We start from the raw sequence: 109120 nt of genomic DNA on the forward strand, positions 1-109120 counted from the left end.
GGCGGCCGCCTCGGCCGCGTCGCGGACCGCCACCCGAAGCGCGGCGGTCGTCTCGGCGTCGGCGCGGTCCATCGCGACGTCGACCGAGTCGTCCACGACGCCGGCGCCCGGCGAGGCGAGCGACGCCGCGAACGTCGAACTCCCGACGAGGAGGAGTACGCCGACGAGGGCGAACGGGACTCGCGCTCGCTCGTCGTCCGCGAGGCGCATCAGCGACCGCCCTCCGCTCGCGAGTCGGCGGGTTCTCTCGCGCCTCCGCGCCCCCCTCCGTCGGCGTCCCACGCGCGGACGACGATTCGCACCTCGGAGGCCGAGACGGCGGCCGCGGCCGCCTCGGGGGAGTCGTAGCGCGCCCGCAGGTCTGACTCGACGCGGGGAGCGAGCGCGGACGCGAGGCGGCGGTTCGCCGTCCCCGTGTCCGCGTCGTCGACGTCGTCGGTCACCGGAGCGTCCAGTTCCGCGGCGAGGCGGGCGTAGCGGTACCGCGCGAACGTCGAGACGGGAGCGTCGTCGCGGAGTGCGAGTCGCATCCGGGTCGCGGGAACCAGCACCTCGACGGTGCGGTCGGCGACGGCGCCCGACAGCGACGCGAAATCGCGCGTCTCGTCGGGGGAGAGCGGCTTCGCGCCGGTGGGGACGGTGAGCGTCGCCGCGTCGACCGCCGCGCCGTCGGGCGGGGCGCCGCCGACGGCGACCCGGCCCTCGACCGGCGCGCCGGGATACGGCCGCCAGAGGGCGTCGACTCGGAGGCCGACGGTCGAAATCCTCTCCTGGACGGCGCCGTCGACGGCCCTCCGCAGGTCGTCCCGCGCGTGCGTTACGGGAGCACCGTCGAAGCCGGCCGTCCCGACGGCGGCCCGAGCGAGGAGGCCGCCGAGCGACCCGCGCGTCGTCCGTCGGAACTCCGGGCCGGCCGTGCGCTCGAAGCGGACGCTCCCGTGTTCGTCCGCGTCCGCTCGCACGTTCGCCCGGCGCGCCCCCGGCGCGAGCGAGTAGTTCACCGTGGCGGTGCTCGTCGCGAGGACGGCGGCGACGGCGTCCGGTCGGTCGTCCTCGACGACCGCCGAGTCCGCGCGAGCCCCGGCGTCGGCGGCGGTGACGCCGAGGACGGCGGCGCCGAGGAGGAGGAAGAACACCGCGGCGTCGACGGCGGCGTTCACGACCACACCGCCACCGAGAGCCGTCCGGGTTCGACGCAACCGGGGCCGAGTCGAACGCTGACGAGGCGACCGGCGCGGTCGATGCGGTCCGCGTGGCCCGTCGGCTTCGTGCGGTCCGCGCGACCCGTCGCGGCCGACGCCGCCGGGGGAACGGCGGGGCCGGCGTGCCATACCCGGTCGTCGGCGACGAGCGTGACGTTGACTCGGCGCCCGGCGGGGCGGTAGTCAGGAGTCCCGGAGAGACGGTCCGGCGCGACCACGCCGCCGTCGCTCGCCGCGTCCGCGACGCGGTCCAGCGTCGGGTCAGCCGCATCCCGTTCGTCGACGACCGGCACCGCGCCGGCGAGGACGGTCGCGTAGAGGCTCACACCGGCGCAGACGGCGAAGAGGGCGGCGAGAGCGGCGACGGACGACGCCTGCGCGCGGGCCCCCCGACCGCTCGCGTCGCCTCCCAGCGCTCGCTCCGCCGACGGCTCACGCGTCGACGAGGACGACATCGACCCCCTCCCAGGTCGTCGTGCGGACGAGAAGCGTGCGGTCCACCGCGCGCCACGGCGCGTCGCCGGCGCGGGCGCGGGCGTCGACGACCGCCTGTCGGAACGCCTCCGGGTCGTCGTAGACGTCGGCGGGGTGCGCGCCGTGCACCACGTCGCGGAGCCGCGAGTCGCCCGGCGGTACGGGCGTGACCGGGCCGAACGCGAGCGTGGCGTGCGCGGTCCCCGCGTCGTTCCGGAGGGCGAGTCGTCGCGGGCGGAGTCTGACCGCCGTCGCGTCCAATGGGTGTTCGGCCGTCGAGGCGTACTCGGCGGCCGCGGCGCGGTCCACCGTCGCGGCCGCCGACTCGGCGTTCGGCGGCGGCGCCGTGGGCAGTCCCGAGGCGGCGCCGACGAGGGCGACGCCCGCGAGCGAGAGTCCGAGCCACGCGTACCACGCGTCGAGCGGTAGGTCGAGCATGGACCGTCTGGCCGCGGGTTCGTATATAAACGCTCGGCGCGGTGGGTCTCGCCCACGAATCAGAACAGGAGCGACGCGCCGCGGAACGCGGCGAGATAGGCCGCCGTCGCCGAGAGGAGGGCGATGCCGACGCGGTAGCCGACGAGGCTCCGGTCGAGACCGCGGTCCAGTCCGGTCGAGAGGACCGTCAGCGCGGCGGCGAGAAAGAGGACGTAGCCGCCGACCGCCGCGCCGAGCAGTTCGGGTCCGAGCGTTGCCGCCCCTGCCTCCGCCCCGCGGTCCGCGAGGCCGGCGTCCACCGACCCCATCCGGGCCGACATGGCGACGGTGGCGCCGCCGACGAGCGGTGCGAACAGGGCCGCGGTGTTCGACAGCGTCCCCGTCACCGCGGCGAGTTCGCGCCGCGCTTCCGACTCGACCCGGCGGAGGTCCCGCAGGTGGTCGGCGCCGGCGACGAGGGCGTCCCCGGCGGGTCGTCCCTCGTCCGCCGCGACGGACAGGAGGGCCGCGGCCCCGCGCGCCCGCGGACTCGGGACGTCGGTGAGGGCGCCGTGCCTCCCCAAGAAGGCCTCGCGGACGCCGACGCGGAGGCGGCGCCGGACGCCGGCCGCCTCGGCGAACACCTCGCCCGCGGGCGTCGAGAACGCCTCCGCCGCGGCCTCGACGGCGGCCTCCACGGAATCGCCGGCGTCGACGCGGCGGCCGACGAGCGAGAGCGCGTCGTCGAGACCGGCCTCGACCGCTCGAGTGCGCGCTCGGACCTCCGCCATGGGACGGTAGCGCACGAGCAGTCCGGTTCCGAGACCCGCGCCGGCGGCCGTCAGCCAGTCGGCCCACGGGGCGACGGCGCCCCCGACGGCCCAGCCCCCGGCGCCGCAGGCGACGGCGGCGCCGACCGCCCGCGCGGGCGAGGAGGGGACGGCCGGGTGGCTCGAATCGACGCGCGGCGGCGCCAGCGCCACGGGTCGACGGAGCAGTATCCACGCGCTCGCGGCGACGAGCGACAGCGGAAGCAGCAGGTCGTAGACGGCGACGAACAGCGCCGTCGGCACCGAGACGCCGCCGGCGCGGGCCGCCGGGAGGACGCCGACCAGCGCCAACGGCAGGAGGACGCCGAAGGCGTAGACGCCCGTCGCCGGGCCGCGGATGTCGCCCGCGAACGAGGCGAGTTCGTCTCGGGTGCCGTCCAAGACGGCGTCGAGCGCGCGGTCCAGCGTCCGCTCCCGGTCCGCGGGCCGGGCGTCCGCGGCCGTCCGGAGCAGGGAGACGGACCGGGCGAGCGCCGGGAACGTCTCCCCCCACTCGGCGGCGAACGACTCGAAGCCCGCGTCGGGCGTGCCGCGGGCGCGTCGGACGTGTTCTCCGAGGCTGTCGGCCAGCGGTCCGTCGGCGGCGTGAGCGGCGAACGAACCGGCCCGCTCGGGGACGGGAGCCAGCCGCATCCGGAGCGTCGCGCGGCCGACCAGCGCCGTCGTCTCACCCAGCGCGCGCGTCCGTCTGAGCCGAGCGGCGGCGGCCGGCAGCCGGTGGACCGCGTGCGTCCCCGCGAGGCCGACGGCGAGGCCGGCGCAGAGGCGGGCGACGAGCGGCGCGTCGGCGAGCGCCAGCGTCGCCAGGAGAAACGCCGCCAGCGAGAGCGGGAGGCAGAGCCCGTACCCCGCGCGGACGACCGTCTCGGCGTCCGCGTCGCTCCCGAGGTACGCGAGCGCCTCTCGAAGGTCGTCGCTCGGTTCGACCGGCCACGGGTACAGTCGGGCCAGCGCGTCCGCGATTCGCGGGAGGTCGGTCATCGGGTCGCCTCGGAGTCGCGCTCGTCGCTCGGCAGGTCCTCGGGCCGCGTCCGGTCGGTCGCGGCGAGACGCGCGAGTCGCTCCTCGCGCCGCCGGAGGACGGCCAGCACGTCGGCGTAGGACTCGTCGTGGCGGGCGAGCGACGCCACGAGGGCGCTGTCGCCGCGGGCGACGACGCCGGTTCCGGCGGTGCCCCTATCGTCGTCTCCGTCGCCCGCGCTCCGGTCGTACAGCGTCTCGAACCCGAGCGCGCCTCCGCCGCGAGCGCCGCCCTCCCCGTCCCGGCGGACCTCCGCGACGGCGTCGACCCGCCGCTCCGGGCCGTCGCGGGCGCAGACGACGACGAGGTCCGTCGCCGCGAACGACGACTCGGGGACCGAGAGGTCGGAGACGACTCGCTCGCGGACCGCGGCGGGCGAATCGCCGTGAATGGTTCCGAAGACGGCGTGCCCGTGCGCGCCGACGCGCATCGCCTCGTACAGCGCGGCGGCCTCCTCCCCCCGAACCTCGCCGACGACGAGGGCGCCGTCGCCGAGTCGGAGCGCGGTCCGGACGGCGTCCGTCGGGGAGAACGCCGCGTCGTCCCCGAGTTCGGTCCGGAGCGCCTGCACGTCGCGGCCGCCCTCCCGGAGCGCGTCGACCGGGAGCTCGGGGGTGTCCTCGACGGCGACGAGGCGCGTCGACGCCGGCAGTTCCCAGAGGAGCGCCGAGAGCAGCGTCGTCTTGCCCGCGCCGCGCGTCCCGGCGACGAGTCCGGTCGCGCCGCGTTCGGTCGCCAGGGAGAGCAGCGCCGCCGTCTCGGCGGACAGCGTTCCGGCGGCGACGAGGCCGGGCAGCGTCCACGCGCGGTCGCCGTGCGCGCGGAAGGCGAAGCCGACGCCGTCGCTGGCGGGCGCGGTGACGCCCGCGACGCGGACGCGGCCGTTCGGCCCGCGGACGGTGGCGTCGAGGGCGGGCGACGCGCGGGAGAACCCGCGTCCGCTGGCGCGTCTGAACCGCGAGGCGAGGGCCGCCGCGCCGTCGGCCGTGAGGCGGACGTTCGTCGGGAGGCGCTCGCCGTCGAGGGTGACGCGCACGGGGTTCGACTCGACGGGCGCGGAGGCGACGACGTCGGTCACGCGCGGGTCGGCGAACAGGTCGTCGAGGACGCCGTTGCCCCGCGTGTGGCGGTCCAGCACGTCCGAGAGCGTCTCCACCGGGTCGCCGTCGCCCGCGACGTGTCGGACGGCCCGGCCGGGGGCGCGTTCGCCCCCGCCGACGACCCCGCGGGCGAGGCAGTCGCGCGCCGCCGCGAGCGTCGCCGTCGCCGCCGCGCCGAGACCGTGCGAGACGGGCGTGAGGTGGTACAGCCGGTCGGTATCGGTTCCCCGCCCGTCGGTCCGGTAGAGGCGGACGGTCGCGCCGGTGTCGAGTTCCCGGCGGTCGAGCAGCGTCGCCCCCGGCGGCGGACGGCGGACGACGCGAGAGCGAGCGACGGACGGGCCGACGGAGCAGCGGAGCAGGTCGGCGTAGTCGTCTTCTCCCTCTGTTCTGTCCTCTCCATCTCCCCGTCTCCGGTCGACGCGTTCGGCGCCCGCGGCGAGGCCCGTCTCGGCGGCGATTCGCGCCACCGGACCCGCCCGGCCGGTCGCCCGGTGGGCGGCCCCGACCGGGTCGCGCAGGGCGCGGTCGGCCAGCGACTCGTCGTGGAACCGCGCGCGTTCGACGAACCGGCCGGCCGCGAGGAGAAGTCCCGCGGCGCCGTCGTCGTAGGCGCGTTGGAGTCCGCCGGCGCGGACGCGGATCGCGTCGGCGTCCCGGTCTGCGAGCGCTGCGACGGCGGCGGCGCGGCACGCCGGGGCGCGCGCGAGGTCCCCCTCGCCGGGGCAGTCGTCGGCGTCGACGACGAGTTCGGTCCGGTCCGTACCTCGGCCGACGGGCGTCTCGAAGGAGTGGCGACACCGGCAGGCGTCGGCGTCCCCGTTCCCGGCGTCGGGTCCGCCGGAGACGACCGCGCTCGCGGCGGCGGCGAGAGCGGCGAAGTCGAGTGACATGGGTCCGCTGGCCGCGTCCCGGTATAAGAAGCTCAGGAGGGGCCCCGTCCGACGACGAGCGCCGGTCCGTCAGCCGTCGTCCGGAGCGACAGCGAGACCGTCCGCTCCCCGCGCCCGCGGAAGACGACCGGACCGCCCGGTGTCCGCACCGGTACCGGGACAGAGAGCAGTCGCCGCGTCTCGCCGGCGCTCTCGACCGCGTAGGTCACGACGCTCCGGTTGCCCGGCCCGCCGGGCGACCCGCCGACGGCGACGTAGTCGACGGCCGCGGCGGTCCACGTCGGTCGGGGGAGCGAGAGCGCGACCGTTCGCGCCGGCGCGACGGCGGGGTCGCTCGGCGCGTCGCTGCCGACGGCGAGCGCCGACCCGGCCGCCGAGAGCCGGGCTATCGAAGAATCGAGCGCCGTCGCGGTCCGGTCGGTTCGCGCGCCGTCGACCGCCGGCAGCGACGCCCCGAGCACCGCCGTCGCCAGCGCCGCCGCGAGGACGACCCGGAGCACGTCACAACGCCCCGCGGAGGCGGGCGGCGAGGGAGTCCGAGTCCGCGTTCTCGTCCCCCGTCTCCGCCGCTGCTTCGGCCGCGTCGACCGCCGAGAAGGAATCGTCGACGCCGTCGTCCCCGTCCGGCAGACGTTCCGCGACGAGGCCGTCCGACTCCCCTTCGACCGCTCGCTCGTCCGTCAACCGTTCGACCGCCGCGAGGGCGAGGTCCGCGCGTCGCTCGACGGAGTCGTTCACCGCCTCGACGCCGCCGAGCAGTCCGCGGACGGCGTCGAGTTCGGCGGTCAGTTCCTCCACTCGTCGTTCGAGTCGGCGGAGGGTCTCGTCCGTGCCGTCGTCCGCGGCGTCCCCGTTGGGGGTCTCGGGAGCGGTCGGAGGCGACTTCTCGCGCGCGGCGCCCCTCGAACCGGCGCGCTCCCCGTCGGTCAGCGCGCGTTCGACGGCGTCGAGACGGGCGGCGAGCGTGGCTATGTCGGTCCTGTCGTTCGGCATGGGGCGGCTGGCTCCGTCATGTCATATAAAGAATTGGTGGGGAAAGTTGAAGGTCCGTACACTCCACTCGATGGTATGAAGACCGTCCTGATAGGGGTCGGGCAGGCCGGGGGGAAACTCACCCGCGCGCTGGTCGACTTCGACGAGCGAATGGAGTTCGGCGCGGTGCTCGGCGCCGTCGGCGTGAACTCCGCGAAGGCAGACCTCCGAGAGCTGCCCTTCGAGACCGTCCTGATCGGACAGGACCGCGTGAAGGGCCACGGCGTCGGCGGCGACAACGAACTCGGCGCGGCCGTGATGGACGCCGACAGGCGGGAGGTGCTGTCCGCCCTCGACGGCAGCGTCACCGCCGAGGCGGACGCCGTCTTCGTCGTCGCCGGCCTCGGCGGCGGGACCGGAAGCGGCGGCGCGCCGGTCCTCGTGCGGGAACTCAAGCGGATATACGACGTCCCCGTCTACGCGCTCGGCGTCCTCCCCGGGCGGGACGAGGGGGCGATGTACCAGGTGAACGCGGGCCGCTCTCTGAAGACCGTTGCCCGCGAGGCCGACTCGCTGTTGCTCGTCGACAACGACGCCTTTCGAAGCTCGGGCGAGAGCCTCGAACAGGGGTTCGACGCCATCAACGACGCCATCGCGCGGCGCGTGGGCCTGCTGTTCGCCTCCGGCGAGGCCGTCGAGGGGGTGGCCGAGAGCGTCGTCGACTCCTCCGAAGTGATAAACACGCTCCGCTCGGGCGGCATCGCGGCGCTCGGGTACGCCGCCGCCGAATCCGCGGAGACGGCCGAGGGCAACATCAACACCGTGATGAGCACCACGCGGCGCGCCCTCCTCACGGGGACGAGTCTCCCCGAGGCGTCGAAGTCGGACTCGGCGCTCCTCGTCATCGCCGGCGAACCCGACAAAATCCCCCGCAAGGGCGTCGAACGTGCCCGCCGGTGGGTCGAAGAGGAGACGGGGAGCCTCCAGGTCCGCGGCGGCGACTTCCCGCTGGACTCGGGTCGCATCGCCTCGCTCGTCCTCCTCGGCGGCGTCGAGCGCTCCGACCGCCTCGAAGCGTTCATGCAACGGGCGCGCGACGCCGCGACGGAGGCCGACGAGGCCGAGGCCCGCGAGGACCCCGCGGACGCCTGGAGCAACGACGAACTCGACGACCTCATCTGAGCCGCGTCCGCGAAACGGTCCGAACGGGAAACAGTCTCGAATATATTCACTCGAACGTGCGTCTCCAGCCCGGAAGCGAAAACGTACGTCGACTGTCTCGGCGCATATAGTTCTGTTCACGAAGCGTTCTTGTGGGTCGGCTTCGTACCTGTGTGATGTGTTACCGACCACCTATGTAGATGGACGATGTCGCCGACGGCCGCTCACCGTTCTGAACACCACGGGACGGCCGTGTCCGTAGACGGGTCCGGTCCGCTTCGGCGGAGCCTCGAAGTCGAGTACTGGGTCGTCGACGGGGAGGGACGCCTCGTCGAACCCGACGGACTCGTCGGGGCGGCCGAGGGGACCGAACGCGAGTTCGTCGAGCCCATCTTGGAGGTGAAGACGTCCCCCTGCGAGACGACGGCGGAACTGCGCGAGGAACTGTACGAACGCCTCGGGGCGGTCCTCCGACGCGCCGACGAACTCGACAGGGGTCTCGTCCCCCTCGCGACGCCGATGTGCGAAGAGACCGTCGGAGAACTGGACAGCGAGCGGACGCGGATTCAGAACCGCATCGTCGGGGACGACTTCCGGTACGTGCGACACTGCGCGGGGACGCACATCCACGTCGAACAGCGTCCCGGGCGCGAAATCGACCAGTTGAACGCCTTGGTCGCCATCGACCCTGCGCTGGCGCTTGCGAACACCTCGCCGTACTTCGACGGCCGGCGGTTGGCCGCCGGCGCGCGCTCGAAGCTCTACCGCCGGATGGCGTACGACGACGTGCCGCACCAGGGGTGGCTGTGGCGCTACGCGGGCGACACGCGCGAGTGGTCGCGGCGACTCGAACGCCGCTTCGAGGAGTTCCTGACGGCCGCCGTCGACGCCGGCGTCGACCGGACGGACGTCGAGTCGAACTTCTCCCCGGAGAGCGCCGTCTGGACGCCGGTCCAACTGCGAGAGCGCTTCTCGACGGTCGAGTGGCGCTCGCCCGACAACGCGCTTCCGAGCGAGGTGCTCAGGCTGGCGGACGACGTGGCCGGGTTCGTCGAACGCCTCGACGGCGCCGAACTCCGCATCGACGGCGAGACGGGCTCCGTGAGCGACGAGATGGTCGTCGCCCCCGAGTTCGACGCCGTCTTGAAGTACGTCGACGCCGCCATCGAGGAGGGACTGGAGTCGGAGGCGGTCCGCTCGTACCTCGACCGGATGGGGTTCGACGTCGACGCCTACTCGCCGGTGACCCACGAGATAGACGGCCGGGAGACGGTCAGCCCCGAGGAGGCCCGCGAGATTCGGCTCGAACACGCCGAGCGACTCGAACGCGACGTCCGGAGCGGAGGGCGACGGAGCGGCCGCAGCGGTCAGAGCGCGCGGGAGCGGACCGACTGACGGAAGTCGGGAGAGAAGAGCGGGGACGCGGGCGCGTCGGCCGACGCGCCGCTTACTGCGTGAGCAGGCTCGCGCCGTCGAAGTCGGTTCGACTGTAGTCGACCTCCATCAGGTCGAGAATGGTCGGGGCGATGTCGAAGAGGTCCGCGTCCTCGATGGCGGCGTCGGAGTCGTCGATGAACAGCGAGGCGTTGTCGAAACTGTGCATCCCGTTGCGGGGACCCTGTCCGAACACGTCGGCGTCGCCCTTGAACCCGGACTTCAGGTCGAAGCCGTGGTTCGGGACGACGACGAGGTCCGGCGCGATGTCGTCGTGGTCGCCGCGGAACGCCTCCTCCTTCTCGACGACGCGGTCCGCGACTTTCCGCCCGTCGGGGCCTTCGAGGTTCTCGAGCATCTCCTTCAGTTCGTCGCGGCGTTCGTCGTACTCCTCCTCGGGGACGGCGCCGCGCGGTTCGCGGCCCTCGAGGTTGAGGTAGAAGCGGCCGGGGATGAGCGAGTACGCCAGCGTGTCGTCGGAGATGTCGTCCAGTTGCTCGTGGTCGTCGTCCTCGTAGGAGAGCCACCCCTCCTCTTCGAGCAGGGCGTTGCAGTGGACCTCGTAGTCCAGCGAGGTGAACCCGTGGTCGGAGGCGACGACGAGCGTCACGTCGTCGGCGAGCGTCTCTCGAATCTCGCCGAGGTAGTCGTCCACCTTGCGGTAGAACTCCATGAACTTCTCCTTGTCAGGGGTCTCGTCCTCGTAGTCCTTGAACAGGAAGTGGTTGACCCGGTCGGTGGTCATGAACACGCCGAAGAAGAGGTCCCAGTCGTCCTGTTCGAGGTAGTGCGTGAACGCCTCGAAGCGCTTGTCGATGGTCTTGTGCGCGTTCTCGGCGAACTCGGTCTTGTCGTCTTTGTGCCCGAGTTTCGCGTTCGTGTCGATGATGTATCCCATCGAGTCGAGGTAGTCCCGGAAGTCGTCGGGGTAGGCCGCCTTGTCGACGCTGGGGGAGAGGAAGCCCGAGACCATCCGCTGGACGTTCCGCTGCGGCGGGAACGTCACGGGGACGTTCATCACGGTTGCCTTGCGCCCGGCGTCGGTCACGCGGTCCCAGAGTCGGGTGGCCTGCACGTCCCGCCCCATGGGGACGTACGTGTCGTAGGAGCCGTTCTCACGGTCCTGAAAGCCGTACACGCCCGTCTCGCCGGGGTTGACTCCCGTGGTGAGCGAGGGCCAACACGCCGAGGACTCCGGCGGCACGATGCTCTCGATGGCGCCGGCGCTACCGGCGTCCGCGAGGGCCGCCATGTTGGGGAACTCGTCGGGATTGTCGGCGAGGAGACTAAAGGGAACGCCGTCGATTCCGATGAAGGCGACACGCGGGTCGTCTTGCCCGCGTAGTCGGTCGAACAAACCCATACCACTCCTTCCCGGAGACGCCATATGAAGGTTCTTCTACGTCCGAACGTCTGCCGGTGACTGCGACGCGACGAGAACGGGCGCTCGGCGGCCGCCGAGCGCCGGCGTCGGGGGCGAAGGAGCGAAGTGTCGCCCGTTCCTATCGACGGGCGACAACCGTGAAGGAGTTCGAGCGAAAGCAGTTGCTGGAACGGGTCAACCGCGAGGGCGCCACGGTGGGCGTGGACATCCCCGACGCCATCGACGTGCAGGGCGAGGAGGTGGAACTGCGCGACTTCGTCTTCGAGATAAAGCGACGCGACACGATTCCGGAGGGCGAACGCGAACGGGTCGACCGGGCCAAGAAGAACCTCCGGCGCGAACGCCTCGAACGCCTCCAGCGCATCGAAGAGAACGAGGTGAGCTACGAGGAGGGCGAGCGACTGGTCGAGAGCATCGTCGGCATCGACCGGGCGCTGAACGCCCTCGAACAACTGCGTCCCGCGAACCTCGAACAGGAGGCGCAGTTGCAGGAGGCACAGGACCAGAAGCGCTGGATGAACTTCCTGAAGCAGGCGCTCGGCCGCGACGGCGGGTCCGGCCGCGGGGGGCGGTGAGCCCGTGAGCCGAAACGACGAGGTTGCGTCGCTGTTCGAGGAGTTCGCCGACCTCTTGGAGGCGAAGGACGTCGAGTACAAGCCGAACACGTACCGCCGCGCCGCCGAAAACATCCGGGCGCACGCCCGCCCCGTCGAGGAACTCGCAGCCGAGGGCGAGGACGCCGTCGGGGAGATACAGGGCGTCGGAGAGGCCATCTCCGCGAAGGTGGTCGAGTACTTCGAGACCGGCGAGATAGGAGAGCTAGAGGAACTCCGCGAGGAACTCCCCGTCGACATGGCGGGACTGACGAGCGTCGAGGGCGTCGGCCCGAAGACCGTCGCCTCGCTGTACGAGGCGCTCGGGGTCACCACGCTCGACGAACTCGAAGCCGCCGCCGAGGAGGGGCGGATACGCGAGGTGTCCGGGTTCGGGCCGAAGACGGAGGAGAACATCCGCGAGAACGTGCCGTTCGCCCGGCGCGCGCAGGAGCGCGAACGCCTCGGCGACGCCCGACCGCTGGCCGACGACGCGCTTTCGTACCTCCGTGAGGAGGACGCCGTCGAGCGAGCGGACGTCGCGGGGTCCATCCGGCGCTGGCGCGATACCATCGGGGACGTGGACGTCCTCGTCGCCAGCGCCGAGGCGGGGGCGGTCGTCGACGCGTTCGTCGACTGGCCGGCCGCGAGCGGCGTCATCGAGGCCGGCGAGTCGAAGGCGAGCGTCCGCTCGAACGGCGTCCGCGTCGACCTGCGCGTCGTCGACCCCGCGGAGTTCGGCGCCGCCCTCCAGTACTTCACCGGGAACAGAGAGCACAACCGGCGGGTCCGGAACGTCGCCATCGAACGGGGGCTGAAGATGAACGAGTACGGCGTGTTCGACGTCTCCGAGGTCGAGGACCCCGACGCCGACCAACGGGCGGGCGAGCGAGTCGCCGGCGAGACGGAGGAGTCGATGTACGACGCCGTCGGCCTGCCCCTCATTCCGCCGGAGATCCGCGAGGACGCCGGCGAAATCGAGGCCGCGCGGGAGGGAACGCTCCCGACGCTGGTCGAGCGTTCGGACGTGCGCGGCGACCTGCACACCCACACGGACTGGTCCGACGGGCGCTACTCCCTCGGGGAGATGGTCGCCGCCGCCGAGGAGCGAGGTTACGACTACTACGCCGTCACCGACCACGCCACCGGGCCGGGGATGGTCGGCGGCGTCGGCCTCTCGGACGACGAACTCCGCGAGCAGGCGGACGCCGTTGAAACGGCGACGGCCGACGCGGACCTCGAACTCCTCCCCGGCGTCGAGGCGAACGTCGACGCCGAGGGCGGCGTCTCCGTCGGCGACGACCTCCTGGCCGAACTCGATATCGTGGTTGCCTCGCCGCACGCCGCCCTCGGGCAGGACCGCGAGACCGCGACCGAACGGCTCGTGACCGCCGTCGAGCATCCCTCCGTCGACGTCCTCGGCCACCCGACGGGCCGCCTCATCAACGAGCGACCGGGCCTCGACGTCGACGTCGAACGGGTCGCGGCGGCCGCCGCCGAGGCGGGGACGGCCCTCGAAATCAACGCCGACCCGGCCCGCCTCGACCTGCGCGGCGAACTCGCGCGGGTCGCAATCGAGGCGGGAGCGACTGTCGTCACGAACACCGACGCGCACGCCCCCGGCGGCCTCGACTACGTCCGCTACGGCGTCCACACCGCCCGCCGCGGGTGGTGCGAGGCCGACGACCTGCTGAACGCGCGGTCGGTCGAGGACCTGCGCTCGTTCCTGCATTGACGTCCGAATCGGACGCCGGGTCGACTCCCTCGGACGCCGACCCCCTCCTCCTCGATTCGATGCTCGGGAAACTGGCCACCTATCTGCGGATGTGCGGCTACGACGCCGCCTACGTGCTCGACGACGGCCCGGACCCCGGCGACGACGCGGTTCTCGGACGGGCGCGCGAGGAGGGCCGAACGCTGGTCACCCGCGACGAACGCCTCGCCGCCCGGGCGGACGGGGGCATCCTACTCGCCTCCAAATCGGTGACCGACCAACTCGCCGAGTTCGCGGCGGCGGGCTACTCTCCGAGCCTCGACGACCGCCCGACGCGGTGCGGGTCGTGCAACGGGTCGGTCGCTCGCGTCGACGCCGGGGAGTCGGTGCCGGAGTACGCGCCCGACCCCGACGAACGCCCGCTCTGGCGGTGTCGGGACTGCGGGCAGGTGTTCTGGAAGGGGAGTCACTGGACGGACGTGGCGGCGCGGTTGGACTCGGTCCGGTGAGAAGAGAGAGGGGGCGAGGGCCGACTACTGCTCGCCGCGGGGCGTCCAGCGGTCGCAGGCCTCCATGTCGTCCATGAGTTCCTCGTGGTAGCCGCAGTACGGCACGATGCCGTCGTCGGTGCGGACGTAGTCGAAGTGCGCGCAGTTACCGCAGTAGGCGTCGGCCGGGTGCGATGGCTGGGACTGTCGGGACCCGTCGCCGGAGGGTGACTGCGGCCCCTGCGGCCCGTTCGGACCGCGCGTCTCGTTCGCCCCCCGCGGCGAGGTGATTGGTTCGGGGTCGGTGCCGCCGTCGGAGACGGTTCCGGAGGTGCCCGTCTGCGTCTCCGCCTCCGAATCGGGCGTGCCGCCGAGGAAGCCGATGCCGCCGAATCCGCGCGAGCGGTCGACCTCCACGTAGCGCGTCTCGCCCTTCTTCGTCACCTGTACCGTGGCGGTGCCGCCCGGCGCGTTCCGCGTCTTGAAGTTGGCGACGCCGACGAACAGACACCAGAACGTCGTCAGCGCACCGAGGAAGTAGATACCCACCGTCAGAAGCGTCAAGTCGCCGTAACCGGGGGGACAGCCGGTCGCCCCGGACCACCGGCAGGGGTAGGCGTACCGGAACAGCGCGACGCCCACCAGAGCGATGCCCGCGCCGACGACGGCCGCCGCCTTCGTGAGTCCGCTCGACGGGGTGACGGTGAAGATGCCGAGGAACACCATCGGCACGCCGACGCCCGCGAGGATACCCCCGAGTTCGCGGACGCCTCCGAGCGTCATATCGCCGAGGAGCAGGTCCGTCGTGGCGACGACGATACCCGCGACGACGAGGGCGACGCCGAAGAGAAAGACCCCCAGTCCGAGCGACAGTCGCCGGAGGCTCGGCCCCGCGCGTTCCCCTGTGTGATAGGCCTCCGAGAGACTGGTCATGCGCGTGTGTATAGTCCCCGCACACAAAACGATGCGTCAGACGCTCGTACGACACATATACTCACGGTGTAAAATCACAGTATCCGACTAATTCGACGGCGAACGGGGTCCGCGTCAGCGCGGGACGAGGCGGAGGCGCCGCCGGCGTGCGACCGTGTCGAAGGGATTATTGCCGGCGGTGGCAAAGCGCACGACATGGCAGACGAGGACGAGAACGAGGACGAGGGACCCGTCGTCGAACTCGGCGAGGAGACGCCCGTCGAGGGCCAACCGCTCGCCCGGGTCGCCTCGCGGTTGACGTGGCCGCGCGAGAGATCACGCCTCCTCGAGAAGGAGGGAGACGCCGTCGTCCGGACGCCGTCGGGGCCGCGGACGCTCTCGGACGTGTTCGAGGACGTCGACGTCTCCTACTTCGAGACCCGAAAGGAGTTCGTCGACGAGGTGCAGTCCGTCGTCGGGAACGGTCCCGTCGAGACGAAGCAAACGCGATAGGCGGTCGAAGGACGGTTCTCGGTGTTCGGCGTCTCGCTCTCGCGGCTCCGCGATTCGGTGACCGGGCTCTCGTGGCTGCAGAAGTCGCTACTGACGGGGCTGTTCCTCGCGCTCCTGTGGGGGACGTGGACCGTCCCGCCGTCGGACCTCACCTACCGGGCGTTCCGGGACGCCGTCGTCTTCATCGTCTTCCCCGCCGCTCTCGCCGTCACGCACGGCCGCAATCTCGGCTGGCGGGTGAACCGACGCGCCCTCCGAAACACGGTTCTCATCTCGGCGTTCGTCCTCCCGTTCTACGTCGTCGGGTCGTCGCTGCCGAGCGTCAGGGCGTACTACCCGATGTGGGAGACGAGCACCGCACTCGCGGCGTTCGTCCCGCACGCCCTCCAGCAACTGCTCGTCGTCGTCGCCGCGGAGACGTACTACCGCGGCCTGCTCTGCGTCGGCGTGAGCGAGGAGTTCGGTTTCAAGAGCGTCTTCATCAGCCCCGTCGTCTACGCGCTTCACCACGTCGGCAAGCCGCCCATCGAACTCGTGCTCTCGGCGCCGACGGACGTGCTGTTCGGCGCCGTCGACTACGACAGCGACTCCATCCTCCCCTCCATCGTCGCACACGGACTCGGCCTCGTCCTCCTCGATTGGTTGGTCCTGCACGACCCGCTCATCCCCACGGAGACGGTGCTGGGATGGCTCCGCTGGCTTCCGATTCCGCTCTGAGCCGTCGGGCCGAGGCGACGTTCCCGTAGCTTTTCCCCGACGGCGCCGTAACCCGAGAGGATGACGCTCCCAATCGACCCCGAGGCGCTCTCGGACGGCGACGTCGGCGAGAAGCGCGCGACGCTCCGGATGGACCACGAGGAGGCGATAGAACACGTTCGCGAGACGTTCGTCGACGCCGGGTTCGGCGTGCCCGTCGAGTTCTCCCCCTCCGAGTTGCTGAACGAGAAAGTCGACGCGGACCGGGACCCCTACTACGTCCTCGGCGCGTGCAACCCGGCCATCGCCGACCGGGTGCTCGACGCCTCCGAGAAGCGGATGGGCGGGCTGTTCCCCTGCAACGTCGTCGTCTGGGAGGAGGAGCCGGGCGTCCAGACGGTGTATCACGTGAGCATCATGCGCATCGGCCGCCTCGTCGGCCTCGCGCCCGACGACGAGGAGATGGAGGACATCATCGCCGAGACGGGACGACTCGCGGACGAGGCGTTCTCGAACCTCGACGCGGCGTAAGCGGAGGCAGAGGCGGAGGCGAAAGCGGACCCCGACCCGACGGCGCGGGCCTCACTCGTCGGCGGCGCCCGCCCGTTCGTCGAACTCGACGACGACGACGTCCCAATCGGGAACCTCCGAGGAGGTCCGACACTCCCATCCGCCCTCCACGTCGACGCCGTTGTCGTGTGCGGATTCGATGAGCGCTCGCAGCGCCGCGTTGAACTCCGACGCGGTGCGGACCGTCGGGTCCGGGGAACTGGGTGGTGACATGGTCTCGTTCGTGTGCTCGTCGTCGCTGTGGCGGCGTTTCGACCGTCGAACCGTGCTATACGTTGATACGCAGGACGCCGATATATTAACACCTGCGCAACCAGTAGTCCGACTGTGATGTCGCGACCGGCCCGCGGGACGGCGGTCACCCCCCGCCTGCATGGTGTACCAAGCCATCGTATCTTGTCGGCATAGGGTGAACTCGCAATCGACAAGCCGATCATGAGTGTCATCGTAGAACTCTGTATTCAGCCCTCCGAGTTCGAGTTGGGGCGGGTTCTCGACCTCGAATGGGGGACGAAGGTCGAACTCGAAACGCTCGTACCGCTGGGTGAAGACGCGGTTCCGTTCTTTCTCGTCTATGACTGCGACCGCGACCCGGAAGCGCTCGCCGCCTCGATGGAGGCGTCCCCGTCGGTCGAACGCGTGAGCGTCGTCGACGTCTTCCGGGACCGAGTCCGGTTCGCACTGCGGTGGGACCCCGGAGAGGACGCGCTCTTCTCCGGACTCGCGGCGGCGGGCGCCCACCTGTTCAGCGCGCGCGGCGCCCTCGACGAGTGGCGACTGGAGATACACTTTCCGACCCACCGCGCGCTCTCGGCGTTTCGCGCCACCTGCGAGGAGAGGGACGTCTCGCTCGACATCGAACGCGTCTACAGCCCCGACGAGGCGGACGCCGAACCGTGGGACGGGCTGACCGAGGTCCAGCGCGAGACGCTCCTCATCGCCGTCGACAGCGGGTACTACGACATCCCGCGGCGGTGCACGACGGTCGAGTTGGCGGACGAACTCGGCGTCTCGGACCAGGCGGTCACCGAACGGCTCAGACGCGCCATCGTCTCGCTGGTGACGACGACGCTCGTCGCCGCCGAGGGCTGACTCGGCGTCTAAGCCTCGGTCGCCGACTCGTCCTCGGCGTCGGACGCGAAGACGGCGTCGAGAACCCGGCGGGCGTCGGCGTCGACGGCGTCCGCGGCGAGTCCGACGCGTTCCTCCGCGTCCGGGTCGGAGACGCCGTCGCGCGTCAGGAGGCCGGCGTCCGACAGCGCGGGGAGGTGTGAGCGGCGCAGCGATAGCAGCACTCGTTCGACGTGGCCGTTCTCCACCGTCGACGGGGAGCGCCCGCTCTCGCGCCGCGCGACGGCCGCCGCGAGTTCCGCCGGCGTCATCGCGGCGCCGTGCTCTCTGAGGACGACCAGCGCGGTGAGACGGCGACTCCGCGACAGCGGCCCCGACGCCGTTGCCCGTTGATCCATACGCGAAACCACGTCGGCTCCCCCGATAGGACCGGTGCATGGTGTGCCAACCCGTTTATTCGGCCGGAGCCGTCGTCCGCCGGAATCAAACGCGCTCTTCGAGCCGTTCGAGCGAGTCCGCGATGCGGTTCGTGTCCGCGCGGATCTGATAGAGGAAGTAGGCGGCCGCGAGGAGAGCGCCGACGGGAACGAGTGCGAACAGGCCGTAGAGGATGAGAGCGAGCAGTGCGCCGGCGCCGCCGGGCACGCCGACCTGAAGTTGAACTGCGAGCGTGAGCATACCGCCGAGAGCGGCGGGTGGGGGAAAAAGCGTTCGTCTACGAGTAGTCGCCGAGGCTCGTCTGAAGTCCCGACGCCATCGTCGACTTCCGCCGCAGGTCGCCCGCGGAGACGGGGAGATACTCCGTCACCTGCCGGACCGCCGCGGCGAACGTCTCCGCGGTGGCCGACTCGCCCTCGAAGGCGTCTCTGACCGACTCGCGGACCTGCCAGACGCCCGCCGGCCCCCAGTAGTCGTCGGAGACGTGTCTGAGGACGAGCACCTTCGCCTGCCTGCCCCGCCGGTCGAGATACTCCAACGCGCCGAGGCGGGAGGCGTGGTACGCGCCCGCCGTCTCCTCGACGTAGCCCGTCCGGCCCTCGAACCCCTCGCCGTCGGCCGCGAGCCACATCCCCGCCTCGGGGTCGGGGTTCCAGACGCTGCCCGGCGCCTTCATCTCGACCAACTCGAACTCCCAGTCGCCGGGGGCGAGAATCACCCAGAAGGCGTTGCCGAGGAACTCGTTGCGGTGAATCTCCACCGTGTCGACGCTCGGGTTCGTCCGGATTCCGCCTCGTAGAAACTGCCCGACGGTGTCGTCGACGGCCGTGATGGACCACCGCGTGGGGACGAGACGGCGGTTCTCCCCCTGTCCCAGCGCCCCCGCCGAGAGGATGGTGTTGATGTCGTACACGTCGAACCCCCGCCGATAGAGGTAGTTCATCGCCCCCTGGGCGTTCCAGTCGTCGTCCTCCAGCGTCTTCTTCACTGGACGGGGAACGTGCGGGTTCTCGGCCAGGTCGGCCGACCGGGCGCGGGCGCGGGGGCCGGTGGGCGTGGCGATGTCGTCGCGCCCCACGTCGAAGTCGACGTCCGGGCGGCCGTCGAGGCCGATTTCGACGCTCACCGGCCGGTCGGCGATGGCCACCTCCCGCTGAACGCCGAGGAAGCCGTCCCACGCGTCGTTCACGTTCTGCACCTCCGTGGGACGATTCGAGTTCAGGAGGCTCGTGCGCCGACGGAACACGTCCTCGATGGAGACGCCCTCCTCGTACCACCCGGCGGACGTCTCGTACTTCGCGGCGTCGTCCTCGCGGCCGACGGGCGAGAGGATGCCCGTCGAGACGTTCGGGTAGTTCGACGCGCCGACGAAGATGGACGGCGAGACGCTCCCGAACAGCGAGTCGCCCTGCACCGTCTCCTCGAAGCGGTGCTGGAAGTCCTCCAGGTGGTCGAGGATGTCGTAGGACTTCTCCTGGGCGAGGCGGCGCCGCTTCGCGCGTTCGGACTCCGCCGCGAGGTCCATGTACTCGTCGAGGCGCATCTGGTCGATTTCTCTAGCCGCGCGACCCGCTTGAACCTGTCGCGGGCGGGCGAAACGCGGAGAATCCGGGAGAATCGGGACTTCGAAGAGCGGTTCGTTCGCGGGCGTTCGCCGCCGTCGAGAACGGCCGGGCGGCGACGCGTGGTCGGGGCGGGACGGGACCGGTCCTCAGCCGTGGATGCCCATCGCTTCGATCTGCTCTTGGTACCGGTTTCGGATGGTGACCTCGGTCACCTGCGCCACGTCGGCGACCTCTCGCTGGGTCTTCTTCTCGTTGCAGAGCAGCGAGGCGGCGTAGATAGCCGCGGCGGCGTATCCCGTGGGCGATTTACCCGACAGGAGACCCTTCTCGGCCGTCGTCTCGATTATCTCGTTGGCCTTCGACTGCACCTCCTTCGAGAGTTCGAGTTCCGAGGAGAACCGCGGGACGTACTTCTTCGGGTCGACGGGCTTCATCTCCAGTCCGAGTTCCTGGGAGATGTAGCGGTACGTCCGTCCGATTTCCTTTCGCTCGACCCGGGAGACGTCGGATATCTCTTCGAGCGAGCGCGGGATGCCCTCCTTTCGACAGGCGGCGTAGAGCGCGGACGTGGCGACGCCCTCGATGGAGCGTCCCCGAATCAGGTCCTCGTTGAGCGCGCGGCGGTAGATGACCGACGCGACCTCACGGACCGACCGGGGCACGCCAAGCGCGGAGGCCATCCGGTCGATTTCCGAGAGCGCGAACTGGAGGTTCCGCTCGCCGGCGTCCTTCGTCCGGATGCGCTCCTGCCACTTGCGGAGCCGGTGCATCTGCGAGCGCTTCCGCGAGGAGATGGAGCGCCCGTAGGCGTCTTTGTCCTTCCAGTCTATCGTCGTCGTCAGCCCCTTGTCGTGCATCGTCTGCGTCGTCGGCGCGCCGACGCGGGACTTCGACTGCCGTTCGGAGTGGTTGAACGCCCGCCACTCCGGACCGGGGTCTATCTGTTCCTCCTCGACGACGATACCGGTCGGTTCGTGGATGAGTTCGCCGTCGCCGGTCCGGACGAGGTCCTCCTCGTCCATGTCCTCGAAGTCGATGTCGTCCTCGTTCTCCTCTTCGGTCTGCTCCTCGGCGGCGTCCTCGTCCCGACGCTCGCGGTTCCATCGTACTCGATCACCGTCTCGCTCCCGCTGGCGAGTAGGCCGTGTCATCGCATTTTTATAGTCGGTGTCGCGTCAGACTTAAACCCTTGGACGAATCGGGAGGCGGAGAGAACGCGCTCGTGAGGGCCTCAACGACGGATTCGGACCGCAAAAATCGCATCACGGGCCGACCACGAGGGCGCCGTCCTCGTACCGGTAGCCCAGCGCTCGGAACGCCTCCCTCGCCCGTCCGGCATCCACGTCGCCGTCGCTCCCGAGGAAGGGGGTCACCGGGTTGCCGTCGGTCCACTCGAACGACTCGGGATACCAGCGAGTGTCCCAGAGCGGACCGACCGCCGGCCGCCCGTAGCCGTCGAACACCGCCTCCACGACGTGTTCGGCGTCGAGGAGTCGCGCGAGCGTTCGGCGGAACGGGGCGTCCGAGAGGTGGGGCCGGCGGGCGTTGTAGCCGACGACGTAGGGGGCGGGCGAGCGCTCGACGAGAAGTTCCAGGGCGTCCGAGCGGCCGATGCGCGGGACGGCGTCGGCGCCGACGGGCGTCCCCGTGGCGTCCGCCTCGCCGCCGGCGACTGTTTCGACGGCCGTCACCCCGGTGCCGACGACCCGGACCGAGAAGCGCTCGAAGGGGACGTCGCCGACCCGCCGCGCCAGCGTCCCGGGGGCGGCCTCGCCGGTCAGGAAGTGGTCGTCGAAGCGTTCGAGCACCACCTCCTGCCCCGACGTGCTCCCCTCGAACCGGAGGGGACCGCTCCCGACGGGCGGGACGTTGTCGGCCGTCAGCGCCTCGGTGGTCGGGTCCGCGTCGCCCTCGCGGGAGACCGAGGCGGTCCGCTCTCGCCAGACGTGTTCGGGCAGCACCGGGACGGTGAACGCGTGGGCGGCGACGCTCGGCGCGCACTCGACGAACCGAAACTCGACCGTCGTCTCGTCCGCGGCGACCACCTCGTCGACGAGCGTGGTCAGTCCGCGGTACCGGGGGGCGGGGACCGGGCCGCCGCCGTCGTCCTCGCCCTCACTCCCATCCTCGCCCTCAGTCGCCCCCTCCCCCTCACCGAGCGTCGTGTCCGAGAGCAGTGCGAAGGTGAACGCGACGTCCCCGGCGGTGAACGGTTCCCCGTCGTGCCACGTCGTCCCCTCGCGGAGTCGCACGCGGCCGACCGGGGCGTCGTCGTCGGAGAGCGTCCACGAGTCGGCGCGCCACGGTTCGACGCCCTCGTCGGTGGCGTACCCGAGGGGGTCGTACAGCAGACCCGTGAGAACGCCGTCGCTCCGGTGTGCGACCGACAGGGGGTTGAGGTTCGCCGTCCGGCGCTCGTCGGTGGCCGCCAGTCGGAGCGTGTCGTCGCGGCGCTGTCCGCCGGCGCGCGACTCGGCCGCCCCCTCTGTTCGATTCAGAGAGAGATAGCCGAGCGGCGACCGGAGGTCGACCCCCCGCCACCCCGTGTACGCCGTCCGCCGGGCCGCCCTGACGTCGTCGGGGACGGCGAGCAGCGTGAACGGCTGGGTCCGGGCGATAGTCGACTGCAACTCCCGAACCAGTCGCATGCGGCGCCGCCCCGACGCCCGTCGCTGCGCGTCGAGTCGGTCGTCGACGCGGTCGTTCTCGTAGCCGAACGGGTTCTGCCAGCCGGGTCCGTCGACGAACCGCGAGTGCAACAGCGGGTAGAGCGCGTCCGGCCGCCGGAACTGCGCGGGGAGGCGCGCCACGAACAGGTCGAACTCCCCGCGGAGCAGCGCGCGACGGTACAGTTCCTCCTCGGCCATCGGGACGACGGTGGCGCCGAGACCGGCCGTCCGGAGCCACTCCGCCACCTGACGGGCGATGCGGCGGGCGTACGGGTCGGTGTCGCTCGGCAGGGTCGCGACGCGCACCCGTACCCGCCGGGGGGAGTCCGAGTCGACGAACCGCCGCACTCGTCCCAGACAGCCGCCGGCGAACGCGGCCGTTCCGCCGGCCGCGGCCAAGAGCGCCCGGCGTCGCACCGTCGGCGTCGAGGAGTCCGCCATCGACCCGGAGCGTTCAGCTCCCGCGTCCATAGGCGTTGTGACCCCCCGAGCGCCTCGTCGGAATCGCCGTCGGAGTCGTCACCGGAACCACCACCGCGAGAACCGGTCGAACGGGTCGCGGTCGTCGACGGTCAGAGCGCCCGTGCCGGTACTGGCGCCGGCACCGTCGTCGTCGCCCGCGTCGAGTCGGAGCATGGCGGCCAGACCGACGAGCGTGACGACCACCGCGAACGACCCGGCGACGACGTTGCCGAGCATCCAGTCGTAGTAGAGTCCGTAGAGCCGAACGGTGAACGGGGCGAACAGGCGGATGCCGCCGGTGAGGTAGTCGGCGACGAGGTGGGAGCCGTAGCCGAGTGCCGCCGCCCGCCAGTGGCCGACGCCGCGGGCGGCGCCGACGAACAGCAGGAGGGCGAGGAGAGAGTGGGTGATGCCGCGGTGGGTCCAGAGCGGACCCGAGAGGTAGCCGGCGTAGACGAACGGCGTGAACAGGTACTTGTCCAGGTCGGGCACGCTGGCGGCCAGGATGGCGACGAGGTAGGGCTCCGCCCGCCGAGTGCGCAGCACCGAGACGACGAGCGAAACCGCGAGCAGCACGTGGACGCCGTCGGCCACCACGGTCACCACCCCCCGGACGTCGTCCGCGGAGGGGTCGCCGGCCGGCGGGACCCGCGCGCGAGAGCGACGACGGCCGTCTCGTCGGTCATAGTGGGAAACTGTCACGTGTTCACATAATAATTCTGACCGAGTCGACCGCCGACCCCCTCCCGGCGACAGCGACATCCGAGCGCCGCGGAACGAACCCGCTTTAGGGGCGCCGCCGAAGGGACGGATATGCCGACAGCAGACTGCGACCCCGAGGAGGCCCGGCGGCGACTGGAGGAGGCCGGGGTCGACGTCGAGGAGGGGAACACGGAGTACGAACGCTGGCGCGCCGCCCGCGGCGACGCCAACGCCGTCGCCTACGACGACAAGGTCGTCGTGCAGGGGGCGCGTCCGACAGACCTGCTCGCCCTCCTCAGGGAGTCCGGCGGCCGGGCGCACGTCTACTTCGACGGCGCGAGTCGGGGCAACCCCGGTCCCGCGGCGGTCGGGTGGGCAATCGTGAACTCGGAGGGCATCGTCGGCGAGGGCTCCGAGACCATCGGCGAGACGACGAACAACCGCGCGGAGTACGAGGCGCTCATCCGGGCGCTGGAGGCCGCCGCGGAGTTCGGCTTCGACGAGGTGGACGTGCGCGGCGACTCCGAGTTGATAGTCAAGCAGGTCCGCGGGGAGTACGGGACGAACAACCCCGAACTGAAGGAGCGTCGCGTCCGGGTCCGCGAACTGCTCGAACGGTTCGACCGCTGGACGCTCGAACACGTCCCGCGGGAGATAAACGACCGCGCCGACTCCCTAGCGAACGAGGCCCTCGACCATGCCTGAAGAGACAGACCGCGGAGAGGAGAGCAGAGTGGCGGAGGCGGCCGACCGCGGCGCGCCGGTCGCGGAAGAGGACGAGACGGGCGAACTGCCCGAGGCGGCGGTGGACGCCGCGGAGCGACTGACGCGACTCGCGCGCGACGCCGTCGACGAGAACGAGGCGGCCGCCTACCGGGAGCGACGCGACGAGGTGCTCGCGGAGCACGGGTTCACGGCGCGCGTCCGCGACGCCGACGAGACGCTGGTGTTGCATCCGGCCGAGTGGATGGAGGGCGACACCGTTCGGACCGACCGCATCGACGACACCGACCGGGCCTACGAGATACCGCTGACCGGCGCGGACGTCGACGGCGACTGGGACGCCGTCGAGGCGCACAACGCCGAGTTGGTCGACGCCGTCGAGGCCGAGGGCGGCGCCGTCCACGCGGCGAACGCCCGCGTCTTCGCGGACTTCATGGGCAACCACTACGTGCGCCGGATGGACACCGCCTCGCGCGACGAGGTGGCGGAGTTCCTGAGCGAGTACTATCCGCGCAACGCGTGGCCGTCGCAAAAACAGGAGTCCGTCGTCCGCGACAGCGTCGAACTCGTGTTCGAGGCCGCCGGAGCGGACGTGCCCGAGTTCTGAGGAACTCTTTCCCTTCGTCGTCGCCGCTACAGGTTCGCGTCGATGAGTTCGCGCACCTCGTCGGCGCGCGTCTCGTCGGTGACGAACTTGTCGAGCATCCACGCGAAGCGGTCGAGGACCGCGTCATGGCCCTTCTCGGTCAGTTCGTACTGGTTCGTCCGCTTGTCCAGTTCGCTCTTTTCGACGAGTCCCATCTCGACTAAGTCGTCGAGGTTCGGGTACAGGCGCCCGTGGTTGACCTCGGTACCGTAGTAGTCTTCGAGGTTGCGCTTGATCGCGAGTCCGTACATCGGTTCCTCGGCCAGAATGACGAGGATGTTCTGCTGGAACGCGGTCAGATCGCGAGCCAGCCCGGAGCCGTTGACTGTTTGTGCCTCTGACATAGTTGCAAAAATGTCACCTAACTATTTAACCCTTCTCAACTGACGCTTTGTTTAGTCGATTACATCTGGATGCTTCGAAGGTGAACTCGGGAGTACCGTGCATAGAACTGTACTAAGACGCCCACATACGGAGGCTTACGTTCCGCCGGTCCGAATAATCGATGCTCTCGGCAGACTCCCAGGAGAATACCGTTCTTGAGTGGGGCGCCGTAGTCGGGCGAAACGGGTCCCGTCGCTCCGCGTTCGTTCGCTCCTCCGGGGCTTCGAAATGCGAAAGGACTTTTTCGGCCTTGTGCGACGGGAGAGACGCATGACTAACCTCTGGGAAGACATCGAGACCGGTCCCGACGCGCCCGACGTGATCTACGCCGTCGTGGAGTGCCTGAAGAACGAACGCAACAAGTACGAGTACGACAAGGACATCCCCGGCGTGGTCCTCGACCGCGTCCTCCACTCGAACGTCCACTACCCCTCGGACTACGGCTTCATGCCCCGGACGTACTACGACGACGAGGACCCGTTCGACGTCCTCGTCCTCGTCGAGGACCAGACGTTCCCCGGGTGCATCATCGAGGCCCGCCCCGTCGCCCTGATGGGGATGGACGACGACGGCGAGAAGGACGACAAGGTCATCGCCGTCCCCACGGAGGACCCCCGCTACGACGACGTGCAGGACCTCGACGACCTCAGCGAACAGCAGAAGCGCGAGATAGCCGAGTTCTTCGAGACGTACAAGAACTTAGAGAAGGGCAAGGAAGTCGAGACGCTGGGCTGGGAGGACGCCGACGCCGCGAAGGACGCCATCGAACACGCGATGGACCTCTACGAGGAGAACTTCGCGTAACGCCCGACGGAGCCGTCTTTTCTCCTCGCCCGCATGTCCGCGAGTTATCACGGCGCACGCCGGCGATGAATTATGCGCATGGGTAATTTTTAGACCCTCACGGTCGTAGGTGCACGTAGAGATGGCAGCGAAACAACCCACTTTCGGCATCGCGCACGCGACGGTCGTCCCGCGCAACTTCGACCCCGAGACCGCGGACGCGGACGACGCGGGCGGCGAGGGGGCCGTCGAGACGCCCGGGGACGAGGACGGGACGCCGTAGCGCTCCCCCGAGTGTTCGGGAACGAATCTCGGGTGGACCCGACGCGCTTCTCCGCACCCTATCGGGGGCCCATTTCCGCCGCCCGAACGGGGTTAGTGACCTCCGAACGAGGGGAACCCCTTTTAGCCGCCGCCGACTAGCCCCGTGCAATGGCTACGTGCGACGAGTGCGGGAAGCACGAGAACCTCCCGTATCAGTGTCGGCGCTGCGGGCGGACGTTCTGTGCGGAACATCGGTTGCCGGAGAACCACGACTGCCCGGGCCTCTCGGAGTGGAACGACCCCTCGGGTGTGTTCGACAGCGGCTTCGACGACTCGGTGAACCAGCAGGGCCGCACGAAAGGGGCGCTCGACCGCCTCACCGGGACGGGCGGGCCGATGAGCTACTTCCGGGGGAACATGTCCTACGTGTTCCTCGGACTGATGTGGATCACCTTCGCCTTCCAGTTCTTCGTCTTCCCGCTACTCGGGTTCGGCCCGCGGACCGAACTCTGGCAGACCGTGTTCGTCCTCCGGCCGGGACACATCGGGTACGTCTGGACGTGGGTCACGTCGATGTTCGCCCACGGCGGCTTCACCCACATCGCGTTCAACAGCATCGCGCTGTACTTCTTCGGCCCGGTGGTCGAACGCTACATCAACACCAGGCGGTTCGTCCTCCTGTTCTTCGCCGCGGGCATCCTCGCGGGCCTCGCGCAGGTGGCGAGCACGCTCCTGACCGTCGGGGCCGTCGGCGCGGGCGTCGTCGGCGCCTCGGGCGCCATCATGGGCGTCCTCGGCGTCCTCACCGTGTTGAACCCCGGACTTAGGGTGTATCTCTACTTCGTCATCCCGATGCCCCTGTGGGTCCTGACGTTCGGCTTCGCCGCGTTCAGCATCGTCGCCGGGTTCGGCGTCACCGGCGGCGCCGGCGCCCTCGGCGGCAACGTCGCCCACCTCGCCCACCTCGCGGGACTGGTGGTCGGTCTGCTCTACGGCGCGCACGTCAAGAACAGCGTCAGAACGCCCGAGTCGCTCCAGTTCGGCCGCGGCGGCGGTGGCGGCGGCGGCATGGGTGGACCGGGGCGGTTCTGACCGTGCGCCCGGCCAACCCCGAGTTCCTCCCCGACCCGGCGCTCTCCCGCGAGGAGATGGAGGACCTCCAGTTCGAGGTGGCCGACGCCGCCGAGTGGACCGACGCGTTCGAGTTCGACCCCGCCGAGGTCTCCTTGGGCACCGGCGCGTCGCTGACGGGCGAGCGACCCCTCGTCGCCGGCGTCGACCAGGCGTTCCTCGACGAGGAGGCGGTCAGCGCCATCGTCGTCATGCGCGGCGGCGAGGTAGTCGAACGGGTCCACGCGGTGACCGACCTCGACATCCCCTACGTTCCGGGCCTGCTGTCGTTCCGCGAGGGTGGCCCCATCGTCGCCGCCTTCGAGGAACTCGACTCCGACCCCGACCTCGTCGTCTTCGACGGCAGCGGTCGCATCCACTTCCGGCAGGCGGGCCTCGCCACGCACCTCGGCGTCGTCTTCGACGTGCCGAGCGTCGGCGTGGCGAAGAACCTGCTGTGCGGGCGCACGACGGAGGAGACGGACGGCCGACCCGAGGGCTGGCGGACCGAGGTGCTGGCGGACGACTCCGTCGAGAACGCCGCGGCCGGCGACCCCATCGGGCACGCCTACCAGTCCAGACAGTACGACTCCGAACCCATCATCAACCCGCTGTACGTCAGCCCGGGTCACCGCGTGTCGGTGGCAACGGCGACGGACCTCGTCTCGCGGCTCTGCGGCGGCTACAAGCTCCCCGAACCGACCCGCGAGGCCGACGCCTACGCCGAGGAGGCGAAGGGCGAGTACGTGTAGGGCGGCGACGCGACTGAAGAACTATTAACTCGACGCGGGGAGAGTGCGTGAACGTGCATCCGAAGACGGTTCTCATCACGGGCTGTTCGTCCGGCATCGGTCGCGCCGCAGCGCTGTCGTTCCTGGAGGAGGACTGGCGCGTCTACGCGACGGCCCGCAACCCAGCCGACATCGAGACGCTGGGGGAGAAGGGCTGCGAGTTGGCGACGCTCGACGTGACCGAACAGGACGACGTCGACCGCGTGGTCGACCGCATCGTCGAGGAGGAGGGCCACATCACCTGCCTCGTCAACAACGCGGGCTACGGCCAGTTCGGGCCGCTCGAAGACGTGCCGACCGAGCAGGTCCACCGCCAGTTCGACGTGAACGTCTACGGCCCCCACCGCCTCACCCGCGCCGTCTTACCTCACATGCGCCGGCAGGACGAGGGCACCGTCGTCAACGTCTCCAGCGTCGCCGGGCGCATCTCCTTCCCCGGCGGCGGCGTCTACTCGGGGTCGAAGTTCGCCCTCGGCGCGATGACCGACGCCCTGCGCAACGAAGTCGCCGAGTACGGCGTCGACGCCGTCCTCGTCGAACCCGGCCCGGTGGCGACGAACTTCTCCGACCGGGCGGCCGAACAGGTCGAGGGAACCAACGAGATTCCCGGCATCGAACGCTCCGGGGCGTACGAGTCGTGGTACGACATCTTCGAGGACTCGCAGGTGCTCGGCGGCGCCGGCCCGGCGGCCATCCCGCCCGAACGCGTCGCCGAGGACATCGTCGACGCCGCCTCTTCGACGAAGCCCCGGTCGCGCTACTTCCCCGGCACGCCGGCCCGCGTCGCCGCCCTCGCGCGGTACTTACCGAACTCGTGGGTCGACACGGCGTACAGCTACCTCAGAAAACTCGCCTGAAGCGCCGAGACGCGACCGGCCGGACCTTCAGCTCAGACACGCCGCGACGACGCGGAGCGCCTCCTCGCCGCTCACCTCGTCGGCCAAGAGAGGAACGCGCTTGACGTTGCGGCCGCGGAAGAGGTCCGTCGCGCGCTGGAGGGCGCGCTGTTGGACGGCCCACCGGCGCTGGCAGAACTCGCACTCCTCGAGGTTCGGCGAGACGACCCACTCGGAGTCGACGGGCGTCGTCGTCACGTCCGCGAGGTTCTCCATGACGCGGTTGACGACGAGCGTCTGCACCGGAATGCCGTAACCGTCGAGGCGGTCGATGAGGCGCTTCGACTCGACGACGCTCATCTCCTCGGGGATCATCACGACCCGAAAGTCCGTCCGTTCGGGGTCGCGCAGCACCGCGCGCAGTCGCTCGATGCGCTCTCTCAGTTCGTCCAGGTCGGCCATCCCCTCCTCCGGGTTCCCGCCCCCGAACATCCCCTTCATCTGGTCCATCATCCCGGAGAACTTCTGGCGCATGCGGGCGATGCGTCCGAGCATCGAGTCCATCAGTTCGGGCAGTTCCAGCAGCCGAAGGGTGTGCCCCGTCGGCGCGGTGTCGACGACGACGCGGTCGAACCGCGGGTCGTCGAGGTACGCGAGCAACTGCTGCATCGCCGCCGCCTCGTCCGCGCCGGGCATCGACCCCGGGCCCATCATATCTCCCAACACGTCCTCCATGCCGCCCATGTCCATCCCGAAGGGATTCTGACCGCCCGCGCCGCCCTGTCCGGGACCGCCCGTCCCGTCGTCCTCGAACGGATTGTCGTCGGCGTCGAGGTCCGCGGCGTCGAACCCGCCCGCGTCCTCCTCGGACGCGAACGGCCCGTCGATGACCTCGTCGGGGTCTATCTCGGAGGCGTACAGGGGCATGTCGTCGCGCACCTGCGCCGGTTCGGCGGGGACGGGAGCGCCGAGCGTGTCGGACAGCGAGTGGGCGGGGTCCGTGGAGACGACGAGCGTCGACGTGCCGGCGGCGGCCGAGGCGAGGGCCGTCGCGGCCGCCATCGTCGTCTTCCCGACGCCGCCCTTCCCGCCGTAGAGGACGTACTCCGGCGCGTCGACCCTGTCGGGGAGGTCGGCGCCGTCGGTCGTCCGCGTCTCCACGTCGACCGAGAGCTCCGTCGACTCCTCCGCGTCGCCCTCCGCAGCGTGACCGTCGTGCGCGTCGTCGTCGTCGACGCGGTCGACGGGTTCGACGTCGATGTTCGTCATGGCGGGAGCCACGCGGTCGGGGCTTGTGTACTCGTCGGTCCCGTCGTCCCGCGAGCGACGGGAGGCCGGCGTCGCCGTCGTCACTGCTGTCGCCGCCGTCGGCGTGTCCCCCGCGCTCAGGCGAAGTAGTCGTCGAGGCGTTCGGCCGCCTCGTCGGCCCGCGGCGTGACGAGGGCGAAGCGGATCCAGTCGTCGTACGCCTCGCCGAACGCCTCGCCGGGCATCCCCGCGACACCCGCCTCGTCTATCAGTTTCTCCACGTTGGCCATCGTTCCCGGGAAGTCGTCGAAGCGCGCCATCACGTAGAACGCCCCCTTCGGCGTCGTGTACGTCGCGCCCGCGGCGTCGAGAGCGTCGGTGAACGACGCGATGCGCTCGCGGAGCATCTCGCGCGTCTCCTCGTAGTACTCGGTCGGCGTCTCCTCGAGGGCGCGGTGGACGGCCATCTGTCCGGGGCGCGTGGTGGCGACGTTCACGAGCATGTGGCGCGTCTTCGCGGCCTCCACAAGGTCCTCGGGGAAGACGGCGTACCCGACCCGAAAGCCCGTTATCGCCATCGACTTCGAGAAGCCCGTCGTGACGACGACGCGGTCGGAGTCGAGCGTCAGGGCGCTCTCGAACTCCCCGGAGAAGTCGAAGTGGTCGTACACCTCGTCGACGAGGAGGAGGGCGTCGTTTTCCTCGGCGATGTCGTGCAGGGCTTCGACCGTCTCGCGGTCGTACACCGCCCCCGTCGGGTTGTTCGGCGTGTTGACGAGGACGGCGGCCGTCTCCGCGGAGGCCGCCTCGCGCATCGCCGCCACGTCGGGGTCGCCGCTCTCCAGCACCGGCACCTTCGTCGCCGTCCCGCCGAGCATCGTCGCCTTCCCCGGGTAGTAGGGGTACACCGGGTCGGTGAGGAGGAACTCGCGTCCTGCGTCCCGTTCCATCGCCCCGGCCATCGCGAGATAGTTCGCCTCTCCCGTCCCGTTCGTCACGACGATTCGGGAGGCGTCGACGTTCCGGCGGGCGGCTATCTCCTCGCGCAGGCGGCGGAGCCCCTCGCTCGCGGGGTACTGAAACTCCGGGGGGTCGGCGTCGGCGTACTCCCGGAGGCCGTCCCGCAGGGCCGCCGGCGGTTCCCAGTCGGGGTTGCCCGACACCATCCCCACCACGTCCCCGTCCGACCGGGCCGCGTACTGCATCACCTGGAAGAACAGGGGCTCGTCGTACTCGTCGTTCGCCGTCTCGTCCGCGCTCATCGTCCGTCGTCTCGGACGCGGGGGAGGTGGCTCTTTCGCCGTCGGCAGGACGACTTTTCACTCCCCCCCTCGTCTCAGCGTCCATGCGCGAGTTCGCGGACGACCCGCCCGTGGAAGAACGCCTCGGCGACATCCTCCGGGACGCCGACGAGACGCTGGCCGTCGCGGAGTCCTGCACCGGCGGCCTCGTCGGCTCTTTGATAACGGACGTGCCGGGGTCGTCGGACTACTTCGACCGCTCGGTCGTCACCTACTCCTACGGGGCGAAGCTGACCGAACTGGCCGTCTCGCGGGAGTCGCTGGACGAACACGGCGCCGTCTCCGACCCCGTCGCCCGCGAGATGGCCGCCGGCGTCCGCGACACCGCCGGCACCGACTGGGGCGTGGCGACGACGGGCGTCGCCGGCCCGTCCGGCGGCACCGACGAGAAACCCGTCGGGACGGTGTACGTCGGCGTCGCCTACCGCGGCGAGTGGGGCAGCGGCGACTCCTACACCACGGCGGCGAGACACGAGTTCGACGGGAATAGATTGCAAGTGAAAGAGCGGTTCGCCCGCGCCGCCCTGAAAACGGTGGAGACGGCCGTCCGGTCGCGGCGCGTCTGAGAAGAAGAGAGAAGAGAAGCGAGAGCAGAACAGCGACGCCGACGGCCGGCCGCCCGCGTCGGACGCCCGTCTGACGATTCGCGGCGTGGCACAACGCTTGTATTATTCGGTGCCGGACAGTCACTCGATGAACAAAGACGGCCACGTCCTGAACGGCGCGCTGTTGGCGGTGGGGTTGGGCGTCATCCTCGCCGTGGACCCGACGGCCGGCCCACTCGTCGAGGAGACGCCGTCGGCGCTGGCGCTCACGGCGGCGACGCGAGTCGCCGAGTTGTCGCTGCCGATAATCCTCGGCGCCCTGTTCCCGGACGTGGACACGGCGTTCGGCAGGCACCGCAAGACGCTGCACAACCTCCCCGTACTCGCCCTCTTCGTCGCCTTCCCGTACGTCTTCGGCAACCTCCAGTTCGTCTGGGTGGGCGTGGCGACGCACTACGTCCTCGACGTCGTCGGCTCCAAGCGCGGTATCGCGCTGTTCTACCCCCTCTCCCCGCGGGAGTACGACCTGCCGACGGGCGTCGCCACGTCGAGCAAGTGGGCGACGACGGTGACCGTCGTCGTGACGGCAGTCGAACTCGTCGCCCTCGCCGTCGTCCACTACTACGTGTTCGCCTTGGACACGCCGCTCTCGGAGGCGGCGGTGCTGTTGGGGCTGTGAGCTGTTGGTAACGAATCGGTACTGACAAATAACGAGAATCCGAACGCGGGGTCGTGTTGACCCTCCTACATTCGTCGGCCGTTCGCGCGCTCGGACCGACGCCGCTGTTCCCGGGGATTCCCGGCGGTCCCGAACTGCTCGTCATCTTCCTCCTCGGCTTCGTCCTCGGGGTCGCGCCCGCGATATTCGTCCACTACGACGCGGGGAAGAACGACAATCCGCACCGACTGCTCTGGACGGTGGCGACGCTCATCGGCGGACTGGCCGGGTCGCTCATCGGCGCCGGTATCGTCATCGTTCTCTATCTGGTCGTCGGCCGCGAGCAGGGGCGGACCGCGTGAGTCGGCAGTCGACGGGTCGGTACGCGCGCACGTCGTCGAATTTCCCGCCGTAGGCGACGTGGTCGGGGTGGGTCGGTTCCATCCCGGAGAGGAGCAGTCGGTCCAGTTTCCCCCACGAGTTCTCGACGCCGAGGTGGGCGAACTCCGCCGCCGAGCGCAGGCGGTGGCCGACGCCCGAACGGTGCAGGACGCGCCGCGGGGCGCCCTCTCGGAGGGCGGCGACGAGTTCCGCCTCGGAGTCGATATCGCGGTCGAACGCCGTCCACACCTCGCCGACGCTCCCGCGGAGGTGCGCGTACGACGACCCGAATCCGGGGACGTCGAACTCGGCGGCGAGTTCGCGGCCGAGGCGGTTCTGCGAGGGGAACAGTTTCCCGTTGTACGTCTCCACGGCGTGAATCTCGTCCGCGTGCGCGCGCACGTCCTCGCGGCCGAAGCTGACGTTGAGGAAACCGGGGTGGGGAACGAGGACGGCGGCGTCCTGTCGGGCGGCGGCGGCGAAGGCGGCTTCGAGGGTGATGAAGTCCGGCACCGGGTCGGAGAGACCGACGGCGAGGAGGTGGCGGCGACGCCGCCACGTGCCGGCGAACACCTCCCGGCCGGGGACGACCAGGAGTTCGTCGTCGGAGAACGCCTCGGCTCTCGCTCGGATGTCGGGGAGGCGTTTGAAGTGAGGTGCGTACACCAGCACGTCGATTCCGCGGGCTTTCGCTCGGGACGCGACGCGCTCGTCCAACACCTTCACGTGCATGTCGACGCGGGACGCGCCCGCGGCGGCGGACGGAGCGGTCACGTCTGTCGGTCCGGCGTCACCCCGGTTAGGGATTACTATCTCCCGACCGACCGCACCGCGCAGTCACCGGACCGCGAACGGGTCGAGGCGGGGGGTCGGGGCTGCGGAACGGTTTAGTCCCCGGTATCCGTCCGGGTCTGTATGTCCCTGTGGAAGTGCGGCGTCGCCGGGTGCGACGGGCGGTTCGAGACGGCGGCGGACGCGGTCATCCACCAGACGGTCGAACACGAGCGTCACGAGTGTCGAATCTGCGGAACCGTCGTCCCCGAGGGCTACTTCGCCATCCGCCACGCCTTCGAGGAGCACTCCCGTGCCGAGTTCGTCCGCGCCTACGACGCGAACTCCTCGCACGTCCGCGAACGGGAGCGGGTCAAAGACGAAATCGAGTCGGAGATGGACCTCCGGTCGGTCGTCGAGACGCTCGAAAGTCGGGGCGCGCTGTAAGCGGGTGGCGAGCGTCCGCCGGCGACGGCGCTGCGGGCGGACGGTGAGACGGGAGAAGAGTCGAGCGGTTATCTACTATCCAAGCGAGCGCTCAGCGCTCCTCGCTATCCAGCACGCGAATCTGGTCTCCGCGGACCGTGACCGGAATCGGGACCGTCGCCTCGTACAGTTCGACCGTCACCTGGTCTTTCGTCTCGTCGATGCGCTGGACGCGCGCCTTCTCGCCTTTGAACGGGCCGGCGACGAGTTCGACGATGTCGCCCTCCGCGATGCCCTCGACGTCGGGCGTCGGCGAGAGGAAGTGCTCGACTTCGGCCATGCTGGAGGTGGCCTGACCGTCGCCGACGAGGCCGCGGGCGTGCGGAATCTCCTCTAAGACGCGGTTGATGACCGCGTTGTTGTCCGCCTCGACCATCACGTAACTCGTGAGCGAGTCGGGCGCGAGGACGGCGTGAATTTCCGGTTCCTCGCGGTTGGCGATCATGTCGGCGACGGTTCGCTCCTGTCGCGCGGTCGTCTTTACGGCGAAGATGGGCACGCCTACGCACCCCCGGGGAGGAAGGTCATCAGCGCGAAGATAACGAAGCCCATGAAGCCGACGAGGAAGATGCCGGCACCGGCGATGAGACCGATCTGGGAGAACTCCTGCCACGAGGGGGTGCTCGCCAGTTTCAGCACCCGCACGTAACTGTTCAGGTCGTACTTGACGTCCATGTTGCTCGTGGCTTAGACGGCGGGCTTTTTCTATCTATTGATACAACCGGGGTCTCGAGAGGAGGGGAAGCCGTCGAGTCCGGGCGTTCGGAGCGGGAGAGCGGGCGGCCGACGGGGTTGGGGGAGAGAAGAGAAGCGAAGCGGTGACTCGACTACTCGACGAAGTCGATATCCTGTCCCTGCTGGGGCGCCTGCGCCTGCGGTTCTGAGTCCGAACGGGTCTCGGACTCGCCGCCGTCGCTGCGCCCGTAAATCTGCGGCGACTCGACGCCGGTGACGACGATCATCGTCCGCATCGTCCCGTCGAGTTCCTCGTCGACGGAGGTGCCCCAGATGATGCGCGCGTCGGGGTCGATGCGGTCGTAAATCTCCTCGACGACGCCCTCGGCCTCCTCGATGCTCATGTCGGAGCCGCCGGTGACGTTCACCAGCGCGGAGTTGGCGCCGGAGATGTCCACGTCGAGCAGCGGCGACCGGAGCGCGCTCTTGACGGAGTCGTGCGCCTTCGAGTCGGAGTCGGACTCGCCGAGACCGATCATGGCGACGCCGCCGCGTTCCATCACCGTCTTCACGTCGGCGAAGTCGAGGTTGACGAGTCCGGGTTTCGTGATGAGCTCCGTGATTCCCTTCACAGAGCGCATGAGCACCTCGTCGGACACCTTGAACGCCTGCCGGACGGGGAGTTTGCCCACCGCGTCGAGGAGGCGGTCGTTCGGGACGACGATGACCGTGTCGGCCACGTCGCGGAGGCGTTCGAGGCCCGCTTCGGCGTTCGTGCGACGAACCTCACCCTCGGCGGTGAACGGCGTGGTGACGATGGCGATGGTCAGGGCGCCGCACTCGCGGGCCGCCTTGGCGACGACGGGCGCCGAACCCGTCCCCGTGCCGCCGCCGAGGCCGGCGGTGACGAACACCATGTCGGAGCCCTCGATGGCGTCGTAAATCTCCTCTTGGGACTCCAGGGCGGCCTCCTCGCCGACCTGCGGCAGCGACCCGGCGCCGCGGCCCTGGGTCTTCTGCTCGCCCATGAGAATCTTCGTGTCGGCCTCTATCTCCACGAGGTGTTGGACGTCGGTGTTGGCGGCGACGAGTTTCGCCCCCTCGATGCCTTCCTCGTGCATCCGGTTGACGGTGTTGCCGCCCGCGCCGCCGCAACCGACGACGGTGATGTCCGTCTGTAAGTCCTGTAGAACGTCCTTCAGTTCGTCGTCGGTCATCGTGCCGCTCCGGGGCACCTGGTCGTTGTCGAGCCCGTCGACGGACCCCCCATCCCCCGTCTCCTCGGCCTCATCAATCGCGTCGTCGACGATAGAGTCCATTTATGAGCATCCTTACCGAATGGAGCCTAATTATCTTTCCCCTCCGCGTCCGACATCCGTCGGACGGGGCGGGACGCCGAATTAGTAGCGTATTAACCGATTATATTCTGAAGATTACTTTCTCTTCCGAGAGTACTTCGTCGGGCGTCACCTCGCGGTCGTCGAGTTCGACGGAGCGGCCGGCCGAGAGTTTCCCGAACGCCGGCCCCTCGGGGACGCCCAACTCGGCGGCCGCCGCGGCGTCGAACGACTCGCGGACGGCGACGACGGCCGTCTCCTCGCGGCGCACCTCGTCGTACTTCTCCGCGAGGACCGCGACCAGCGAGTCGACGATATCGTCGTAACGCGCCTCGTCGACGAGGGCGGCCCGCCCCGCCGCCTTCGTCCCGCCCTCCCGCGTCTCGAAGGCGACGGCGTTCGCGGAGACGGCCTCGCGGGCCGCGTCGAGGTCGATGCCGGCCGCCTCGGAGAGCAGGTCGTCCGGGAGCGAGACGACGACGTAGTCGTCGGGCGCCGGGTCGCTCTCGGTAGTCGCGCCGCCCGCGTCGTCCGCACCGTCCTCCCCGCTCGCGTCGGCGCCGAGTCTGAGGCCGTCCTCGACGGACGAGAGGGTCGCTTCGAGTTCGTCGAGGCGGGCGAGCGAGACGCCGGCCGTCTCCCGCGTCCACGTCTCGGTGACGACGCGGTAGCCGAGCGACTCGACCGCCTCGACCAGCGCGGGTCGGTCGCCGTCGACGACGGCGTACTCGGCGCCGGAGGCCTCGAACGCCCGGCGTATCACCTCGCGGTTGTCCTCGCTCTCGGGGGAACCCATCGCGTCGAGGGGCCAGTCGGCGCCGACGTGTCCGACCGCCCAGTCCGTCTCGCGGACGATGCGCTCGAACCGCGGCGCGTAGTGGCCGCCGCCGAAGCCGACGAGTTGCCGCTCCCGGTCGGCGTCGACCCCCGAGAGGTCGAGGACGGACCGGGCGACGGCGCGGGCGCCCTCGGGGTCCGCCCACTCGTCCTCGTCGCTGCCGAGTTCGACGAACATCGCCGGCGCGCCGACGTCCGTCGGGCCGTGGTGGGTGCACTCGATTCCAACCCCGTACCCCTCGGGCGCGTGACGGTCGAACGCCTCGACGACGGCCTTCCCCGCGTTCGGGCAGGCGCGGGCGAACGTCCCCTCCTCGCCGCCGTACTCCGCCGGGCCGAAGTTACCGGTGAAGTGGGCGGTGAGGAGCGGCCCCGTCTCGCCGGAGTGCCGGGAGACGAACGCGACGAACTCGGGGGGTTCCGAGAACGCGGCGGCGACGCCCTCCAGTTCGATGTGCAGGCCGTCGAACTCGCGGAGTTCGAAGCCCTCCGTCTCGTAGTAGGTTCCGCCGCCCTCGGCGTCGGAGCGCGAATCGTCGGTCCGCTCGTCCCACTCCCCGAGTTCGAGCAGGCGCTCTCCGACGTGGACCGATGCGCTGTCCGCGCGGCTGACGACGACGGCTATCACGGGAGGGACTGGCCGGTCGGGACGCTAAAGCGCGTCGAAGGCGGCGAAGCGGTCGGTCGAGCGACGCGGGTTCAGAAGAGGTCGACAGCGGCGCTGAGCGCGAGGCCGACGGCGAGCGCCAGCGTCGAGGAGAGGGCTTGTCGGGCCGTCGCGCGGAAGACCCCCGAGAGGAGGACTCCCAGCGACGCGCCGAACAGGAAGCCGTGCGCGACCCCGTCGGCGGCGAAGAGCGACGCGGCCGGGACGACGAGTTCGGCGACGAGGAGGCCGGCGACGCCGACGAGAAACAGGGCGCCGTCGCGCCGGAGGTCCCGCCCTTGTCGTTCGATTCCGAGTTCCATGCGGCCGGAACCTCGGCGACCGACGAGAAAAAGCTTCGTCTCCTTGTCAGAACCGGTGGCGGCTCAGTCCGCCCGACCGGGTTCGGGCAGCGGTTCGCCGCGGACGTTCCTCACCGTGAGCGTCCAGAGCCGCCGCAGGTCGTCGCGGCGGCGGACGAGCAGGCCGAGACCGAGGACGACGTAGAGAACGGAGTACCCGAGCAGCAGGTAGATGGAGTACCGCTCGGCCATCTGCGCCGGGTAGAGTTCGATGAAGGCGAACTCGATGGCCACCTGCGAGGCGAACAGGACGAGGATGGTCACCGCCTCGCGCACGTTCATCCGGAAGTTCACGAGGACGGTCAGCGCGAAGAAGCTCTGAGCGGCGGTGAGCCATATCTCGGCCTCCTGCTTCAGGTCGAACGGCAGGGCGCCGTAGCGGCCGAGCGCGATGCTGTAGACGACGACGAGCGTTCCGACGAGCAGCGTCCACTGGTTCAGTTTCGAGGAGATGAGCGCGTTGAACGCCGCCGTCGCGCGCGCCTTGTTCACGAGGTAGGCGGTTACGATGAGTTCGGGGCTCTCGGAAGCCAGCGGCGCAATCCACTGAATCATGAAGAACTCCGGGATGCCGAACTGGAGTCCGAGTCGTTCGAGGCCGTACGCGAACGGTTCGACGGCGGTGAAGATGAGAAAGCCCGCGTAGGCGAACAGGGTGAGGACGGACGCGACGCGGAGGTGTTTCGGCCTCGCTTGGAAGTAGGCGGGGACGCCGACCTGCTCTTCTTCTTCGTCGACGTCGCCGCGGACGATGATGGCGATGTAGGCGACGTAGAGGCCGACGAGGACGAAGAAGTCGACGGCGTCGATGGCGTTCCCCAGCGGAACGAGGAAGGCGTACACCGTGGCGGCGAACAGGAACAGAATCTCGGTGGAGATGCTGGGGTCGAGAGCGACGGCGTCGCGGAAGCGGCCGTCGCGGCGCACGACGTGGTCGTCGTCGCGGCCGCGGGCGGCTTTGTATATCGAGAACAGGGCGATGCCGGACCAGCCGAGACCGATGAGGATGCGGTTGGCGCCGGTCATGTTCGCGACGGCGAGGTTCGCTTTCGCGGGGTCGCTGGCCGCCTGCCAGGCGTAGAGGGCGTCGACGGCGTACTCGGGGGCGACGGCGAGGACGGCGAGGATTGCGAGGGCGAACGCGCGCGGGACGTCCTTCTCGGCCGTCTCGGCACCCCACGCGAGGAGGAACGACGCGCCGAGCACCGCCAGACCGCTGACGGCGACGGTGAGGATGTGCGACAGGGAGGAGACCGAATCGGTCGTCCGGAGGAGGACCCACGGAGCCGTCAACAGCACCGCGAAGCCGACGGCGGTGAGCGGATGGCTGAGGCGTGAACTCATCGTGTGAGCTACCACGACCCCGACGCCTATCTCTTGCGCTTTCTCCGTCAGGCGGAGGGAGAAACCTCCGAAATACGGGTTCAAAGGACTTCTCTGCACGTTTTCGTTCTTGGGCGACGGGGGGTCGCAGAGGATGCCGACTCGGCGGCACTTATCCCCCTTCCGTCGAAACGCCACGGCCATGCAGGTGTTCGGACTCCTCGGTAACCCCGTCGGCCACTCGCTGTCGCCGCCGATGCACGAGGCGGCGTACGATCGCCTCGGCATGGACGCGCGGTACGTCACTTTCGAGCCCGCACCGGAGGACCTCCGGGCCGCCGTCGAGGGCGCCGACGCCCTCGGAATCAGGGGGCTGAACGTGACGATTCCGTTCAAGCAGGAGATGCTGGAACTGGTCGAACCGGACGAACTCGCCGCCCGTATCGGCGCGGTGAACACCGTCGATTTCGGGGACGGGACGCCCCGCGGATACAACACCGACGCCGCCGGCGTCCGCCGGTCGTTCGCGCACCACGACGTGCCGTTAGAGGGTCGGGACGCCGTCGTCGTCGGGGCCGGCGGGGCGGGACGGGCCGCGTCGTTCGCTCTCGCCGACGCCGGCGCGTCGGTCCACGTGGCGAACCGGACGGCCGAACGGGCGACGGAACTCGCCGCGGACGTGCCGGGCGCCACCGGCGGCGGACTGGACACGCTGGACAGACTGGCGGACGCGGACCTCCTCGTGAACGCGACCAGCGTCGGGATGGAGTCCGACGAGACGCCGGTCTCAGCCGACCGCCTCCACGACGGACTCGCCGTCCTCGACGCGGTGTACACGCCGGTAGAGACGCGCCTGCTCCGGGAGGCGGCCGCCGCCGGCGCGACGACGATAGACGGCGCGTGGATGCTGCTGTTTCAGGGCGTCGAGGCGTTCGAGCGGTGGACCGGCCGGGACGCGCCCGTCGACGCCATGAACGACGCCCTCAGAGCGAGTCTGGGATGAGCAGATGGGGAGGTAACGATTTTTAAATAAGCGGCGTTCATACGGTGACACAATGGGTATATTCGACTCGATAAAGTCGTCGCTGCGGTCGCTTCTCGGCCGCGACGAAACGCCTTCTACCGACTCGTCGCGGCGCGAGACGCGCGTCTCGGTCGAGCGCGACACGCGGAGCGAGGTCGACGCGGAGTCGGAGTCGGCCGTGAAAGAACCCGTCTCCGAGGAGACGCAGGCGTCCGCCTCGACCGACACGCTGGTCGACGAGGAGGCGGGCCGCGAACCCGCCGAGGCGGTCGAGGGTGTCGAGAGCGACGAGGACGCCGAGAGCGTCATCGATGAGGCCGAACCCTCCGAGACCGACGACGCCGACGAGGCGGCCACGGCCGACGCCGACGCCGCGGCGTCGACCGACTCGATGGTCGACGAGCAACGGGACGCCCCCGAGGCCGCCGAACCCGCGGAAGCCGTCGGCGCCACCACGACCGAGGACGCGGGAGCGGACCTCGGAAGCGACGAGGAGGCCGCCGGAGACGACGGCGGAGCGGACACCGACGGCGACGAGTCAGACGGAGCCGAGGAAACGGCCGCCTCGGACGCCGATGCGGCGGCGTCGACGGAGACGCTCCTCGACGACGAGAACGCCGCCGACGAACCCGCCGAGGCCGCCGAACCCGCCGAGGCCGTCGGACCGTCCTCCGAGGAGATGGACACGGACATCGAGGCCGACACCGACCCCGGCGAGAGCGTCGAGGAGGACGTGGACGAACCGGACGCGGCCGGCGACGCCGAACCGGGGGAAGCGATGGCGTCGGACGACGCCGAACCCGTCGACAACGTGAAGGGCATCGGCCCCGCCTACGCCGAACGCCTCGCCGACGTCGGCGTCGAGACGGTCGAGGACCTCGCGACCGCCGACGCCGCCGACCTCGCCGAGAAGATAGAGGTCTCCGAGACGCGCGTCCAGCGCTGGATCGACCGCGCGGCCGACCACGACGCGTAACGCCGCCGACGCGGACGCTGGTTCTACTCGCCGGTATCACGAACTCGTTTACCGGCCGGTGTCCTACGCCCGACCGCATGACCGACTGGCCCGCGAACCCGAATCGCTCTCAGACCGGACCGACGGCGGACGACGAGCCGTGACGGGCGTTCGCCGCCGCGACCGACCGACCGTCGGCGCGCAGTCGCACCCCGAGAGCGTCCGCACCGGCAACCGGAATCGCCTCGCGGCGAGCGTCGCGAACCCGTTCGGGGGCGCGGATGTCTGAGGACGGCACCGCGGCCGGAAGCGGGGACGAGGACGGAGACGAAGGCGAACTCCTGTTCCACGTGAACGGCGAACTCGTCCCCGCCTCGGAGGCGACGGTGAGCGTCCGCGACCGGGGGTTCGCCTACGGCGACGCCCTGTTCGAAACCCTCCGGGCCTACGGCGGCGACGTGTTCCGCTGGGAGGCGCACGCGGACCGCCTCGCCGACGGTGCCGAGATTCTGGAACTCGACCACGGCCTCTCGGACGCGGACCTGAAGCGCCGCGTGGACGAGACGCTCCGGGCGAACGACCTCTCGGACGCCTACGTCAAACTCTCCGTGACGCGCGGCGTCCAACCGGGGAAACTGACGCCGGACCCCGAGGTGGAACCGACCGTCGTAGTGCAGGTGAAACCGCTCCCGCGGGGCGGACGGGGCGGCGACCCCGTCTGGGACGGGCCGGCGACGCTCCAGACGGTGAAGACGCGTCGCGTCCCCGACGGGGCGATTCCCGCGGGCGCGAAGACGCACAACTACCTGAACGGTATCCTCGCGCGCCTCGAACTCCGCGTCACCGGGGCGGACGAAGCGGTGATGCTGGACGGCGAGGGGAATCTGGCCGAGGGCGCGACGAGCAACCTCTTCTTCGTCCGCGACGACGCCCTCTGCACGCCGAGTCTCGACGGTCCCGTCCTCCCCGGCGTCACCCGCGCCGAGGTGCTCGATATCGCCCGCGAGGAGGGCATCCCCGTCCGCGAGGGAGCGTTCGTCCCCGACGACCTGCGGGACGCGACCGAGGCGTTCGTCACCAACACGACGTGGGAACTGCGCCCCGTCGAGTCGGTGGACGGCATCGAACTCGGCGGCGTCTCCGAGCCCTCGGGGTCGGAGACACGAGGGACTTCGTCCCTCGGAGGGCCGGTGACGACGCTGCTCTCCCGACTGTTCGACGCGCGCGTGGAACGGGCGCACTACGCCGGCAAGAACCGAGACTGAACTGAGTCCCAAACGCGACCCGTTCGCACGAACCGCTACTTTTGAACCGCCCAGCCCCGTACGCCGCCCATGAACGACGAGCGTCGAATCATCGCCGCCGACGACGTCCCCGCGGACGGCACCGTCCTCTTCACGGTCCGTGCGGGCACGGAGACGACGGAGGCCATCCTGACGAAACTCGGCGACGGAACGGTCGTCGCCTTCGAGAACTCCTGTCCGCACTGGACGGACGTCCGCCTCGACAAGGGGTCGGGCGCCTACGTCAGGAACGGCGAGTTGGTCTGTCAGAAGCACGGCGCGACGTTCCAACGCGACTCGGGGTACTGCGACTTCGGTCCCTGCGAGGGGTCCGTCCTCTCGACGTTCGACGTGGCCGTCGAGAACGGCGAAGTGTACCTGACCGACGACGCGTTCTCCTTCGAACACCTCGGCGAGTCCGGCGACCACGACCTGTCGTCGGGCGGGCGTATCGACTTCACGGGGAGCTAGCGGTCTCGGCGCGTTTTCGAGAGAACGAAGAAGAACGACGGAGAGGAGCTATGGGGCCGAACTCGGCCGTCGCTCGGCGATGAAACGCCTCGCTTGGGGCGCGAGTTCGGCAAAACCATAGCGGGAGGTAGATTTGAACTACCGATCTCCGGGTTATGAGCCCGGCGGAATCTCCTGGCTATCCCATCCCGCTACATCAACCAAACCGCGGGTTACGGTTAAGGGTTGTGATTCGACCGCCGTATGTCAATTTCCACCGCTGCTCACCCCCCGGCGATGCGCCACGTGAACACGCTCTCCGCGACGTAGTTCAGGAGCATCGACGCGCCGATGGCGAGCGGAATCGGGAGCAGTTGCCAGACGTCGACGCCGAGGACGACGTAGGAAAAGCCCGCTTCGCGGAACGCCCGAACGACGAGGAACTGGACGGCGAGGCCGCCGCTCCTGACGACGTTCGAGGTGAGAAAGCGCCGGAGCGTCGGGAGGAGGCCCGCCTCGCCCGCGTCGGCGAACGTCCAGTTCTCGTTGATGAGGAACATGACGACGATGGCCACCTCGGCGCCGACGAGTTTGGCGTACTCGTTCAGCACGTCGAAGAGGAAGATGAGCGCGGTGGTCGTCGTCACGTCGAAGACGGCGCCGACGGCGCCGACGGAGGCGAACTTGCCGAAGCGGACGCCGGAGAGGAGCGCCGACAGGGTGCGCTCGCTCATTCGGAGGTGTCGAGCGTCTCGCCCTGTCGGTCGACCAGCGCGGGTTCGTGCTCGCGCGTCGCTTCGAGGAACGTGTGCAGTCGGTTCTCGCGGATGGTGCGGGCGCGGTGCCGCGAACTGAGGAGCGCGGCCGCCAGGCTGAGCGAGGTATCCACCGGCGAGACGGTCGACTCGGGGTGGTCCTCCCACCGGACGGGCACCTCGACGATGCGTTCGCCGAGGGCGCCCGCGACGGCGATGAGTTCGATATCCCACGCGAACCCCGCCTCGTAGAGGTGCGGGCGCACCGAGCGCCACGCCTCCGCCGAGAGCGCCTTCGCGCCGCACTGGTAGTCGTACAGTCGCTCGTCGAGGAGGCGGCGAGCGATCCAGGCGAACCCGTCGCCGAGGCGGCGGCGGGCGAACGTCTGGTGGGACTCGACGACGGCCGCGGGGTGTCGCCGCGACCCGACCGAGAGGTCCGCCTCGCCCGCGCGAACGGGGTCGACGACGGCGGCGAACGACTCCGCGGGCGTGCTCCCATCGGCGTCCGCGAACGCCAGCACGTCCACCTCGTCGACGAGGGCCTCGAACCCGGCGGTGATGGCGGCGCCCTTGCCGCGGCGCCCGTCGACGGCGTGCACCGTCGCCGGCAGGTCGTCGAGGCGGTCGAGGACGCCCGGGCCGGGAGCGTCGAGTTCGACGCGGACGACGGCCGGCGAGACGCGCTCTCGGAGGGCGTCGACGTACGCTTCGAGACGCTGGAGGTCCGGCCGGTAGGCGGGAACCACGACCCCCACGGTTCGGTCCATTGGGGTGGGTTCGGTGTGGCGAGGATAAAAAACGAACTGCTCCGGGCATCTATCGAGTTTCGAACCAGTGGAGTCAGTTCGCTCGGGGTGCCGAGACGTTCTCGACGGCCATCACAAGACGTATGACGCCCGCCCGCGGTTCGTCCCGTAGAGAATGGAGTACGCGCTCGTCCTTCGCTGGGTGGTCCTCTACGCCGCCCTCTTCGCCGCCGGAGCACCCCTCGTCGCCCGCCTCCTCCCCGACGCCCGCGGCCGCGGCGTCGGCCTCGCCGTCCCCGCCGCGACGCTCGTCCTCGTGATTCCGGCGTACTGGGTCGGACAGGTCGCCTTCGGTCTCCCGGCGCTCGCCGCGGGCGTCGTCGTCCTCCTCGCCGCCTCCGCCCTCGCGGCCCTCGACGTCGACGCCCTGCGCGACGGCCGCGTCGAACTCGCCGTCGACGTGCCGCGCGGCCCGGCGCTGGAGGCCGCCGCCGTCTTCGCCCTCTCGTTCGCCTTCCTCGTCCTCGTGCGGGCGTACGACCCCGGGGTGTTCGCGGGAGGCGGGGAGAAGTTCCTCGACTACGGCCTCCTGAAGAGCCTCCAGCGGTCGGCCGTGCTCCCGCCGGAGGACATGTGGTTCGCCGGCACGCGCGTGAAGTACTACTACGGCGGCCACCTCGTCACCACGCTGTTCGCGTGGCTGACCGGGACGCCGACCCGGTTCGCCTACAACCTCGCCTTGGCGGGGTTCTACGCGATGCTCGTCACCGCCGTCTACGAACTCGCCGCGACGGTCGGCGAGGACCACGACATCTCGCGGCGCGTCGCGGGCGGCATCGGCGCCTTCTTCGTCGGCTTCGCGAGCAACCTCGTCACCGCGGGACGGTTCGGCGTCCTCCTCCTACCGGAGGGCCTGCGGCGCCCGGTCGCGGAGGCGATAGCCGAGAACAGCGAGTACACCGTGGCGACGCTCCTGGAGGGGTTCGAGTCGTTCTCCTACTGGAGCGCCTCGCGGGTCATCCCCGACACCATCAACGAGTTCCCCCTGTTCTCGTGGCTGAACGGCGACCTCCACGCGCACATGACGGGCACGTCCTTCCTCGTCCTCGCCGCCGCCGTCGGCTACGCCTACTACCGGACGCCCGCGGCGGACCTGCGGCGCCGGCGCCTCCTCTTGACCGCGATTCCGACAATCGCCGGCTGGCAGGCGATTCACAACACGTGGAGTTTCCCGAGCGTCCTCGCCCTCGGGACGCTGTCGGTCGCGCTCGCCCCCGCCGACCCGCGGACGCTCGTCCCGGGCCTCTCGCGGGCCGGCGACCGATTCGACTTCGGGTCCCGAACCCGGTCGCGGCTCTCCGCGGAGGCGACGCGCCTCGCCGTCGCCCTCGGCGTCACCGTCCTCGGCGCCGTCGTCGCTGTCGCCGTCGCCGCCCCGTTCTTCCTCGGCACCGCCGTCAGCGGCAGCGAGCGAACCGTCGACTTCCTCGGCCCGGAGATGCGGAGCAGCCTCGGCGGCCTCCTCCTCGTCCACGGCGCCTTCGTCGCCGGGTTCGCCGCCTACCTGCTCTCGCGGCTCCGCGTCCGCCGGCCCGTCTACCTCGTCGGCGGCGTCCTCGCGGCCGCCTACGTCGGCACCCAAATCGGGCTGGCCGCCCTCGTCGTCTCCCTTCCGCTCGTCGTGTTCGGCTGGGTCGCCCTCCGGTCTGACGCCCCCGTCGGCTACGAGACGGTGCTCGTCGTCGCCGGCGCGGGCCTCGTCACGCTGGTCGAACTGGTGTACGTGAACGAGCAGGCCGGCCCCGGCCGGATGAACACGGTGTTTAAAACATATATGCAGGTGTGGGTGCTGTGGGCGCCGGCGATGGGCGTCGCCCTCGCCGGCCTGATTCGGGGCGTTCCGAGCGCGGCGCGCGTCACCTCGCGCGTGCGCGACGCCGCCCCCTCCGTCGCGACCGACGGCTCCGGCGGCGGGACGCGGCGACGGGCGGCCGCCGTCGCCTTCGTCTGCCTCCTCGTCGCCGCCACGAGCGTCTACGGCGTCGCCGCCGTCGGCGCTCACCTCGAAGAGGAACCGCCCGACGGGACGACGCTCGACGCGACGCAGTTCGTCGAGACGTACCACCCCGAACAGGCCGAGGCCATCGACTGGCTGGACGACCGCGAGGGGTCGCCCGTCCTCGTCGAGGCGCCGGGGACCAGCTACTACCCCGGCGGCGACGACGGCCGCGAGCGGGTGATGTACAGTTGGAACGCCAACCCGGCGTCGAGCCTCACCGGCGTCCCGTCGGTCGTCGGGTGGGGTCACGAGGTGGGCTACCGCGGCCCCGACGCCTACTACGAACGGGTCGCCGACGTGGACGACATCTACACCGGCGACGCGGCGACGCGCGCGCGCCTCCTCCGCGAGTACGACGTGACCTACATCTGGGTGGGTCCGAGCGAGCGCGGCCGCTACGGCGAGATAGCGTTCGACACGCCCGGAATCAGCGTCGCTCACGAGTCGGGGTCGATAACCATATACGAGGTGGACCGGAGCGCGTTGCCGACCGCGGCCGGAGACGAGTCGGCGTCGGCTTCGGTGTCAGCGTCAGCGTCAGCGCCGGCGTCGCTCGCGCAGACCGACGCGGCGTGAGAACGGCCTACGAAGACGAGGGGCGCTTCGAGATGACCGTCAGCGCCTCGGCGTCGACGGCCACCGTGTCGAGGAAGTGCGGGACGAAGTCGCGCTTCTCGAACGCCTCGCGCTCGTCCTCGGTGCCGACCGTGCACCACAGTTGGGGTCGCTCGGGGCCGTGGTAGTCGCCCTGCCGGTCGATGGAGAAGCAGATGACCTCCTCGCCGTCGAGTTCGATGGTCGCGCCGCGTCGGATGCCGGGGTCGCCGCGGATGATGACCTTCTTCATACCCCGTGGTTTACGCAGTCGGGGCTTAACGCCTTCGGAGACGGTCCGGCGAGGCGGGGTCGGTCCATCACTCCCCGGCCGAGCGGACGCGGTACACCGTGCCCGACCCGGCTTCGAACGTCGACGCCAGCACGTAGAGTTCGTCGTCCTCGTCGCGCCCGAACGAGAGCACCGGACTCCGGAACGGTTCGCCGTCGGTCGTCGTCGCGCGAGCCGTCTCTATCGGCCACATCTCGTCCTCGCTCTCGGTCGGCGTCGCGACGAACAGCGACCCCAGCACGTCGCCGAACAGATACTTGCCGTCGAGTTCGGGCACGTCCGCGCCGCGGTAGCGGTAGCCCGCGATGACCGCCGAACCGAACGTCTCGCCGTCGCGGGAGTGAGGATAGCAGACGACGGGGTCGATGAGCGGTTCGCCCATGGGCGTCGTCGTCGGACACACCGGGTACGTCTGCTCGCCGCCCGTCACTTTCGCGAGCGCGGCCATCGAGAACCGGTTGCTGAAACAGCGCGTCCCCTCCCGGACGTTCCAGCCGTAGTTGCCGCCGCGCCGCACGAGGTTTATCTCCTCGTACTTGTCCTCGCCCACGTCGCCGACGTACAGGTCGTCGCCGTCGAACGACATCCGGTAGGGGTTTCGGAAGCCCCACGCGTACTGCTCGTCAAGTCCGTCGCGTCCGACGAGCGGGTTGTCCGACGGCACCGCGTAGGGTTCGTCGCCGCCGGCGTCGACGTCGATGCGGAGGATGCTGCCGAGGAGGTTGTCGGTCAGGTTCTGCCCGTTTCCGCCGCGGTTGAGCAGGTACCAGTCGTTGGCGTGTCCGGTGCCGCCGTCGCCGCCGCCGTTGTTCCCGTCGCCGACGGCGACGTAGAGGTAGCCGTCGGGGCCGAACTCGATGGCGCCGGCGTTGTGGTTCCGGCCGTACTGGGGAATCTCCAGGATGGTCCGCTCGGAGTCGGGGACGGTCCCGAGGAGGTCCTCCGTCGCCGTGAACTCCGAGAGCACGAACGTGTGGTCGTGGTCCGCGGGCGTCCCCGGGCGCCGCGGCGCGCTGTACCTGACGTAGTAGCGCCGCGTGTTCTCGAAGTCCGGGTGGAGTTCGAGGCCGAGCAGCCCCTGCTCCCAGGAGACCAACTCCATGAGTCGGTCGCGCGCGTCGAGGAGCGGTTCGTCCCGGAGGCCGTCCCCGTCGTGGACGTAGATTCTCCCGAGTTTGTCGGCGACGTAGTTCCCCGCCCGTCCCGGAATCGGCTCGAAGGCGACCGGCTGTTCGAGGCCCGTCACGACGGGTTCGAGCGCGACCGTGACTCCCGGGCCGTCGTCGAGGAGACTCGTCTGCGGCCGTTGGACGCCCCACTCCGTCCGCCAGTTCAACAGTCCGCCGACCACCGCCGACCCGGCGACCCCGCCGAGAAATGTTCTCCGGTTCATAGTGAGATGCGTCCCTTGTGAAAGAACTACTCCCCCCCACCGATAACTATCCTCGCACTAACTGTCGTGAAATCGGTCATTTAGTCCGGTTAGGAACGACGACACCGGTCTTGGAACGAGGGCTCGCCGCCTCGGCCGGGCCCGTCGTACGCGACGCACCCGCACGCCGCCGTCCCGAGGCGTCCGCGAACCAAACGGGTTTTAACGGCCCACGGCGAAACGTCGGCAAGGTCGATATCTATGCAGATGCCACGCCGATTCAACACGTACTGTCCGAACTGCAACGGACATCACGAGCACGAGGTCGAGAAAGTCCGGACGGGGCGTCCGACGGGGATGAAGTGGAACGCCCGTCAGACCCGCCGCGGCAAGGCCGTCATCGGGAACGCCGGGAAGTTCTCGAAGGTGCCCGGTGGCGACAAGCCGACGAAGAAAACCCACCTGAAGTACATCTGCTCGGACTGCGGAAAGGCCCACATGCGCGAGGGCTGGCGCGCCGGGCGACTGGAGTTCCAGGAGTAATCCATGGCGGGTAACTTCTACCGCGTCCAGTGCACCGACTGCGACAACGAACAGGTCGTCTTCGGCAAGGCCTCCTCGGTCGTCAACTGCGCCGTCTGCGGCACGACGCTCGCGACGCCGACGGGCGGCGACGCCGAGATTCACGGCGAGGTCGTCGAGACGGTCGAACGCCGGTCCGCCGAGGCGTAAGCTCCCCTCCGGAGGTATTTACATATGAAGTACAGCGGTTGGCCCGACAGCGGTGAACTCGTCGTCGGAAAAGTAGACGAGATAACCGACTTCGGGGTCTTCGTCGACCTCGAAGAGTACGAAGACAAGCGCGGTCTCTGCCACATCAGCGAGGTCGCCAGCGGCTGGATCAAGAACGTCCGCGACCACGTCCGCGAGGGACAGACGGTCGTCGCCAAGGTGCTCGAAGTCGACACCGGCTCCCAGCAGATCGACCTCTCCATCAAGGACGTCAACGAGCACCAGCGCAAGGAGAAAATCCAGGAGTGGAAGAACGAGCAGAAGGCCGACAAGTGGATGAGCATCGCGTTCGGCGACGACGTCTCCGACGAGGAGTACGGCGCCATCGCGAACGCCGTCCTCGTGGAGTACGACACGCTCTACGACGGGTTCGAGCAGGCGGCCATCCACGGGAAGGAGGCGCTCGAAGACACCGACCTCGACGAGGACGAGGTCGCGGCCATCGTCGAGACGGCCCGGGACAACGTCTCGGTGCCGTACGTCAACGTCACCGGCTACGTCGACCTCCGGTGTCCGACCGGCGACGGCGTCGACCACATCAAGGAGGCGCTGAAGGCGGCCGAGGGCGAGGACGCCCAGGAGGGCGAAACCCAACTGGAAGTCACCTACGTCGGCGCGCCCGAGTACCGCATCAAGGTTCGCGCGCCCGACTACAAGGCGGCCGAGACGGCCCTCGAAGACGCCGCGGGACGCGCCGAGGACTCCATCGTGACGGCCGGCGGAACGGCGCTGTTCCACCGCGAGCGCAGCGAAGACGACGAGTAGCGCCGTGAAGTCCGACATCCGCGTCTGCGGCGAGTGGCGGGATGCTCACGACCGACCCGTCTACACCCTCGGCGAGACCTGTCCGGACTGCGGCGCCGACGCCGTCAACAGCGCCCCGGCCCCCTACAACCCCGAGGACCCGTACGGGGAGTACCGACGCGCTCTTAAACGCCGCGTCCGCGAATAGGGGCATGGAAGATATCGAAGTGGAGACGCTGGCAGACCCCGAGCTCCGCGACCCAGTACTGGTCGAGGGGCTCCCCGGCGTCGGGCACGTCGGGAAACTCGCCGTCGAACACCTTCTCGAAGAACTCGACAGCGAGCCCGTCAGATACGTGTACGCCGACGAGTTCCCGCCGCAGGTCACCCTCGAGGACAACGTCGCGCAGTTGGCCCGCGCGGAGTTCCACGCGGTCGACGCGGGCGAACGCGACCTGCTCGTCCTCACGGGCGACCACCAGGCGCAGTCGAACGAGGGCCACTACCACCTCACCGACGCCTTCCTCAACGTGGCCGAGGAGTTCGGCGTCGAGGAGGGGTACGCGCTCGGCGGCGTCCCGACGGGCGAACTCGTCGACGAACCGAGCGTCCTCGGCGCGGTCACCGACGCCGACGAGGTGGAGCGACTGGAGGACGCCGGCGTGGAGTTCCGCGAGGACGAACCCGCGGGCGGCATCGTCGGCGTCAGCGGCCTCCTCCTCGGACTCGGCGAACGCCGCGGGCTCTCTGTCGCCTGCCTGATGGGCGAGACCAGCGGCTACCTCGTCGACCCCCAGAGCGCGCAGGAGGTGCTCGAAGTGATGCAGGACGTCATCGGCTTCGAGGTGGGCTTCGAGTCGCTCGAAGAACGCGCCGAGGAGATGAAGGAAGTCGTCGGGAAGATACAGGAGATGCAGAACCAACAGCAGGGGCAGGCGATGAGCGACGACGACCTGCGCTACATCGGCTGACGGCGGACGGCGGACGCGGCGGTTTCTCGTTTTGCGACGGACGGTCTTCCGCGCTCGAATCAGCGGCGGACGATAGCAACGAGCGACGACGGACGACGAACGACCCTCAGGCTTCGAGGATGTCGTCGTCCGCCGCGGGCGGAATCGCGAGCGACCCGTCGAACGACGTGACGGCGCGCCCGCCGACCCGCACCTCGTCGCCGACGCGGACGCGGACGCGACCCGGTCGGTCGACGAAGTGTCCCTGCTCGAAGACCATCTCCTCGGGCAACTCGCCCTCGAAGGCGTCGACGTGGCGGAGGTAGGCGCCGCAGGCGCCGCTGGCGGTGCCCGTGACCGGGTCCTCGGGGATGCCGAGGCCGGGGGCGAACATCCGCCCGTGGAGCGTCGAGTCGGCGTCGAGGGCGTCGAACGTGAACGCGTAGACGCCGGCGGCGTCGTACTCGTCGGCAAGCGCCTCCAGGGCCGCGAAGTCCGGGGCCGCACCGCCGAGGCGTTCGAGGAAGTTCACGGGGACGACGAGGTAGGGCAGGCCCGTCGAGGCGACGGCCGCGGGGAGGTCCGCCCCGACGTCCCGGAGGGCCGCGGGGTCGATGCCGAGCGCCTCGCCCGCGCGGTCGTAGTCGAGGTCGACCGTCTCGACGGTCGGCGCGTCCTGCGTCATCCAGACCGTGCCGTCCTCGGCTATCTCCACGTCGAGGACGCCAACGTTCGTCTCGACGGTGTGCGTTCCGGCGTCGACGACGCCGTCCTCGTGGAGGTGCGCGTGCGCGGCCACGGTGGCGTGACCGCAGAGGTCCACCTCGCGCGTCGGCGTGAAGAATCGGAGGCGCCGGTCGGCGTTCTCGGCGGGCAGGACGAACGCCGTCTCGCTGACGGCGAGTTCGCGGGCGACCGCCCGCATCTGCGAGTCGTCGAGGTCGGGGTCGGGGTCGGAATCCCTGCCGGGAACGACGCCGGCGGCGTTACCCGAGAGCGGTTCGGTCGCGAAGGCGTCGACGAGGAGCGCGCGGCGCGTCTGCATGCGTCTTCCGACGGCGCTCGCCGGTAAGAATCCCGGCGGTCGCGGACGGCCCGGAGGTTACTCGCTGACGGCGTTCGAACGCGACGCCGCCGCGCCGTCCATCACCTCGCGCATGTTCATGCACGAGGGGCACCCGAACACCTCGTCGTCGCTGTCGCCGAAGACGCGGACGAAATCGCGGGTCACGAACCCGTCGCAGTTGTTGCACGTGTACATCGAAGCTCACCTTGTTACATGTTGCCATACAGCAAGGAGGTATAAAACTATGTGCCCGGTATCCGACGCGTTAGGCGGTTCCGTCCCCGTCCTCGGCGACGGCGCGGCGGGGACGACCGCGCGACGAGACGAACACGTTAAAGGTGTCTACGACCCGTTCACGAAGTGGTGAACGAAGCCCATGAGCGACCTCCCCGACGAGTTTAACTGCACTATCACGAACTGGGAGTACATCTACGGTCGCTGTCGCGACGTGAGCGACCAGGTGAAAGCCGCCGAGTTCGACCCGGACGTGGTGGTCGCACTCGCGCGCGGCGGCTGGTTCGCCGGCCGCTGTATCTGCGACTTCCTCGGGCTGGACGACCTGACGAGCCTGAAGATGGAACACTACGTCGGGACGGCCCAGAAGTCGAACGAACCCGAGGTGCGCTACCCGATGCCCGAGGGGAGCGTCGAGGGCAAGGACGTGCTCATCATCGACGACATCGCCGACACCGGCGGCTCCATCGAGCGCGCCTACGAGTACGTGACCGAACGCGACGCCGGCGAGGTACAGACGGCGACGCTGCAACTCCTCCAGACGAGCGAGTTCGAACCCGACTTCGTCGGCGAACGCCTCGAGGAGTGGACGTGGGTCGTCTACCCGTGGAACTTCATCGAGGACATGATAGACCTCACGACGGGGGTCATGGAGAAGGCCGACGAGGAGACGTTCGAGGCGGAGGACCTGCGGCACTACCTCGCGGAGTACCACAGCGTCGACCGCATCGAGATGGAGATAGCCCAACCAGGCCGGATGCCGGAGGTGCTCTCGGAGATGGAGCGCCGCGGCTACGTCGAGTCCGCCGACGGCGACGCGTGGCGACTACTGGAGAACGAAGGCGTCGGGGCGTAGTCCGGGGAGCGCCGCCGCGCGGGACGGTCGCTTCCGTCCTCGTCATGCTCCTGTTCTTCGACCGGATGGCGCGACTGTACGAGGAGTCGGCGTGAGCGCCGCACCGCTCCACACCGCTCGCACCGAGCGTGTATCAGGGTCCTTCACGACGCGGTAAGCCGCGCCGTCTCCGAAGCCCTTGACCCGGTCGCTCGTGAGACGCGAACGTGCCATCACTGCTGTCTATCTTCGCGACGGCCATCCTCCCCATCCTCGCCGTCGGCGCCGTCGGTTTCGTCCTCGGCCGGACGAAGGACGTCGACACCGCCCCGCTGAACACCGTCGTCGTCTACGTCCTCGCGCCCGCGCTGGTCTTTCACAGTCTGGCGACGACGACGCTGGCGGGGTCGACGCTGCTCGAAGTCGTCGCCGTCGTCACCGCCTACCACCTCGTCATGATACTGGTCGCGGAGGGCGTCGGCCGCGCCCTCGGCGAACGGGACCCCCTCCTGAGTTCGCTCGTGCTCGTCTCGGCGTTCTCGAACTCCGGCAACTACGGCATCCCCGTCTCGAACTTCGCGTTCGGGGAGACGGGTCGGGCGACGGCCGTCGTCTTCCTCTCGGTGCAGAGCATCCTCATCTACACGCTCGGCGTCTTCATCGCCTCGCGCGGCGGCGGGTCGGGCGGGCTCTCCGGTCTGAAGCACGTCTTTCGAATCCCGCTCGTCTACGCCGTCCTCGCCGCCCTCCTCGCCCGCGCCCTCGGCGTCGTTCCCCCCGCGGACTCGACGACGATGGAGACGCTCCAACTCGTCGGGGACTCCTCTATCCCCCTCATGCTTCTCATCGTCGGCGTCCAACTCGCCCGAACGGACGTGGGCGCGACGCTCCGCACCGTCGGCGTGGTGACGACGCTGAAGATGGCCGTCGCGCCCGTCGTCGGCCTCGCTCTCGTCCTCGTCGTCGGCATCGCCGACCCGACGGTGGCGAAGACCATCGTCCTCGAAACCGCGATGCCGGCCGCCGTCACCCCTCTCATCCTCGTCGCGGAGTTCTCCGAGGGGACGGTCCGGGGCGTCTCCGTCGCGGAGTTCGTCTCCACCGCCGTGTTCGTGACGACGCTGGTCAGCGTCCCGGTGCTCACGGGCGTCATCGCCCTCCTGGAGTCGGGGCTGCTGTTCTGAGAGATAACCACGCTTTAGCCCCCGCCCCGCGAGGGAGGACGTATGAAAATCGGCTTCGTCGGCGGAAGCGGCATCTACGACGCCCTGCCCCTGAAGGACACGCGCACCGTCGAGGTGGAGACGCCGTACGGCGACCCCTCGGCGCCCCTCACCGTCGGCGAGTTCGGCGACACCGGCCGGGAAGTCGTCTTCGTCCCGCGTCACGGGCCGAAACACCAGCGCTCGCCGACGACGCTGCCGTACCGCGCGAACGTCTACGCGCTGAAAGAACAGGGCGTCACGCACGTCCTCGCCTCGAACGCCGTCGGCAGTCTCCGCGAGGACCTGCCGCCGCAGACGCTCGTGATTCCCGACCAGATATACGACCGCACGAAGCACCGCGACCTGACGTTCTTCGACGAGGGCGTCGTCGTCCACCAACCGTTCGCCGACCCCTACTGCGCGGAACTGAACGAGATACTCGCCGACGCCGCCGAGGAGGCCACCGACGCGAAGGTGGTCCGCGGCGGCACCTACGTCTGCATCGAGGGGCCGCAGTACTCCACGCGCGCCGAGAGCGAGTTCTACCGCGAACAGGGGTGGGACGTCGTCGGGATGACGACGATTCCGGAGGCGAAACTCGCCCGCGAGGCGGAGATGGCGTATGCCACCGTCACGGGCGTCACCGACTACGATGTCTGGAAGGAGGACAGCGAGGTGACGCTCCAAGAGGTGCTGAAGAACGCCGAGAGGAACGAGACGGCCATCAAAGAGACCGTCGAGGCCGCAATCGAGGCCATCCCCGACGACCACGAGTGCCCGTGTCACTCCTCGCTCGAAGGGACCGTCAACACGCCCGACGACGCCATCCCCGCGGACGTGAAGTCCGACCTCTCTCCGCTCATCGGCGAGTACGTCGAGTAAACTCTCGCATCCCTCCCGACGAGTCGAAACCGCTTTACGTCTGTTTAGGCCTACCTAAAGCAAGATGGCAGACGAACCTACGCGGAGGACGTATCTGAAGCGGACGGGAGCGCTCGTCGCGGCGGGACTGGTCGCCGGGTGTTCCGGCGACTCGGGCGGCGCGACGGGGACGGAACCGTCGGAGTCGACGGAGGCGACGACCGATTCAGCGACGGCCGATTCAGCGACGACCGAGGCCGAAGGGACGGAGGCGTCGGCGGAGGGAAGCTACACGGCCGAACTCTCGCCGGTCGGGGAGGTCACGCTCGAATCGCCGCCGGAGAACGTGTTCACCCACTTCCCCTGGTTCCCCGACATGGCCAGCGCACTCGGGAAGGGCGGAACGGTCAACAGCCTCTGGTGGGACGGAACCGTCGCGGGGCTGCGATACTTCACCGCCGGGTTCGACGACTTCGAAATCGAGTGGGCGGACGCGGCGACGGACTACGGCTTCGCGAAGGAGCGCCTGTACGAACTCGACAGCGACCTCCACCTCGTGGACCCGGCGTGGGTGACGACGCAGGACAACTGGACGCGCGACGACATCGACGAAATCGCGAGCAACGTCGGACCGTGGCTCGGCAACTACTACAGCGGCTACCACGCGACGCCCCCCGAGGGGTGGGCCGACCAGTACGAGTACTACACGCTGTGGGAACTGTTCGACCGCGTCGCGAGCCTGTACGGCGAGCGAGAGCGGTACGAGGCGCTCGCGTCCGTCCACGACGACCTGCTCGGAACTATCGAAGACGGACTGCCGGCGGAGTCGGAGCGCCCGAGCGTCGCGTACCTCTCCATCTCCGAGGACCTCTCCTCGATCTATCGGCTCCGGTTGAACGCCCCCGGCTACTGGAACTCTCACACCCGCCCGCTCGGCGCGACCGACGCCTTCGGCGGCGAGGAGTTCTCGGGGCCGTTCGCCGAAATCGACATGGAGGCACTCGTGGAGGCCGACCCGGACGTCATCCTCGCCCTGTGGACGGTCACGGAGACGTTCGACTTCGGAACGCTGAAACAGAACCTCCGGGACGACCCCGTCGGGCGGGAGATAGCCGCCGTCGGTAACGGTCGGGTGTATCCGCAGGGGACGCGCTGGCAGGGGCCGCTGATGAACCTCTTCCAACTGGAGATGACCGCGAAGGAACTCTACCCCGAGCAGTTCGGCCAGTGGCCCGAGTACGAGAACGGCGACACGTATCCGGAGTTCGGCGCCGAGGAGCAACTGTTCGACCACGGACGGGTCGAGGAGATTCTCGCCGGCGACGTCTGACCGCGCTCTCGGCCTCGTCGCGGTCAGCGGCGACCCGCAGTCAGTTCCGCTCTCGTTCGAGGGCGCGGTCCACCGCCGCGGCCGACGCCGACCCGCCGTCGCCGCTCTCGACGGCGTGACAGTCCCCGCAGTACCAGTTCTCTCCCTCCTCGACGGTCGTCAGCGGAACGCCCGCGACGACGAACTGCTCCGTAGCGCCGGCAGACGCCCCCTTCGTCCCCGCCGCCGCAGACCGTACACGACGTGACCTGCGCCGGGAGCGTTTCGACGCTCCGAACGGACCCGAACTCGGTCGGCGAGTAGGCGACGTAGCCCGCGAGATAGCAGTGCATCCAGAGTATCGGAAAGAACGCGAGCGTGGCGGCGATGGCGGCGACGCCCGTACCGACGGGAACGCCTACGGTCACGGAGAGCAGGACGCCCGCGAGGAGGGCGAACAGCGCCGACGTGAGCAGGGAGACGGCGACGGTGACTCTGCGAAGGGTGCCGGAGAGGAGGGTCCGTGGAGGCACGGACGCGGGTACGACGGCGGCACTGAAAACAGTCGCTCTCTTCGGCGGTTCAGTCCGCTATCGCGTCGGGCGCCTCGTCGTCCGCGTCCCTCTCCGCCTCGGCGTCGCCCTCTCCCTCGTCCTCGACGCTCGCCGGGTCCCGCACCCACAGGTCGCCGAACAGGTCGTCCTGCTGGAGGCGGACGGTGCCGCGGTGCGAGAGGAACAGAAGCGAGAGGTACGTCGTCACCGGCGTCTCCGCGGCGGTTCGAATCTCCGCGTACAGCACCTCTTCGCGCCCTTTCTCGTACTGCTCGCGCAGGGCCGACTCGACGGCGGCGATGGAGGACTCGATGTCCTCGGTGTGGGCGGTGCCGGTCACGTCCGCGGCGGTGGGTTCGTCGTCCGCGCGGAAGTCGTCGGCCGACCGGTAATCGAGCGTCTGCGTCCCGCGACTGTACCCGCGCGGCGAGTCGGAGGTGTCGTACTCGCGGCGGCGCTTCCACCACGACTCGCGTTCGGCCTCGCGGAGTTCGCGGACGAGTTCGTCCAGCGTCTCCGGCGACCCGCGGGCCTGCTTTCGCTCCAGCCTCCGATCCATCTCGGCTTCGAGGGCGTCGACGGGGTCGAACCCGGACTCCGCTCCGGGCGCGCCGTCCTCGCCGCCGGCCATCTCGCCGCCGTTCTCCAGGGCCACCTCCCACGGTTCGAGTTCGGGTTCGTCGTCCTCGGCGTCGGGTTCGAGGAGGGCGTCGGACTTCATCCGCAGGAGGACGGAGGCGTAGAACAGCGCCCGACCCGAGGTCCGTAGGTCCGTCGCGTCGAGGCGCGCGAGGAAGGCGTCCGTCACGTCCACCACGTCGATGTCCCACGGGTCTATCTCGCCCTCCTCCGCGAGCTGCACGAGGAGTTCGACCGGTTCGACCTCGTCGTCGTCCGCGTCCGTCTCCGCGTCGACGTCGACGCCGTCGGGCACGACGGACTCCCGCGGCGGCGCGGCGGGGCCGACGTCCTCAGTCATCCGCCGGCGCCTCCTGCTCGCCGGCCTCCTCGTCCTCGCCGAGTTGGATGCCCGTCACCGCGCTGACGTTGTCGCCCTGCATGGTGACGCCGATGACGCGCTCGGACCGCTCTAAGAGCGCCGAGCGGTGCGAGACGACGACGAACTGCGCCTCGCCCGCCAGGTCGTCGACCATCTCGCCGACGCGTTCGGCGTTGGCGGCGTCGAGGAAGGCGTCCACCTCGTCGAGGGCGTAGAACGGCGCGGGGTTGTGCCGCTGGATGGCGAAGATGAACGCCAGCGCCGTGAGCGACTTCTCCCCGCCCGACATCGCGTTCAGCCGCTGGATGGGCTTGTCGCCGGGTTGGGCCTTCATCGTCAGGCCGTCCTCGAAGGGGTCTTCGGGGTTCTCCAAGAGGAGTTCCCCGGTGCCGTCCGAGAGGCGCTCGAAGATGTCGGTGAAGTTCTCGTTGATGGCGTCGAAGGCGTCCATGAACGTCGCCTTCTTCTGCGACTCGAACTGCTCGATGCGGTCCTCGATGCCGTCTCGTTCCTCTTCGAGTACGTCCCGGCGCTCCTGCATCTCTTCGAGGCTCTCCTCGACCTCGTCGTACTCGTCGATGGCGAGCATGTTGACCGGTTCGAGCGCCTCCATCTCCTCGGTGAGTTCCTCGACGGTGGCCTCGACCTCCTCGTGGTCGGGTATCGCCTCGGGGTCGTACTCGCCCACCTCCGATTCGAGTTCGTCTATCTCCCAGGCGAGACGCTCGACGCTCTCGCGCAGGTTCTCCGCGCGGGACTCCGCGCGGTCGACCTTGTCTCGCTGCTCGTCGCGTTCGCTCTTGGCCTCGCGCACGTCCTCGCGGAGGTCCGAGCGCTCGGCCTTGAGCTCCTTCAACTCCGCTTCGAGGTCGGAGACGGCCTCGCGCTTCTCTTCGAGCGTCCCCTCTTTCGCCTCGATTTTCTCCTCGTTCTCGCGGACGGCGTCGCGGGCGTCGGCCTTCCGCTCCTGCGCGCTCTCGACCGTCTCGTTCAGGTCCGCGACGGCGTCCTCGGCGTACTCCTTCTCCAACTGGAGTTCGTTGAGGCGGCCGTCGAGTTCGTCCATCCGCGCCTCCTTCTCGTCGATGTCGGCGCGTATCTCGTCGGCCTTCGCCGTCAGTTCGGGAATCTCGGAGTCTTCGAGTTCGGATTCGAGGCCGTCGATGTCGGACTCCACGTCCGCGATGTCGGCGTTCAGCGATTCGACCTCGGCGTCGAGCGACTGCATCTCCTCGTCGACGTCCGCTCGCTCCTCGCGGAGTTCCTCGATGCGGTCCTCCAGGCGCGTTATCTCCGCCTCCTTCTCGTCGACGTCCGACTCGGCGCGTTCGATGTCGTTCTCGACCGAACGCACCCGGTCGGCGGCATCGGAGGCCTTCTCGCGGGCGTCGTCCAGTCGGGACTCGACGTCGCGTATCTCCGACTGCAGGTCGCGGCGGTCGTCCTCCAGCGAGGATATCTCGGTGGCGAGGCGTTCGAGTCGGCCGGACCCGGACTTCGAGAAGGAGTACCGAGAGCCGCCGCCCGACCCGCCGGTCATCGCGCCGGAGCGCTCCACCAGGTCGCCGTCCAGCGTCACCATGCGGAAATCGCCCATGAACGACCGCGCCGTCTCCATGTCCTCGACGACGAGCGTCGACCCGAGGACGTACGAGAAGATGGGCTCGTACTTCGAGTCGTACTCGACGATGTTGCGCGCGAAGCCGACGACGCCGGGGTCGTTCGGCTTCGACGGCAGGCCGCGGTCGTCCATCTTCGTGATGGGGAGGAACGTCGCCCGGCCCGCGTTTCTGGACTTCAAGTAGTCGATGCAGTCGGAGCCGACGCCGTCGTCGTCGACGACGACGTGCGCGAGGCGGCCGCCGGCGGCCGTCTCGCAGGCGGTGGCGTACTCGCCGGGCACCGAGCCGAGTTGGCCGACGGTGCCGTGGACGCCCGACCGCCCCGCGTTCAGGATGGTCGTCACCGCGCGCGGCCACGAGGTGTCGCCGTCCTCGCCCGCGCGCGCTTCGAGTTCGGCGTACTCGGACTGCTTCGAGCGTAGGTCGTCTTCCACCTCGCTCAGGTCGTCTTTCAGCTCCGAGCGCTCCTCGCGCAGGTCCTCGATGACGCCGTCTATCTTCGCCTTGTTCTTCTCGGCCTTGTCGAGTTCGGAGTGCAGGTCCGACAGCGTCGCCTTCAGTTCCGGCAGTTCCTCGCGTATCTCGTCTATCTTCTCCTGCGTCTCAGAAATCTCCGAGGAGCGGCGGCGCGTGTCGTCGAGGAGGCGGTCCTTCTCGCGCTGGAGGTCGTTGCGCTCGGTCTTCAGTTCCTCCAACTCGGCCTTCTTCTCGGCCAACTCCGCTTTCAGTTCGTCGAACTCCGTGTCGACGCTGGCTATCTCCGCCTCGACTTCCGCGAGGTCCGTCTCCCGCGACTGCACGTCGGATTTGACCGACGCCTTCTCGACTTTCACCGACCGGATGTCGTCCTCGACGTCGTCTATCTTCTCCTGCTTGCGGTCGAGTTCGACGAACGCCTTTCTCCGCTCTTTCTCCGCCTCGTCGATGCGCTCCTCGGCGGCCTCGACGGCGTTCTCTAATCGGTCTATCTCGCCTTTGACCGACTCGATTTCGGATTTGATCCGGAGTTGTTCGTCCTCGCCCTTCCGCTCTATCTCCTTCGAGAGCTCCTCCAACTCGCCCTCGAGACGCGAGACTTTGCCCTGTCTCGTGTCGAGTTCCTCGCGCAGGGAGTCGAGTTTCGCCTCCTTCTTCTCCGCCTTCGACTCGGTCTTCTCCAAGTCCGCGCGCTTGTCTTCGAGTTCGGCGGCCTTCAGGTAGCCCTCGTACTCCTCGCGTTCCTCGCGGAGCGACTGGTACTGCAGCGCCGTCTCGCGTTCGTCTTCGAGTCGGTCGAGGCGGCCCCGCTTCTCCTCGATTCGGAGGTCCGCCTCGTCGATGCGCTCCTCGACGGCGTCGAGTTCGCCGAAGGCGTCCTCCTTCTTGGCGTCGAACTCCGCGACGCCGGCTATCTCGTCGATGATGCCCCGCCGCTGGTACGGGGTCATGTTGATTATCTCCGTCACGTCGCCCTGCATCACGACGTTGTAGCCCTCCGGGGTGATGCCGGCCTGTGCGAGGAGGTCCTGGATGTCCGAGAGGTTGCAGGAGCGGCCGTTGAGGTAGTAGTACGAGTAGTAGTTGTCGTCCGTCTCCTTCACCCGGCGCTTGACGCGAATCTCGGAGACGTCGCCGACGTCGTCGCTGCCGGCGGCGTTGACCACCTGCGAGCGGTCGAGTTTGCCGTCCCCGTTGTCGAGGACGACGGTGACGCTCGCCTCCTTGGTGCCGCCGCCTCCTTCGGAATCGTCGGCGTGGCCGGGGTTGTAGATGAGGTCCGTCAGTTTCTCCGCTCGGATGCCCCTCGTGCGGGCGAGGCCGAGCGCGAACAGCACGCCGTCGATGATGTTCGACTTGCCCGACCCGTTGGGGCCGGTAACCACCGTGAAGTCCTCGTAGAACGGAATCCGGGTCTTACGCCCGAAGCTCTTGAAACCGTCAAGGACGAGCTCTTTGATATGCATGGGTTGCTCGCGGGGGACAGAGCCACCCAGTTACGCGACGATGATATCGCTGTCGTCTTCTGCGGACTCTGCCTCGTCGGTAGTCTCGGACTCCTCGGACTTGACTTCGTCGTCCGCGGGGTCGGCCGGTTCGGTCGCCGCGTCGGCGTCCGCCGACGGGTCGGACGAGGGCGACGGCGACGGGTCGTCGGCGTCGATGAAACTCGCGTCGTCGGAGGGCTGCTCGGACGTCTGGGCGCGCGACTGCGCCTGCGCGGGAGACTCGCGGAGACTGGGCTCGTTCTCGTCGGCGCTGCCGCCGTCGGCGGCCGCGTCGGCCTCGCTCGACTGGGCGTCCGCGTCCGCGTCCGCATCCGGCGCCGGCGTCGCCGATTCGGATTCGGGCTCCTCGGACTGGGCGGTGGGGTGGCCGACGGGGCGGGTCCCCGTGGTGAGGTCGACCTCCACCTGGTCTTCGAGCAGGCGCACCCGCTCTTTCGTCTCGACCAGTTCCTCGGTCAGCCCGTTCACGGCGGCCTGCAGTTCCGCGACTTTCGATTCGAGTTCCTCCACCCGATTACTCATGCGTGTTATCCCCGGCCGTGGACACATAAACGTGCGTCAGACATATAGTTCGGAAGTGATAGATTCCGGACAGGACTCGGGACACCCCGGCCGGCGGCGGGCGTCGATTCGCGGGTCGGGGGACCGAGAGACTCCGGGACCGCGTCCGTCAGCGGAGATGCCGGTCGAGGAACCCCTCGGTCCAGTCGACGGCCCACTCGAACTGCTCGCCGAGGACGTCGTGGCCCACCCCGTCGGCGACGACGCACTCCGCTTCGATATCGCCCTCCTCCAGTCCGTCGTAGAACAGTTCGGAGGCCATCGCCGGCACCACGTCGTCGTCGGCGCCGTGCAGCAGGAGAATCGGCGGGCCGCCGCCGCCGAGGTGCGAGGACGGGGAGGCGAGGTCGTAGCGCCCCGGAACCTCGCTCCGCGGCCCGCCGAGGAACGCGGCGAGTTCGGCCCGTTCGGGCGTGTGCTCGAAGTTGTACAGGCCGGCGACGCCGACGGCCGCGGCGAGGGCGTCGGACGCCTCGGAGACGGCCGCGGAGACGTGCGCCGGGTCGGGCGCGAACCGCGGGTCGTCCGCGGAGAGGGCCGCGAGCACGGCGAGGTGCGCCCCCGTCGACGGGCCGAACGCGGCGATTCGTGCGGGGTCGATACCGAGCGCGTCGGCGTTCGCGCGGCACCAGCGAATCGCGGCCTTCACGTCGCGTATCGCCGCCGGGAACGCCGCCGCGTCGCTGCCGCGGAAGTTCGGGACGGCGCAGGCGAACCGCCGCTCCGCGAGGGCGAACGCCACCTCCCGCAGGTCGGACTTGTCGCCCGCGCGCCACCCCCCGCCGTGGACGAGGACGACGAGCGCCCGGCGCGCGCCCTCGCTCTCCGCTCCCCTTTCGCCGGACGGTAAGTAGAGGTCCAACGAGAGCGTCCCCTCCGGCGGCGAGGCGAACGCCGCGTCGCGGACGACTTCGACCGGCGGCGAACCGAAGGGGTAGGGCATCTGTCTCTGTGAGCCATCGCCGCACGGCTCCGAATAAGTTCCGTTCGACCGAGGCGGCGCCGGTTGTGCGGCGGTTCTCGGCGAGCGTCGGACTCGCGCCGGTCCCGTTAGTCTTTAGCCGCACGCCGTCAAATCGCGCGTAATGACCGCGAAGGCGCTCTCTCAGCGCGACCTCGCCACCGTCATCGGGCTGGAGGTCCACGTCCAGCTCGAAACGGACACCAAGATATTCTGCGGGTGTTCGACCGACGCGGCCGAGGACGAGGAACCGAACACGCGGACGTGCCCCGTCTGCCTCGGACTGCCGGGGGCGCTGCCCGTCCTGAACGAAGGCGCCGTCGAGGCGGCCGTCAAGGTGGGCAAGGCGCTCGACGCCACCGTCGCGGAGCACACCCGATTCCACCGGAAGAACTACTACTACCCCGATTTACCCAAGAACTTCCAGATAACGCAGTACGACGCCCCCATCTGTTCGGAGGGGAGTCTGGAGGTCTCCGTCGAGGGGAACCGCCGCGAGGTCGGCATCGAACGCGCTCACCTCGAGGAGGACCCCGGCAGCCTCCAGCACAAGGGCGGCAGCATCGACACCGCCGACTACACGCTGGTCAACTACAACCGCGCGGGGACGCCGCTGATGGAAATCGTCACCGAACCGGACTTCCGCAGTCCGCAGGAGACGCGCGCGTTCCTCGCGAAACTGGAGGAAGTCTTGGAGTACCTCGGCGTGTTCGACGCGACGCGGGACGGGTCGCTCCGCATCGACGCGAACATCTCGATGGTGCCGGAGGACGAGGTGGCCGACGACGGCTCCATCTCCGGGGAGACGTTGGCGAAGGCCAACAGAACCGAAGTGAAGAACATCTCCAGTCACAAGGGCGCCGAGAAGGCCCTCGCCTACGAGGTGACCCGGCAGAAGAACGCCATCTCCCGCGGGCGCGCGGTCGAACAGGAGACGCGCCACTGGGACGAGTCGCGGGGTATCACCGTCTCGATGCGCTCGAAGGAGGAGGAGAAGGACTACCGCTACTTCCGGGAGGCGGACCTTCCTCCCTTAGAGGTCGCCGACTGGAAGCAGCGTATCGAGATTCCGGAACTCCCCGACGCCCGCCGCGAGCGCTTCCGCGAGGAGTACGGCCTCGACGCCGAGTCGGCCTCGAAGCTCACCTCCACGAAGGAGGTGGCCGACTTCTACGAGGACGTGGCCGACCAGTTCGACCCCGGCCTCGCGGCGACGTGGGTGGCCGACAACCTCCTCGGGGAACTCAACTACCGCGACATGGAGATAACGGACGTCTCCGACCGTCTGGACGAGTTCACCCGACTGGTCGAACTCGTCGCCGAGGGCGAGATAACGACGAAGAACGCCGAGGAAATCGTGCTCCGTCGGATGCTCGACGAGGGCGAATCTCCGGACGACATCGTCGAGTCGGAGGGCCTCGGCGCGGCCGACGACGACGAAGTCGTCACGGCCGTCGAGGAGGCCATCGAGGAGAACCCCGACGCCGTCGAGGACTACCACTCGGGCGAGGGCGGCGCCGTCAACTTCCTCGTCGGACAGGTGATGCAGAAGACGGGCGGGAGCGCCGACCCCGGCGACGTGAACGGGATGCTCCGCGAGCGGTTGGGCGAGGACAGGTAGCGGGTCGAAGTCAGTCGCGCTAACCCGCGCGCCTCACGCCTTCATGTCGTAGATGTACTGTTCGATGGGGACGAAGGCCGTCGACCCGCACGCGGCGCACTCGCCGGGCGCCTCGAACTCGTGCGTCTCGCCGTCGCTGCCGACGACGGTGCCGGCGTAGACGAGGTGACAGCTCTTGCAGACGAATCGTTCGGGAAGGTCCGGCGTGTGGGACATGCGTACCCTTCGGCGGGCGGACACTTGGCCGTTTTCCGGGATTTCTCGGACAGTCCGGAACTGCGGGGGAGTCCGGGGTCGGACGGTCAGTCGGCCGTCGAGGGCGACTCCTCGCCGTCGGCCGCGGCGCCGTCCGCTCCGTCCTCGCCGTTCTCGCCGCCCTCCTCGTTCGTCCCGTCGCTCTCGACGACGGCCGAGCGCCACCCGCCGCGCAGGAACCACAGACAGCCGACGACGAACGTCACCACGCCCGACAGCGACAGACTCCACCAGAGGCCGGTGACGCCCCACGAGAGGACGTAGGCGAGGACGAACGCCGCCGGGAAGCGGACGACCCACCGCGAAATCAGGGAGAGCGCCATCGAGACGCGGGTGCGCCCGGCGCCGCGGAACGCCCCCTGAATCACCATCAGCCCACCCAAGAAAGCCCAGAACGGCGCGACGATGGTGAGCATCTCGACGCCCGCGTCGACGACGGCGGCGTCGTCGATGAACACGCGCATGAAGGCGGCCGGAACCGCCCAGACGACGGCGCCGGCGGCGCCGAGAATCGCCATCGTCCCCGCCGTCGCCTTCCACGTCACCTCCGCCGCGCGGTCCGGCGTGTCGGCGCCGAGGTTCTGTCCGACGCCCGTGGCGGCCGCCTGTCCGACGGCGCCCGAGACGGTCCAGGAGACGGACATGAGGCGGAGGCCGATGCCGTAGGCGGCGGTGGCGACGGCGCCGAACCGCGCGACGAGGGCCGCCAGCGCGACGGCCGCGAAACTCCGCGCGAGGCCGTCCAGCGTCGCCGGGTAGCCCACGCCGACGAGTTTTCGCAACAGCGTCGGGTCCGGCCGCAGGTCCGGCAGGCGGAGGCGCGCCCCCCACCCGCCGTGGAGGAGGATGGCGAGGCCGGCGACGGCGGCGACGATTCGCGCGAGGAGGGTTGCGACGGCGGCGCCGCGCGTCCCCATCGGTTCGACCCAGCCCCACCCGAGGATGAATATCGGGTCCAAGACGACGTTCAGGCCGGCGCTGACGACGACCAGCCACATCGCCGTGCGGGTGTCGCCCGCGCCGCGGAGGACGGCCCGGAAGGCGAAGAAGACGAACGTGAACGGGAGCGTCACGAACAGCACCTCGGCGTACGCGAGCGCCTCGGTGTAGACGCGCCCCTGCGCGCCGATGAGGGCGAGCAGGGGGTGCCTGCCGAGGTAGCCGACGATACCGAGGAGGACGCCGACGCCGACGGCCAGGAGGAGCGTCTGCCCGACGACGCGTTCGGCCGACCGGTCGTCGCCCGCGCCGACGTGCTGGGAGACGAGGGCGACGGCCGCGGCGGTGACGCCCATGGCGACGGAGACGAACATCCACGCCGTCGGGAACATGAGCGAGACGGCGGCGACGGCCTCGGGGCCGACGCGGCCCACCCAGAACATATCGGCCAGATTGTAGAACGTCTGGAGGAGGTTGCCCGCGACGAGGGGCCACGAGAGGGAGACGAGTTTGGGCGTCACGGCCCCCTCGGTCATATCGATTCGACTCTCTCGTCCGGACACGGTAGCGTCCACTCCGCGCGGCGGCACGTATGTGTTGGGTACGTGTTACCGATTGCCGGTTCGTCGGGCGAGTCGCGGTCGGTCGGTCGGTCGACATCCCGACCGCTCGCGGACCCGGGTTCACCACACGTCCGCCCACGCGCTACACGTCTGCGCTCCCGCGCGTACGCCCGCACTGGCCGGCGATTCGGGGCGATTCGCCGCGAAAGGTTTAGGCCGACCCCTCGCATATCGCCGCCCAATGAGTAAGGGTCCGGAACTCATCATCACCGAGAAGGACAACGCCGCTCGGCGCATCGCCGACATCCTGAGCGGCGAGTCCGCGGAGGCCGAACGCGTCAACGGCGTGAACGTCTACAAGTGGGGGGGCAAACGCTGTATCGGACTGTCGGGTCACGTCGTCGGCGTGGACTTCCCGCCGGAGTACAACGACTGGCGCGACGTCGAACCGGTGGAACTCATCGGTGCGCCCATCGACAAGCATCCGACGCAGGAGAACATCGTCGCCGCCCTGCGCCGCCTCTCCCGCAACGCCCGCCGCGTCGTCATCGCCACCGACTACGACCGGGAGGGGGAACTCATCGGCAAGGAGGCGTACGAACTCGTCCGCGAGGTGAACGACTCGGTGCCCGTCGACCGGGTGCGTTTCTCCTCCATCACCGACCGCGAGGTGACCGAGGCGTTCGAGAACCCCGACGAACTCGACTTCGACCTCGCCGCGGCCGGCGAGGCCCGACAGATCATCGACCTCGTGTGGGGCGCGGCGCTCACCCGATTCCTCTCGCTGTCGGCGCGCCAACTCGGCGACGACTTCATCTCGGTCGGTCGGGTGCAGGGGCCGACCCTGAAACTCATCGTCGACCGCGAACGCGAGATAGACGCCTTCGACCCGGAAGACTACTGGGAACTGTTCGCCGACCTGCAGAAGGACGCCGAGTCGTTCGAGGCGCAGTACTTCTACCTCGACGAGGACGGCAACGAGGCCGAACGCGTCTGGGACGGCGACGACGCCGAGAAGGCGTACGAGACCCTCCGGGGGGCGGAGGCGGCGACGGTCACTTCGGTCCGCCGCCGCACGCGGACGGACGACCCGCCCGCCCCGTTCAACACGACGCAGTTCATCCGCGCCGCCGGCTCCATCGGTTACTCGGCCCAGCGCGCGATGAGCATCGCGGAGGACCTCTACACCGCGGGCTACATGACGTACCCGCGGACGGACAACACCGTCTACCCGGAGGATTTAGACCCCAGAGAACTGCTCGACGCCTTCACCGCGAATCGGACGTTCGGCGACGACGCGCAGTCGCTCCTCGAACGCGAGGAGATAGAGCCGACCGCCGGCGACAACAAGACGACGGACCACCCGCCCATCCACCCGACGGGCGAACTCCCCTCGCGCGCGGACCTCACGGAGGACGAGTGGGAGGTGTACGAACTCGTCGTCCGGCGGTTCTTCGCCACCGTCGCGGAGTCCGCCGAGTGGGAGCACCTGCGCGTCGTCGCGGACGCCGCCGGCCTCTCGCTGAAGGCCAACGGCAAGCGCCTCGTGAAGGAGGGCTACCACGCGGTGTACCCGTACTTCAACTCCAGCGAGTCGTTCGTCCCCGACGTCGAGGAGGGCGAGGAACTCGCCGTGACGGACACGGAGATGGAGGCCAAGCAGACCCAACCGCCCCGCCGCTACGGCCAGTCGCGCCTCATCGAGACGATGGAGCAGATGGGCATCGGGACGAAGGCGACGCGGCACGACGTGATACAGAAGCTCTACGACCGCAACTACATCGAGAGCGACCCGCCGCGCCCGACGCGACTCGCCCGCGCCGTCGTCGAGGCGTCCGAGGAGTTCGCAGAACTCATCGTCTCGGAGGAGATGACCGCCCAACTCGAAGCCGACATGCAGGCCATCACGCGCGGGGAAGCGACGCTCGACGACGTGACGGAGGAGTCCAGAGAGATGCTGGAGGACGTCTTCGAGGGGCTGATGGAGTCCGGCGAGGAGGTCGGTAAACACCTCCAGAAGTCGCTGAAGGCCGACAAGACCGTCGGACAGTGCCCCGAGTCCGACCACGACCTGGTCATCAGAAAGAGCCGACGCGGGTCGTACTTCATCGGGTGCGACGGCTACCCCGACTGCACGTACACGCTGCCGCTGCCGTCGACGGGGAAGCCGCTCATCCTCGAGGAGTCCTGCGAGGAACACGACCTGAGCCACGTGAAGATGCTCGCCGGCCGGAAGACGTTCGTCCACGGCTGTCCGCTCTGCAAGGCCGAGGAGGCCGACGAGGAGGAGGACCTCGTCATCGGCGCGTGCCCCGAGTGCGGGGAAGAGCACGGCGGCGAACTTGCCATCAAGCGCCTCCGCTCGGGCTCTCGGCTCGTCGGCTGTACGCGCTACCCCGACTGCGACTACTCGCTGCCGCTCCCGCGCCGCGGCGACATCGAGGTGACCGACGAGGACTGCGAGGAGCACGACCTGCCGAAGATTCGCATCACCTACGAGGACAGCGACAGGGAGCCGTGGGACCTCGGCTGTCCCATCTGCAACTATCGAGAGTATCAGGCCGAACAGGTCGACGGCTCCCAACTGGAGAGCGTGACGGGCATCGGCGAGAAGACGGCGGAGAAACTGAAGGCCGCCGGCGTCGAGGACGTGCCGTCGCTGAAAGAGGCCGAACCGGACGCCCTGGCGGACCTGATGGACGGCGTGGGGCCGGATACGGTGCGGAAGTGGCAGACGTCGGCTGACTGATAACCCGTCCAAACCCTCGCGTTTCGAGTCTACTCGGACGGTACAGATTCGCATGGAGATAGTCGAAGACCCGGCGCACAGTGACGGCGCGCCGACGGTCGAGGGGACGGGTATCCGCGTCAGGGACTCGCGTCCGCGTACGAACACAGCGGCTACGACCCGAACGAGATAACCCAGCCGTATCCCGACCTCTCGCTCGCGGGCGTACACCGAACGCTGGTCTACTACTACTACTACGACCACATCGACGACTTTCGTTCTTCCCCGTCCGAACCCGCTTCCGCACGACGCGGCCGGTGTCCTGCGACGAGCGATCTAGATTCCGGTCGCCGACGGACTGCGCCGTCGGGGCTGGACGGTTCACACCGCCAGAGAGGAGGGGACGCTGGGCGACCCGGACCGCGAACAGTTACGATACGCGGTCGAGAACGACTGGCTACTGCTGACGTTCGACGACGATTTCCTCTCGCTCGTGGAAGGGGACGGTCTCGAACACGCGGGTCTCATCTACGTTCGACAGGCGGGCCGTAAAATCGGCGACGTGGTGAAATCGGTCGACGGCCACTTGCAGAACCGGAGCGGAGACGACCGGACGATTCGGTATCTGAGGCGACAGTCGCGCGGCGGTCAGTCCGTCACCGACTCCTCGACGATTTCTATCTCCTCGTCAGTCAAGCCGTACAACTCGTAGACGATGTCGTCGATGAGGTAGTTCCATCGTCGCGGCTCGTTCGTCACCTCCGTTGGTAGCCGTCTCCGACGAAACACTTTCCCGGGGCCGTATACACTGTATACACATGGCGAACATCCGAGTCAAAGAGGAAGTGAAAGACCGCCTTGAGTCGCTGAAACGCGACGACGAGACGTTCAGCGATCTGTTAGATCGACTCAGTCGGCGCGAGAAGGACGTCGACCGGATGGCGGGGTTCTTAGAGGAGTTCGACAACGGCCATCTCGAAGAGGAGATGGGGGAGGCTCACGACTCGCTGAACGACTCCTTGGAGTCGCGATGATCGTTCTCGACAACGACGTACTGGTCAAGTTGGGTGGAAAGGATTCCGATCCCGCGGTCGTCGACCACCTCCGTCGGTACAGCAGCGAGGAGTGGACGATTCCGGCCATCGTCGCGTGGGAGTTCTACAAATCTTGTCGCGGACGCACGGAGATACAACGCGCTCGCCGAACGCTCAACGAAAACCTCGATCGCATCCTCGAGTTCACCGACGGGACTGCCGCCGAAGCCGCCTATCTCGGTGAGAAGCTTCGGTCCCAGGAAGTATCGCTCTCTCCCGCTGACCTGCTGAATCTTGCGACCGCCTACGAGTCGGGGGGAACGTTCGTCACTCACAACAAGCGGGACTTCGACAAACCGCCGCTACGCCAACTCGTCGATGTAGACGTTATACGCACCGCCTGAACGGGACGTCCGACGCGAGCGCAGTCAGTCGATCCTCTGTCGATGGCCACGCGCAGAACTGGAGCGGAGACGACAGAACGATTCGGTGTCTCTGCGCCGGACGCTCGGTCATCCCTTCACCGACTCCTCGACGATTTCGATCTCCTCGTCAGTCAGTCCGTACAACTCGTAGACGATGTCGTCGATGAGGTCGTCCGTCCGTTCGATTTGCTCCTCTAACTCCTCGGCGCGTTCGACCGTCTCGACGTAGTTTTCGAGGCCGTCGCGCACGTCGTCCACCGTCGGCAGCGTGAGTTTCTTCAGCCTATCGAGCGGCGAGTTCGTCTTCGTCGCGTTCGCCCGAAAGTTCGCGTACCCGCCCGCCTCCTCGACGGCGTGCGGGACGAACGCCTCGATGAGGTCGGCCTCCGTCTCGGTCAGGTCGGTGATGCGGAACGCGGGTTTCGGGTCGACGTAGTGATAGCCGTAGGTGTCCGTTTCGTAGTCGTCGGGGTTTTCGGGTTTGTAGCGCACGCCGACGTCGACGGTGAGGGTGGTCGGGTTCTCGCGCGTGAAGGTGACCTCGGTGACGCCGAGTTTTTCTTTTTCCTCGGTGGTGTCGTTGAAGGTTTCCTTCGCGGTGTCGGCGATTGGTTGTTGGAAGCCTATCTCGGAGAGGGTCTGGCTGTCTTGGTACGAACCAAGGTAGTCAGGGAGGGAGAGGTTGTAATCTCTCAGACGACTATGGAGATTGTGTAGGTCATCTACAGACTCGCATAAGAAATTGTGAATGGCAGTCTCTCCTTCACTCGTTCCGAGTAAACCTCCAATAACTTCCGCTACGTCGGACTGCGCGGAGTTCGGCTGCTCACCAAGTTGTTTGAGGCGAGTGAGTGTAGAGTCATCAGCGTGCTCGTCTACGGTTAGAACACGAATAGGTAGTGACTGAATTTCAGATAGAGTTGTTTGTCGAAAGTCGTCTTTTTGTGCAAGAGCTGACGACGAAACGTAGATGTAGGAAAGAAGAGAGCTGTTCAAACAAGATAATAGATATTTTAAAGAGAGATCTGTCTCAGAAATGATGAACGGATTCAAATCTTTCTTTACAACGTACTCGTCCTCCTCATAGGCGGCCATCAATCGGTCGTCTCGGTTCACTAACCTCCGAAGAAGAATACGTGGTTGCGTGTAGAACCGCTTCAGGTTTGGTTCATCGCTGAAGTCAATATACCTTTCTTCAGAGACAGAAAGAGAGTACCGATAAACGTCACACTCTCGATACAGCAAGTGTCCCTCACTCTCTTTCGTAGATGAATAGTCGTAAAATGAGGCGACAATACCTTGTCTTCCCTCAGTTATATCACCAAATTCACAGAAATCTGTGGATTCGTACGTCTCTAAGAGATCATAGTGCGCACTATCGAAGTATATTTTTGCGCCATCCGCTGATGCTAACTGTTCATACGAAATAGCCTCAAATCCATTTCGGAGAGATTCAGCATCAGTTATTCTAGTCTTTTTGTCGATCTCCTTTGCGCAAATAGTAGTAGTCGAAAAACGTTGAGGGCTAAAGATAGCAATGTTAGTATCAACGTATGCATCTGCGAATACATCAAATGGAAGATTTACTATTTGCATGAGCGCAGCATCTTTGGAAGCTATTCTGCTTTCCCGGAATTTAGAGTAGTTTTCTCCGGTTTCCCATGCAACTGGAGTTATCATTCCAACGAACCCTTTCTTTCTAGAGAGATCGAAGCACTGTTCTAGGAAAGCAACGGACAGATCATACTTGCGATAGAGAGTCTGGAATTGAGAGGTGAGATATTTCTTGTGAACTGTTGGTATCTGTTCCGTGGGAACATATGGCGGATTCCCGACCACCGCATCGAACCCCGCTTCCTCCGATTTCTCCCCGCTCTCCGAGAAGAACACCTCCGGAAACTCCAACTCCCAGTGGAAGAACTGCTCTCGCTGTGCGGTTTCCTGCGCGGAGACGAACCACTCGCTCTCGGCCACCGAAAGCCACTCGTCCTCGTCTTCGATGGCTTCGGCCATCCGTTCGTAGGCGTCGTCGGGTACCTCGACGCCGAAGCGTTCGGCGGTGTGGACGTTGGCCATCTCGAACAGTCGCTGGTAGAGCGGGTCCGCGCGAATCTCGGCGTACGTCTCCTCCATCGACTTGACGTCCTCGTAGGACTCGTTGTCGATGGCCAGCAGGTCCTCCACCAGTTCCATCACGTGTTCGAGCGTCCGCTGTCGGGCGTGGGAGAACACCTGCGCGAACGTGAGTTGCCCGCCCTCGGCGTCGTCGTCGTCGGCCAGAACGTCGGTGATGTCCGACCCGACAAGCGAGTTGCCGGCCTTGAGGTGGTGGTCCAAGAACGCCAGCGGTTGGTCGGTGGCGAGCGTCTCCAGCCACATCGACAGTTTGGCGAGTTCGACGGCCATGCCGTTCAGGTCCACACCGTAGATGCACTCTCTGGATATCTCGCGTCGGATCTGCTGTTCGTCGAACGCCGTCGCCGTCTCCAGTTCGCGGACGCGTTCCATCACCTGCTCCGCGAGGTAGCCCGTCGCCTTCGTGAGGAAGTGTCCGCTCCCCATCGCCGGGTCCAACACCTTCAGGTCCAGCACTTCGTCGGCGAAGCGGAACACGTACTCCTGTGTGCCGCGTTCGAGGCCCCGGTCTCCGAGGTCCGACTCGATATCCTCCAGCAGGGGGTCGACCGTCTCTTCGACGATGTACGTCACCACGTAGTCCGGCGTGTAGTACGCGCCCGTCGCCTTCCGTTCGCCGTCGTCGTTGACGACGTATAGACCGCCCGCGTCGACCGTCTCCACCGCGTCGGCGACGCTCACTTCCGCGGCGTCCTTCCACACCTGTCCGCCGTCCTCCGAGACGGCGGCGTACTGCGTCGGCGCGATGCGGAACTCGTGTTCGAGCAGTCCCTCGTAGATGGTGCCGAGGTGTCGCGTGTCGAGGTCGGCGTAGTCCGCCGGGACGAAACCGTCGTCCGTCTCCGTGGTCGAGAGTCGGTAGATGACCTCCGCGAGGTGCCGGTCCGAAACCTCGTTCTCGGTCAGGAAGGTGTGTCGGTCCTCGTCGAACAGACCGCCGTTGTACGGCGGGATACCGAGCGACTCCTCGCCCGAGTCGACGAGCGAGAAGAGGTCCTCCAGTCGACCCCACATCGACGTGGAGAACGTGCTGTACGAGTTGAACCCGCTCTCGGCGGCCCCTTCGCCGACGGTGTCGAGGATGTCGAGGCGAAGTTCGTCGAGGCTGAAGTGCTGTTCGTACTCCTCGCGTCGGACCGGGTCCTCGGGGTTGATGAGATTCCGCGACTCGGCGTAGAGCGTGAACATCAACCGGTAGAGGAGGACGAGCGACTGCTCTTTCAGTTCGTCCAAGCGTTCGTCGTCGTCCGGGTCGATGTCGAGGTCGTTCGTCTCCACGAATCCCTTTCCGAGCACGCGAAGCGCGGTGAAGACGTTGTTCTGGAGGTCTTCGCCCAGTTCCTGCGCGGCCGTCTCGCTCTCGTTCCAGACGGTGTCCAGAAAGGTCGTTCCTCCGGACGCCTCGAACGCGTCGGGACGGAAGAACACGAAGAAGTACTTGAACGCCTCGACGCTCCCCGATTCGAGCAGTTCGGGGAGGTCGACCTCGTAGTACGTCTGCGTCTCGTAGTCCTTCGTGCCGTAGAGCCGCCACTTCCGCCCGTTCGTCAGGACACCCCACTGGAGTTTCTCGGGCGTCCGTTCGAGATAGTACTTGACTTGGTGGGACGCGTCGCGGTACGACCGATCCTCGCTGAATCGGTCCTCGAACGACGCGTTCCAGCGCTTCGCTTCGAGCAGCGCGGACGCGAGGTCGTACATCGCCTCGTGACGACCGTCTTTCTTCTCGAAGGCCGCCTCCCGGCGCGTCTCCCGCGAACTGAACAGGAGCCGGTCGTTGTATCCGCCGCCGTCGGGGAGCGTCGTCTCCGAGAGCGTGTCGAATCCCAGAACGTCGAGCACCTCGCCGATCCACGAGTCGAGGAGTTCGTCCTCCTTGTACGAGTCGACGAGGTCGCGTTCGGCCTCCCAGAGCGACCGGAGTTCCTCGAACGCGGCTTCGGCGTCGGCGTCACAGTCCCACTCGTCGAGGCCGTAGACGTGTTCGTCGAGGTAGTGACTGGAGAAGAGATTCGAGTTATAGGGGCCGGTGGAGAGCGTCGCTTGACTCATCGGTGCTGTCGAATGACGAACAGGCAGTCGACTTCAAACTACCTCTCGGGGCGCCCCATCCGCGTCATTTTTATCGCTCCCCGCTGAAGTACGCCCAATGACCGGGCCCTGGACCGAGTGGAACCACGTCCTCAAAGTCGACCCAGACAAGGACCTCGCGGACGGCGAGACGTTCGAGGACGTCTGTCAGACCGGGACGGACGCCATCGAAATCGGCGGCACCCTCGATATCACCGCGGACAAGATGCAACGGGTCGTCGACGCCTGCGCCGAGTACGACGTACCGCTGTACCAAGAGCCGTCGAATCCGGGCGTGGTCGTCGACGACGACGCCCTCGACGGCTACCTCATCCCGACGGTGTTCAACGCGAAGGACGCCTTCTGGATCACCGGCGCCCACAAGGAGTGGGTCCGCATCGAGAACGGGATGGACTGGGACCGCACGCACACCGAGGCGTACATCGTGCTCAACCCCGACGCCTCCGTCGCGCAGTTGACCGACGCCAACTGCGACCTCGCGGTCGACGACGTGTCCTCCTACGCGGCCGTCGCCGAACGGATGTTCGGGCAGGAGATCGTCTACATCGAGTACTCGGGCACGTTCGGCGACACGGAGAAGGTCCACGCCGCCTACGACGCGCTGGACGAGTCGACGCTGTTCTACGGCGGCGGCATCCACGACTACGACTCGGCGTACGAGATGGGTAGTCACACCGACGTGGTCGTCGTCGGCGACCTCCTGCACGACGAGGGCGTCGACGCCGTCCGCGAGACGGTCGAAGGCGCGCGCGACGCGATGACCGAACGGGCGGAAGCCAAGCGGTAGCGCCGCGCGGGTCAGCGCTCGCGGTCCCCGTCGGCCGACCACGGGAGACGTTCTATCACGAGTAGTTCGAGAGCGAAGAGGACGAAGAGGACCACGGGCAGGGTCACGAGCACTCCGACGCCGGTGACGACGGCGGCAGCGGCGACGCCGAAGAGGTCGACCAATCGGAGGTAACACCACGCGACCGCCAGCGCGTAGGGGACCGTCGGGAGCAGGCCCACCGCCCCGACGACGAGCAGCGTCAGCGAGCGAGCGGACGCGGACCGAGTGAGTCGGAGACGAGACACGGCTGAGAGACGTTCTGGATACGATTCCGAAGAGCAGTAAACGTGTCGTAAGATAATCAGGTTAGAGGTAGTCAGCCGTTCCTGTGTGTCGGTCGAATCGTCCGGTTCCGAGGGGAGCCGTCGTACATCATCGAAGATGTACGGAGACGGGGTCGTAGGGGCGGCGCTCGGGTCGAAACGACCGTTTTTAAGACCGGGCGGTCGGAATCACGCCACATGCAGAACCGAACGTACACGGCAGACGCCGAACCCGGCGACAGCGTCACCGTCGCGGGGTGGGTCCACGAGGTGCGCGACCTCGGGGGTATCGCCTTCCTCATCCTCCGCGACAAGAGCGGGAAGATCCAGATCAAACTGGAGAAAGACGAGATGGACGACGAACTCGTCGAGACCGGTCTCGACGTCGCCCGCGAGAGCGTCGTCGCCGTCACGGGCGAGGTGAAAGAGGAGCCCCGCGCGCCGACGGACGTCGAAGTCGTCCCCGAGAGCATCGACGTGATGGCCGAGGCGGACACCCAACTCCCCCTCGACCCTTCCGGCAAGGTCGACGCCGAACTGTCGACCCGCCTCGACAACCGGACGCTCGACTTGCGGAAAGAGGAAGTGAAGGCCGTCTTCGAGATTCGCGGCGAGATCCTCCGTTCGGTCCGCGACGCCTTCCGCAGCCTGGGCGCCTCGGAGATCAACACGCCGAAGATCGTCGCCACCGGCACCGAGGGCGGCACGGAGCTGTTCCCCATCACGTACTTCGGCAAGGAGGCGTTCATGAACCAGTCGCCGCAGCTGTTCAAACAGCTCATGGTCGGCTCGGGTCTGGAGCGCGTCTTCGAGGTCGGTCCCATCTTCCGCGCCGAGGAGCACAACACGCCGCGGCACCTGAACGAGGCGACCTCCATCGACTTCGAGTCGGCCTTCTTCGACCACACCGAGGCGATGGACGCCTGCGAACACGTCGTCAAGGCCGCCTACGAGGGCGTCGCGGAGAACTGCCAGCGCGAACTCGAACTGCTCGGTCTCGCTGATGAGTTCGAGGCGCCCGACGGCGAGTTCCCCCGGCTCACCTACGAGGAGGCAATCGAGCGCATCAACGCGACGGGCGAACTCGACGAACAGCTCGTCTGGGGCGACGACCTGCCCACCGAGGGCGAACGAGCGCTCGGCGACGACGTCGGCGAGCACTACTTCATCACCGACTGGCCCTCCGAGATCAAGCCGTTCTACATCAAGGACCACGACGACGACGAGCAGCTCTCTACCGGGTTCGACATGATGCACCCGCGCATGGAACTCGTCTCCGGCGGGCAGCGCGAACACCGCTACGACCGCCTCGTGGAGGGCTTCGAGCAGCAGGGGCTCGACCCCGACCAGTTCGAGTACTACACGAAGATGTTCAAGTACGGCATGCCCCCGCACGCCGGCTGGGGTCTCGGCGGCGAGCGCCTCGTCATGACGATGCTCGGACTCGACAACATCCGGGAAGCGGTGTTGTTCCCGCGAGACAGACAACGCCTGAGTCCGTAGGACGAAGGCGTTTCTGCGAACGGGAACGGGGAGCGGCTCTGCCGCGACCGAGTTCCCGCGAGACCGGCAGCGGCTGAGTCCGTAGGCGGCGCCGCGATACGAGCGCGGGAGCTACGAGCAAATCTCCGATTTGCGAGTGAGTTCTCGAGAGACCGGCAGCGGTTGGGTCCGTAGGACGAAGACGTGGCGAGCCAACGAGAGGCGCGCCAGCGACTCTCGTCGGACCGACAGCGGCTGTCGCCCTCAGACGACGGCGCGACCACGCGTCACCTCGTCCTCGGCGAGCCATCGCGCGTCGAACGGCCGCATCACCTTTTGTCCGGAGGTCCTAACCCTCGACCACATGGCCGAAACCGAGGTCGACCTCGTCGACGAAATCATCGAGACGGCGACCGAACGCGGGGAGTTCCTCGTCACCACCGAACTCGCGACGCTCATCGAACGGCACGACCCGGCGGTCATCGAGTCCAACGAGTTCGGCGTGAGCGAGGACCGACTGAAATCCTACGTGGAGGCGCTCCGGTCCGGCGCCGAGTTGCTCTCGGTGGCGGACGTCGAGGAGGCGCTGGCCGAGGAGACGGTGCACAGCGACACGTGGGCCGGCGAGGAACGGCTCTACGTCACCGACGAGAACCACGTGAGCGTCTACCCGCGCGACTGGCACGAGGCGCTCGCCGGCGAGGACGACGTCGTCCGGTTCGTCGAGTACCTCGTCGCCGCCGTCGAGGACTCCCGGGAGGCGTTCCCGGGCGGCGGGCAGGGTCCCGGCGTTCCCGAAGAGACGCTTCTCAACGTCGTGACCACGCTCGGTCCGCTCACCTGGGAGGAGGCCAAACAGGAGGTAGAACGGCTCCGCGACGAGGACGTGTTCTCCGAGGACGCCGACCAACACCCCGAGGCCCGCGTCGCCCTCGTCGGCGTCGACCACGACTAAGTCGGGTCGGTCGAACGTCCGGCACCGACCCCCGAGGAGGCGAAAGAGCGATGCTGTCGCGTGCGGTAGTGAGACCCGACTGAACCGCCGATGGAAGAGCGTAGAACCGGAGGAGACGAGGACGACGACACGCCGTTACAGGAGGTCGTAGCCGGCGTCGTCATCGGACTCATCCTCCTCACCGCGTTCACCCTCCTCGCGCTCGGATATCCGTTCTTCTGGGTGGTGTTCCCCGTCGGGTTCGCGGGGGTGCTCCCGGCCGCCATCGGTCTCACGAAGCTCTACGAGCGGCGGAAGCGACGGCAACGGGACTCTCATCGAGCGGACGAGACGGAGACGGCGCTGGAGACGCTCCGGCGGCGGTACGCGACGGGCGAGATAGACGAAGCGGAGTTCGAACGTCGGGTCGAGCGGTTGCTCGGAACCGAGACGGTCGCCGACGCCGACGAGTACGTCCGCGAGGCCCGCGAGCGAGAGCGCGAATCCGAGTTCTGACCCGGGGCGGAACGAAATCGCATTCGACATAACGGCCGACCGCCTGCTTCGGGTATGACCGACGAGGCGACGGCGTTCGTCCCCGGGCACGTCACGGGGTTCTTCAGCGCCCACCCGCGCGAGGACCCCGCGAGAGCCGGGTCCCGCGGGGCTGGCGTCGCCCTCTCGCACGGCGTGCGCGTGACGGTGCGGCGAGCGGACGACGGGGAAAGAGGAGACGAACCCGAGACGACTCTCAACGGCGAGTCCGTCGCGATGCCGCCCGTCGACGGCGTCCGGGAGCGACTCGGCGTCCCCGACGCCGCCGTCGACGCAGAGACTCCCCTCCCGCTGGGTTCCGGATTCGGCGTCAGCGGCGCGATGGCACTCGGCACCGCCTACGCCGCGAACGCCGTCTTCGGGCGGCGACTGTCGGAGAACGGACTCGTGACGGCCGCCCACTGCGCCGAAGTCGAGGCGGGGACCGGTCTCGGCGACGTGGTCGGACAGGCCCGCGGCGGGTTGCCGATTCGGCTCGAACCCGGCGCGCCGGGGTACGGCGCGATGGACGGCGTGCCGGCGCGTCCGCGCGTGGAGTACGTCACGTTCGGCGAGGTATCGACGGAGGAGGTGCTCTCCGGCGACACGACGGCGCTGACGAGGGCGGGCGAACGAGCCCTCGCTGACCTCCGGGAGCGACCGACGCCGGACCGCCTCGTCGCCCTCTCCCGGCGGTTCGCCCGCGAGGCCGAACTGACCACCGACCGCGTCGAATCGGTCGTCGCGGACGTCCGCGCCGCCGGCGGCGACGCGGCGATGGCGATGCTCGGCGACACCGCGTTCGCGTTCGGGACGGCGCTGTCGGACGCGGGCTACGACCCCGCCGTCTGCGAGGCGCATCCCGCCGGGTCGGGACTGGTTTCGGAGTAGTCTATCCCATCTCGGCGGTACGTCCAAGTCGAACCGTCCGAATTCCAACGGGAGATGTCGTTCCGCTCGCGCCGCGAGTTTCTCGCCGGCGGACTCGCGTGTTCGGTACTGTTCGCCGGATGCTCCGAACCCCCATCGGGAGGGACGGAAACCTCGGTCGGGGCTCCCGCGAACGGAGCGTCGGCACCGCGGTGCGCTCCGCGCTCACGTCAGAGCGGGCGGCGGACTGGCGTCGGTCTCGACCCGATTGCGGGCGGTACCCCGGTCGTCTGCTTCTGACTCGGGGGATACCGCCACCCCATCGCCGCACATCGCCCCGCTTTTCTCCCGCTACCACCCACACACCCGCATGAGCGACATCGACATCCCGGAGAGCCACCCGCGCTACCTCTCGCTTCTCACGCGGCACCGCATCGAGGAGGGCGTGGAGGAGGGAATCACCTCGAAGCAGGGGCTCATCGCGGAGGGCCGCGGCGAGGCGTTCGACTACCTGTTGGGAGAGACGACCATCCCCTCCGCGGACGCCGCCGAACGCGCCGCGGCGGCGCAGTTACTCCTCGCCGAACATCCCGTCCTCTCCGTCAACGGCAACGTCGCCGCCCTCGTCCCCGGCGAGATGGTCGAACTCGCGGCGGCGGTGGGCGCCGACCTCGAAGTCAATCTGTTCAACCGCACCGACGAGCGCATCCGCGCCATCGCCGAACACCTCCGCGACCACGGCGCCGAGGAGGTGAAGGGACTGACCGCCGACGGCGAGATTCCCGGGTTGGACCACGAACGCGCGAAGGTGGACGCCGTCGGCATCGGCGCCGCGGACGTCGTCCTCGTCCCCCTCGAAGACGGCGACAGGGCCGAGGCGCTGGCGGCGATGGGGAAGACGGAGATAGTGATAGACCTCAACCCGATGTCCCGGTCGGCGCGGTCGGCGGCGATTCCCATCATCGACAACATCCTCCGAGCGATTCCGAACGTCACCGAACACGCCCGCGACCTGTCGGCGTCGGGAGCCTCCCGCGAGGAACTGGAGCGCATCGTCGCCGAGTTCGACCGCGAGGCGGCCTTGGAGGGGGCCGAGGCCGCCATCCGCGGCGGCGACCTCGATTAGTCGAACCCGCTGACCAGCACCGCCAGCCACTGCGCGGAGTCTCTGCTTCGCCGGACCTCCACCGACTCGACCCACTTCACCCACTGGAACCCCCGCCTATCGGGAGCGACCAGTCGGCACGGGAACCCGTGTCCGTGCGTCAGTCGCTCCCCGCCGACGTGCGTGGCGAGGAGCATCCCGCGCGCCTCGTCGAGGGGAAACGACCACCGATAGCCCGTTACGGAACGAACCGTCACCCACCGCGCACCCTCGCGGACGCCCGCCGCGTCGAGCACTTCGCCGAGTTCGACGCCGCGCCAGTCGCGTTCGGCGTACCACCCGCTGGTGCAGTCGAGCAGCGCCGTCCGTTCCGTCTCGGAGGTCAGGTCGGCCGCCGAGAGCGACAGCGGGGAGTCCACCAGTCCGCCGACCCGGAGTCGCCACGCCGACTCGTCGACCGGGTCGGGGTCGTCGGCGACCCAACTCGTCACCGGGAAGGAGGCGTTCCCGCTCCCGACGTCGCCCTCCGGTTCCAAACCGTCGTTCTCGACCGGTTTCGACCCGGTGAACCGCCGCGCGCGGCCGCCGGTGTCGAGGGTCGCGTTGAGGAGTTCTTGGAGTCGGAGGAGGAGGGCGCCGCCGACGAGGAGTGTCCCGAACTTCAGGGCCGTCCGGCGGCCCTCGAAGTCGGCGCGCGAGGGCGTTCGGAACCGGGTGTACAGGTGGACGAAGACGAGGGGGACGAGGGCGAGGCCGAGGCCGACGTGGAGGTTCAGGAGGTTCCAGTACCCCAGAACGGAAGCGTTGGCTCCGAGCACCCACGCCGACCCGGTGGCGAGGGCGGCGACGGCGACGGCGGCGAGGAGCACCGAGAGTCCGGTCGACCGCGTCCACAGGCGCGAGTCGGTGACGCGGCGACGGACGCGCCGGAACTTGTAGAACAGGAGGAAGACGAGCGTCAGGCCGACGACCGTGTGGAGCGTGAACAGAAGCCACTGGGACGGCGCGCCCGCGCCGAAACTGAGGACGCCGCTGCCCGCCTCGAACAGCACGCACGCGAGGATGGACCAGTCCACGAGTCGCGGCGGCGGTTCGACTTCCCCGAGGAGGCGGCAGAGGCGGGCGAGTCGCCCGGTGCTCCCGTCGCTCATGGTCCGGCTAGGGAGTCGGGGAGAAAGAAGGCGTCGCCGCGGGGAAGGAGCGGTCGCGCGGCCGTCGCGGCGACGCTACGGGTCGGACGGGAGCGGCGGGTGCGGCACCTCGTCGGCGGCGGTCATCGTCTTCGCTCCCCAAACGGCGACGATGACGCCGGTGAGTGCGAACCAGAGGGGGTAGTAGACGGCGTCCGGCACCACCACGACTTCGGCGGTGAAGTTCACCCACCCGTGGAGGGCGATGATGCCGAGGACGCTCCGCTCGGTGTTGTTGTATATCCACGTGAATACAGACGAGAGCGCGACGATACCGGCCATGAACAGCCAGAATCCCGCGGTCGCGAAGCCGACCGCGTCGTGTTGGTACGACCCCTCGACGAAGAAGAGGGGGAGGTGCCAGAGCGCCCAGACGACACCCAACACGACGCTGGACGTCAGTGCCGACCACTGCAACTGAAGCCGGTCCAGCGCGTACCCGCGCCACCCCAGTTCCTCCAGAATCGGCGGCAGAGTCGCGAAGAACAGCGTCGGAACCACCACGAGAGGGTTCGTTCCGAACTGCGTCACGGCCTCCCCCCAGCCGACACCCGACCCGCCCGAAAGGAGGGTCACGAGGCCGGCGAGGAGGCTGACGCCCACCGGCACGCCGAGAATCACGGCGAACCACCGCAGGCCGACGCGTCGGCTCTCGGTGACGCGGCTCCAGAAGTCGGCCCGGCCGCGTTCGTCGTACACGAGGTAGACGAACGCGACGCCGGCCGCGCCCGGCGTCGCGAGGCCGGTGAGAAGCAGTGCGAGTCCCGCGGCGGTGTCGAAGCTCACGCCGAGGAAGATAGCCGGCAGCCAGAACGCCCACGTCCCGCCGACCGCGACGACCAGGAACAGCCACCAACTACCGACGAGACCGGACCGCCGACGGACCAGGCTCGCTCCCACTCGCGAGCGAACGTTCGTCATACGGGCGAGTAATCGCGGCCGAGCGAGATAGCACCGGCCGATGGCTCCCAGCGGGCGAGAACGGCGTCGGCCGGCGACGAGCCGGCTACTCAGTCGTCAGCGGGCGGTGCATCCCGCCGAAGCGACTCGGGCAGGTCGGCCGCGAGTCGGTCCCGGTCGTGCGACTCGAAGAAGTCGATGTCCGGGCCGGTGGCGACGATGCGCGAGGGGTTCACGTCGCCGTGGCTCTCGTAGTAGTGACGCTTGATGTGGTCGAGGTTTATCGTCTCCTCGACGCCCGGCAGTTGCGCGAGTTCCTTCGCGTAGTTCCAGAGGTTCGGATACTCGTGGACGGCCCGCCGGTTGCACTTGAAGTGGGTGTGATACACGTGGTCGAATCTGACCAGGGTGGCGAACATCGCGATGTCGGCCTCGGTGAGCACGTCGCCCGCGAGGAATCGGTTCTCTTCGAGTACCCCTTCCCAGCGGTCGAGGGCGTCGAACAGGTCCTCGACCGCCTCGTCGTAGGCGTCCTGGGACTTCGCGAACCCCGCGCGGTAGACGCCGTTGTTGATGGGGTCGTAGATGTCGTCGAGAATCTCCTCGACGTCCTCGCGGTGGCCCTCGGGCCACAGGTCCACGTCGCGTTTCGCGTGCTCGTCGAACTCGGTGTTGAGCATCCGCATGATTTCGCGGGACTCGTTGTTGACGATGGTCTCCTCCTCTTTGTCCCAGAGTACCGGCACCGTGACGCGCCCCGTGAAGTCGTCGTCCGCGCGGACGTAGATGTCGCGCAGGAACTCCTCGCCGTGGAGGGGGTCGGGGTACTCCTCGGAGAACTCCCAGCCGTCGTCGATGCGGACGGGTTCGACGACGGAGAGCGAAATCGCGTCCTCCAGTCCCTTCAGGCGGCGCGTCATCGCCGCGCGGTGCGCCCACGGGCACGCCCGCGAGATGTAGAGGTGGTAGCGACCCGACTCGGCGGGGAACGCGGCGTCCGGGTCGTCCTCGACCCAATTTCGAAAGGACGTCTCCTGCCTGTCGAACTCGCCGTCATCGTTCGTGCTCTCGTAGGCGTCGGTGCGCCACTCGCCGTCGACGAGCATGTTCACCGCCGGACACCTCCGCACTCGAAGCCGCGTCGTCCTGTCATCGCTCCTAGTTGGCTCTGGAAGCCGTAAGTCGTTCGGCGGACGGACGCGGACGACGCACGACCACTCGGACCACCGGTCTGTTCGCTATCCGGGAATGTAACGAACAGCGACGCCCACCCGAACAGTTTAGTAACCAGTGATAACACTAGGTGGTATGTCCGAGTTCAGCGGATTCGCGGACGTGAGCGAAGCACAGGTGACCCGAGCAATCGCGTCGGATTGGACCGAGGAGTTCTTGGACCGCGTCGACACCGAAGTCATCGTCGTCGGCGGCGGCCCCTCGGGGTTGATGGCGGCGAAGGAACTCGCCGAACGCGACGTGGACGTGACCATCGTCGAGAAGAACAACTACCTCGGCGGCGGGTTCTGGCTGGGCGGCTTCCTGATGAACAAGGTGACGGTCCGCGACCCGGCCCACACCGTCCTCGACGAACTCGGCGTCCCCTACGAGGAGGCCGAGGAGGCCGAGGGCCTGTACGTCGCCGACGGACCGCACGCGTGTTCGGCGCTGATACAGGCGGCCTGCGACGCGGGCGCGACGGTCCAGAACATGACGGAGTTCACCGACGTGGTCGTCCGCGAGGACCACCGCGTCGGCGGCGTCGTCCTCAACTGGACGCCCGTCCACGCCCTCCCCCGAGAACTCACCTGCGTCGACCCCGTCGCCGTCGAATCGGACGTCGTCCTCGACGCCACCGGCCACGAGGCCGTCGTCATCTCGAAACTGACCGAACGCGGCGTCCTCGACGCGCCGGGCATCGAACACGCCGAGGAGCACAACACGGGGATGGACAAGACCGAAGACGGCGCGTACGGCGCCCCCGGCCACGACTCCCCCGGTCACGACTCGATGTGGGTCGGCGAGTCCGAAGACGAGGTCGTCGAGAACACGGGGCGCGTCCATCCCGGCGTCGTCGCCTCCGGGATGGCCGTCGCCACCGTCAACGGCCTGCCGCGCATGGGTCCGACGTTCGGCGCGATGCTTATCTCCGGAAAGCGCGCCGCTCAGTCCATCATGGACGAACTCGGGCGCGACGGCCCGGAGATAGAGTTCTCGCCGGCGGCGCCCGCGGACGACTAACCCCCACCTTTTTGCATATTCGGGTGCGCTTCCGGCGCACCACTCTCGCGAGAACGCGACGCGTTCTCGCTGGCTCACGAGACGCACAGCGTCTCGTGAACGTCGCAAAAATCTGGACCATCGCCAGAAGTCGAAGACTTCTGGCTGTTCAGCCAGAACGCGCCGCGTTCTGGCGACAAAAAGATTCCGCGAGGCTTGCGTTCGCTCGCCTCGCGGTACAACGACGTACGGTGAAATAGGACGACGCTCGTGCGAACGGTCGGTCGCGAATCGCGTCAGTCGATTCTCTCCTCAGATGAACTGCCACAGAAACACCAGCAGGAGCACCGCCACGACGAACGCGACGAGCGTCACCGCGACTTTGGACAACACCGACTTGAGGAGGGCCGTCCTCGAGTCGGTAGCGGCTTCCCCTCCGTCGGGTCCGCCACCACCGTATCCCAGCGCCGTGAGCGACGAACTGTCGGAGCCGGGAGTGTCGTCCTTCACCTCGGGTTTGCTCTTGTACTCGCTCGCGCCCCAGACGTCGTCTCCGCTACCGGCGTCCATGCGTGACGGTCGTCTCCGCCCGCCGATGGGAATTGTCCGTTCGCTGAATCTACCGTCGGGACCGCACCCGCCCGCCGGCCACCCGCGCGAACCCGAGCGCCCGCGTCTCCCGACGAACGTCCTCGCACTGATTCTCCAGTTCCCGATGCGCGGCGACGAGACGCGAGTCCAAGATATCCGTCGGCGACCCCGACATCGTCCGCGTTCCCGGCGGCGACGACGCGCGGACGAGTCCCCGGAAGACGAGGTTCAGCGGCGCGAACGGCGTCCGCGTCGTCCGCGCGAGGTCGGCCAAGGCGAGTCGACCATCGGGACCGACGAGTTCGGCCCACGTCCGCACCGCCGCGGCGGGGTCCGCGAGCATCCCCGAGACGAACGTGGCGAGGACGGTGTCCGCGTCGTCGAGAGGGGGCCGCGTGGCGTCGCCGCGGACGACGTGGACGTTCTCCCAGCCCTCCGTCTCGATTCGCCGCCTGGCGACGGCGAGGACGCCCGGCGTGAAGTCGACGCCGACAACGGTTCCCGCGGGACCGACTCGCTCTCTCAGGTAGGGAAAGTTCGCGCCCGTCCCGCAGCCCATCTCCACGACGACGTCGCCGGGGTCCGGGTCGAGGGTATCGGCGACGGCGCGCCGGAGGCCGCGGACGCCGGGCGTCCGGCGGGCGATGTCGTCGTACAGCGCCGCGTAGCGCGTGTAGAACTCCTGCGTGGTGGTGACGCCGTCGGTCATCTCACTCGGAGAGGAGGCTCCGGACCGCGCGGGCGACCGAGGGCGCGTCCGGGCCGAGGACGTAGGTGATGGCCTCGATGCCGTACGCGCCGGTCTGGTACACCACGAACGTGTCCGAGAGGTCGTCTCGGCCGGAGAGGGCGGCGGCGATGGGGTCCTCCGGGGCGTCGGGGTCGAACTCTATCGCGTCGTAGCCGGCGGCTTCGAGGGATTCGACGACGTCGGGGTCGTACCGGACGTTGACCGCCGCGCGTACGTCCCTGCCCGCTCCGCGGGCCGACAGGAGGACGTTCGCGACGTGTTCGCTCACGCCGAACTCGGGGTCGCCGGGCACCGTCGCCTGCCCCTTCACGTCGAAGATGCGGCCGGGGACGCCCGCCACGTCGTCGATGCCGTCGGCGTCCGACAGACACTCCACGAGGTTCGACCCGACGTTCGGGATGAGGCCGGCGAACCCGCTGGCGTTCGTCAGCGTCCGCAGTCCGCGGCGGACGGACGAGCGGACCCGTTCGGCGGTTCTGAGCGTGCTATCGGGGTCGTGGACGCTCAGCGCGCCGTCGTACTCGGCTAAGGCCGGCATCGCCTCCTCGTGGAGCGTCGCCAGGAGGTCCCCCTCCTCCAACCGCCGGACGAGCACCTCGGCCTCGACGAGAGCCTGCACGGGGGTCATATCGCCCGTCGAGAGCCCCTCCGCGATGCGTTCGACCAGTTCCCGCACGCGGTCGTCTTCGAGGAAGGCCTCGTTGCGACTCACCTCGCCGTGAGCGTACTTCGAGACGGCCGACTGACTGATGCCGAGCGCCTCCGCGACCTCTCTCTGGGTGAAGCCCCGGCCGCGAAGTTCCTCGGCGAGCATCGACCGGAACGTGGGCAGGAACTCGTCGACCACTATCTCCTCGATGAACCGCATCAGCTCCCCCCCGTTTCGTCCGTTCGGTCGGCGCCGGCGTCCGCGTCCGTATCCGCCTCCGCGTCCGCCTTCGCATCCTCCGCGTCCGCCTTCGCATCCTCCGCGTCCATCTCCGCCTCCGCCTCGGCGCGCGCCGCCGCGAACTCGGGGTCGGCGCCGATGCGGGACGCTTGGGGTCCTTCTTGGTCCTGGTACTTCGACCCGCGTTCGACGCCGTACGGGCGCTCGGCGGGGTTCTTCATCTCGGTGAACACGAGTTGGGAGACGCGCATCCCCGGCGAGAGGGCGACGGGCGCGGTGCCGAGGTTCGACAGTTCGAGCGTGATCTGTCCGTGGTATCCCGGATCCACGATGCCGGCGGTGTTCGAGAGGAACACACCTCCTTTCCCGCCGATGAAGTTCTCGATGACCCGTCCGTTCGGTTGGACCTCCAGGTCGTACGTCGGCTCCACGCGGTCGGTTTCCTCGACCGTTTCGACGCGTTCGAATCGAACGTGGCCATCGAGGATGTGGTCGAGACGGGCGGTGTCGACGCCGGCGTCACGGTACGCGTCGCGGAACCGTTCGAGCGTCTCACGTTTGACGCCGTTCCACTCCGCGTTCTCCACGTTCGAGATGCTCGACGCGGAACGGTATCCCATCTCCTCTGCCGCCTCCGCCATGGTCCACTCGGCTCGTTTCCGGTACCCCGAAAGGAGTTCGGTCGGTATCGGAACGGACTGACCGCGCTTGTGCGACTCCTCGGCGAAATCGACGACGTGCTGTGTCCCCTCCCAATCGACGTCGCTCGGTTCGATGTGATACGAACGGTCCCGAGAGTACGTGGAGTTCACCAGTCCCAGTCGTGCCCCGAGATACATCGCGCGGTCGGCGAGGGCGTCGTTGTTCGTGAACAACGAATCCCGCGAGTCGCGTCTGGAACCGTCACCGTCTATCAGGCCCTCGTACAGACGTTCGAGTACGTCGGTCGACCAGTTCCACGCGCACTCGGGGATGTTCTTCTCGGAACCCGATCCGCAGAGCGTCCGAACGAGTTTGGACCACAGGGCGGAACAGACGGTCACGTCGCGGATTCCGTCCTCGCGGACGTGTTCCGAGATGGAGACGCCCCGCGACTCGAAGAACGACGCGAACCGGTCGAGATGCGCGTCGTTCCGGTTGTTCACGACTAGCTGTTTGCGTCTCCCGTAGCCCTCGGCGATGTAGAAACCGAGCACCCAACCGAACTCCGGAGTGACCTCGAAATGGCGCGGGAGTTTCGTGTCGCTCTGCTTGAACGCGACCGTCGCGTCCTCGGGGGTCTTCGACGCGCCGACGGCCGGCAGCGGGGCGCTCCCTCGTTGTTCGTAGTGCCGTCGGGAACCCGTCGGAACGTGCGACCAGTCTACGTCCCCCAGGCCGTCCGCGGCGTACACGACGATGTCCTCGTCGTCGCCGAACAGGTCCACGAGGTCGAGTTCCGTGTCGGGCGCGTGCGGTTCCGGGAGTCTGTCGGGGACCATCACGAGTTCGCCTTCCGCGTCCTCGCTCGGCAGCCGTGCGACGCCACCCCGTTCATCGAGCGTGAACAGGTTGTGATCGCGCGTCACCAAGACCTCGCGACCGGATTCGAGCGTCACCCGGAAGATCCGCTTCGTCGGGTTACGGATGTGATCGGAGACGCGGTGCGTACGCACTCGGAGCGTCTTCGGGTCGAACGAGACCGCGTGCGCGGCCCGCTCGTTTTCCACGATATCGCCGATATCGTAGAATCCGAACCCGCCCTCGGGGGTCCAGAGGAAGACCTGCTCGTCGTAGGGTAGCGACGCGTGGATGACGATTGCGAGGCGTCCGAGCGACGACCGACCCTCCACGGTGGCGAGCAGGTCCGGCGGAATCTCGACGCGCTCTTTGGTCGTCCCGAGGACGAAGTCGCCGGGGTGGAGGATGAACTCGTCGCCCTCCGCGACGTGTGTCTCGCGGACGTACTTCGACACCTCCTCCTCCCGGTTGGGATGGATACAGGAGATGTTCGTCCGCTGGAACTCCAGGAACTCCTCGCCCAGTCTGAGGTCGACGCTGGCCGGTTGCACCTGCATGTCCACGTCGTCGATGGGGTCGACGACGAGGTCCCCCTCCCCCAGACGGTCGAGAATGTCCACGTCGGACAGTATCATATATCGACAGAGGTGCGTCGGGACGACGTAAAGGGCTCGTCTCGGAGTCGCCGACCGACCGCTGGCGACGACAGTGTCCGCGTCCGACCGGTCGGGCACAAGACCTTCCGGGCAGCCGAGAGTAACGAGTGATATGAAGTCGTTCTCCTCGCTCTCCTCGGAGTCGCTGATGGACCGCTCCCGAGTCGGTTGGTGGGCGTACGTGCTGGCCCTCGCCGCCGTCCTCGGGTTCGTCGTCTACTCGTTCATCGGGACGTTCGTGCTCGGCGTCTTCGCCTACTACGCGGCGCGACCGCTGTACGGCCGCATCAGTCGCGTCGTCGACTCGGACGGCATCGCCGCGGGGGCGACGGTGGTCGGGTTCGTGTTACCCGTCGTCCTGTTGCTGCTGTACGCGGGTATCCACGTCGCCACGAGCTTCCAGTCGACGGTCGGGAGCCTCCCCGGCCCGGCGCGGATGCTCCTGCAGCGGTTCACCGGCATCCAGTCGCTGTCTGGCGCGCAGTGGCAGTCGCTCTCGCAGTTCGTCTCGAACCCGCCGCAGTCGCTCAGCGTGAACCAACAGACCGTTCGGATGATGCTCCAGCAGGGCACCGCCGTCCTCGGGACTGCGGTGAACGTGCTCTTACACCTCGTCCTCGCGCTGGCGATGGCGTTCTACCTCCTCCGCGACGACGACCGCATCGTCGGGTGGTTCCACGACAACGTCGCCGGCAAGGAGTCGACCACGGGGCAGTACATGGCCGCCGTCGACACCGACCTGGAGTCGCTGTACTTCGGCAACGTCCTGTTCGTCGCGGTCATGTCGGTCATCGCCGCGGCGGTCTACTACGGGACGAACATGCTGGCACCGGAGGGCCTCTCCGTCCCGATTCCGCTCGTCCTCGCGGTGCTGACCGGCGTGTCGAGTCTCATCCCGCTGGTGGTGAGCAAGGTGGTGTACATCCCGATAGCGGCGTACCTCGCCCTCTCGTCGATACAGACGCCCGGCAACCAACTCGTCTTCGTGGGCGGGTTCCTCGCGGTCTGTCTCGTCGTGTTGGACCTCGCGCCGCAGGGAATCATCCAACCCTACATCACGGGGCGAAAGCTCCACCCGGGCCTCCTGCTGTTCGCCTACATCCTCGGCCCCATCGTCTGGGGCTGGTACGGGTTCTTCCTGCTCCCCCTCGTCGTCGTCCTCGTCATCGAGGTGGTGCGGGTGACGTTCACCGACCTCGTCCACGGCGACACGCTGACGCCGCACGTCGACGCCGCCCGGTCGCTCGGCACGACCGAACCGGCGGCGTTCTCGGAGGACGAGGACGCCGGCGACTCGACCGCCGGCGACGACACCAACGAAGGGGCGACGGACGACGGGTCGTCGGGCGAGTCGAGAGACGGACGCGGGTCCGGGTCGAACTCGCCGGGCGACGCCTGACGCCCGAGGGCGACTCGGCACTGCTTTACCGTCGGGGCGGCGACTGCGCCCCATGAAGCAGGCCATCGTCGCGCGGGCGGACCTCGGGATGAGTCGCGGGAAACTCGCCGCGCAGGTCGCCCACGCCAGCCTCTCGGCGTACGAGGACGCCGACCGGAAGGCGCGGACGGAGTGGAAAGGCTCCGGGCAGAAGAAGGTCGTCCTGAAGGCGAACGGCGAGGAGGAACTGTTCCGCCTCGCGGACGACGCCGAACGGCAGGGGCTCCCCCACGCCGTCATCCGGGACGCGGGGCACACCCAGTTGGACCCGGGGACGGTCACCTGTCTCGCGGTGGGGCCGGGTCGCGACGACCTGGTCGACCAAGTGACCGGTGACCTCTCGCTGTACTGAACCGAGAGAAACCGCCGAGCGACCCCGTCTCGCGACGAGAGTAGCCGAACGACTTACAACGCGGCACCGCCGATACCCCGGCGATGAGGGACTTCGCGGCCTCGGACTCGCAACCGCTCCTCGAGATACTGGAGAACGTCAACGACGTTATCACGGTTCGGGACGCCGAGACCGGCGAGACGCTGGCGGTCAGCGGCGCCGTCGAGGAGGTGTACGGGTACACCCCCGAGGAGTTCCGCGACCTCCCCATCGAAGCCTACAGCGCCGGGCCGCCGGAGTACACCGAGGAACGCGCGCAGAAACTGATAGAGGAGGCGCAGCGGACCGGCGAGAGCACGTTCGAGTGGAAGGCCAAGCGCGCCGACGGCACGGAGTTCTGGGTCGACATCGACATCTCGAAGACCGACATCGACGACCGGGCGGTGCTCGTGAGCGTCATCCGCGACGTGACCGACCGCAAGGAGCACGAACTCGAACTCGAGCGGTACGAACGGCTCGTCTCGCTCATCTCCGACCCGGTGTTCACGTTCGACGGGGAGGACCACATCGACTACGTGAACGAGGCGACGCTGAACCTGACCGGCTACACACGCGAGGAATTGATCGGCGCGCACCCGACGAAACTCGCGCTCAGTTCCACGACGTCGCGCGAACATCTCGAAGCCATCCACGCGCTCCAGGAGTCCGACGACGACTCGGTCCGTCTGGAGGGGGCCATCACCCGCGCGGACGGCAGCGAGCGCACCATCGAGTCGCACATGGCGCTGTTGCCGCCGCGGGGCGAGGGGTCGTTCGGAGGGGCGGTCGGCGTCGCCCGCGACATCACCCGCCGGAAGCGCCGCGAGGAGAAACTCGAACGGTTCGCCAGCGTGCTCAGCCACGACCTGCGGAACCCGCTGAACGCCGCGATGGCGCAGTTGACGCTGCTGCGGGAGGTCGAGGGCTGCGACAACGAGTACGTCGACACGCTGGAGGACCTGACCGACCGGATGGCCGAGATAATCGACGACGTGCTGACGCTGGCCCGTGAGGGCCGGTACGTCACCGACCCCGAGACGTTCCCTCTATCCCCGGCCGTCGAGGAGGCGTGGAACACCGTCGACGCCCCCGCGGCCACCCTCGTCGTCGGCGACGACCTGGGGACCGTCGAGGGCGACAGGCGCCGCGTCCGCCGCCTCCTGGAGAACCTCTTCGACAACGCGACCCGTCACGGCGGGGCGGACGTCACCGTCACGGTGAGCCGCCTCGCCGACGGCTTCGCCGTCGAGGACGACGGGCCGGGCATCCCCGCCGAGGAGCGCGGGGAAGTGTTCGAGCACGGCTACTCGACGGCGGACGACGGCACCGGGTTCGGGCTCAACATCGTCGCGGAGATAGCCGACGCCCACGACTGGGACGTCGCCGTCGCCGAAGGCGAGGGCGGCGGCGCCCGCTTCGAGGTCACGGGCGTCTTCGACTGACGGGCGGGGCCGTGCGAGGACCGGACGAAGACGGAGACCGGAGGGGCCTTACGAGCGAAACGCCGAGCAACCGGAGACACAGATGCGCGAGGCTCACTCACTCGAACGGCGCGTCGGCATCGACTACTACGCGAGCGACGCGGACGGCACGGGCGGCCGCCTCCGCGTCGACCCCGAAGACTTCCGGGTTCGCGAGGTGGAGGCGATGGACCCCGTCGACGTCGACGCCGACCCGGGCGACTACCCGCACCTCCTCCTGCGCGCGACGCTCCGCGAGTGGGACACGAACGACTTCGCGCGCCGCCTCTCGGACGCGATGGGTATCAGCCGCGAACGCGTCGCGTGGGCGGGCACGAAGGACAAGTACGCCGTCACGACGCAGTTGTTCTCGGTCCGGGACGCCGACCCCGAGTCGATTCCCGACGTGCGCGACGCCGATATCGAGGTTCTCGGCCGAATCGGCCGCGACCTGGGATTCGGCGACTTGGCGGGCAACGACTTTCAGATTCGAGTCCGCGACGCCGACGTTCCCGAGAACGCCGCCGCGGTGACGGCCGACCTGACCGAGTTTCTGACCGGCGAGCGCAGCGACGCCCCCACCGACGAGGCGGCGGCCGTCGCCGTCCCCAACTACTTCGGCCACCAGCGCTTCGGCAGTCGCCGGCCCGTCACGCACGTCGTCGGCCTGCACGTCGCCCGCGGCGAGTGGCGCGAGGCCGTCCTCGCCTACGTCGGCAACCCCGCCGAGGCCGAACCCGAGGGGACGCAGGCGGCGCGCCGGGTCGTCGACGAGGAGGCCGCATCCGAAAATCCGGACTGGCAGGCCTGCCTGGAGGAGATGCCGCACCGACTGCGCTACGAGCGGTCGATGCTGCACCGCCTCGCGGAGGACGGCGCCGACTCGGACGACCAGTGGCGGCACGCACTCGAAGCGGTGCCCAGAAATCTCCAGCGCCTGTTCGTCAACGCCGCGCAGTCGTACGCGTTCAACCGCATTATCTCCGAGCGCCTGCGCCGGGGACTGCCGCTCTCCGAACCCGTCGAGGGCGACGTGGTCTGCTTCGCCGACCGCGACGCGCCCGAGGGACTGTACCGCGCGGACCCCGGCCGGACCCAGGTCGCGACGGGCCGCCGCGTCGACGTGATGGCCCGTCACTGCGAACGCGGCCGGGCGTTCGTCACCGCCCCCCTCGTCGGCACCGACACCGAGTTGGCCGACGGCGAACCCGGCGAGGTGGAACGCGCCGTCCTCGACGAACTGGACCTCGAACCCTCCGACTTCGACCTGCCGGGCGAGTTCGACTCCTCGGGGACGCGGCGGGCGGTTCTCCTGCGAACGGACGCGGAGACGGCCGTGGACGAGGGAGACGACGCCTACGAACTCGCCTTCTCGCTGCCGTCGGGGTCGTACGCGACGGTGCTGCTGCGGGAGTATCTGAAGTCGACGCCGACGGACCTCTGAGGTCCGTACCGCGTTCGCTCCGGTCGGGTCGAAGCCGGGGCGTACCGGACGGAGCGGAGATACCGTTAACGCGGACGAGTCGGTAGCAGTACGAGAGACATGGAGGGCGAATCGTCGGCGCTGCTTCGAGTCGGGGCGTGGGGTCAGCTAGTCGTCGTCGCACTGGCGGTCGTCTTCTGGTCTCTCGGCCTCGCCGACGCCCTCTTCGCCGCGTGTCTCGCGTACTTCGTCGTGACGCTCGCCGGCGTGGTCGGTATCGCCAGACACGCGTCGGCCGTCGTCGGCCCCCTCGTGTATCCGTTCGTGGTTCCCGGGTTCGTCCCGCTCTACTACTTCGCACTCCGACGGGCGTCAGCGAGCGAGTAGTGCGGTCCCGCCTCCCGAACCCGGCGGCAGATTCGGCGCTGCCGGGTGAGACGGGCCCCACCGCCGACGGCCGCCACCGGACTCGCGGACTCGCGGCCCCGCTACCCGAGGAGAACAATCGCGCTTTTATACGACCGCCCGTTCTTTCGACCATGGACTGCGGGCGGTGCGGCACGCCGTTGGAGAAGCCGGGAGACTACTGTCTAACGTGCAACACCGCCAACTGCGACACCGTCGTCGCCGTCCTCGACCGGGACCGAGCGACGCTGACGATGCTGGACGACGAAGAGGTGGTGGCGACGACGACGGTGACGACCATCCCCGAGGACGGCGAGGAGGAACGCGTGGTCGAACTGCGGAACTTCGCGGGCCTCGTCGCCGACGAGATACGGCGCAAGCGCCCCGAGGAGGTGTACGCCGCGGGCGACAGGGACGTGCTCCGCGAGACGCGCGCGCAGGTGCACCACGAATTCTACCGCGTTGCCGGCGAAGACCCCGTCGAACGCGTGCTCGAACGCCGCGGGGAGCGCTCGCTGGAAGTCGTCGAGACGCCGCCCAGAGAGAAGTTGGGCGGGTCGCACTCGACGCTCATCGGCGGACGGGAGGGCAGACGCGCCATCGGCGTCGTCGCCGACCACCCGCACGTGAAGAAGGTCATCCCCGGCCCCATCGACGCCGGCGGGATGGGGTCGCAGAAGGGCCTCCGCGCGAAGGTGACGCGCGCCGACGCCAACGGCAACGTCCGTCTTCTTCTCAGAGACGGGTCGAGCGTGCAGGAGAACCGCATCGTCACCACCGCCATGGACAAAGAGACGGGCGAGTTCGTCCGCGAGGACCTGAACGAGGCGCTCCGCGAGGAGGAGTTGCAGGACTGAGAAAGAGCGCTCAGTCGAACGCCGGCAGGTACGCCGCGTTGGCGTCGAGGAGTTCCTCGGTCATCTCGTGAATCTCGTCCAAGGTGCAGGCCGCGGCGGTCAGCGGGTCCAATTTGACGGCGCGGTGCAGTTTCTCGCGGTCGTTCTCGAGTGCCGCCTCCACGACGAGTCCGTTGACCGTCGCGTGCCGTCGGTCGAACGCCGCCAGTTCGGTCGGGAGTTCGCCCACGGAACAGGGCCGAACGCCCGTCCCGTCGACGAGGCAGGGCACCTCGACGCAGGCGTCCGACGGCAGGTTCTCGATGGCGTTCGTCCGATTGGAGACGTTGAGGTTGAACCGCCTCGAGGTGTCCGTCTCCATCGAGTGGATGACGCGCGAGGCGTACTCCTCGGAGCGTTCGACGCCGACTTCGTCTAAGTCCGCCTCGATGTCGGGGTCGTCCCGCGCCGCCGACCGCGCGGTCCACCCGTCGAGGTACGTCGCCGTCGCCATCCGTTCGGCGTAGCCCTCACCGCGCATGGCGTCGATGGTCGACTGGTCGGTCCGGAAGTACGGCACGTACTCGCTGACGTGGTGGCTCGACTCGGTGACGAACGCGCCGAAGTGCTTCAGCATCTCGAACCGGACGGTGTCGCGCCGGTACGTCTCCTCGTCGGCCATCGCCTCGCGCAGGGCGGGGTAGAGGTCCTCGCCGTCGCGTTCGAGTTCGAGGAACCACGCGAGGTGGTTGAGTCCCGCGACCCAGTAGTCGAGTTCCTCCGCCGGAACGTCGAGGTAGTCGGCTATCGCTTCCGCCGTGTGCGGCACGGAGTGACAGAGGCCGACCGTCTCCACGTCCGTCGCCTCGAACATCGTCTCGCAGAGGATGGACATCGGGTTCGTGTAGTTCAGGAGGAGGGCGTCGGGGCACAGGTCCTCGATGTCACGGGCCATCTCCAGCATCGTCGGAATCGTTCTGAGGGCGCGAAAGATGCCGCCGGGGCCGATGGTGTCGCCGATGGCCTGCTTCACGCCGTACCGCTCGGGGATGCGAATCTCGTTCTCGAACGGTTCCGTCCCGCCGACGTTGATCATGTTCAGGACGTAGTCGGCGCCGTCGAGGGCCTCTCGGCGGTCGGTCGTCGCACGAATCGTCGCGTCCAACCCCTCGTTCTCGACCATCGCCTCGGCGACGCGCGTCGTCTTCGACAGGCGGGCTTCGTCCACGTCCATCAGGCAGATGTCGCTGTCGGAGAGTTCGGGAAAGGAGAGAACGTCGCCGACCAGCGTCTTCGCGAACACCATGCTCCCCGCTCCGACGAGGGTGATCGTTGGCACGTCACGTGGGTGCACGCGACGCCGAGATAAGCGTGCCGGAGGGGAGACCGGCGGAGACGCGACGAGGCGGACTCGCAGGGTTTATCCCGGTACCGCGGATAGGAGGCGATACTATGGCCGAAAACAGAGCGCGACAGACGGGAAGCGCCGGACGCTTCGGCGCGCGCTACGGGCGCGTCGCCCGCCGCCGCGTCAAGGAGATCGAAGCCGAGATGCGCGACGCGAAGGTCGACGGCGAGGACGTCACCCGCGTCGGCACCGGCATCTGGAAGAACGAGAAGACGGGCGAGAAGTTCACGGGCGGGACGTACCGACCCGAGACGCCCGGTGGCAAGCAGGTCCGCCGCTCCATCCGCGCCGCCCTCTCCAGCGACGGCGAGGACGAGGACGGCGAGTAATATATCACGCCCGACCACTACTCCAACACACGATGAGCTACAAGTGTTCTCGGTGCAAGCGCGACGTCGAACTCGACGAGTACGGCGGCGTGCGGTGTCCGTACTGCGGCCACCGCGTGCTCCTGAAAGAGCGCGCACCGACCGTCAAGGAAGTCCCGGTCCGGTAACGACCCCGATTCTCGCTTCTCGCAGATGTCCCGCCGCCACGACGTGACCCTCTCGTTCCGCTACCCCGAGGAGCGGCGCGCCCGGGTCGTCGCCGAGAGCGTCCGCGTCGAGGAGGGGGAGATAGCCGACGCCCGTTCGTCAGCGTCGGTCGAACGCGACGGCCGGGTCGTGCGGGTCCGCGTGGAGGCGTCCGACCTCGTCGCCCTCCGGGCGGGCGTGAACACGTGGACGCGCCTCGTCGACACCGCCGAAACGGTCTCCGAGCGGGCGGCGTAGGCTCGCGCGAGGGGGCCGCGAGCGGAGAATACTGGTCTTTTTCAGTCCGGGTCTCCTGGGACCCAGTATGCAGGGTAATCTACCGCCTGAAGCACAGGAGAAGCTCGAAGAACTGCAGGACCTTCAGGAGACAGCACAGAAGGTTTCCGCGCAGAAACAGCAGGCCGAGTCCACGCTCAACGAGTCGCAGACGGCGCTGGAAGCCCTCGACGACATCGACGAGGACACGCTCATGTACCGCGAAGTCGGCGAACTCCTCGTCGAGACGGAGTACGAGGCGGCCCACGACGACCTGAGCGAGAAGGTCGAGAGCCTCGAAGTCCGCGTCGAACAGCTCCAGAAGCAGGAAGAGCGCGTGCAGGAGCAGTTCGAGGACCTCCAGAGCGAACTCCAGCAGATGCTGCAGGGCGGTGCCGGCGGCGCTGGCGGCGGCCCGATGGGCCCCGGCGGCGCGGGTGGCGCGTAAACGCATGCCTACCGACGCAGAAGTCGTCGAGACGGCCGCCGAGGCGGCCGAGGGCGTCATCTTCGCGCGCTACAAGCAGTCCGAGGTCAAGGACTTCGACGTGACGGTGACGTTCGAGGAGGGCGTCCTCGACGTCGACGTCTACGTCAACGCTCCCGCCGACGGGGAGTCCGACCCGGACGCCGTCGCCGACGAGGCGGCGCTGGCCGCACAGGACGCCGTCGACGAACTGTTCGCGGACGATACGAACGCAGACGCAGACCCGGACGCGAACGCGGCGTAAGCCCGCTCGCGTTCGATTCGTCTTCTCACGCCGTTCTACCGACCCGACTAAACGCGAGCGGCGCGTCCGCGCAGACGACGCCGTCGCCAACGACGAATCCTCGGGGGTTCAGACGCCGAGGTCCCAGAAGAACGCGATGCCGAGGACAGTGACCACGGACAACAGCAGTTGGAGGGGCGCGCCGACCCGCAGGAAGTCGGAGAACCGGTAGCCGCCGGGGCCGTAGACGAACAGGTTCGTCTGGTAGCCGACGGGCGTCATGAATGCCGTCGACGCCGCGAACGTCACCGCGAGGACGAACGCGAACGCGTTCGCCCCGACGGACTGGGCGGCGCTGGCGGCGACGGGAATCATGAGGACGACGCTCGCGTTGTTGCTGATGACGCTCGTCAACAGCCCGGTGGCGAGGTAGAACACCCACAGAACGCCGATGACGGGGAGGAACTCGGCCGTCGCGGCGACACCGTCACCGAGGACGGCCGCGGCGCCCGTCTGCTGGAGGGCGATGCCGAGGGGGATGACGCCCGCGAGGAGGAAGATGACGTTCCACTCGACGGATTTGTAGAGTTCGTTCGGTTTGAGAACGCCCGTAAACACCATCGCCACCACCCCCGCGAGCGACGAGACGACGATGGGGAGGACGTTCAGCGCCGGGAGGGCGACGACGCCGGCGATGATACCGACCGCGTAGGGAATCTTGTCGGTCCGGTAGGTGACGTCGTCGAACTCGTGGGCGACGATGAAGTCCTCGTTGCGGACGAGGCGGGTCAGACTGTCCGGCGGCGCCTGCACGAGCAGCGTGTCGCCGACGCGTATCTTGATGTCCTCGAACCGGTCGCGGACCACCTCTCCCCGCGTGCGGAAGGCGAGCACGTTCGCCGAGTAGCGCTGGCGGAACGTCGAACTCGCGAGCGTCTCGCCGACGAGGAACGACCCCGAGGGGACGACCACCTCGACGAGGACCGGTTCCTCCCCGCCGGGGTGGAGGTCGCTTTCGGTCCGGGGGCCGCCCGCGAACGCGAGTCCCTCCGCGTCCATGATTCGTTCGAGCGTCTCCCGGTTGGTCCGGAGTCGGAGCGTGTCCTGCTCGTGAATCTCCTTGCGGGCGAGCGGTTCGTCGAACCGCTCGCCGTACCGAATCAGCTGCAGCACGTCGATGTCGAGGTCGTCGTCGCCGAGCGCCTCCGCGACGGTCTGCCCGATGAGCGGGGACCCGTCCGGGACGACCACGTCCGTGAGAAACTCTTGGAGTTCGTACTCCTCGACGAGGTCCTCCTCGGCCGGGACGCGTTCGGGGAGCAACCGGACGCCGACGGTTCCGAGGTAGAGCGCGCCCACGACGAAGACGACGGCGCCGAGTTTCGTGAACTCGAACATCCCGAACGCCTGCAGTTCGAGGCCGGGGGACTCCGCGCCGAGTCGCGCCGCGATGTCGCTGGCGAGGATGTTCGTCGACGTGCCGATGAGCGTCAGCGTGCCGCCGAGCATCGACGCGAACGACAGCGGCATGAGCAGCTTCGACGGCGACGTCTTCCCCTCGTGTGCGAGGTCGGTGATGACGGGCACGAGGATGGCGACGACGGGCGTGTTGTTGACGACGCCCGAGACGGGGCCGGTGATGCCGATGGTCGCCGCGAGCTGTTTTCTGCGGTCGGTCCCGGCGAACGCGGCCATCTTCCGGCCGAGCGTCTGGACGATGCCGGTGCGGTTGATGCCGGTGCTCAGAATCAGCATCGCCAGCACGGTGATGGTCGCGGGACTGGCGAACCCGGAGATGCCCTCCCGCGGAGAGATTTGGGTCCACGGCTCCAGCACCATCAGGAGCACCATCAGCAGAATCGCCGTCACGTCGATGGGGAGCCACTCGGTGGCGAACAGCACGAGCGCGAGGAGGATGAGCGCGAAGACGACGAGCATCTCCCCCGTCACGGGGAGGGATGCCAGCCCCGAACTGCCGAGCGGGGCGGCGGAAGAAGACATACGTAACTGAAGACTCGGCGGCGGAAAAGGGCTGGTATACGCCGGCGCGGCCCGCTCAGTTCCCGAGGGTCCCGTCGTCTCGCTCGTAGGTGACGGTCAGCGTTCCCGCCGCCGGGTCCCGCACGGCGTCCCGGAGCGTCTCGAACTCCCGCAGGAGCGCCGCGGCGTCGTCCGTCCCCTCACGGACGCTCCGCGACTCCTCGCGAATCGTGTCGTAGACTTGCTCTACGATGCGCCGGGCGGCGTACGAATCGGTTTTCGAGTCTATCTCGAAGGTGGCCTCGTATCGTGACATCCGAACAGATTGGCGCTCCGAGGTATAAACGTCGTCGCGGCTCCCGGTGTCGACAACCGGGCGTCACGTCCCCGCTCGCACCGTTCCGTCGTCGTCCGCCTCGCGGCCGTCGTCGTCGCCGGCCCCGTCCGGGTCGTCGCCGTCCGTCTTCCGGTTCGGGTCGCTCTCGCTGCGCCGTATCGAGAGGCGCTCGATTCGGGCGTCCTCGGTCGCCTCGACGCGGAGGAGACGGCCCTCTCGTTCGACTTCGTCGCCGACCTCGGGCACGCGCCCGAGGAGGCTGAAGACGAACCCGCCGATGGTCTCGACGTCGTCGCTCTCGAAGGCGGTGTTCAACCGGTCGTTCACGTGCTGAACCGGAACGCCGCCGTCGACGACGTACACGCCCTCCGAGCGCTTCTCGATGGACGGTTCCTCGGTCGGCGCGTCGAACTCGTCTCGGATGTCGCCGACGATCTCCTCGAGGACGTCCTCGATGGTGACGATACCCTCGAAGACGCCCCACTCGTCGATGACGACCGCCATCTGCCCCTCCCCGCGCGCTTGGAAGTCCGTGAGAATCTCGTCGATGCGGCGCGTCTCCGGCACCGCGAGCACCTCTCTGGCGAGGTCGCCGGCGGTCAGCGACTCGTCGGCCTCCCGTTCGTCCGCCCTGAGGAGGTCTTTCACGTGGACGAAGCCGACGACCTGGTCGCCGTCGTCCTCCAAGACGAGATAGCGGGTGAAGCGCCCGCGGGCGGCCACGGTCCGGAGTTCCGACAGCGGCATGGACGCTCGAATCGTCTCCACGTCGGGCCGCGGCACCATGATTTCGCGCGCGACGGTGTCGCCGAGTTCGAAGACGCTCTCTATCATCTCGACCTCCTCGAAGTCGATGCGGCCCGTCTCCTCCGAACGGGCGAGGATCATCCGAATCTCCTCTTCGGAGTGGCTCTCCTCGCCCTCCGAGGCGGGGGAGACGCCGAACAGGCGCGTGAAGCGGTTGGCGGTCCCGTTGAACACGATGATGCCGGGCATGAAGACGTAGTAGAAGAACTTCATCAACGGCGCGACGAGGAGCGAGATGCGCGTCGCCTCTTGGATGGCGAACGTCTTCGGCGCGAGTTCGCCGAAGACGACGTGGAGGAACGTGATGAACCCGAACCCGAGCGCGAACGCGACGAAGTGGACCGACCCTTCCGGGAGGTAGCTTCCGAGGACGGGTTCGATGAGCGCCGCCACGGCGGGTTCGCCGACCCATCCGAGGCCGAGCGAAGAGAGCGTGATTCCCAGTTGGCTCACCGCGAGGTAGCCGTCGAGGTTGTCGATGGCGTCCTGTACGAGCGAGGCACCCGCCTTCCCCTCCTCCGCCAGCGCGTCGATCTGCGTCGGACGGACCTTGACGAGCGCGAACTCCGCCGCGACGAACACGCCGTTCATCACGACGAGAAACAGCGCGAGAACGACGCCGCCGACGGATAGGAAGTCTACCATGCTGCTCTGCGGTACGATTGGGGTGCTTATCCGTCTTCTCAACGAGGCGTCGCGACGCTCCGACGAGCGTGCCGTGAGCAACCGTTAACATTACGGACGCTGTATGGTATCACATGTCGTATCAAAGTCGTCTCGGGACCACGACGCTGGACAGCCTCCGCGAACGGTACAACGAGACCCGAATGCGCTGTACGGCGTGCGGGTACCTCGACGCCGACGGGGAGTGGACGGCGGCGACGACGGGCGGCGAGATATCGTACGAGCACGTCTGTCCGAGTTGCGACCACGTCGACGAGGTGGTAATCAAACGGCAGACCGGGAAGGAGTAAACACGCCAGAATCGCTGAATTTCCGGGTACTGACCGTTTGGTGGGGCCGTGCTGAATAGAGGGCGCGAGTCGGTCGCGGGCCGGCACCCAGCATGAGAGAATTGAATCGCTCGGGACAGGGGAGCGACAGTTCATCAAATACAGAGGTAGCTTTGGTCTCTGCGTACGTGCTGACCACAGAGCGCGAGTCGGGGTACTGTGTGGCGCTCGATGGGAAAATCAAACCTGCCAGTACGGCATCTAAGCGAGATATTTCTTGGCCATCCACAGAATAAGCGCGAGAAAGGCTCCGAAGAAGAGCGGGGAGTCCGACAGTGGGAGAAAAAGGGCCGAGAAAGCGGTGAGAAGAACCACCAAAACCCACCATTTGAGCGTAGGGACGGCCTCCCTTGCTCCCTCGAGAAAACGAGAGACCATACGCATCGTTCGAGTGTATTGCATAAACGGATTCTGGTGGATACATCCTCCCTATTCAGCACTCGCCTCTTGGTAGTGGCCGGAGCGGTTTCTACGAGCGTGCCGAATAGTGAACACGAGTCGGTCACTCGAATGTCTCGGCTTCGTTGCTGCGCATGGACGTGCTACTTCACAACGGTCCCTCCGGGGACGAATCTCGATGTAAGTCATACGTTTGGTGTTGCATTAGAAAATATTCGACACACTATTGTTATATGTGCTTCCGTTGACAAGGTTATATGGACAAAAGGGCAGTGTTAGTTGGAGGGACAGTCAGCGCCTTATTGGCGCTTCTTTCTGTCCTGTTAGCTGGAATCGCCGCTGCTGGATTTTGGGGAACTGCTGCCGGAGTGATCGTCGCAGTCCGAGCAAGAGATACGACTGATGGATTGTTTGACGGAGCACTAGCGGGTCTCATCGGAGGTGTGGGTACTGTCGGTGTCGTTCTTCTACTGATGACCTTAGAGGCCTTCGTTCTCACAGGAAGCTGGAGTGCTTCAACATCTATTGGTGCTTATTTCTCCGTTGCGACGATGTTCATACTCATTCCGCTATTCGTATTCGAGGGGATGGTTACGGGTGCCATCGGTACGTACCTCCGAGAGAAAATGTCACAGCGGAAATCGACAATCGCCACGAAGTGAGTCGGTGATCTATCGAGTGTTATAGAACAACGGTCCGTTTGCACGCTGTTCTAGTCGGTTCACACACCTCGTTCAGTGTGGAACAAAGGACAACGGTCTGTCGAATATCGCCTCTAAATCGGTCACGGGGTCGTCATGGCTGCGATCTACGTCGAAGACCACGGGTTCACACCCTTCGAACGCTCCATCTCGTCGAATTCGGTGGTGACGCGATCGTCTCGAGCCACGAGACGTACGGCTCGGTTGCTCCACGACTCAACTCGAAGGCAGTCCAAGACGGGGGATAGTGTTTACCGACATCCCGCGGACGTGCTCTGGACTGCTGGATATGACGCTTTCCTTTGCTGAGCGACTCGTTTGCTCTAAGTAGCGTTATGAAGTGCCCAGACCTACTGTATAGTATATATAAAACTGCGTCAAGTATATCACGTGGAAGGGAACGTTATATCGTCACAGCCGAGACGTAGGGATGCGGTGAGAGCAAAACCACCATCAGTCACGGGGGGTCCCGTCCGCGAATCAACCATCAACCCGGCCCCGTCCTACGGTGAGTACAAGATGTCGCCGCGCACGTCCCGTCCGTACACGCTCATCGCGCTGTCGTTCCTCGTAGTTGTGCTGGTGAGTACTATCGTTGCCAGTCGATAGTACACCCCTCCACCGATTTGGTTTTTCGCTGTCGCCACCTCACCACGTTACGAGCCAGTAGCTCGCCTCGAACGCGATACGACCCCTCGAAGCCGTCGACGCGACGGGAGCGGTCGGTATCGACTCGACCTGACGGGGTTCGAGTCTGCGTCCCCGCCTACCGCTCTCTCACGACCGTCCGGGTCCGCTCGGCGTCGATGCCGAACAGGAAGCCGGCGAGAAACAGGAGCTCGTTGCCCAGATAATACTGCTGAATCACGTAGTCGACGAGGCCGATATCCGGTGCGGCCACGCCGAAGACGACCAACAGGAGCGCGATGATCGCCGCGAGGCCGGCGACCGCTCGGACGACGACGCCCGAGATGAGTCCGACCACGAACACCACGACCGCAGCGAGGAGACTCATCGCGCACCGACCAGTGACGTGTGAGTGCCGCGCGCCTCGGCCGAGACCGGTCTGTCAGCACTCACACCGGGGGTCGCGTCGAACGCGGGTCCGCTCCGTCCGAATTCGAAACGTAGCATTGTGATTCCTCGACGAGTTAGACGGCCCGGCCTCGCTTAACGGCGCGGTGTCGTTCTCGTCTCCGGGGTAGTTCGAGGGGCGAATCGCATCCGGGCTCGCGTTGTCTCGCGCCTCGGACCGTCTCGGGTTTCGAGAAACGGATGTCGAGGCTATCGTCTCACGGCCCGTACCGCACATCGTGAGCTGAGATGACTTCCATACTCATCGTGTACGGCACCGGTGAGGGACAGACCGCGAAGGTGGCGGCGTTCGTCGAGTCGGTGCTCGCGGACCGGGGGTTCGACGTGACGACGCGACACGTCTTCGAGACGGACGACGCGGACATCGAGGCGTTCGACGCCGTGTTGGTCGGGTCGTCCGTCAACAACCGCGCGCACCGACCGGAGGTGGTGGCGTTCGTCGAGCGACACCGGGAGACGCTGGCGACGCTGCCGACGGGGTTCTTCCAGCTATCGCTCGCCTCGGCGGTGTCGACGAAGTGGGCGCGCGACGGCGCCCTCGGGTTCGTCGACGGGCTGACCGAATCGACCGGGTGGGCGCCGGACCGCGTCGGTCTGTTCGCTGGCGCGCTGACGTTCTCTCGGTACGGCAGAGCGCAGCGAACCCTGTTCAAACTCGCGGCGATCGTGATGGGTCTCGACGGCGACACCACGCGCGATTACGAGTACACCGACTGGGCCGATGTGGAGCGGTTCGCAGTCGAGTTCGGGGAGTTCGTCGAACGCGAGGTCGCGGAGCACGAGCGCTCCTGCATGGAGTGTGGGCATCGCGCGCGGAGGACCGGTCGCTCCGCGGTCCGTTCGGTGGCGCTCTCGGCGCGGCGGCCGCGGGCGTCGCCTACTGGGCGCTGAGACGACGGTGTTCGACGCGAAGCGAGGATGAGACCGCGACGCGTCCGTGAGGTGGGTCCGAGTTGGACGCGGTCGCCGTCGACTCGCGGAAGTGCTTCGATAGTGCGGCAGGGGTCGTAGAGGGTCACAGCGCCGGTCAGAGCGGCTATGCTCTCGGCGAGCGTACGCGTACTCATGGCACAGATCGCTCGACTCCGCCTGCGCGCCGATTCGACCGGAACGCTCGAACTCGTCTGTGAACGCTCGGCCTCGGAGCGGCGGGTTCCCGACGTCCGCTCGTTCGTCGGGAAGGGCGAGTTCGGACTGCTCGTCGACGGTCTCGACCCGAACGAACCGGTCACGCTGTTCGTCGAGCGCGATTCGGGGGCGAGAGCGCTCCCCGCTCGAACGCCCGTCGAAGCGCCCACGGATGAAGGCCGGGAGTAAACGACAGCGGAACCCGCTCGCGACTCTCTTTGCGTTCGTCCCGACTGATCTCGCTTGGCCAGCCGACGCGTCAAACCGCGTGGTGAACGCCGAGAGGACGTGAGCGACCGTCAGGCGTTGCCGTTGATGATTTCCGCGACGCGCCCGCGGTCGAACAATCGCTCTGCTTCGGGAATCTCCGGCAGCACGCGCTGTTCTTCGAACCCGGGCCACTCGCCGAACCGGTCGGGATACACCTGCTTGGCCGTCATCTCGAGTTGAAACAGGTTCAGCGTGATCCCCTGATCGAACGTCCCGCCGCGGTAGAACCGGTCGTTCTGAATTGCTGTCAGCTCTCGGCCGAGCGGGTCGTCCTCGAGCGCCTCCTTCGTCTCCGCTCGCGGTGACGAGTTCGTTGGTCGCCGGTCATGTCACAGACTCGACGACCGTCACTGCATCCCGACGAGGCGCTCTAGGATATCGGTCGCGGGCAGGTCGCGTCGGTCGAGGAGGGACTGTCGCTCCAACAGCGCGCGGTTGAGTGTCCGACGGTCGAGCACGTCGGCGGTCATCGGTGGGGTCACACCGCGCGCACGACCACCGTCGCGTTCGTTTGTTCCGCCGCGGAGACGACTGAGAGGTCGAACGCCGCGGCGACGACGGCGGTGTCGTTCCCTCGCTGTTGGACGACGACGCCGCCGTCGGCGCGACACGGTCCGAACGCGCGTCCCCGACCGCCGGGGCAGTGCTCGGCGGCCCACGCCTCGGCCTCGGTGACATTGTGCGAGACGAGGAGCGACCGGCCGCCCGCGGTGGCGGCGCGTTCCACCCGACCGATATCGTCCGCGAGTTCGGCTCGTACCTCGTCGACCGCTGCGGTCCGGTTTCGCCACCCGTACTCGCCGTCAATGCCGGTTGCCGCGCCGGTGAACGCCGCCGAGAGCGCGCGTCTGACGCCGTCGACGTCGGCGGCCGGTCTCGCCCCGTCTCCGGGCGCGTACGACAGTTGCGCGTACGCGAACGCCATCGGCACGAGGGCGACGGCGACGACGACGGCCGCGAGGAGGACGACTTGCCCCCGGTCGTGGCTCACACGTACCACACCCACAGCGTCGCCGTACAGCCGTCGGTCGTCACCGAGGCCCGACCGGTCGGGACGCCGGTCGGACGCGGCAACCCCACATGTCCGTGCGGCGTCTCGAGGCGGTACGAGAGCGGGTTCGGGAGCATCGCGTCGAGCCGCGAGTCGAGGGCGTCCGCCTCGGCGTCGAACGACGACGGCGACTCGCAGGCGACGGCGAGACGGTTCGCGCCGTCCCCCGCGGGCGCCTCGGCGACGAGAATCGCCAGCGCGTCCGACGCGGTTCGGTCGAGCGCCCGTCGCTCGTCCGTCTCGACGGGAGCGAGCGCGAACCCCGCGACGACGGCGAGGAGGAACAGGAGTCCGACCGTCACCTCGACCATCGGCGTGGCGAGTTGCGCCCGGTCGGCGGACGACCGGCGGGTTCCGAACCGAGACCGGTTCCGATTTCGGCTCCGGTGCCGCGGGCGCTCAGTCACCGACGGTCACCGCCAGCGGTTCCACCGTCGCGTTCGTCGCGGTCCAGCGAACTGTCACGTCGCCCTCGGCGCCTCCGACGTCGCCTTCGAGTTCGAACGATACCGTCGGCGCGGCGGTCCGCGACACGCGGAACGCGTAGTCGCCGGAGAGTCCCTCCGGGTCGCGCAGGACGAGGCGGTCGTTCGCGCGGACCGCGGTGAGAGTCGTCCCGTTGCGCGCCGCGACGGATATTCGGACCGAGGGCGTGCGGTCCGGAGGCGACACGCGCCGCCGGGCGGAGAGGTTCACCGTCGCCGTCCGCGTCGCGGTTCGCTCGACGCGGACGAGACGGCGGACGCGAACTCCGCTCGGGTCGCCGCGTTCGACGAGTACCTCGTCTCCCAAGGCAACGCGGACGGGGCGCCCGCGGACCGACGGTGCGAGGCGGTCCGCGTCGGCGGCGGTCAGCGAGCGAATTCTCGTCGCCGACACGACGTTCGGCCGCCTCGCGTGCGGCGCGTCGGCGGCCACCAGTCGGTCCGAAAGCGCCTCCGCGGCGTGTCTCGCGTCGGGGTCGGTGTCGGCGCCCGCGAGTGCGACGTTCGCGAGGAGGACGCACCCGACCGTCGCCGTCGTCAGGAGGACGAGCGCGGCGGCGAGGCTCAGGAGGTTCGCCTGCGCCCGGTCGGCGCCGACGGTCACGGCCGCCCCCCGTCACCCGAATCGCCGTCCCCGTTCTCCAGCGACACGGTGACGCGCCCGGGCCCGCCACGAACGACGACCCACGAATCTCTCGCGCTCTCCCACGTCCCGGTCACGTCCGCTCCCCGCGTCGGAAGCGAGAGAGCGACTCGGCCGCCGACGCCGGCGTCGGGGTGGTCGAGCACCAACGCGGCCGCGCTCGTCTCCGGGTCCGAGACGGCGCGTATCCGATAGGGGTCGCCTCGGAGCGTCGCCGGGAGCGAGACGGCGATGCGGCGGTCGGTGCGCCTCGCGTGTTCGGGGACCGCG

General features: G+C 68.3%; 121 protein-coding genes, 1 tRNA gene and 3 pseudogenes (2 of these 125 cut by a window edge). 63 read left to right on the forward strand and 62 right to left on the reverse strand.

The genetic code is table 11. The annotated features are described in order from the left end of the window. The 8 genes in view from NDI79_RS05145 to NDI79_RS05180 are tightly spaced (at most 59 nt apart) and all read right to left on the reverse strand, a layout consistent with a single transcriptional unit that may run on beyond the window. Positions 1–210 carry the beginning of a DUF7286 family protein gene (locus NDI79_RS05145; RefSeq protein ID WP_310927364.1) on the reverse strand. Its footprint begins 2847 nt before the window's first position, so only the first 210 of its 3057 coding nucleotides appear in the window; the start codon lies at positions 208–210; its stop codon lies off the left edge, out of view. Further along, entirely contained in the window at positions 210–1166 is a 957-nt protein-coding gene (locus NDI79_RS05150) for a DUF7284 family protein (RefSeq protein ID WP_310927365.1), read from the reverse strand. The genes NDI79_RS05145 and NDI79_RS05150 overlap by 1 nt, the downstream gene beginning before the upstream one ends. Further along, positions 1157–1657, reverse strand: a complete 501-nt coding sequence (locus NDI79_RS05155) for a DUF7285 family protein (protein ID WP_310927366.1) — start codon at positions 1655–1657, stop codon at positions 1157–1159. Before NDI79_RS05155 ends, NDI79_RS05150 begins: the two co-directional genes overlap by 10 nt. After that, positions 1635–2114 carry a DUF7283 family protein gene (locus tag NDI79_RS05160; protein WP_310927367.1) on the reverse strand — a complete coding sequence of 160 codons (480 nt, stop codon included), beginning with the start codon at positions 2112–2114 and terminating at the stop codon, positions 1635–1637. The genes NDI79_RS05155 and NDI79_RS05160 overlap by 23 nt, the downstream gene beginning before the upstream one ends. A 59-nt stretch (positions 2115–2173) precedes the next feature. After that, complete coding sequence (locus NDI79_RS05165) at positions 2174–3904, reverse strand: type II secretion system protein (RefSeq protein ID WP_310927368.1); 1731 nt, start codon at positions 3902–3904, stop codon at positions 2174–2176. Further along, positions 3901–5937 carry an ATPase, T2SS/T4P/T4SS family gene (locus tag NDI79_RS05170; protein WP_310927369.1) on the reverse strand — a complete coding sequence of 679 codons (2037 nt, stop codon included), beginning with the start codon at positions 5935–5937 and terminating at the stop codon, positions 3901–3903. Before NDI79_RS05170 ends, NDI79_RS05165 begins: the two co-directional genes overlap by 4 nt. Positions 5938–5969: 32 nt before the next feature. After that, on the reverse strand, positions 5970–6437 hold the full coding sequence (locus tag NDI79_RS05175) for a DUF7311 family protein (protein ID WP_310927370.1): 468 nt from the start codon (positions 6435–6437) through the stop codon (positions 5970–5972). Position 6438: 1 nt separating this feature from the next. After that, positions 6439–6930, reverse strand: a complete 492-nt coding sequence (locus tag NDI79_RS05180) for a DUF7310 family coiled-coil domain-containing protein (RefSeq protein ID WP_310927371.1) — start codon at positions 6928–6930, stop codon at positions 6439–6441. Between the two features lie 75 nt (positions 6931–7005). On the opposite strand from NDI79_RS05180, the gene NDI79_RS05185 reads away from it, so the two are divergent. Together NDI79_RS05185 and NDI79_RS05190 are read left to right on the forward strand one after the other, a co-directional pair. Then, positions 7006–8091, forward strand: a complete 1086-nt coding sequence (locus NDI79_RS05185) for a tubulin/FtsZ family protein (RefSeq protein ID WP_310927372.1) — start codon at positions 7006–7008, stop codon at positions 8089–8091. 186 nt (positions 8092–8277) lie between these two features. Beyond that, positions 8278–9465 carry a glutamate-cysteine ligase family protein gene (locus NDI79_RS05190; protein ID WP_425499569.1) on the forward strand — a complete coding sequence of 396 codons (1188 nt, stop codon included), beginning with the start codon at positions 8278–8280 and terminating at the stop codon, positions 9463–9465. 52 nt (positions 9466–9517) lie between these two features. Here the strand turns inward: NDI79_RS05190 and NDI79_RS05195 are convergent, their stop codons facing one another. Further along, positions 9518–10867 carry an alkaline phosphatase family protein gene (locus NDI79_RS05195; protein WP_310927374.1) on the reverse strand — a complete coding sequence of 450 codons (1350 nt, stop codon included), beginning with the start codon at positions 10865–10867 and terminating at the stop codon, positions 9518–9520. Between the two features lie 158 nt (positions 10868–11025). Here NDI79_RS05195 and NDI79_RS05200 point away from each other — a divergent pair, with 158 nt between their 5' ends. Genes NDI79_RS05200 through NDI79_RS05210 form a run of 3 tightly spaced genes read left to right on the forward strand, consistent with a single transcriptional unit; the run spans position 11026 to position 13704 of the window. Next, a complete protein-coding gene (locus NDI79_RS05200) occupies positions 11026–11463 on the forward strand; it encodes a DUF5788 family protein (RefSeq protein ID WP_310927638.1) in 438 nt (145 codons plus the stop codon). Between the two features lie 4 nt (positions 11464–11467). Next, positions 11468–13216, forward strand: a complete 1749-nt coding sequence (gene polX / locus NDI79_RS05205; protein WP_310927375.1) for a DNA polymerase/3'-5' exonuclease PolX — start codon at positions 11468–11470, stop codon at positions 13214–13216. Then, positions 13213–13704 carry a Mut7-C RNAse domain-containing protein gene (locus NDI79_RS05210; protein WP_310927376.1) on the forward strand — a complete coding sequence of 164 codons (492 nt, stop codon included), beginning with the start codon at positions 13213–13215 and terminating at the stop codon, positions 13702–13704. Before polX ends, NDI79_RS05210 begins: the two co-directional genes overlap by 4 nt. Positions 13705–13728: 24 nt before the next feature. Here the strand turns inward: NDI79_RS05210 and NDI79_RS05215 are convergent, their stop codons facing one another. Further along, on the reverse strand, positions 13729–14616 hold the full coding sequence (locus tag NDI79_RS05215; protein WP_310927377.1) for a cell division protein CdpA domain-containing protein: 888 nt from the start codon (positions 14614–14616) through the stop codon (positions 13729–13731). Between the two features lie 195 nt (positions 14617–14811). On the opposite strand from NDI79_RS05215, the gene NDI79_RS05220 reads away from it, so the two are divergent. From NDI79_RS05220 to NDI79_RS05230, 3 genes are all read left to right on the forward strand, one after another. Next, on the forward strand, positions 14812–15108 hold the full coding sequence (locus NDI79_RS05220) for a DUF5789 family protein (protein WP_310927378.1): 297 nt from the start codon (positions 14812–14814) through the stop codon (positions 15106–15108). Between the two features lie 75 nt (positions 15109–15183). Continuing rightward, positions 15184–15825: a CPBP family glutamic-type intramembrane protease gene (locus NDI79_RS05225; RefSeq protein ID WP_425499581.1), complete on the forward strand. Its 642-nt coding sequence runs from the start codon at positions 15184–15186 to the stop codon at positions 15823–15825. Between the two features lie 60 nt (positions 15826–15885). Continuing rightward, positions 15886–16335, forward strand: coding sequence for a DUF302 domain-containing protein (locus NDI79_RS05230; RefSeq protein WP_310927380.1), 450 nt, complete (start codon positions 15886–15888; stop codon positions 16333–16335). 51 nt (positions 16336–16386) lie between these two features. Here the strand turns inward: NDI79_RS05230 and NDI79_RS05235 are convergent, their stop codons facing one another. Beyond that, entirely contained in the window at positions 16387–16587 is a 201-nt protein-coding gene (locus NDI79_RS05235) for a hypothetical protein (RefSeq protein ID WP_310927381.1), read from the reverse strand. Positions 16588–16809: 222 nt separating this feature from the next. Between NDI79_RS05235 and NDI79_RS05240 the strand changes: the two genes are divergently transcribed. Beyond that, positions 16810–17466: a helix-turn-helix domain-containing protein gene (locus NDI79_RS05240; protein ID WP_310927382.1), complete on the forward strand. Its 657-nt coding sequence runs from the start codon at positions 16810–16812 to the stop codon at positions 17464–17466. A gap of 8 nt (positions 17467–17474) precedes the next feature. Here the strand turns inward: NDI79_RS05240 and NDI79_RS05245 are convergent, their stop codons facing one another. The 6 genes from NDI79_RS05245 to NDI79_RS05270 all read right to left on the reverse strand — a co-directional run bounded on the left by NDI79_RS05245 (position 17475) and on the right by NDI79_RS05270 (position 23185). Next, positions 17475–17843 carry a DUF7344 domain-containing protein gene (locus NDI79_RS05245; protein WP_310927383.1) on the reverse strand — a complete coding sequence of 123 codons (369 nt, stop codon included), beginning with the start codon at positions 17841–17843 and terminating at the stop codon, positions 17475–17477. Positions 17844–17928: 85 nt separating this feature from the next. Further along, positions 17929–18123: a hypothetical protein gene (locus NDI79_RS05250; RefSeq protein WP_310927384.1), complete on the reverse strand. Its 195-nt coding sequence runs from the start codon at positions 18121–18123 to the stop codon at positions 17929–17931. Between the two features lie 37 nt (positions 18124–18160). Beyond that, entirely contained in the window at positions 18161–19426 is a 1266-nt protein-coding gene (nreA, locus tag NDI79_RS05255; protein ID WP_310927385.1) for a DNA repair protein NreA, read from the reverse strand. 168 nt (positions 19427–19594) lie between these two features. Further along, positions 19595–20599 (reverse strand): transcription initiation factor IIB, encoded by a 1005-nt coding sequence (locus NDI79_RS05260; protein ID WP_310927386.1) that lies wholly within the window; start codon positions 20597–20599, stop codon positions 19595–19597. A gap of 111 nt (positions 20600–20710) precedes the next feature. Then, entirely contained in the window at positions 20711–22588 is a 1878-nt protein-coding gene (locus tag NDI79_RS05265) for an ABC transporter substrate-binding protein (RefSeq protein ID WP_310927387.1), read from the reverse strand. Between the two features lie 48 nt (positions 22589–22636). Next, positions 22637–23185 (reverse strand): metal-dependent hydrolase, encoded by a 549-nt coding sequence (locus NDI79_RS05270; RefSeq protein WP_310927388.1) that lies wholly within the window; start codon positions 23183–23185, stop codon positions 22637–22639. 207 nt (positions 23186–23392) lie between these two features. Between NDI79_RS05270 and rnhA the strand changes: the two genes are divergently transcribed. Next, complete coding sequence (gene rnhA / locus NDI79_RS05275) at positions 23393–23986, forward strand: ribonuclease HI (RefSeq protein ID WP_310927389.1); 594 nt, start codon at positions 23393–23395, stop codon at positions 23984–23986. Then, positions 23979–24611 carry a DUF7108 family protein gene (locus NDI79_RS05280; protein ID WP_310927390.1) on the forward strand — a complete coding sequence of 211 codons (633 nt, stop codon included), beginning with the start codon at positions 23979–23981 and terminating at the stop codon, positions 24609–24611. Before rnhA ends, NDI79_RS05280 begins: the two co-directional genes overlap by 8 nt. Positions 24612–24637: 26 nt before the next feature. Here the strand turns inward: NDI79_RS05280 and NDI79_RS05285 are convergent, their stop codons facing one another. Further along, positions 24638–24994, reverse strand: coding sequence for a PadR family transcriptional regulator (locus tag NDI79_RS05285; RefSeq protein ID WP_310927391.1), 357 nt, complete (start codon positions 24992–24994; stop codon positions 24638–24640). Between the two features lie 310 nt (positions 24995–25304). On the opposite strand from NDI79_RS05285, the gene NDI79_RS05290 reads away from it, so the two are divergent. The 5 genes from NDI79_RS05290 to NDI79_RS05310 all read left to right on the forward strand — a co-directional run bounded on the left by NDI79_RS05290 (position 25305) and on the right by NDI79_RS05310 (position 28839). Beyond that, positions 25305–25838 carry an inorganic diphosphatase gene (locus NDI79_RS05290; protein WP_310927392.1) on the forward strand — a complete coding sequence of 178 codons (534 nt, stop codon included), beginning with the start codon at positions 25305–25307 and terminating at the stop codon, positions 25836–25838. Between the two features lie 121 nt (positions 25839–25959). Then, a complete protein-coding gene (locus tag NDI79_RS05295; protein WP_310927393.1) occupies positions 25960–26100 on the forward strand; it encodes a hypothetical protein in 141 nt (46 codons plus the stop codon). Positions 26101–26249: 149 nt separating this feature from the next. Next, on the forward strand, positions 26250–27173 hold the full coding sequence (locus NDI79_RS05300; RefSeq protein ID WP_310927394.1) for a rhomboid family intramembrane serine protease: 924 nt from the start codon (positions 26250–26252) through the stop codon (positions 27171–27173). 2 nt (positions 27174–27175) lie between these two features. Next, on the forward strand, positions 27176–27943 hold the full coding sequence (locus tag NDI79_RS05305; protein WP_310927395.1) for an endonuclease V: 768 nt from the start codon (positions 27176–27178) through the stop codon (positions 27941–27943). A 53-nt stretch (positions 27944–27996) separates the two neighbouring features. Further along, a complete protein-coding gene (locus NDI79_RS05310; protein ID WP_310927396.1) occupies positions 27997–28839 on the forward strand; it encodes an SDR family oxidoreductase in 843 nt (280 codons plus the stop codon). 27 nt (positions 28840–28866) lie between these two features. Here NDI79_RS05310 and NDI79_RS05315 read toward each other — a convergent pair whose 3' ends face one another. Both NDI79_RS05315 and NDI79_RS05320 read right to left on the reverse strand, forming a co-directional pair. Next, complete coding sequence (locus tag NDI79_RS05315; protein WP_310927397.1) at positions 28867–30087, reverse strand: ArsA family ATPase; 1221 nt, start codon at positions 30085–30087, stop codon at positions 28867–28869. Positions 30088–30203: 116 nt separating this feature from the next. Continuing rightward, positions 30204–31328 (reverse strand): pyridoxal phosphate-dependent aminotransferase, encoded by a 1125-nt coding sequence (locus tag NDI79_RS05320; protein WP_310927398.1) that lies wholly within the window; start codon positions 31326–31328, stop codon positions 30204–30206. Positions 31329–31411: 83 nt separating this feature from the next. Between NDI79_RS05320 and NDI79_RS05325 the strand changes: the two genes are divergently transcribed. From NDI79_RS05325 to NDI79_RS05335, 3 genes are all read left to right on the forward strand, one after another. Further along, the gene (locus tag NDI79_RS05325) at positions 31412–31933 is read left to right on the forward strand and encodes a CinA family protein (protein ID WP_310927400.1); all 522 of its coding nucleotides are present in this window, start codon (positions 31412–31414) and stop codon (positions 31931–31933) included. Between the two features lie 127 nt (positions 31934–32060). Further along, positions 32061–32591, forward strand: coding sequence for a metal-dependent hydrolase (locus tag NDI79_RS05330; RefSeq protein WP_310927401.1), 531 nt, complete (start codon positions 32061–32063; stop codon positions 32589–32591). 56 nt (positions 32592–32647) lie between these two features. Next, on the forward strand, positions 32648–32932 hold the full coding sequence (locus NDI79_RS05335; protein ID WP_310927403.1) for a hypothetical protein: 285 nt from the start codon (positions 32648–32650) through the stop codon (positions 32930–32932). 19 nt (positions 32933–32951) lie between these two features. On the opposite strand, the pseudogene NDI79_RS05340 reads toward NDI79_RS05335, so the two are convergent. Then, positions 32952–33683, reverse strand: a pseudogene (locus NDI79_RS05340) (PHP-associated domain-containing protein); the annotation flags it as partial. Between the two features lie 183 nt (positions 33684–33866). Here NDI79_RS05340 and NDI79_RS05345 point away from each other — a divergent pair. Beyond that, positions 33867–34169: a DUF7565 family protein gene (locus tag NDI79_RS05345; protein ID WP_310927404.1), complete on the forward strand. Its 303-nt coding sequence runs from the start codon at positions 33867–33869 to the stop codon at positions 34167–34169. Between the two features lie 91 nt (positions 34170–34260). Here the strand turns inward: NDI79_RS05345 and NDI79_RS05350 are convergent, their stop codons facing one another. The 6 genes from NDI79_RS05350 to NDI79_RS05375 form a co-directional block, all read right to left on the reverse strand. Beyond that, positions 34261–34707, reverse strand: coding sequence for a transcription elongation factor Spt5 (locus NDI79_RS05350; RefSeq protein WP_310927405.1), 447 nt, complete (start codon positions 34705–34707; stop codon positions 34261–34263). Between the two features lie 2 nt (positions 34708–34709). Then, positions 34710–34883, reverse strand: a complete 174-nt coding sequence (locus tag NDI79_RS05355) for a protein translocase SEC61 complex subunit gamma (protein ID WP_008389097.1) — start codon at positions 34881–34883, stop codon at positions 34710–34712. A 152-nt stretch (positions 34884–35035) separates the two neighbouring features. Then, complete coding sequence (gene ftsZ, locus NDI79_RS05360) at positions 35036–36202, reverse strand: cell division protein FtsZ (RefSeq protein WP_310927406.1); 1167 nt, start codon at positions 36200–36202, stop codon at positions 35036–35038. Between the two features lie 100 nt (positions 36203–36302). After that, a complete protein-coding gene (locus NDI79_RS05365) occupies positions 36303–37685 on the reverse strand; it encodes a D-aminoacyl-tRNA deacylase (RefSeq protein ID WP_310927407.1) in 1383 nt (460 codons plus the stop codon). A 71-nt stretch (positions 37686–37756) separates the two neighbouring features. Beyond that, positions 37757–38026 carry a hypothetical protein gene (locus tag NDI79_RS05370; protein WP_310927408.1) on the reverse strand — a complete coding sequence of 90 codons (270 nt, stop codon included), beginning with the start codon at positions 38024–38026 and terminating at the stop codon, positions 37757–37759. 63 nt (positions 38027–38089) lie between these two features. Then, entirely contained in the window at positions 38090–39409 is a 1320-nt protein-coding gene (locus tag NDI79_RS05375) for a sodium:calcium antiporter (RefSeq protein ID WP_310927409.1), read from the reverse strand. A 181-nt stretch (positions 39410–39590) separates the two neighbouring features. Here NDI79_RS05375 and NDI79_RS05380 point away from each other — a divergent pair, with 181 nt between their 5' ends. The 5 genes from NDI79_RS05380 to NDI79_RS05400 all read left to right on the forward strand — a co-directional run bounded on the left by NDI79_RS05380 (position 39591) and on the right by NDI79_RS05400 (position 43121). Next, the gene (locus NDI79_RS05380; protein ID WP_310927410.1) at positions 39591–40391 is read left to right on the forward strand and encodes a shikimate dehydrogenase; all 801 of its coding nucleotides are present in this window, start codon (positions 39591–39593) and stop codon (positions 40389–40391) included. A gap of 52 nt (positions 40392–40443) precedes the next feature. Further along, positions 40444–41388: a helix-hairpin-helix domain-containing protein gene (locus NDI79_RS05385; RefSeq protein WP_310927412.1), complete on the forward strand. Its 945-nt coding sequence runs from the start codon at positions 40444–40446 to the stop codon at positions 41386–41388. A 139-nt stretch (positions 41389–41527) separates the two neighbouring features. Next, on the forward strand, positions 41528–41656 hold the full coding sequence (locus NDI79_RS05390; protein ID WP_310927413.1) for a hypothetical protein: 129 nt from the start codon (positions 41528–41530) through the stop codon (positions 41654–41656). Then, on the forward strand, positions 41649–42632 hold the full coding sequence (locus NDI79_RS05395) for an aminotransferase class IV (RefSeq protein ID WP_310927414.1): 984 nt from the start codon (positions 41649–41651) through the stop codon (positions 42630–42632). Before NDI79_RS05390 ends, NDI79_RS05395 begins: the two co-directional genes overlap by 8 nt. A 69-nt stretch (positions 42633–42701) precedes the next feature. Next, a complete protein-coding gene (locus tag NDI79_RS05400; protein WP_310927415.1) occupies positions 42702–43121 on the forward strand; it encodes a Rieske (2Fe-2S) protein in 420 nt (139 codons plus the stop codon). A gap of 118 nt (positions 43122–43239) precedes the next feature. Here NDI79_RS05400 and NDI79_RS05405 read toward each other — a convergent pair. From NDI79_RS05405 to NDI79_RS05415, 3 genes are all read right to left on the reverse strand, one after another. Next, positions 43240–43314 (reverse strand) — tRNA-Met (locus NDI79_RS05405). Between the two features lie 70 nt (positions 43315–43384). Continuing rightward, positions 43385–43834 carry a GtrA family protein gene (locus tag NDI79_RS05410; RefSeq protein WP_310927416.1) on the reverse strand — a complete coding sequence of 150 codons (450 nt, stop codon included), beginning with the start codon at positions 43832–43834 and terminating at the stop codon, positions 43385–43387. Beyond that, entirely contained in the window at positions 43831–44625 is a 795-nt protein-coding gene (locus NDI79_RS05415) for a glycosyltransferase (protein ID WP_310927417.1), read from the reverse strand. The genes NDI79_RS05410 and NDI79_RS05415 overlap by 4 nt, the downstream gene beginning before the upstream one ends. Positions 44626–44779: 154 nt before the next feature. On the opposite strand from NDI79_RS05415, the gene NDI79_RS05420 reads away from it, so the two are divergent. Then, entirely contained in the window at positions 44780–47239 is a 2460-nt protein-coding gene (locus NDI79_RS05420; protein ID WP_310927418.1) for a DUF2298 domain-containing protein, read from the forward strand. A gap of 7 nt (positions 47240–47246) precedes the next feature. Here NDI79_RS05420 and NDI79_RS05425 read toward each other — a convergent pair whose 3' ends face one another. Beyond that, positions 47247–47510, reverse strand: coding sequence for an HAH_0734 family protein (locus NDI79_RS05425; RefSeq protein WP_310927419.1), 264 nt, complete (start codon positions 47508–47510; stop codon positions 47247–47249). Positions 47511–47577: 67 nt separating this feature from the next. Further along, the gene (locus NDI79_RS05430; RefSeq protein WP_310927420.1) at positions 47578–48942 is read right to left on the reverse strand and encodes a PQQ-dependent sugar dehydrogenase; all 1365 of its coding nucleotides are present in this window, start codon (positions 48940–48942) and stop codon (positions 47578–47580) included. 240 nt (positions 48943–49182) lie between these two features. On the opposite strand from NDI79_RS05430, the gene NDI79_RS05435 reads away from it, so the two are divergent. The 5 genes from NDI79_RS05435 to NDI79_RS05455 are packed head-to-tail and all read left to right on the forward strand — an operon-like array spanning position 49183 to position 51428. Continuing rightward, entirely contained in the window at positions 49183–49464 is a 282-nt protein-coding gene (locus NDI79_RS05435) for a 50S ribosomal protein L44e (protein ID WP_089805041.1), read from the forward strand. 3 nt (positions 49465–49467) lie between these two features. Then, complete coding sequence (locus NDI79_RS05440; RefSeq protein WP_310922843.1) at positions 49468–49653, forward strand: 30S ribosomal protein S27e; 186 nt, start codon at positions 49468–49470, stop codon at positions 49651–49653. Between the two features lie 24 nt (positions 49654–49677). Then, positions 49678–50478, forward strand: coding sequence for a translation initiation factor IF-2 subunit alpha (locus tag NDI79_RS05445; RefSeq protein WP_310927421.1), 801 nt, complete (start codon positions 49678–49680; stop codon positions 50476–50478). A gap of 4 nt (positions 50479–50482) precedes the next feature. Beyond that, entirely contained in the window at positions 50483–50665 is a 183-nt protein-coding gene (locus NDI79_RS05450; protein ID WP_310927422.1) for an RNA-protein complex protein Nop10, read from the forward strand. 4 nt (positions 50666–50669) lie between these two features. Continuing rightward, positions 50670–51428 (forward strand): proteasome assembly chaperone family protein, encoded by a 759-nt coding sequence (locus NDI79_RS05455; RefSeq protein WP_310927423.1) that lies wholly within the window; start codon positions 50670–50672, stop codon positions 51426–51428. A 106-nt stretch (positions 51429–51534) separates the two neighbouring features. On the opposite strand, the gene NDI79_RS05460 is transcribed toward NDI79_RS05455, so the two are convergent. Then, the gene (locus NDI79_RS05460) at positions 51535–52452 is read right to left on the reverse strand and encodes a PhzF family phenazine biosynthesis protein (RefSeq protein ID WP_310927424.1); all 918 of its coding nucleotides are present in this window, start codon (positions 52450–52452) and stop codon (positions 51535–51537) included. Between the two features lie 57 nt (positions 52453–52509). Next, the gene (locus tag NDI79_RS05465) at positions 52510–52668 is read right to left on the reverse strand and encodes a DUF7563 family protein (RefSeq protein ID WP_310927425.1); all 159 of its coding nucleotides are present in this window, start codon (positions 52666–52668) and stop codon (positions 52510–52512) included. A gap of 49 nt (positions 52669–52717) precedes the next feature. Between NDI79_RS05465 and NDI79_RS05470 the strand changes: the two genes are divergently transcribed. The 5 genes from NDI79_RS05470 to NDI79_RS05490 all read left to right on the forward strand — a co-directional run bounded on the left by NDI79_RS05470 (position 52718) and on the right by NDI79_RS05490 (position 56938). Beyond that, positions 52718–52840 carry a hypothetical protein gene (locus NDI79_RS05470; protein ID WP_310927426.1) on the forward strand — a complete coding sequence of 41 codons (123 nt, stop codon included), beginning with the start codon at positions 52718–52720 and terminating at the stop codon, positions 52838–52840. A 9-nt stretch (positions 52841–52849) separates the two neighbouring features. Continuing rightward, positions 52850–53563 (forward strand): phosphoribosyltransferase, encoded by a 714-nt coding sequence (locus NDI79_RS05475; RefSeq protein WP_310927427.1) that lies wholly within the window; start codon positions 52850–52852, stop codon positions 53561–53563. Between the two features lie 206 nt (positions 53564–53769). Beyond that, positions 53770–54726 carry an AEC family transporter gene (locus NDI79_RS05480; protein WP_310927428.1) on the forward strand — a complete coding sequence of 319 codons (957 nt, stop codon included), beginning with the start codon at positions 53770–53772 and terminating at the stop codon, positions 54724–54726. 42 nt (positions 54727–54768) lie between these two features. Further along, positions 54769–55629: an S-methyl-5'-thioadenosine phosphorylase gene (mtnP, locus tag NDI79_RS05485; protein WP_310927429.1), complete on the forward strand. Its 861-nt coding sequence runs from the start codon at positions 54769–54771 to the stop codon at positions 55627–55629. Between the two features lie 64 nt (positions 55630–55693). Next, entirely contained in the window at positions 55694–56938 is a 1245-nt protein-coding gene (locus NDI79_RS05490; protein WP_310927430.1) for an ABC transporter substrate-binding protein, read from the forward strand. Between the two features lie 23 nt (positions 56939–56961). Here NDI79_RS05490 and NDI79_RS05495 read toward each other — a convergent pair whose 3' ends face one another. From NDI79_RS05495 to NDI79_RS05515, 5 genes are all read right to left on the reverse strand, one after another. Further along, complete coding sequence (locus tag NDI79_RS05495; RefSeq protein ID WP_310927431.1) at positions 56962–57450, reverse strand: hypothetical protein; 489 nt, start codon at positions 57448–57450, stop codon at positions 56962–56964. A gap of 49 nt (positions 57451–57499) precedes the next feature. Then, positions 57500–58450: a segregation/condensation protein A gene (locus tag NDI79_RS05500; RefSeq protein ID WP_310927432.1), complete on the reverse strand. Its 951-nt coding sequence runs from the start codon at positions 58448–58450 to the stop codon at positions 57500–57502. Beyond that, positions 58443–62036 carry a chromosome segregation protein SMC gene (gene smc / locus NDI79_RS05505; RefSeq protein WP_310927434.1) on the reverse strand — a complete coding sequence of 1198 codons (3594 nt, stop codon included), beginning with the start codon at positions 62034–62036 and terminating at the stop codon, positions 58443–58445. Before smc ends, NDI79_RS05500 begins: the two co-directional genes overlap by 8 nt. A 30-nt stretch (positions 62037–62066) precedes the next feature. Continuing rightward, a complete protein-coding gene (locus NDI79_RS05510; RefSeq protein ID WP_310927435.1) occupies positions 62067–62600 on the reverse strand; it encodes a DUF7518 family protein in 534 nt (177 codons plus the stop codon). 148 nt (positions 62601–62748) lie between these two features. Continuing rightward, positions 62749–63582, reverse strand: coding sequence for an alpha/beta hydrolase fold domain-containing protein (locus tag NDI79_RS05515; RefSeq protein WP_310927436.1), 834 nt, complete (start codon positions 63580–63582; stop codon positions 62749–62751). A gap of 142 nt (positions 63583–63724) precedes the next feature. Between NDI79_RS05515 and gatB the strand changes: the two genes are divergently transcribed. Beyond that, a complete protein-coding gene (gene gatB / locus NDI79_RS05520; protein WP_310927437.1) occupies positions 63725–65221 on the forward strand; it encodes an Asp-tRNA(Asn)/Glu-tRNA(Gln) amidotransferase subunit GatB in 1497 nt (498 codons plus the stop codon). Between the two features lie 33 nt (positions 65222–65254). Here the strand turns inward: gatB and NDI79_RS05525 are convergent, their stop codons facing one another. Next, on the reverse strand, positions 65255–65437 hold the full coding sequence (locus tag NDI79_RS05525) for a hypothetical protein (RefSeq protein WP_310927438.1): 183 nt from the start codon (positions 65435–65437) through the stop codon (positions 65255–65257). Between the two features lie 86 nt (positions 65438–65523). Continuing rightward, positions 65524–66951 carry an MATE family efflux transporter gene (locus NDI79_RS05530; protein ID WP_425499570.1) on the reverse strand — a complete coding sequence of 476 codons (1428 nt, stop codon included), beginning with the start codon at positions 66949–66951 and terminating at the stop codon, positions 65524–65526. Positions 66952–67219: 268 nt separating this feature from the next. On the opposite strand from NDI79_RS05530, the gene NDI79_RS05535 reads away from it, so the two are divergent. From NDI79_RS05535 to NDI79_RS05545, 4 genes and pseudogenes are all read left to right on the forward strand, one after another. Then, positions 67220–69727, forward strand: coding sequence for a DNA topoisomerase I (locus NDI79_RS05535; RefSeq protein WP_310927440.1), 2508 nt, complete (start codon positions 67220–67222; stop codon positions 69725–69727). 337 nt (positions 69728–70064) lie between these two features. Then, a pseudogene (locus NDI79_RS23570) lies at positions 70065–70292 on the forward strand (DUF5615 family PIN-like protein); the annotation flags it as partial. Between the two features lie 232 nt (positions 70293–70524). Beyond that, entirely contained in the window at positions 70525–70740 is a 216-nt protein-coding gene (locus tag NDI79_RS05540; RefSeq protein ID WP_310927441.1) for a DUF7557 family protein, read from the forward strand. Further along, the gene (locus NDI79_RS05545; RefSeq protein WP_310927442.1) at positions 70737–71144 is read left to right on the forward strand and encodes a type II toxin-antitoxin system VapC family toxin; all 408 of its coding nucleotides are present in this window, start codon (positions 70737–70739) and stop codon (positions 71142–71144) included. The genes NDI79_RS05540 and NDI79_RS05545 overlap by 4 nt, the downstream gene beginning before the upstream one ends. Before the next feature lie 108 nt (positions 71145–71252). On the opposite strand, the gene NDI79_RS05550 is transcribed toward NDI79_RS05545, so the two are convergent. Next, positions 71253–75353 carry an Eco57I restriction-modification methylase domain-containing protein gene (locus NDI79_RS05550; protein ID WP_310927443.1) on the reverse strand — a complete coding sequence of 1367 codons (4101 nt, stop codon included), beginning with the start codon at positions 75351–75353 and terminating at the stop codon, positions 71253–71255. A 97-nt stretch (positions 75354–75450) separates the two neighbouring features. Here NDI79_RS05550 and NDI79_RS05555 point away from each other — a divergent pair, with 97 nt between their 5' ends. Continuing rightward, on the forward strand, positions 75451–76179 hold the full coding sequence (locus NDI79_RS05555) for a phosphoglycerol geranylgeranyltransferase (protein ID WP_310927444.1): 729 nt from the start codon (positions 75451–75453) through the stop codon (positions 76177–76179). Positions 76180–76190: 11 nt separating this feature from the next. Here NDI79_RS05555 and NDI79_RS05560 read toward each other — a convergent pair whose 3' ends face one another. After that, a complete protein-coding gene (locus tag NDI79_RS05560) occupies positions 76191–76466 on the reverse strand; it encodes a hypothetical protein (RefSeq protein WP_310927445.1) in 276 nt (91 codons plus the stop codon). Positions 76467–76682: 216 nt separating this feature from the next. Between NDI79_RS05560 and aspS the strand changes: the two genes are divergently transcribed. The 5 genes from aspS to NDI79_RS05585 all read left to right on the forward strand — a co-directional run bounded on the left by aspS (position 76683) and on the right by NDI79_RS05585 (position 81430). Next, positions 76683–77987 (forward strand): aspartate--tRNA(Asn) ligase, encoded by a 1305-nt coding sequence (aspS, locus tag NDI79_RS05565; protein WP_310927446.1) that lies wholly within the window; start codon positions 76683–76685, stop codon positions 77985–77987. A gap of 343 nt (positions 77988–78330) precedes the next feature. Continuing rightward, on the forward strand, positions 78331–78921 hold the full coding sequence (locus tag NDI79_RS05570) for a hypothetical protein (protein WP_310927447.1): 591 nt from the start codon (positions 78331–78333) through the stop codon (positions 78919–78921). 90 nt (positions 78922–79011) lie between these two features. Beyond that, positions 79012–79416, forward strand: a complete 405-nt coding sequence (locus NDI79_RS05575) for an SHOCT domain-containing protein (protein ID WP_310927448.1) — start codon at positions 79012–79014, stop codon at positions 79414–79416. Positions 79417–79470: 54 nt separating this feature from the next. Next, positions 79471–80325, forward strand: coding sequence for a pantoate kinase (locus tag NDI79_RS05580; protein ID WP_310927449.1), 855 nt, complete (start codon positions 79471–79473; stop codon positions 80323–80325). 349 nt (positions 80326–80674) lie between these two features. Next, on the forward strand, positions 80675–81430 hold the full coding sequence (locus NDI79_RS05585) for a 4-phosphopantoate--beta-alanine ligase (protein WP_310927451.1): 756 nt from the start codon (positions 80675–80677) through the stop codon (positions 81428–81430). On the opposite strand, the gene NDI79_RS05590 is transcribed toward NDI79_RS05585, so the two are convergent. The 3 genes from NDI79_RS05590 to NDI79_RS05600 form a co-directional block, all read right to left on the reverse strand. After that, positions 81427–82560: a molybdopterin-dependent oxidoreductase gene (locus tag NDI79_RS05590; RefSeq protein WP_310927452.1), complete on the reverse strand. Its 1134-nt coding sequence runs from the start codon at positions 82558–82560 to the stop codon at positions 81427–81429. The two genes, NDI79_RS05585 and NDI79_RS05590, sit on opposite strands and share 4 nt — an antisense overlap. Positions 82561–82635: 75 nt before the next feature. Then, positions 82636–83520 carry a CPBP family glutamic-type intramembrane protease gene (locus tag NDI79_RS05595; RefSeq protein ID WP_310927453.1) on the reverse strand — a complete coding sequence of 295 codons (885 nt, stop codon included), beginning with the start codon at positions 83518–83520 and terminating at the stop codon, positions 82636–82638. 89 nt (positions 83521–83609) lie between these two features. Then, entirely contained in the window at positions 83610–84611 is a 1002-nt protein-coding gene (locus NDI79_RS05600; RefSeq protein WP_310927455.1) for a glutathione S-transferase family protein, read from the reverse strand. A gap of 196 nt (positions 84612–84807) precedes the next feature. Here NDI79_RS05600 and NDI79_RS05605 point away from each other — a divergent pair, with 196 nt between their 5' ends. Next, positions 84808–85734: a sulfide-dependent adenosine diphosphate thiazole synthase gene (locus NDI79_RS05605; RefSeq protein ID WP_310927457.1), complete on the forward strand. Its 927-nt coding sequence runs from the start codon at positions 84808–84810 to the stop codon at positions 85732–85734. 291 nt (positions 85735–86025) lie between these two features. Here NDI79_RS05605 and NDI79_RS05610 read toward each other — a convergent pair whose 3' ends face one another. From NDI79_RS05610 to dcd, 5 genes and pseudogenes are all read right to left on the reverse strand, one after another. Continuing rightward, the gene (locus NDI79_RS05610; RefSeq protein WP_310927458.1) at positions 86026–86283 is read right to left on the reverse strand and encodes a hypothetical protein; all 258 of its coding nucleotides are present in this window, start codon (positions 86281–86283) and stop codon (positions 86026–86028) included. 49 nt (positions 86284–86332) lie between these two features. Further along, positions 86333–87013 carry a class I SAM-dependent methyltransferase gene (locus NDI79_RS05615; RefSeq protein WP_310927460.1) on the reverse strand — a complete coding sequence of 227 codons (681 nt, stop codon included), beginning with the start codon at positions 87011–87013 and terminating at the stop codon, positions 86333–86335. Between the two features lies 1 nt (position 87014). Then, a complete protein-coding gene (locus tag NDI79_RS05620) occupies positions 87015–87923 on the reverse strand; it encodes a thiamine-phosphate synthase family protein (RefSeq protein WP_310927461.1) in 909 nt (302 codons plus the stop codon). Then, the gene (locus NDI79_RS05630) at positions 87923–89743 is read right to left on the reverse strand and encodes a dCTP deaminase domain-containing protein (RefSeq protein ID WP_425499582.1); all 1821 of its coding nucleotides are present in this window, start codon (positions 89741–89743) and stop codon (positions 87923–87925) included. Before NDI79_RS05630 ends, NDI79_RS05620 begins: the two co-directional genes overlap by 1 nt. After that, positions 89726–90079 (reverse strand): annotated as a pseudogene (gene dcd, locus NDI79_RS05635) (dCTP deaminase); the annotation flags it as partial. The pseudogene dcd and the gene NDI79_RS05630, both read right to left, overlap by 18 nt. Positions 90080–90212: 133 nt before the next feature. On the opposite strand from dcd, the gene NDI79_RS05640 reads away from it, so the two are divergent. The 6 genes from NDI79_RS05640 (at position 90213) to NDI79_RS05665 (ending at position 96053) form a co-directional block, all read left to right on the forward strand. Further along, on the forward strand, positions 90213–91499 hold the full coding sequence (locus NDI79_RS05640; RefSeq protein WP_310927462.1) for an AI-2E family transporter: 1287 nt from the start codon (positions 90213–90215) through the stop codon (positions 91497–91499). Between the two features lie 52 nt (positions 91500–91551). Then, positions 91552–91890, forward strand: coding sequence for a peptidyl-tRNA hydrolase Pth2 (gene pth2, locus NDI79_RS05645; protein ID WP_310927463.1), 339 nt, complete (start codon positions 91552–91554; stop codon positions 91888–91890). A gap of 83 nt (positions 91891–91973) precedes the next feature. Next, positions 91974–93350, forward strand: a complete 1377-nt coding sequence (locus NDI79_RS05650) for a PAS domain-containing sensor histidine kinase (RefSeq protein ID WP_310927464.1) — start codon at positions 91974–91976, stop codon at positions 93348–93350. Between the two features lie 82 nt (positions 93351–93432). Beyond that, positions 93433–94812, forward strand: coding sequence for a tRNA pseudouridine(13) synthase TruD (gene truD / locus NDI79_RS05655; RefSeq protein WP_310927465.1), 1380 nt, complete (start codon positions 93433–93435; stop codon positions 94810–94812). A gap of 99 nt (positions 94813–94911) precedes the next feature. Beyond that, positions 94912–95178 (forward strand): hypothetical protein, encoded by a 267-nt coding sequence (locus NDI79_RS05660; protein ID WP_310927466.1) that lies wholly within the window; start codon positions 94912–94914, stop codon positions 95176–95178. Between the two features lie 152 nt (positions 95179–95330). Then, entirely contained in the window at positions 95331–96053 is a 723-nt protein-coding gene (locus tag NDI79_RS05665; RefSeq protein WP_310927467.1) for a DUF2103 domain-containing protein, read from the forward strand. Positions 96054–96063: 10 nt separating this feature from the next. Here the strand turns inward: NDI79_RS05665 and melA are convergent, their stop codons facing one another. Beyond that, positions 96064–97371 carry an alpha-galactosidase gene (gene melA, locus NDI79_RS05670; RefSeq protein ID WP_310927468.1) on the reverse strand — a complete coding sequence of 436 codons (1308 nt, stop codon included), beginning with the start codon at positions 97369–97371 and terminating at the stop codon, positions 96064–96066. A 113-nt stretch (positions 97372–97484) separates the two neighbouring features. On the opposite strand from melA, the gene NDI79_RS05675 reads away from it, so the two are divergent. From NDI79_RS05675 to NDI79_RS05695, 5 genes are all read left to right on the forward strand, one after another. Continuing rightward, the gene (locus tag NDI79_RS05675; RefSeq protein ID WP_310927469.1) at positions 97485–97769 is read left to right on the forward strand and encodes an eL43 family ribosomal protein; all 285 of its coding nucleotides are present in this window, start codon (positions 97485–97487) and stop codon (positions 97767–97769) included. A 32-nt stretch (positions 97770–97801) separates the two neighbouring features. Further along, positions 97802–97936 carry a DNA-directed RNA polymerase subunit P gene (locus NDI79_RS05680; protein ID WP_008388991.1) on the forward strand — a complete coding sequence of 45 codons (135 nt, stop codon included), beginning with the start codon at positions 97802–97804 and terminating at the stop codon, positions 97934–97936. 25 nt (positions 97937–97961) lie between these two features. Next, on the forward strand, positions 97962–98213 hold the full coding sequence (locus NDI79_RS05685; protein ID WP_310927470.1) for a KEOPS complex subunit Pcc1: 252 nt from the start codon (positions 97962–97964) through the stop codon (positions 98211–98213). Between the two features lie 67 nt (positions 98214–98280). Continuing rightward, the gene (locus NDI79_RS05690; RefSeq protein ID WP_310922883.1) at positions 98281–98679 is read left to right on the forward strand and encodes a prefoldin subunit beta; all 399 of its coding nucleotides are present in this window, start codon (positions 98281–98283) and stop codon (positions 98677–98679) included. Between the two features lie 4 nt (positions 98680–98683). After that, a complete protein-coding gene (locus NDI79_RS05695) occupies positions 98684–98962 on the forward strand; it encodes a DUF3194 domain-containing protein (protein ID WP_310927471.1) in 279 nt (92 codons plus the stop codon). 108 nt (positions 98963–99070) lie between these two features. Here the strand turns inward: NDI79_RS05695 and NDI79_RS05700 are convergent, their stop codons facing one another. From NDI79_RS05700 to NDI79_RS05710, 3 genes are all read right to left on the reverse strand, one after another. After that, on the reverse strand, positions 99071–100879 hold the full coding sequence (locus NDI79_RS05700) for an SLC13 family permease (RefSeq protein WP_310927639.1): 1809 nt from the start codon (positions 100877–100879) through the stop codon (positions 99071–99073). Between the two features lie 118 nt (positions 100880–100997). Further along, a complete protein-coding gene (locus NDI79_RS05705) occupies positions 100998–101237 on the reverse strand; it encodes a hypothetical protein (RefSeq protein WP_310927472.1) in 240 nt (79 codons plus the stop codon). 63 nt (positions 101238–101300) lie between these two features. Then, on the reverse strand, positions 101301–102710 hold the full coding sequence (locus tag NDI79_RS05710) for a hemolysin family protein (protein ID WP_310927473.1): 1410 nt from the start codon (positions 102708–102710) through the stop codon (positions 101301–101303). 113 nt (positions 102711–102823) lie between these two features. Here NDI79_RS05710 and NDI79_RS05715 point away from each other — a divergent pair, with 113 nt between their 5' ends. Continuing rightward, the gene (locus NDI79_RS05715; RefSeq protein WP_310927474.1) at positions 102824–103039 is read left to right on the forward strand and encodes an HVO_0649 family zinc finger protein; all 216 of its coding nucleotides are present in this window, start codon (positions 102824–102826) and stop codon (positions 103037–103039) included. Positions 103040–103734: 695 nt separating this feature from the next. Then, positions 103735–104139 (forward strand): DUF5518 domain-containing protein, encoded by a 405-nt coding sequence (locus NDI79_RS05720; RefSeq protein ID WP_310927475.1) that lies wholly within the window; start codon positions 103735–103737, stop codon positions 104137–104139. Positions 104140–104944: 805 nt separating this feature from the next. Here the strand turns inward: NDI79_RS05720 and NDI79_RS05725 are convergent. Further along, the gene (locus NDI79_RS05725; RefSeq protein WP_310927476.1) at positions 104945–105193 is read right to left on the reverse strand and encodes a hypothetical protein; all 249 of its coding nucleotides are present in this window, start codon (positions 105191–105193) and stop codon (positions 104945–104947) included. A gap of 308 nt (positions 105194–105501) precedes the next feature. Between NDI79_RS05725 and NDI79_RS05730 the strand changes: the two genes are divergently transcribed. Both NDI79_RS05730 and NDI79_RS05735 read left to right on the forward strand, forming a co-directional pair. After that, on the forward strand, positions 105502–106164 hold the full coding sequence (locus NDI79_RS05730; protein WP_310927477.1) for a flavodoxin domain-containing protein: 663 nt from the start codon (positions 105502–105504) through the stop codon (positions 106162–106164). A gap of 174 nt (positions 106165–106338) precedes the next feature. After that, positions 106339–106590, forward strand: a complete 252-nt coding sequence (locus tag NDI79_RS05735) for a hypothetical protein (protein WP_310927478.1) — start codon at positions 106339–106341, stop codon at positions 106588–106590. A 110-nt stretch (positions 106591–106700) separates the two neighbouring features. Here NDI79_RS05735 and NDI79_RS05740 read toward each other — a convergent pair whose 3' ends face one another. The 6 genes from NDI79_RS05740 to NDI79_RS05765 all read right to left on the reverse strand — a co-directional run. Then, positions 106701–106841 carry a hypothetical protein gene (locus NDI79_RS05740; protein WP_310927479.1) on the reverse strand — a complete coding sequence of 47 codons (141 nt, stop codon included), beginning with the start codon at positions 106839–106841 and terminating at the stop codon, positions 106701–106703. 177 nt (positions 106842–107018) lie between these two features. Then, a complete protein-coding gene (locus NDI79_RS05745; RefSeq protein ID WP_310927480.1) occupies positions 107019–107153 on the reverse strand; it encodes a hypothetical protein in 135 nt (44 codons plus the stop codon). Beyond that, positions 107150–107662, reverse strand: a complete 513-nt coding sequence (locus NDI79_RS05750) for a DUF7261 family protein (protein WP_310927481.1) — start codon at positions 107660–107662, stop codon at positions 107150–107152. Before NDI79_RS05750 ends, NDI79_RS05745 begins: the two co-directional genes overlap by 4 nt. Beyond that, the gene (locus NDI79_RS05755) at positions 107659–108129 is read right to left on the reverse strand and encodes a DUF7262 family protein (RefSeq protein WP_310927482.1); all 471 of its coding nucleotides are present in this window, start codon (positions 108127–108129) and stop codon (positions 107659–107661) included. Before NDI79_RS05755 ends, NDI79_RS05750 begins: the two co-directional genes overlap by 4 nt. After that, positions 108122–108811 carry a DUF7263 family protein gene (locus NDI79_RS05760; RefSeq protein ID WP_310927483.1) on the reverse strand — a complete coding sequence of 230 codons (690 nt, stop codon included), beginning with the start codon at positions 108809–108811 and terminating at the stop codon, positions 108122–108124. Before NDI79_RS05760 ends, NDI79_RS05755 begins: the two co-directional genes overlap by 8 nt. After that, positions 108808–109120, reverse strand: the 3' portion of a protein-coding gene (locus tag NDI79_RS05765; RefSeq protein ID WP_310927484.1) for a DUF7266 family protein. 224 nt of this gene lie beyond the right edge of the window; only the last 313 of its 537 coding nucleotides appear in the window; its start codon lies off the right edge, out of view; it ends in the stop codon at positions 108808–108810. The genes NDI79_RS05760 and NDI79_RS05765 overlap by 4 nt, the downstream gene beginning before the upstream one ends.

The organism is Halogeometricum sp. S3BR5-2 (assembly GCF_031624635.1).
GTDB lineage: Archaea > Halobacteriota > Halobacteria > Halobacteriales > Haloferacaceae > Halogeometricum > Halogeometricum luteum.

Excerpts from the sequence above, each read along its gene's own strand:
- NDI79_RS05155 (WP_310927366.1), bottom strand. The coding sequence starts at position 1,657 with ATGTCGTCCTCGTCGACGCGTGAGCCGTCGGCGGAGCGAGCGCTGGGA.
- NDI79_RS05160 (WP_310927367.1), bottom strand. The coding sequence starts at position 2,114 with ATGCTCGACCTACCGCTCGACGCGTGGTACGCGTGGCTCGGACTCTCG.
- NDI79_RS05165 (WP_310927368.1), bottom strand. The coding sequence starts at position 3,904 with ATGACCGACCTCCCGCGAATCGCGGACGCGCTGGCCCGACTGTACCCG.
- NDI79_RS05170 (WP_310927369.1), bottom strand. The coding sequence starts at position 5,937 with ATGTCACTCGACTTCGCCGCTCTCGCCGCCGCCGCGAGCGCGGTCGTC.
- NDI79_RS05180 (WP_310927371.1), bottom strand. The coding sequence starts at position 6,930 with ATGCCGAACGACAGGACCGACATAGCCACGCTCGCCGCCCGTCTCGAC.
- NDI79_RS05185 (WP_310927372.1), top strand. The coding sequence starts at position 7,006 with ATGAAGACCGTCCTGATAGGGGTCGGGCAGGCCGGGGGGAAACTCACC.
- NDI79_RS05190 (WP_425499569.1), top strand. The coding sequence starts at position 8,278 with ATGTCGCCGACGGCCGCTCACCGTTCTGAACACCACGGGACGGCCGTG.
- NDI79_RS05195 (WP_310927374.1), bottom strand. The coding sequence starts at position 10,867 with ATGGGTTTGTTCGACCGACTACGCGGGCAAGACGACCCGCGTGTCGCC.
- NDI79_RS05215 (WP_310927377.1), bottom strand. The coding sequence starts at position 14,616 with ATGACCAGTCTCTCGGAGGCCTATCACACAGGGGAACGCGCGGGGCCG.
- NDI79_RS05220 (WP_310927378.1), top strand. The coding sequence starts at position 14,812 with ATGGCAGACGAGGACGAGAACGAGGACGAGGGACCCGTCGTCGAACTC.
- NDI79_RS05230 (WP_310927380.1), top strand. The coding sequence starts at position 15,886 with ATGACGCTCCCAATCGACCCCGAGGCGCTCTCGGACGGCGACGTCGGC.
- NDI79_RS05235 (WP_310927381.1), bottom strand. The coding sequence starts at position 16,587 with ATGTCACCACCCAGTTCCCCGGACCCGACGGTCCGCACCGCGTCGGAG.
- NDI79_RS05240 (WP_310927382.1), top strand. The coding sequence starts at position 16,810 with ATGAGTGTCATCGTAGAACTCTGTATTCAGCCCTCCGAGTTCGAGTTG.
- NDI79_RS05245 (WP_310927383.1), bottom strand. The coding sequence starts at position 17,843 with ATGGATCAACGGGCAACGGCGTCGGGGCCGCTGTCGCGGAGTCGCCGT.
- NDI79_RS05250 (WP_310927384.1), bottom strand. The coding sequence starts at position 18,123 with ATGCTCACGCTCGCAGTTCAACTTCAGGTCGGCGTGCCCGGCGGCGCC.
- nreA (WP_310927385.1), bottom strand. The coding sequence starts at position 19,426 with ATGCGCCTCGACGAGTACATGGACCTCGCGGCGGAGTCCGAACGCGCG.
- NDI79_RS05260 (WP_310927386.1), bottom strand. The coding sequence starts at position 20,599 with ATGACACGGCCTACTCGCCAGCGGGAGCGAGACGGTGATCGAGTACGA.
- NDI79_RS05265 (WP_310927387.1), bottom strand. The coding sequence starts at position 22,588 with ATGGACGCGGGAGCTGAACGCTCCGGGTCGATGGCGGACTCCTCGACG.
- rnhA (WP_310927389.1), top strand. The coding sequence starts at position 23,393 with ATGCCGACAGCAGACTGCGACCCCGAGGAGGCCCGGCGGCGACTGGAG.
- NDI79_RS05280 (WP_310927390.1), top strand. The coding sequence starts at position 23,979 with ATGCCTGAAGAGACAGACCGCGGAGAGGAGAGCAGAGTGGCGGAGGCG.
- NDI79_RS05285 (WP_310927391.1), bottom strand. The coding sequence starts at position 24,994 with ATGTCAGAGGCACAAACAGTCAACGGCTCCGGGCTGGCTCGCGATCTG.
- NDI79_RS05290 (WP_310927392.1), top strand. The coding sequence starts at position 25,305 with ATGACTAACCTCTGGGAAGACATCGAGACCGGTCCCGACGCGCCCGAC.
- NDI79_RS05295 (WP_310927393.1), top strand. The coding sequence starts at position 25,960 with ATGGCAGCGAAACAACCCACTTTCGGCATCGCGCACGCGACGGTCGTC.
- NDI79_RS05300 (WP_310927394.1), top strand. The coding sequence starts at position 26,250 with ATGGCTACGTGCGACGAGTGCGGGAAGCACGAGAACCTCCCGTATCAG.
- NDI79_RS05315 (WP_310927397.1), bottom strand. The coding sequence starts at position 30,087 with ATGACGAACATCGACGTCGAACCCGTCGACCGCGTCGACGACGACGAC.
- NDI79_RS05320 (WP_310927398.1), bottom strand. The coding sequence starts at position 31,328 with ATGAGCGCGGACGAGACGGCGAACGACGAGTACGACGAGCCCCTGTTC.
- NDI79_RS05325 (WP_310927400.1), top strand. The coding sequence starts at position 31,412 with ATGCGCGAGTTCGCGGACGACCCGCCCGTGGAAGAACGCCTCGGCGAC.
- NDI79_RS05330 (WP_310927401.1), top strand. The coding sequence starts at position 32,061 with ATGAACAAAGACGGCCACGTCCTGAACGGCGCGCTGTTGGCGGTGGGG.
- NDI79_RS05345 (WP_310927404.1), top strand. The coding sequence starts at position 33,867 with ATGTCCCTGTGGAAGTGCGGCGTCGCCGGGTGCGACGGGCGGTTCGAG.
- NDI79_RS05355 (WP_008389097.1), bottom strand. The coding sequence starts at position 34,883 with ATGGACGTCAAGTACGACCTGAACAGTTACGTGCGGGTGCTGAAACTG.
- ftsZ (WP_310927406.1), bottom strand. The coding sequence starts at position 36,202 with ATGGACTCTATCGTCGACGACGCGATTGATGAGGCCGAGGAGACGGGG.
- NDI79_RS05370 (WP_310927408.1), bottom strand. The coding sequence starts at position 38,026 with ATGGAACTCGGAATCGAACGACAAGGGCGGGACCTCCGGCGCGACGGC.
- NDI79_RS05375 (WP_310927409.1), bottom strand. The coding sequence starts at position 39,409 with ATGAGTTCACGCCTCAGCCATCCGCTCACCGCCGTCGGCTTCGCGGTG.
- NDI79_RS05380 (WP_310927410.1), top strand. The coding sequence starts at position 39,591 with ATGCAGGTGTTCGGACTCCTCGGTAACCCCGTCGGCCACTCGCTGTCG.
- NDI79_RS05385 (WP_310927412.1), top strand. The coding sequence starts at position 40,444 with ATGGGTATATTCGACTCGATAAAGTCGTCGCTGCGGTCGCTTCTCGGC.
- NDI79_RS05395 (WP_310927414.1), top strand. The coding sequence starts at position 41,649 with ATGTCTGAGGACGGCACCGCGGCCGGAAGCGGGGACGAGGACGGAGAC.
- NDI79_RS05400 (WP_310927415.1), top strand. The coding sequence starts at position 42,702 with ATGAACGACGAGCGTCGAATCATCGCCGCCGACGACGTCCCCGCGGAC.
- NDI79_RS05410 (WP_310927416.1), bottom strand. The coding sequence starts at position 43,834 with ATGAGCGAGCGCACCCTGTCGGCGCTCCTCTCCGGCGTCCGCTTCGGC.
- NDI79_RS05415 (WP_310927417.1), bottom strand. The coding sequence starts at position 44,625 with ATGGACCGAACCGTGGGGGTCGTGGTTCCCGCCTACCGGCCGGACCTC.
- NDI79_RS05420 (WP_310927418.1), top strand. The coding sequence starts at position 44,780 with ATGGAGTACGCGCTCGTCCTTCGCTGGGTGGTCCTCTACGCCGCCCTC.
- NDI79_RS05425 (WP_310927419.1), bottom strand. The coding sequence starts at position 47,510 with ATGAAGAAGGTCATCATCCGCGGCGACCCCGGCATCCGACGCGGCGCG.
- NDI79_RS05430 (WP_310927420.1), bottom strand. The coding sequence starts at position 48,942 with ATGAACCGGAGAACATTTCTCGGCGGGGTCGCCGGGTCGGCGGTGGTC.
- NDI79_RS05435 (WP_089805041.1), top strand. The coding sequence starts at position 49,183 with ATGCAGATGCCACGCCGATTCAACACGTACTGTCCGAACTGCAACGGA.
- NDI79_RS05440 (WP_310922843.1), top strand. The coding sequence starts at position 49,468 with ATGGCGGGTAACTTCTACCGCGTCCAGTGCACCGACTGCGACAACGAA.
- NDI79_RS05445 (WP_310927421.1), top strand. The coding sequence starts at position 49,678 with ATGAAGTACAGCGGTTGGCCCGACAGCGGTGAACTCGTCGTCGGAAAA.
- NDI79_RS05455 (WP_310927423.1), top strand. The coding sequence starts at position 50,670 with ATGGAAGATATCGAAGTGGAGACGCTGGCAGACCCCGAGCTCCGCGAC.
- NDI79_RS05460 (WP_310927424.1), bottom strand. The coding sequence starts at position 52,452 with ATGCAGACGCGCCGCGCGCTCCTCGTCGACGCCTTCGCGACCGAACCG.
- NDI79_RS05465 (WP_310927425.1), bottom strand. The coding sequence starts at position 52,668 with ATGTACACGTGCAACAACTGCGACGGGTTCGTGACCCGCGATTTCGTC.
- NDI79_RS05470 (WP_310927426.1), top strand. The coding sequence starts at position 52,718 with ATGTGCCCGGTATCCGACGCGTTAGGCGGTTCCGTCCCCGTCCTCGGC.
- NDI79_RS05475 (WP_310927427.1), top strand. The coding sequence starts at position 52,850 with ATGAGCGACCTCCCCGACGAGTTTAACTGCACTATCACGAACTGGGAG.
- mtnP (WP_310927429.1), top strand. The coding sequence starts at position 54,769 with ATGAAAATCGGCTTCGTCGGCGGAAGCGGCATCTACGACGCCCTGCCC.
- NDI79_RS05490 (WP_310927430.1), top strand. The coding sequence starts at position 55,694 with ATGGCAGACGAACCTACGCGGAGGACGTATCTGAAGCGGACGGGAGCG.
- NDI79_RS05500 (WP_310927432.1), bottom strand. The coding sequence starts at position 58,450 with ATGACTGAGGACGTCGGCCCCGCCGCGCCGCCGCGGGAGTCCGTCGTG.
- smc (WP_310927434.1), bottom strand. The coding sequence starts at position 62,036 with ATGCATATCAAAGAGCTCGTCCTTGACGGTTTCAAGAGCTTCGGGCGT.
- NDI79_RS05510 (WP_310927435.1), bottom strand. The coding sequence starts at position 62,600 with ATGAGTAATCGGGTGGAGGAACTCGAATCGAAAGTCGCGGAACTGCAG.
- NDI79_RS05515 (WP_310927436.1), bottom strand. The coding sequence starts at position 63,582 with ATGCCCTACCCCTTCGGTTCGCCGCCGGTCGAAGTCGTCCGCGACGCG.
- gatB (WP_310927437.1), top strand. The coding sequence starts at position 63,725 with ATGACCGCGAAGGCGCTCTCTCAGCGCGACCTCGCCACCGTCATCGGG.
- NDI79_RS05525 (WP_310927438.1), bottom strand. The coding sequence starts at position 65,437 with ATGTCCCACACGCCGGACCTTCCCGAACGATTCGTCTGCAAGAGCTGT.
- NDI79_RS05530 (WP_425499570.1), bottom strand. The coding sequence starts at position 66,951 with ATGACCGAGGGGGCCGTGACGCCCAAACTCGTCTCCCTCTCGTGGCCC.
- NDI79_RS05535 (WP_310927440.1), top strand. The coding sequence starts at position 67,220 with ATGAGTAAGGGTCCGGAACTCATCATCACCGAGAAGGACAACGCCGCT.
- NDI79_RS05540 (WP_310927441.1), top strand. The coding sequence starts at position 70,525 with ATGGCGAACATCCGAGTCAAAGAGGAAGTGAAAGACCGCCTTGAGTCG.
- NDI79_RS05545 (WP_310927442.1), top strand. The coding sequence starts at position 70,737 with ATGATCGTTCTCGACAACGACGTACTGGTCAAGTTGGGTGGAAAGGAT.
- NDI79_RS05550 (WP_310927443.1), bottom strand. The coding sequence starts at position 75,353 with ATGAGTCAAGCGACGCTCTCCACCGGCCCCTATAACTCGAATCTCTTC.
- NDI79_RS05555 (WP_310927444.1), top strand. The coding sequence starts at position 75,451 with ATGACCGGGCCCTGGACCGAGTGGAACCACGTCCTCAAAGTCGACCCA.
- aspS (WP_310927446.1), top strand. The coding sequence starts at position 76,683 with ATGCAGAACCGAACGTACACGGCAGACGCCGAACCCGGCGACAGCGTC.
- NDI79_RS05570 (WP_310927447.1), top strand. The coding sequence starts at position 78,331 with ATGGCCGAAACCGAGGTCGACCTCGTCGACGAAATCATCGAGACGGCG.
- NDI79_RS05575 (WP_310927448.1), top strand. The coding sequence starts at position 79,012 with ATGGAAGAGCGTAGAACCGGAGGAGACGAGGACGACGACACGCCGTTA.
- NDI79_RS05580 (WP_310927449.1), top strand. The coding sequence starts at position 79,471 with ATGACCGACGAGGCGACGGCGTTCGTCCCCGGGCACGTCACGGGGTTC.
- NDI79_RS05585 (WP_310927451.1), top strand. The coding sequence starts at position 80,675 with ATGAGCGACATCGACATCCCGGAGAGCCACCCGCGCTACCTCTCGCTT.
- NDI79_RS05590 (WP_310927452.1), bottom strand. The coding sequence starts at position 82,560 with ATGAGCGACGGGAGCACCGGGCGACTCGCCCGCCTCTGCCGCCTCCTC.
- NDI79_RS05595 (WP_310927453.1), bottom strand. The coding sequence starts at position 83,520 with ATGACGAACGTTCGCTCGCGAGTGGGAGCGAGCCTGGTCCGTCGGCGG.
- NDI79_RS05605 (WP_310927457.1), top strand. The coding sequence starts at position 84,808 with ATGTCCGAGTTCAGCGGATTCGCGGACGTGAGCGAAGCACAGGTGACC.
- NDI79_RS05610 (WP_310927458.1), bottom strand. The coding sequence starts at position 86,283 with ATGGACGCCGGTAGCGGAGACGACGTCTGGGGCGCGAGCGAGTACAAG.
- NDI79_RS05615 (WP_310927460.1), bottom strand. The coding sequence starts at position 87,013 with ATGACCGACGGCGTCACCACCACGCAGGAGTTCTACACGCGCTACGCG.
- NDI79_RS05620 (WP_310927461.1), bottom strand. The coding sequence starts at position 87,923 with ATGCGGTTCATCGAGGAGATAGTGGTCGACGAGTTCCTGCCCACGTTC.
- NDI79_RS05640 (WP_310927462.1), top strand. The coding sequence starts at position 90,213 with ATGAAGTCGTTCTCCTCGCTCTCCTCGGAGTCGCTGATGGACCGCTCC.
- pth2 (WP_310927463.1), top strand. The coding sequence starts at position 91,552 with ATGAAGCAGGCCATCGTCGCGCGGGCGGACCTCGGGATGAGTCGCGGG.
- NDI79_RS05650 (WP_310927464.1), top strand. The coding sequence starts at position 91,974 with ATGAGGGACTTCGCGGCCTCGGACTCGCAACCGCTCCTCGAGATACTG.
- truD (WP_310927465.1), top strand. The coding sequence starts at position 93,433 with ATGCGCGAGGCTCACTCACTCGAACGGCGCGTCGGCATCGACTACTAC.
- NDI79_RS05660 (WP_310927466.1), top strand. The coding sequence starts at position 94,912 with ATGGAGGGCGAATCGTCGGCGCTGCTTCGAGTCGGGGCGTGGGGTCAG.
- NDI79_RS05665 (WP_310927467.1), top strand. The coding sequence starts at position 95,331 with ATGGACTGCGGGCGGTGCGGCACGCCGTTGGAGAAGCCGGGAGACTAC.
- NDI79_RS05675 (WP_310927469.1), top strand. The coding sequence starts at position 97,485 with ATGGCCGAAAACAGAGCGCGACAGACGGGAAGCGCCGGACGCTTCGGC.
- NDI79_RS05680 (WP_008388991.1), top strand. The coding sequence starts at position 97,802 with ATGAGCTACAAGTGTTCTCGGTGCAAGCGCGACGTCGAACTCGACGAG.
- NDI79_RS05685 (WP_310927470.1), top strand. The coding sequence starts at position 97,962 with ATGTCCCGCCGCCACGACGTGACCCTCTCGTTCCGCTACCCCGAGGAG.
- NDI79_RS05690 (WP_310922883.1), top strand. The coding sequence starts at position 98,281 with ATGCAGGGTAATCTACCGCCTGAAGCACAGGAGAAGCTCGAAGAACTG.
- NDI79_RS05695 (WP_310927471.1), top strand. The coding sequence starts at position 98,684 with ATGCCTACCGACGCAGAAGTCGTCGAGACGGCCGCCGAGGCGGCCGAG.
- NDI79_RS05700 (WP_310927639.1), bottom strand. The coding sequence starts at position 100,879 with ATGCTCGTCGTCTTCGCGCTCATCCTCCTCGCGCTCGTGCTGTTCGCC.
- NDI79_RS05705 (WP_310927472.1), bottom strand. The coding sequence starts at position 101,237 with ATGTCACGATACGAGGCCACCTTCGAGATAGACTCGAAAACCGATTCG.
- NDI79_RS05710 (WP_310927473.1), bottom strand. The coding sequence starts at position 102,710 with ATGGTAGACTTCCTATCCGTCGGCGGCGTCGTTCTCGCGCTGTTTCTC.
- NDI79_RS05715 (WP_310927474.1), top strand. The coding sequence starts at position 102,824 with ATGTCGTATCAAAGTCGTCTCGGGACCACGACGCTGGACAGCCTCCGC.
- NDI79_RS05720 (WP_310927475.1), top strand. The coding sequence starts at position 103,735 with ATGGACAAAAGGGCAGTGTTAGTTGGAGGGACAGTCAGCGCCTTATTG.
- NDI79_RS05725 (WP_310927476.1), bottom strand. The coding sequence starts at position 105,193 with ATGAGTCTCCTCGCTGCGGTCGTGGTGTTCGTGGTCGGACTCATCTCG.
- NDI79_RS05730 (WP_310927477.1), top strand. The coding sequence starts at position 105,502 with ATGACTTCCATACTCATCGTGTACGGCACCGGTGAGGGACAGACCGCG.
- NDI79_RS05735 (WP_310927478.1), top strand. The coding sequence starts at position 106,339 with ATGGCACAGATCGCTCGACTCCGCCTGCGCGCCGATTCGACCGGAACG.
- NDI79_RS05740 (WP_310927479.1), bottom strand. The coding sequence starts at position 106,841 with ATGACGGCCAAGCAGGTGTATCCCGACCGGTTCGGCGAGTGGCCCGGG.